This is a genomic window from Pseudomonas sp. PvP025, assembly GCF_017832155.1.
In the GTDB taxonomy this organism is placed as follows: domain Bacteria; phylum Pseudomonadota; class Gammaproteobacteria; order Pseudomonadales; family Pseudomonadaceae; genus Aquipseudomonas.
In genome coordinates this window covers 921,789-1,037,131 of sequence record NZ_JAFIBJ010000001.1, presented here as the reverse complement: position 1 = coordinate 1,037,131, position 115,343 = coordinate 921,789, and the positions used below count along the sequence as shown (strand labels likewise).

Here is a 115,343-nt window from a genome sequence, read left to right as displayed (position 1 = left end):
AGGTCAATGCCGGTCTCGTGGCCCATGCTTTGGAGCATGAACACCAGGTCCTCAGTGACGGTATTGCCGGATGCGCCCGGTGCGAACGGACAACCGCCCAACCCGGCCAATGACGAATCGAGCTCGGTGATACCTTGCTGAACGGCGACCAGGCTATTGGCAAGCGCCAGGCCTCGCGTGTCGTGGAAGTGCGCAGCCCTGAGCTTGTCACCCGCGATGGCGCGAATCGCCTGCAAGGTGCACGCGACCTGGCCTGGATTGGCATAGCCCGTGGTGTCTCCCAGGGACACCCGATCGCAACCGGCTTGCAGTACATGCCCGGTTAGCTCGCAAAGATCGCTCAATGGCACATCACCTTGGCGGGTGCACCCAAACGCCACAGACATTCCGGCAATGACCTGAACGTTGTGCAAGCCAAGCTCGGTGCGAAGCAGGCACATCCGCGCCAACTCCTCGACCATCTCCAGCGGCGTACGACGCACATTAGCCAGGCTATGGGCAGCGCTGACGGACACCGGCGCAATAATTCGGTGAGCGCCGGATTCCAGTGCATCACGACAGCCACGCAGGTTAGGCGCCAGCACCGTGACAACCAGATCCGGAAAGCTCAAGGCATGGGCGACGACCTCTTTGGCATCGGCCATCTGCGGTAAAAGTTTGGCGGGCACAAAGGACGCCACCTCCATATAGCGTACGCCGGCGGCATAGGCGGCATCGATCCATTGTCGTTTGGCAGACGTCGACATAATGGCTTGAAGGCTTTGCAAACCATCACGCATGCCGACTTCATTGATTGTTATTGTTGTCATGAAAAAACTCTCACAGGCCGAAGCGTCACTTCAGATTAGAGAGCCATAAATGCAGCAAAAAGACGTTATTTACGCGTTGATCCATCGTCAACCGCGATGGATGCAATCAGGGCTGGGAATGAAGCGGTGCTGCGCGCGAAAGCAGGTGATCCAGCAAACGGCGCGCTGACAGCGAAAGTGCATCCCGATCACGAACACAGATAACGAACTCACCCAACGCCCAGTCATCGGTCAGAGGAATAATGCGCAGGTCAAACAGCGATGCATACCGTGCCACGGCTTCCAGTGGGAATACAGCAAGTCCCAGGCCGAATTGCACCAGGCGGAATGCTGCGTCGAACGACGATACATAGGAACGAAACCGTAACTCATGGCCATCCCTCGTCGCTTCATTACGCATAAAGTTATTCAACGTGGCGAAAGCGGATAACCCCAAGTGATCAAAGGCCAGGGTCTCAGCGAACGCAATACGGGTGCGATTGGCCAGGGAATGGTTCGATCCGACGACGACGGCCAGATGATCACGACGATAAGGCACAAACTCCAGATCGCCCACGGCCATTGATCGTCGACATATGCCTAAATCTGCATTGCCTTCGGCCACTCCGCGCACCACGTCGGGACTGAAGCGCTCCTCGATGTCTGTCTGGATTCCCGGGTGCTCGAGCATGAAGTCACACAGCTCTTCCGGCAGGAACTCCATAATTGACGAAATGTTTGCCAACACCCGTACATGTCCACGGGCGCCTTCAGCGTATTCGCCAAGTTCACTATCGAGCCGTTCCATCGCACGCGTCAGAGACCGCGCGTGCCGAAGTAGCGCCAACCCCGCCGGAGTCGGTTCAACCCCGCGCTTGCTGCGGCTCAGCAGCGGCGTACCAAACCGCGCCTCAAGGTCGGAAATACGTTTACTGACCGCCGACGGCGCAATGAATCCTCGCTCGCTGGCGCGCGCAATCGTGCCCTCTTCACAGACCAGAATGAATAAGTGCAGGGTTAAGTGATCCAGGTGCTGCATTACGTCCTTCCTTCAAGTCGCAATGTGGCGCGAAGATGCTTATTCCCCGCGTTCAATCTACTGAGGTTTTCGCAAATTCTGGATATACGCAAGCGCCGCTTGAATGGCTTCGGGCTTTGCAGGCACTTTGAAGAGGCGCTGGGTGACCTCGCCGCTGCCCCGAGCTGGAGGAATGGCTAGACGTCATTGAGCGAGTTGGTCATAGTATTTTCCGATCAGGCCGACGTCTCGGCCTCTTATCCCAGGCTCTACAGGACAACATGTCCAGCATTGCAATCACCGATCTAATTGTGCCTTGGGACGTCGACAGCATCTCGCGACCGGTAGTGGCCTTGAGTGCTACATGGGTAACAAAGGACTGGGAAAATGCGAGGCATCAGCACCGCAAGGCGCAGCTGATCTACTCCCTACGCGGAATCCTCAACTGTGAAATTGACGACGGTGTCTGGATCGTGCCGCCGCAGTGCGCCATATGGATACCGGGAGACTTGCCGCACGCGGCGCGGGGGGCGGGTGAAACGGAATGCTATTGCCTGTTCGTTGAACCAGACGCCGCACCGGACCTTCCGAAAACCTGTTGCACGATTTCGGTATCGCCCTTGCTACGCGAGTTGCTGCTGAAGGCGGCCGGTTTTCCTGAGTTATACGCACAGGGGGGACGGGAAGACCGGTTGATTGCTGCATTGCTCGATGAGCTGGCGGCGGCACCGGTGGAAGACTTGCATCTGCCCATGCCACGCGATCCCCGATTGCGCCGCCTCGTGGAAATGATGCTGGCCGCCCCCTCGGACAAAACCTCGAAGGCCGACTGGGCAACTCGCATTGGCATGAGCGAGCGGAGTATGAGCCGTCTTTTGCTGCATGAAATTGGGATGAGCTTTGGGCGCTGGCGTCGGCAACTGCATGTGATCCTTGCGCTGCAACGTTTGACCAAGGGTGAAAGCGTGCAAACGGTGGCATTAGAGCTGGGATACGAAAACGCCAGTGGTTTCGTCACCATGTTCCGCAAGGCAGTGGGCAAACCTCCTGCACGATACCTCTCGGATCGCATCAGCGGCGCAGAGCTTGTTTCAGCGCCCAGCATCATACTCCCTAACGAAATCCAACCCTGATGGATCAGGGTCTTCGTTGAAAACCACCTGCACTCCACAACGACATCGCGCTTGGCCTAACTGAATAACAATCTGGCCTGGTTTCGCCATCACTCCCCCCTGTCTCTATTGTTAAATGCAACATCCGAATACAAATGAGTATTGTTGATGTTCGTCATCACACCTGTTGGGAAGTCCCGCTGGCCAATTGAAATGCGCGCAGAGCACGACGGCTATCTTCATCTGGATAGGCTGTACAAGCGCGCAATCAGGAGCGCGCCCCGCACCCTGCTGGGTTCGGCAGTTGCGGCGGCAATTCTTATTAGCGCACAGGGCGCATTCGCCGCCGAGCCAGGGCAAATTCAAACCAATGGGGAGTCTCAAGAAGGGATCGCATTGCCGGCCACCACCGTAACGGGCCACATGGATACCGCGATCACCGAACGTACTGGCTCCTACACCACGGACCAGACGGCGGCGGCGACGCACCTGCCGCTGTCGCTGCGGGAAACACCGCAGTCGGTGACGGTGATCACCCGCCAACGCATGGACGACCAGCAATTGAACTCGGTACAGGGCGTGCTGGAGAACACCACGGGTGTTTCGTCTTACCAGTCCGACAGCGAACGGACGAGTTTCTACTCGCGTGGTTTCTTGATCAACAACGTTCAGTACGACGGTATACCCACCGTCGTCGGCGACATTGTCAACGGGAGCGGCATCGGCTCCCTCGATACCGCGTTCTATGATCGTGTCGAGGTCGTGCGCGGCGCCTCCGGCCTGCTGACCGGCACCGGCAATCCCTCGGCCGCCATCAACCTGGTGCGCAAACGCCCGACCCGCGAATTCTCGGCGTCCGCCTCGCTCGGTGCGGGGAGCTGGGATACCCACCGGGAAATGGCCGATGTATCGACTCCGTTGACCGAGGATGGCCGTATCCGCGCTCGCATGGTCGGAACGTCCCAGGAAGGAAACTCGTACATTGATGGCTACAAGCCGCAGAGGCAGGCGTTCTACGGCATCATCGAGGCAGATCTGACACCCGACACGACGGTGAGCCTGGGCTATGACTACCAGGACATCACACCGAAGGGCTCCACCTGGGGAGGTTTACCGCTATGGTTCAGCGACGGCACGCAGGCGGAATATTCACGCGCCAAGAACTATGCGCAGAACTGGAGCCATTGGGATAACACCCTCAAGACGGCGTTTACCGAGATCGAGCACCGCTTCGACAACGGCTGGAGTGTCCGGGCCGTCGCTAATCAATACCGCACGCAATTCGATGCCGAACTGCTCGGCCTGGTCGGTCGCCCCGATCGCGCCACGGGGCTGGGCTCCTTTCCCAACGGGGCTCTTCCGGTGGCACTGGCGTCCGAAGGTCGCAGCCGTCAAAACACCTTCGACGTGATGGCGAGCGGCCCTTTCGAACTGCTTGGCCGCCAGCATGACTTGGTGGTGGGGGCGACGAGTTCGCGCCGCACCTCCAGCCAGGAAGCTATCGCTCCGTTCTATGCAGGCTTCACGCCGGTCAATGTCTATCAACTGAGCACGGCTTTTCCCCGCCCCAACTTCGATGCCATGGCTTGGATACCGACCCGCACCCTGATCAAACAGAGCGGTGTCTATAGCGCAGCCCGGTTCTCGCTGGCCGATCCTCTGAAACTCATTATCGGCGGCCGCTTCAGCAACTACGAAATCGACGACGCCGTCGGCGGCTCGTCGTTGCACTACAAGAAGAGCAGTGAATTCACCCCGTATGCCGGCTTGATCTACGACATCGACAAGACCTATTCGGCCTACGTGAGCTATACGGGCATATTCAATCCGCAAACCGACTATCGCGACAGCAAGGGCAACGTACTCACGCCGACAAAGGGAAAAACCAAGGAAATCGGCCTCAAGGGCGCTTACATGGACGGGCGTCTGAATGCCTCGGTGGCCTTGTTCGAGACCGCGTTGGACAACGCTGCACAGATGGTCGCAGGAACCCGTACGCCAAGTGGTGCCCAAGCCTATATGGGCTCGGATGGGACGAAGTCGCGCGGGATCGAGTTGGACTTGCAGGGCGAGCTGGCGCGTGGCTGGAACATCTATTCAGGCATCGCCCATTTCACGGCACAGGATGGCGATGGCGTCCGCTTGAATTCGCAAATACCGCGCACCACTGCCCAGCTTTTCAGCACCTACCAGTTGCCCGGAGACTGGAGCAAATTGACGCTAGGTGCAGGCGTCAAATGGCAAAACCGCTTCTACCAGGCACCCAACACCGGTACCAGTTCGTTGGGCGGGGAACAGGGTTCTTATGCCCTGGTATCACTGTTAGGGCGTTACGCCCTCACGAAGCAGATCACCGCGGCAGTCAACGTCAACAACGTGCTCGACAAGAAGTATGCGTTGCAGAAGGGCGATTTTGACACCGTCGGTTATGGCGCACCACGCAACTTGATGGTGACGCTGGACTATAGATATTGATTTCCCGCAGGCGAACGCTTCACCCGTTAGAAATCCCCAGACATACACCACAGCCCATTGATTATCGAGAACGCCCCCATGCCCCTTCAGCCTAACCTGCAACCCACCCAAGCCCTGGCCGTGAGCGACCCAAACAGAGTCGCCTTGTTCTGGCTGACGACAGCCGCTGGCGCCGTACTTTTTGTCACATTCCAGCTATTTTTCTACGTAAACGACTTTGTAAGAGCGCACGGAGCGACGCCGTCGATTACCTTTGAGCCCGACATACTGTGGATGTTTTCCGCATTCTATGGCTCTTGGATCGTAACGGTGCTTCTCGCCCTGATCGGAACGCGTAAGGCTCAGTGGGTTGCCTTGGTCCTCGGCAGTCTGCTTGTCGTCCTGAATACCCTCGGGGGAATCTCCGATGGGTTGCGCGACGGTTGGCACATTACCTTCTCGGCAGTGTTCTTCATTACGTTGCCCGGCGTATTCGCCATTGCGGCCACCTGGCGTTGCATCAAAAGCAAAGGAGTCGGCCATGTCGGTGAATAGTTCTGACTTCCCTTTTGTCTGGATGAGCCTTACGCAAGAACCCGGACACGATCACCAAAAGGACTTCGCCGAATTCGAGGCCAACTTGCAGCGCGGGGAGCCCTTCGTGCTCCTGACTGATACAGCACCTGCCGACGACCATGAGCACTCGCCGGAAGAAAAGAAGCGCACTGCACTTTGGATGAAAAAGCACAAGATTGAATTGCGAAAGTGGGTCCTGGCAATGATTCTGGTCGAATCCAACTCGGCAAAACGTCTTGGTTTCAGAGCATTCGCGGTCGTTTTCGCCAAGTTCTGGGGCTATCCTTTGCTTCTCGCTGCTTCACGTGAGCAGGCAATGGAGATGGCACAAGAACTGCTCGCAAGGGATGTAAAGTCGCCTCACTAATGGCCGCCGCGGGCGTCCGCTCTTCCAGTGAAACTCTGCCGCCGCGCACTGTCGCGGCGAGCAGTTGTCCTCACCCATGACGCGACAGCCAGTAGCTGTCGGCGTGCTTTATCCGCACCGAACTCAATGACCTCATGCGCCAAAAAAATACATCCACCCGACCGCCCGGTTGCGAGTGGCACGATCTCGACCTATGGTCCAAGGCATGTTTTGCATTTGCTGTCCCCCCTTCCGCACTCAGGTGACGACATGCCCACACCCTCCCGCCCCGCCGTGCTCGAGCTGATCGGCAACACGCCGCTGGTTCGCGTCAGCCGTTTCGACACTGGCCCCTGCTCCCTGTTTCTCAAGCTCGAATCACAGAACCCCGGCGGTTCCATCAAGGACCGTATTGGCCTGGCGATGATCGACGCCGCCGAGCGCGATGGTCGTCTGCGCGCTGGCGGCACCATTATCGAGGCCACTGCCGGCAACACCGGCCTGGGTCTGGCGCTGGTCGGCCGGGCCAAGGGCTATCGCGTGGTGCTGGTGGTGCCCGACAAGATGTCCACGGAAAAGGTGCTGCACCTCAAGGCTATGGGCGCCGAGGTGCATATCACTCGCTCCGATGTGGGCAAGGGCCATCCCGAGTATTACCAGGATGTGGCCGCGCGCATGGCCAGGGACATTCCCGGCTCGTTTTTCGCCGACCAGTTCAACAACCCGGCCAATCCGCTGGCCCACGAGACCAGTACCGCGCCGGAAATCTGGGCGCAAACCCAGCATGACCTCGACGCGATTGTGGTGGGCGTGGGTTCGGCGGGTACGCTCACCGGGCTCACGCGGTTTTTCAAGCGCGTGCAGCCGGAGCTGGCGATGGTGCTGGCCGACCCGGTGGGCTCGGTGATGGCCGAGTACAGCCGCAGCGGCCGCATGGAAACGCCCGGCTCGTGGGCGGTGGAAGGCATCGGCGAGGACTTCATCCCGTCGATTGCCGACCTCTCCAGCGTGCGCCACGCCTACTCCATCAGCGATGAAGAGAGCTTCGACCACGCGCGCCAGTTGCTCAAGGCCGAGGGCATTCTCGGCGGCTCGTCCACCGGCACCCTCCTCGCCGCCGCGCTGCGCTACTGCCGCGAACAGACCGAGCCCAAGCGCGTGGTGACCTTTGTGTGCGACACCGGCACGCGCTACCTGTCGAAGGTCTACAACGACCAATGGATGAATGACGCCGGCCTGTTGCAGTACAAACATTACGGCGACCTGCGCGACCTGATCGCCCGTCGTTTCGAGGACGGCCGCGTCATCAGCGTGAGCCCCGACGACACCCTGCTCACCGCCTTCCAGCGCATGCGCCTGGCCGACGTATCGCAACTGCCGGTGCTGGTGGACGGCCAGGAACTGGTGGGTGTGATCGACGAGTCCGACATCCTGCTGGGCCTGCACCATGACGCTGCGGATTTTTCCATGATCGTTGCCAGCGCCATGACCGACACCTTGCGAACCCTCGCCCCCAGCGCCAGCCTGGCCGAATTGCAGGCCGAGCTGGATCGCGGCCTCGTCGCCATCATCGCCGACGCGTCGGGCTTCCATGGCCTGATCACCCGTGTCGACCTGCTCAACCATTTACGGAGGTCCCTTGCATGAGCCAGCCCGATAAAAGCGCGTTCGCCACCCGTGTGATCCACGCCGGGCAAGCGCCTGACCCGAGCACGGGCGCGTTGATGCCGCCGATCTACGCCAACTCCACCTACCTGCAGGACAGCCCCGGTGTGCACAAGGGCTTTGACTACGGCCGCTCCCACAACCCGACGCGCTTTGCCCTGGAGCGCTGCGTAGCGCACCTGGAAGGCGGCACTCAGGCATTCGCCTTCGCTTCCGGGCTGGCCGCGATCTCCACCGTATTGGAATTGCTCGATGCCGGCGCGCATATCGTCTCCGGCAATGACCTGTACGGCGGCACCTTCCGCCTGTTCGACAAGGTGCGCCAACGCAGTGCCGGGCATCGCTTCAGCTATGTCGACTTGAGCGATATGGCGGCGTTTGAAGCGTCGTTGCAGGACGACACGCGCATGGTCTGGGTCGAGAGCCCGAGCAATCCCCTGCTGAGCCTCACCGACCTGCGCGCCGTGGCGCGTATCTGCCGTGCGCGCGGCATCCTTTGCGTGGCCGACAACACCTTCGCCAGCCCATGGATCCAGCGCCCGCTGGAGCTGGGGTTCGATGTGGTGGTGCACTCCACCACCAAATACCTCAACGGCCACTCGGACGTGATTGGTGGCATCGCGATTGTCGGCGACAACCCGGCGCTGGCCGAGCGCCTGGGCTTCCTGCAGAACTCGGTTGGCGCCATCGCCGGGCCGTTCGATGCATTCCTGACCCTGCGCGGCGTGAAGACCCTGGCCCTGCGCATGGAGCGCCATTGCAGCAACGCACTGCAACTGGCGACCTGGCTGGAGCAGCAACCGCAAGTGGCGCGGGTGCACTACCCCGGCCTGACATCCCACCCACAGCACGACCTGGCGCAACAGCAGATGCACGGGTTTGGCGGGATGATTTGCGTGGACTTGAATACCGACCTGGCCGGTGCCAGACGTTTTCTGGAAAACGTCAATCTCTTCGCCCTGGCCGAAAGCCTGGGCGGCGTGGAAAGTCTGATCGAACACCCGGCGATCATGACCCATGCCAGCATCCCGGCGGCCACCCGCGCGCATCTGGGGATTGGCGACGGGCTGGTGCGGTTGTCGGTAGGGGTTGAAGATGTAGAAGACCTGCGCGCCGACCTGGCCCAGGCCCTGGCTCATATCTAAAGACTCGAGGCAGCAACGATCAAATGTGGGAGGGGGCTTGCTCCCGATGGCGGTGAATCAGTCAGCAATCCAGTACTGACCCGCCGCCATCGGGAGCAAGCCCCCTCCCACACGAAATCCGTGTCTCAGGCGGAGGTAACCCCGGCCCGCGCGCTGTGCAGCTTCTTGTAGCTCTCGATCAGACGCAAGTGCCGGTCCAGCCCTTCCAGCTTCATGCTGGTCGGCGTCAGGCCGTAGAAGCGCACGCTGCCGGTGACCGAGCCGATCACCGCGTCCATGCGCTCGTTGCCGAACATACGGCGGAAATTGGCCTCGTAGTCTGCCAGCGCCAGGTCGTCGTCCAGCTCCATCTCCAGCACCGCGTTCAGCGCCTGGTAGAACAAGCCGCGTTCGGCGGTGTTGTCGTTGTACTGCAGGAACATCTCCACGCACTCCTTGGCTTCTTCGTACTGCTTGAGAGCGAGGAAGATCAGCAGCTTCAACTCCAGAATGGTCAACTGGCCCCACGCGGTGTTGTCGTCGAATTCGATGCCGATCAGGGTGGTGATATCGGTGTAGTCGTCCAGTTCGCTTTCGATCAGGCGTTCGACCAGCGCGTGCAGTTGCGCGTCATCCAGGCGGTGCAGGTTGAGAATGTCTTCGCGGAAAAACAGCGCCTTGTTGGTGTTGTCCCAGATCAGGTCGTCCACCGGGTAGATTTCCGAATAGTCGGGCACCAGGATCCGGCAGGCAGTGGCGCCCAGGTGCTCGTACACCGCCATGTACGACTCCTTGCCCATGCTCTCGAGGATGCCGAACAGGGTCGCGGCTTCCTCGGCATTGGAGTCTTCGCCCTGGCCGGAGAAGTCCCACTCGACGAATTGGTAATCCGATTGCGCGCTGAAAAAGCGCCACGACACCACGCCGCTGGAGTCGATGAAGTGCTCGACGAAGTTATTCGGCTCGGTGACCGCCTGGGCTTCAAAGGTCGGCTGCGGCAAATCGTTCAAGCCTTCGAAACTGCGGCCTTGCAGCAGCTCGGTGAGGCTGCGCTCCAGCGCCACCTCCAGGCTGGGGTGCGCGCCAAACGAGGCGAATACACCGCCGGTACGCGGGTTCATCAGGGTCACGCACATCACCGGAAACTCGCCGCCCAGGGACGCATCCTTGACCAGCACCGGGAAGCCTTGGGCCTCCAGGCCTTGAATGCCCGCGAGAATGCCGGGGTACTTGGCCAGCACTTCAGCCGGCACGTCCGGCAAGGCGAATTCGCCTTCGATGATTTCACGTTTCACTGCGCGCTCGAAAATCTCCGACAGGCACTGCACCTGGGCTTCGGCGAGGGTATTGCCCGCGCTCATGCCGTTGCTGAGGTAGAGGTTCTCGATCAGGTTGGACGGGAAATACACCACCTCGCCATCGGACTGGCGCACAAACGGCAGCGCAACGATGCCGCGCGCTTCGTTGCCGGAGTTGGTGTCGAACAGGTGCGAACCGCGCAACTCGCCGTCGCGGTTGTAGACCTTCAGGCAGTACGCATCGAGGATTTCCCCCGGCAGTTCGTCGTTGGGCCCGGGCTGGAACCAGCGCTCATCCGGGTAATGCACGAACGGCGCATTGGCCAGTTCCTCGCCCCAGAACTGATCGTTGTAGAAAAAGTTGCAGTTGAGCCGCTCGATGAATTCGCCCAGGGCCGACGCCAGCGCGCCTTCCTTGGTGGCGCCCTTGCCGTTGGTAAAGCACATCGGCGACTGCGCATCGCGGATATGCAGCGACCACACGTTGGGCACGATATTGCGCCACGAGGCGATCTCGATCTTCATGCCAAGCCCGGCGAGGATGGCGGACATGTTGGCGATGGTCTGCTCCAGCGGCAGGTCCTTGCCTGCGATGCGGGTGCCGGCGCCTGCAGTCGAGCCTGGCATCAGCAGGGCCTGGGCGTCGGCGTCGAGGTTCTCGACTTCCTCGATGACGAACTCGGGACCTGCCTGCACCACTTTCTTTACGGTGCAGCGGTCGATGGAGCGCAGGATGCCCTGGCGGTCCTTGTCGGAGATATCGGCGGGCAACTCGACCTGGATCTTGAAGATCTGGTTGTAACGGTTTTCCGGGTCGACGATGTTGTTCTGCGACAGGCGGATATTTTCCGTGGGGATATTGCGCGTCTGGCAATACAGCTTCACGAAGTACGCCGCGCAGAGTGCCGACGACGCGAGAAAATAATCAAAGGGCCCCGGCGCCGAACCGTCGCCCTTGTAGCGAATCGGCTGGTCGGCAATCACCGTGAAGTCATCGAACTTCGCTTCAAGTCGGAGGTTGTCGAGAAAGTTGACCTTGATTTCCATGGGGGCACACCAGAATAACGGCTGAACAAAAATGGCCGCCATTATGAGGTTTTTCCCCGGAAAGTTTCAGGCTTTTGCCAAAGCCTGCGCGAATGAGCAAAAAATCGAACGGCAAAACCACGGGGCACTCCAAACCCTGTGATGTCACTCAAGCTGATGTCCCATCATCTTTTTTCTGATTGGAGAACAGCCCCATGCGACCTCAAACCTCCTTTATTTTCGACCTCGACGGCACCCTCACCGACAGCGTTTACCAGAACGTAGCCGCCTGGAAAGAAGCCCTCGACGCCGAAGGCATCCCGCTGGCGATGTGGCGCATCCACCGCAGGATCGGCATGAGCGGCGGCCTGATGCTCAAGTCGTTGTCCCGCGAAACCGGGCTCGACATCAGCGAGCCCCAAGCCGAACGCCTGAGCAAACTGCATGCCGAGGCGTATGCGCGACTGCAGGGGCAGATCATCGCGCTGCCGGGCGCCGTCGCGCTGCTCGACCACCTCAGCCAGGCTGGCCTCAACTGGTGCATCGCCACCAGCGGCGGCCTGGACACCGCGAAGATCAACCTCAAGGCGCTGGAACTGAACATTGACGAGGTGAACATCATCACCCGTGACGATGTGAAGTACGGCAAGCCCGACCCGGACCTGTTTCTGGCCGCCGCGCGGCATATGAAGGTGCCGATCGACGAGTGCCTGGTGATCGGCGACGCCGTGTGGGACATGCTCGCCGCGCGGCGTGCCAAGGCCACCGGGATCGGCCTGCTGTCGGGGGGCTATGACATCGGCGAACTGGAACGTGCGGGCGCGCTGCGGGTTTACGAAGACCCGCAGGACCTGCTCGACCACCTCGATGAGGTCGCCTCACGCCCCTGAATGCCGCCCCGCAGTGCCTGGCAAAAAATCGGCCATCAACTTATTCGAGGTGAGGCCGATGACCTGTCTGGCACTCCAGGGAGCAACACCATGCGCAACAACCAGCCCGTAACACAGCGTGAGATTTCCCTCGCGCCGTCGCAGAAACTCATCTCCGCCACCGACACCCAGGGAATGATCACTTACTGCAACGACGCGTTCGTCGATATCAGCGGTTTTGACCGCGCCGACCTGATCGGCGCACCGCAGAATATCGTGCGTCACCCCGATGTCCCGCCGGCGGTGTTTGCGCACATGTGGCGCGCGCTCAAGCAAGGCCAGCCGTGGATGGGCATCGTCAAGAACCGTTCGAAAAACGGCGATCACTATTGGGTCAACGCTTACGTCACGCCGATATACGACGGCAGCCGCGTTGTCGGTTTCGAGTCGGTGCGGGTAAAACCCACCGCCGATGAAATTCGCCGCGCCCAGGCGCTGTACCAGCGGATCAGCCGAGGCAAACCCGGTGTACCGCGCCAGGATGCCTGGCTGCCGACGGCCGTGGCGTGCGTGCCGTACATGGCCACGGGCCTGGCCGGCAGCGTGGCCGGGATGTTTCTCGGCGCTCCGGTGGCGATTGCCGTTGCGCTGGCCGTGGCCGTGCCCGTGGGCGTGCTCTGCGCGCGCTGGCGCCAAGGCAGCACACTGCGCCTGCTGGCGGGTGTGGAACCGTCGACCTCGGATGCGTTGATCGCGCAGATGTACAGCGACGCGCGCGGGCCCCAGGCACGCCTGGAAACCGCGTTCCTCAGCCAGACCGCGCGCCTGAAAACCTGCCTGACGCGCCTGCAGGACAGCGCCGAGCAGCTCAGCGCCCTCGCCGGCCAGTCCGACCAGTTGGCCACTGCCAGCGCCCGGGGCCTGGACCGCCAGCGTGTCGAAACCGAACAGGTATCGGCAGCCGTCAACCAGATGGCCGCCACCACCCAGGAAGTCGCCAGCCACGTACAACGCACCGCCGACGCCACCCAGCAGGCCAATGTGCTCACCGGTCGTGGTCGTGAAGTGGCGCGCGATACCCGTGAAGCCATCGAGCGTTTGTCCGCCGTGGTCGGCGAAACCGGCGCCACCGTGGCGCAGTTGGCCCGCGACAGCGACGAAATCGGCAGCGTGGTCGATGTGATCAAAGGCATTGCCGACCAGACCAACCTGCTGGCCCTCAACGCCGCCATCGAAGCGGCGCGCGCTGGCGAGCAAGGACGCGGCTTTGCCGTGGTGGCCGACGAAGTACGCCAGCTGGCGCAACGCACATCGCAATCCACCACGCAGATCCACGCCCTGATCACCCAGCTTCAGGCCTCGTCCAATAACGCGGTCAGCAGCATGCAGAACGGCCACCGCCAGGCCGAGGAAGGCGTGGCCCGGGTGCTCGAAGCCGACCAGGCGCTGGTCGGCATCAGCGAAGCGGTGGCCAATATCACCAACATGACCACCCAGATCGCCGCCGCCACCGAGGAGCAAAGCGCGGTCGCCGAAGAGATCAGCCGCAACATCACCACCATCGCCGAGCTGGCCGACCAGACCTCATTGCAGGCCCATCAATCCACCGACCTGAGCAAGGAACTGACCAACACCGCAGCCACGCAGTACGCGCTGGTTGAGCGGTTCAATCGCTGAGGCGCGGCTGAGGTAAAGCCCGCTGTGGGAGCCGGTCAGCAAGAACCTCAGGCGAGCGCATCCCCTGTGGCGAGCGGGCTTGCCCTGCGTTGGGCTGCGCAGCAGCCCCAAAACCTGTGTCTGCGGCGTATCTGGCACACCGCACTCGGCCTTGACGGGGGTGCTTAGCACCCCAACGCGGGGCAAGCCCTAATGCCAGTCAGTTAAGCGCAGATTCCCTGTGGCGAGCAGGCTTGTCCTGCGTTGGGCTGCGCAGCAGCCCCAAAACCAGACGCTGAGCCGTATCAGGTACACCGCGTGTCCCTTGATTGGGGGCGCTTCGCACCCCAACGCGGGGCAAGCCCGCTCGCCACAATAAGCTCGCTTGCCATGGAGTAGCCAGTTTGTCAGGCAGATCTTTTAATCCACCACAACTCGAAATTGCTGAGCTATGTTTCGCGACTGACAACCAAGGAATGTGCCATGGACCCGTTAGCCACAAACGCAGCATTGGTGATCATCGACATGCAGCAAGGCATGCACTCGCCAGCACTCGGGCGACGCAACAACCCCGACGCTGAATCAAACATCCAGCACCTGCTAAGCGCATGGCGGCAGTCAGGTCGCCCTATCGTGCATGTACGGCACATCTCCCGCTCACCCACTTCGGTGTTCTGGCCAGGGCAAACTGGCTGCGAGTTCCAGGCCGCATTGCAACCGCTGGCACTTGAGCATGTGCTGGAAAAAAACGTTCCGGATGCATTCACCCACTCGGGGCTTGAGCGCTGGCTGCATACGCGGTCGATCAGGCAATTGGTGATTGTCGGCGTGATCACCAATAACTCCGTCGAAGCCACCGCCCGCTCGGGCGGTAACCTGGGGTTCGACGTGACCGTGGTTTCGGACGCCTGTTACACCTTTGACCAGACCGACTTATCCGGGCGCCTCTGGCCCGCCGAAGACGTGCACGCCCTTTCGCTCAGCAACCTGGCGATGGACTACGCCACAATTGTGGCAACCGGTGAGATTCTGGCCGGAAGTCATGCGGCATTTCGCCAAAACCTCTAATAGATCCGGTAACGCCGCACTGTAGCGAGCGGGCTTGTTGTGGCGAGCGGGCTTGCCCCGCGTTGGGCTGCGCAGCAGCCCCAAAACCAGACTCTGCGCAGTATCAGGTACTCCGCGTTTTCGTTGATTGGGGGCGGCGGTGCGACGATTCGACTTGCCCGCGAAAGCGGTGGGTCAGTCAACGTCAATGTTTGCTGGGCCGACGCCATCGGGAGCAAGCCCCCTCCCACATTTTGTACAGCGTTCGGCAGACCATTTCGGTCGGCTCTCAGGCCGCCGCGCTCTTGATCTTGATCTTAGGCGCCCCGTCAAACACGCTGGCCGAACGCAGGTTTTGGAGCGTGGGTAACCCGGCAGGACGCCGGGTTAGCCGCGCTGGGCCATGGATGGCCCATCGCGGCGGCCCACGCTCCAAAGCCTGCGTTCGGGCACACCGAGCCTGGGCGAGGTACCGAGTGTTGGGGCAAGAGCGTTTTGCTTACTTTTGCGCTTTTCAAAAGTGAGCCGCCGTCAGGGCGGAACCCTAAGTTGCCGTTACCGCACAAACCGATATGTACACCGAAAAGTCGCACCGCTCGTTGCTTCGAGCATCACGGCACTGTTGGCCCAACAACACTGCGCGGACAGCCTGTGCTGAATCAACACAGACAAATCACCTTGGGAGTAACGTCTATCCATTTGATATAAAAGCAGTTATCAGCCTGGCACGGCGCGTGCAAATACCTTCGCACACCCTTCGAAGGATGCCGCCATGCCCCACACACTGCCCCAGGCGCTGCTGCACCAGGCCCGAACCCGTGGCTCGGCGATTGCTTTGCGCCACAAGCGCCTGGGTATCTGGCATGAACGCAGCTGGAGCGAACTGGCCCGGGACGTCGGCCAGCTCGCCGCCGCCCTGCAACAGCGCCAGTTCGGGCGCAACGATGACCTGTTGATCATCAGCCAGGCGCATCCCGAAGCGCTGCTGATGGCACTGGCCGCGCAGTGGTTGGGCGCCAGCGTCACCCTGCTTGACCCCGACCGTGACCACCGCGCATTGCTGAACGGGCTGCGACCGCGCTTCGTGCTCGTGCAGAACCTCGACGCGCTGCAGCAACTGAGCGGGCATGGTGTGATTATGTACCTCGACGGACGAGGCCTGAGCCAGCACCTCAACGCCAACCTGATCGCCTACGCCGACCTGCGCACCGACGCGCCTGCGCCACCCTGCGCACGCCAATCCGATGCGACCGCCTTCGTGTTTCACGCAGGCACCGCGCTGGGCCTGACCCACGCGCAGTTACTGGCCGACGCGCGCGCACTGGTCGAGCGCGAACGGCTCAGCGCAGGCGAAGAGGCCCTGGCCGCGCGGGTATTCGCCGCCAGCGGCCAGGCGCGCTACCTGCTCGCGCCCTGGCTGCACGCAGGCTTTCGTCTGAACTTCCCCGAAGCCCTGGCCACCCGCGACACCGACCGCCGCGAGCTGGGTCCGACGCTGGTGCTGGGCACCCGCGAATCCTACGCGCGCCTGGAGCACTGGGTGCGTGAGCGCCTGCCGCTGCCGGGCACTGTCAGCCATGCGCTGTACCGCTGGGCCCTAAAGCCGAGCGAATCACCCGTGCGCCGTTGGCTGGGCCACTGGCTGGTGCGCCGGCCCTTGCTCGATGTGCTGGGCATGAGCCGACTGCGTGTGCCGTTGCTGGTGGGGCCGGCGCTGAGCCCACACAGCGCGACGTTCTTCGCTGCGCTGGGGATTCACCCAGGTCACTGGCAGGAACCCGCTTCGCGCCTCGAAGCCAGCGACTCCATGCTCTCCCAATCTGCCTGACGAGCCCACCATGCGCCCTTTCACTGATTCGGTATTACTGCGGCTCGATGACATTTCCTTATCATTCAAGGGCGTCAAGGCCATTACCTCGATCAGTTTCGAGGTCAAGACCGGCCACATCTGCGGGCTGATCGGCCCCAACGGCGCCGGTAAAAGCTCGCTGCTCAACGTGATCAACGGCGTTTACACGCCGCAGAGCGGGCGCATTCACTACGCCGGCCAGACGCGCCAGCGCATGCGCGCGCACCAGGCGGCCGAAGGCGGCATTGCACGCACCTTCCAGAACATCGCGCTGTTCAAGGGCATGAGCGTGCTCGACAACGTACTCACCGGTCGCAACCTCAAGCGCCGCAGCAGTTGGATCGAACAGATGCTGCGCCTGGGCCGCGCGCCACGCGAAGACGACGCCCACCGTCTATACGCGGAAAAGATCATCGCCTTTTTGCAGATCCATCCCTGGCGCCATGCGCTGGTGGGCACCCTGCCCTATGGCCTGCAAAAACGCGTCGAGCTGGCCCGCGCTCTGGCCGCCGAACCCACGCTGTTGTTGCTGGATGAACCCATGGCCGGCATGAACGCCCAGGAGAAGGTGCAGATGAGCCAGTTCATTCGCGACATCAACCGCGAATTCGGCACCACCGTGGTGTTGATCGAACACGATATCGGCGTGGTCATGGGCGTGTGCGACCACGTGGTGGTACTCGACTACGGTCGCAAAATCGGCGACGGCACCCCGCAACAAGTGCGCGCCAACCCTGACGTTATCGCGGCCTACCTGGGGAGCTGAGCATGGAGTTTTTCTTCGAAGTGCTGGTCGGCGGCCTGCTGGCGGGCGTGATGTATGCGCTGGTGGCAATCGGTTTTGTGCTGATTTACAAGGCCTCGGGGGTGTTCAACTTCGCCCAGGGCGCCATGGTGCTGTTCGCCGCGCTGACCTTTGTTAGCCTGCTCGAGCGCGGCCTGCCGTTTGCCTGGGCCTTCGTGGCGACGCTGGCGAGCATGGTGGTACTGGCGCTGCTGATCGAAAAAGTGGTGCTGCGCCCACTGGTCAATCGCCCGCCGATCATCCTGTTCATGGCCACCCTGGGCCTGTCCTACCTGATCGAAGGGTTTGCGCAGTTTTTGTGGGGTGCGCAGGTGCATGGCCTCGACCTCGGCATTGCCGACGAACCGCTGGAAATCCGCGGCATGCTGCTGTCGCAATTCGACCTGTTTGCCGCCGGCACCGCCGCCGTGCTGGTGGTGGCGCTGTCGTTGCTGTTCAACAAGACGCGGATCGGCCTGTCGTTGCGCGCGGTGGCGGATGATCCGCTGGCCTCGATGGCGGTGGGTATCCGCCTGCCACGCATCTGGGCGCTGGTGTGGGCGGTGGCCGGTTTTGTCGGGCTGGTGGCCGGGTTGCTGTGGGGCGCGCGCCTGGGGGTGCAGTTCTCGCTGTCGCTGGTGGTGCTCAAGGCCTTGCCGGTGCTGATCATCGGCGGGTTTTCCTCGATCAGTGGGGCGATTGTCGGCGGTTTGATCATCGGTGCCACCGAGAAAGTCGCGGAGATCTACCTCGGCCCGATTATCGGCAGTGGCATTGAGAACTGGGTGCCCTATGTGCTCGCCATGCTGTTTCTGCTGGTGCGCCCGGCAGGGTTGTTCGGCGAACGCGCCATCGAACGGGTCTGATTGCCCTGAGGAAATGCCTGCATGCTGTATCAAGAAGTCGGTCAACTGAATACCTCCTACGCGGCCGAGCGCCGCACGTTCCGCCTGCGCCAGGACCGCGTCGCCTTGTGGCTGCTGTTGGGGTTGGCCTTTGTCGGCGTGCCCTGGCTGGGCAATGACTACTGGTTCAGCGCAATCCTCGTGCCGCTGCTGGTGTTGTCACTCGCCGGCCTTGGCCTGAACCTGCTCACCGGCTACGCCGGGCAGCTGTCGCTGGGCTCGGCGGCGTTCATGGCAGTGGGCGCGTTTGCCGCCTACAACCTGCAATTGCGCGTGCCCGGCTTGCCGCTGCTGGTGAGCTTCGCCCTGGGCGGTGTGATCGCCGCGCTGGTGGCGGTGCTGTTCGGTTTGCCGAGCCTGCGCATCAAAGGCTTTTACCTGCTGGTGGCGACGCTTGCCGCACAGTTCGTGGTGGAGTGGGTGCTCACCCGCTTCAGTTGGTTTACCAATGACAACGCGTCCGGCGTGATCACCTCGCCACCGCTGCTGATGGCCGGGCTGGACTTCAGCTCGCCTCGGGGTCGCTACGTATTGACCCTGGCGGTGGTGGTGGCGCTGTTCTGGCTGGGCAAGAACCTGGTGCGCAGCGAACTGGGCCGCAACTGGATGGCGGTGCGCGACATGGACACCGCCGCCGCCGTCATCGGCATTCGCCTGTACAAGGCCAAGCTGCTGGCGTTCGCCATCAGCGGCTTCTACCTGGGCATCGCCGGCTCACTGTGGGCATTCGCTTATCTGGGCACCGTGGAGCCCCACGGTTTTGACCTGAGCCGCTCGTTCCAGGTGCTGTTCATCATCATTATCGGCGGCCTGGGCAGTGTGCTCGGCAACCTTCTCGGCGCGGCCTTCATCGTGCTGTTCCCGATTCTGCTGGGCAATCTCTTCGCGCTGCTGCCTGCCGGGTTGATGGACGCGGGCCAGCTGGAAAATATCCAGAAGATGCTGTTCGGCGCGCTGATCATCGCCTTCCTGATCAAGGAACCGGAGGGGCTGGCCCGGCTGTGGCAGCGCTTTCGTCAACGGGCCAGGGTGTGGCCGCTGCGTTACTGAATTCAGTTACTGACATTCAATCACTGCTCAAGGAATCGCCTCTATGCCCCACCGCTTATCGCTGCGCCGCCTGGCACTTGGCCTGGCCTTGATGACCGCCGGGTTCACGGCCGCGGCCCAGGCCGCCAACGAACAATACTTTCCTTTGCAAAGCTACCGCGTCGGCCCTTATGCCGCTGGTGGCAGCGGGTTCTTCGGCGGGTTCATCGACTACCTGCAATACGTCAACGCCCAGGGCGGCGTGAACGGCGTCAAGCTGACCTGGAGCGAATGCGAAACCGAGTACGTGGTGGAAAAAGGCGTCGAATGCTACGAGCGCCTCAAGGGCGGGCTCAACGGTGCGCCGGCAGCGGCCACCAACCCGCTGTCAGTGGGCATCGCCTATGCCACGCTGGAGCGCTCAAGCGCCGACAAGCTGCCGCTGATCACCATCAACCACGGCCGCACCGACTCCACCGACGGCAGCGTCTTCCCCTATGTGTTCCCGTTGCAGCTCAACCCGTATTCAGAAGTCTCGGCGATCATCAATTACATCGGCCAGCGTGAAGGCGGCGCCGACAAGCTCAAGGGCAAGAAAATCGCCGTGCTCTATCACGGCTCGCCGTATGGCAAGGAAACCAACGGCGTGCTGGAGACTCTGGCGAAAAATGCCGGCTTCGAACTGACCCTGCTCGAAGTGCCCCACCCGGGCAACGAACAGCAATCGCAATGGCTGAACATCCGCCGCCTCAAGCCGGACTGGGTGATCCTGCGCGGCTGGGGCGTGATGAACCCGGTGGCGCTCAAGTCGGCACAAAAAGTCGGCTACCCGGCCGATCACATCATCGGCAACATCTGGAGCAATTCGGAAGAAGACGTGGTGCCGGCCGGCAGCGCCGCCAAGGGTTTCATCGCCATCACCACTCACCCTTCGGGCACCGACTTTCCCGTGCTGCAAGGCATTCAGCACAGCGTGATCGACCCGGGCAAGGGCAACCTCGCCGACCCCAAGCGCTTTGGCACCGTGTATTACAACCTGGGCGTGGTCAACGGCATTCTCAACGTCGAAGCCGTGCGCCTGGCCCAGGAGAAATACGGCCACCAACCCCTGACCGGCGAGCAGGTGCGCTGGGGCTTCGAGCACCTGAACCTGGACGATGCGCGGTTGCAGGCGCTGGGCGCCAAGGGCCTGGTGCAGCCGCTGAAGCTGTCCTGCGCCGACCATGAAGGCGGCGGCGCGGTGCGTTTCCAGCAATGGGACGGGCAGCGCTGGAACCTGATCAGCGACTGGGTGCAGGCCGACCGCGCGCTGTTGCGCCCCATCATCGAGGCCTCGGCGAAGCAGTACGCCAAGGAAAAAGGCATCACCCCGCGCGACTGCAGCCAGGCGCAATAAACGGGTGAAAAGAGCGCCAGGGAAGGCGCCACTCGGCAGCGACGAGTTGTACACAAAATAACGCTAAAGCTTTACCACCATCAGGCCGAAACAGTCAGTGAAATCAAGTCGCCGTGCCCACCCAGGGCAGACGATTTGGCCGCCCTCCCCGCTGATGGTCGTCTCCATGAAAATAAAGAACAAGCTGGTGCTCGCGTTCGTCTGCGTCGCTTTTATCCCGGTCAGCCTGGTCGCGGTGATCTCCGTCATGAACACGCGCACCGAGGCGGTCGATCAGTTCATCGATGGCAGCACCCGCGAGATTCGTCAGATTGACGGCAATATCCGGCAGTTCTTCGATGGCACGGTGCAGAACGTCGACCAAATGGCCGCCGATCCTGTATACACCTCTGTCGACACACTGAAGAACTACCAGGGCGCCGATGCGGCCAGCCAACCGATGCCGCCCCAGGCCCAGCGCGTGATCGAGCAGTTTGCGCGCTTTGGCACCACTCACCCGGCGGCGGCCATCTTGTCCATTGGCCTTGAGGACGGCACCTACGTTAAATGGCCTGACGATCCGCAACTGGCCAAATACGACCCGCGCGCCCGCCCGTGGTACAAGGCCGCCATGGCCAGCCCCGGCAAGACCGTGCGCACCCCGGCTTACTATTACGATAAAGATGACGTGGCCCTGGTGGGCACTGCGCGCACGTTGCTGGATAACGCCGGCAAGCCCAAGGGCGTGTTCGTGGTGAGTGTGTCGCTGAAGAACCTCACCGAGTTGCTCAAGAGCATCAAGCTGGGAGACAGCGGCTACGTGATGCTGATCGAAGACGGCGTGGTGCTGGTGGACCCGCGCGATGCCGCGCACAACTTCAAGCCGCTCAAGGACCTCGGCGCGCCGTACGCGCAGTTGGCCAACACCCCTCAGGGCTCCACCGAGGTGGTGATCGACGGCGTGCGCTACATGGCCAACATCTGGACCTCGCCTGGTCTGGGCTGGCGTTATGTGGGGCTGATTGAATACAACGAAGTGATGGCAGCCGCGACCCGCATGACTTACATCACGGCCGTGATCGTGGTGGTGCTGGTGCTGATCTTCGGGCTGCTCGCGGCGGCGTTTTCCAAGGTGATCGTCAAGCCGATTGGCCAGGTCAGCAGTGGCTTGCAGTCAATCGCCGAGGGCGAAGGCGACCTGCGCCATGACCTGCACGTGCAGGGCAAGGATGAAACTGCGGAACTGGCCGGCTGGTTCAACAAGTTTCTTGCCGCGATTCGCCATCTGATCCAGCGCATCGGGTCGGCATCGACCAATTTGCAGGACGCCTCACGGGTCAACAGCGAAGTGGCGCACAACATGAACGAAGCGGCCGGGCGCCAGCGCGAGGCTGTGGAGCTGGTATCGACCGCGTTCAATGAAATGGTCGCCACCGCCAACGAGGTGGCGCGTTCCTGCAGCGGCGCGGCCGAGTCGGCCGAAAACGGTCACCGCCGTGTCGCCGAGGGCAAGCAGCAGATCGAAGTGACCACCGACAACGTCAACCGCCTGGGCCGGCGCCTGAGCGAATCGTCCCAGGCCATGGTCGAGCTGGAAGCCGGCAGCCGCAGCATCAACCAGATCCTCGGCACCATCCGCGCGATTGCCGAACAGACCAACCTGCTGGCGCTCAACGCCGCCATCGAAGCCGCCCGGGCCGGTGACCAGGGCCGTGGTTTTGCGGTGGTGGCCGACGAAGTGCGCGCGCTGGCCAAGCGCACGTCCGACTCCACCGGCGAAATCGAGCACCTGCTGGGCTCCCTCGGCAGCAAGACCGAGGAAGTCACGCAGAAGATGAACAGCTGCATGGACTTGTCCCGCGCCAGCGTGTCATCCATCGAAAGCGCGCGCGACAGCTTCGAAGGCATCCAGACCTCGGTCAACGAAATCCGCGACCAGAACCTGCAGATCTCCGCCGCCGCCGAAGAGCAACACAGCGTGGCCGAAGAGATCAACCGGCATATCCAGCAGATCTACGACGAAGCACGGCTGGTGGAAAGCCTGGCCCATTCGGCGCAGGACGACTCGGGGCGGTTGTCGCAACTGTCGGACGAGTTGAATGGGTTGGTGGGACGGTTCAAGTCCTAGGGACTGATTAACCGTTTGTATAGAGCGAACCCTTGTGGCTGCCTGAAACTTCAGGTTTAAAATCAATAAGTTATTTTGTGTTTGATAAGAGCTGCGGTGCGACGATTCGACTTGCCCGCGAAAGCGGTGGGTCTTCAACATCAATGTTTGCTGGGCCGACGCCATCGGGAGCAAGCCCCCTCCCACATTTTTTACAGCGTTCGGGCACACCGAGCCCAGGCGAGGTGCCGAGTGTTGGGGCAAGAGCGTTTTGCTTACTTTTGCGCTTTTCAAAAGTGAGCCGCCGTAAGGGCGGAACCCTAAGCCGCCGTTACCGCACAACCGATATGTACACCGAAAAGTCGCACCGCTCGTTGCTTCGAGCATCACGTTGGCTTAACTGAACGGCATTAGGGCAAGCTCGCTAGCCACAACACGCCCGCTCCGCACTGAGAAGCTGTGTCAGCTGGAGGCCGCTGAGCTTTTTTTGAAATGCTCGTAAAACGCCAGCGCAGCCACATTCTTGTCCTTGGCTTCGAGCATGATGTCGAAACGATCAAAAAACTGCAGCGCGTAATCGTTGGTCCAGCGGTTCCACATTTGCGCGCTGTGGGCGTACAGGTCGCGCTTGGAGACCACCTTCAGCAAGGCATCCATTTCCAGTTTGTGCTCGGCGTCAAAGCCCATTTCCTGCAATACCTCCTGGGGCTGGGAGTAATGCAGGGTCGGGCGCACGCCGCGCCAGCTTTCGATCACGCGGGCAACCCGTGGCGAATCGGGGTCGATGTAGTCGTTTTCGTTGATCCAGCAGTGGTGAATATCCAGCACCACGGGCGCCAGGTCGGCCACTTGCAGGCAGTGATCGAGGCCGTAGGTCTTTTCGTCGTTTTCGAACGTAATGCAGTTGCGCGCCACTTCCGATAAACGCGACCACACCGCGCGCGTGCCCGCCACGCCCAGGCGACCGGCGATGTGCACGTTGCATTTGAGGTCCTGGAAGCGCCGGCCATAGCCCATCATGCGGATCATGTCGGCGTGGTATTCGAATTCGGCCAGGCTGTTTTCCACCACGCCGGGGTTTTCCGAGCCGAGCACGCAGTACTGGCCGGGATGGAATGACAAACGAATGTCAGACGCGCGCGCCAGGTCGCCGATGGCGGCAAAACCTTCGAGCAATTGGCTGGCAATGGCCGGGTCCTGGTAGAAGACGGCGACTTTCGGGTGGCTGTAGAACGGCAGCAGGTCGCTGCTCAAGCGCAGCATGCGCAGGGTCGGCGGCAGGTCGGCGACGTAGGCCAGCAGACGCAGTTGGGCCGCAAGGTTATGGGTGACTACCTCGAACAGCTTGGCGCGGGCGACCTCTGGCGCCACCCCGTCCATCCAGCGCAACGTGGTGGTACGCGGGTTGTACGGGCCTTCGATCAACTTGAGGGCGCTGTTGGACAGCAAGCGTTCTGGGTGCCGGTACTGGCACGCGAAACCGATGCGAGGGTGGGTCATGGAAGGGCCTGGCGTGGGAGTATTGAGCGGGATTGTAAGGTGTTGGGCCGGCGGCTGACCCTGGCGGTTCATAATATTTAGACACGAGATGCGCTGAACTTTCTGACAAATGCTGCGTTCCTTTCCTATGCGCTGCCCCGAACCTGGGGCGTTGTACAACAAGGAGCCGTTCCCCCATGACAACCCTTCCCGCGTATCAGCGCATCACCCCCGGGCCGCTGCATGCGACCTTGCTCGCCGGCACCGTGCCGCTGTTTCTCGGCGCCCTGCTCAGTGACATCGCCTACACCCAGACTTTCCAGATTCAGTGGGCCAACTTTGCCTCCTGGCTGATCGCCGGTGCGCTGGTGTTCTGCGGTTTGGCGCTGTTGTGCGCGCTGGTCAACCTGGTACGCGCCGAGCGCAAGGCCGGGGCACCGCTGCTGTACGTGTTGCTGTTGCTGGCCACCTGGGTCCTGGGCCTGGTCAATGCCTTCCAACACGCCAAGGATGCCTACGCCGCCATGCCCGCCGGCCTGGTGCTGTCGGCCATCGTGCTGCTGCTGACCCTGGCGGCAACCTGGACTGGCCTGCGCGCCGGAGGTAGCAAATGAAAACGTCCCACACCCTCACCTTATTGAGCGCCGCACTGCTGCTGGCTGCCTGCGGTGGCGAAGGCGACAAGACCCAGGCCCGTGGCCCGGATCCCAAGTTGCCGGAACAGCAAAGCAGCCTGCTGCCGAGCATGAAGATTGCCGAGCCGACCCCCTGGGGCGACCGCAAGCCCACGGTGCCCGAAGGCTTCAGTGTGACCGCCATTGCCACCGACCTGGCGATCCCGCGCCAGACCCTGGTGCTGCCCAACGGTGACATTCTGGTGGCCGAAGGTCGCGGTGGCAGCGCCGCCAAGCTCAAGCCCAAGGACGTGATCGCCAGCCTGATCAAGGCCGAGGGCAACACCAAGGTGAAGAGCGGCAACCGCATCACCCTGCTGCGCGATGCGGACGGCGATGGCAAGTACGAACTCAAGACCGTGTTTGCCGACAACCTCAACGCGCCCTACGGCCTGGCCTTCGCCAACGGCAAGCTCTATGTGGCCAATCAGGATGCGCTGGTGAGCTTCGACTATGCCGACGGCCAGACCAAAGCCAGCGGCGCACCGACCAAGGTCACCGACCTGCCGGCGCAGATCAATCATCACTGGACCAAGTCCCTGGCCGTGAGCGAGGACGGGCGCCAGCTCTACGTGGGCATCGGCTCCAACAGCAATGTGACCGAACGCGGCATGGAAGTGGAGATCGACCGCGCGATGGTCTGGCAGATCGACGCCGCCACTGGCGCGCACAAGCCTTACGCCACCGGCCTGCGCAACCCGACCGCGCTGACCATTCAACCGGGGTCCGGGCAATTGTGGACGGTCGTCAACGAACGCGACGAACTGGGCCCGGACCTGGTGCCGGACTACCTGACTTCGGTGCGTGAAGGCGCCTTCTACGGCTGGCCCTACAGCTATTGGGGGCAGAACGTCGACCCACGTGCGCAACCGCAAAACCCGGCCAAGGTGGCCGCTGCGATCAAGCCGGATTACAGCCTCGGCTCCCACGTGGCGGCGCTGGGCGTGGACTTTTCCATCCCGGCCATGGGCGCCAGGTTTGCCGACGGCGTATTCGTGGGCGAACACGGCAGCTGGAACCGTCCCAACCCGGTGGGCTACAAAGTGATCTTCGTGCCGTTCAGCAATGGCAAGCCGGCTGGCGAGCCGATTGATTTCGCCACCGGCTTTCGCGGCGATGACGGCAAGACCCGCGGCCGCCCGGTGGGCGTGACAGTTGACCCCAAAGGCGCGCTGATCATTGCCGATGACCTGGCCAATACCATTTGGCGAGTCACGCGCAACCCGTAACCTGGTCTGATAAACGGCGATCGAAATGTGGGAGGGGGCTTGCTCCCGATGGCAGTGTTTCAGTCAACATCTGCATTGACTGACCCACCGCCATCGGGAGCAAGCCCCCTTCCACACTTGATCGCCGCCGCTTTTAGAGGTCCGTGATTTCCTTGTGGCGCGGCACCAGCGTCTTCATCACGCTCCATGCCACCAGGTACGCCAGGGCGCAGATCGCGAACATGATCATGTAGCCGGTGTGGATGTCGTTGATCGACTTGTAATAGTCGAACACCCAGCCGCCGATCTTGGTCATTACCACACCGCCCAGGCCGCCGGCCATGCCGCCGATGCCGACCACCGAGGCTACGGTCTTCTGCGGGAACATGTCGGACACGGTGGTGAAGATGTTGCACGACCACGCCTGGTGCGCCGACGCGCCCACGCCAATCAGCAATACCGGTATCCAGAAGCTGATGTAGCCCAGCGGCTGCGCCAGCAATACCACCAGCGGAAACAGTGCGATCACCAGCATGGCTTTCATGCGGCCGTCGTAAGGTGCGTCGCCTCGGGCCATGAAGTAGCTGGGGAACCAGCCGCCGCCGATGCTGCCGACCATGGTCATGCTGTACAGCACGGCCAGCGGCATCACGATATCCGCACCTTTCATGCCGTACTGCGCCGACAGGTAGGTGGGCAACCAGAACAGGAAGAACCACCACACGCCGTCGGTCATGAACTTGCCGAAGGCGAAGGCCCAGGTCTGGCGGTAGGTGAGCAATTTGAACCAGGAGACTTTCTTTGCGACGCTGCCGGCAGGCGCCGGGGTGAGCGGCTGTGCGGTCTGGTCACTGCGGATGTAGGCCAGCTCTTCGGCCGACAGGCGTTTTTGTTGGTCCGGCTTTTCATACACGGCGGCCCAGATCGCCACCCACACGAAGCCGAGCATGCCGATCACCATGAAGGCCGCCTCCCAGCCCCACATGCCGGCAATCAGTGGCACGCAGATCGGCGCCAGGATCGCGCCCACGTTGGCGCCCGAGTTGAAGATACCGGTGGCGAACGAGCGCTCCTTTTTCGGAAAGTATTCGGCGGTGGCCTTGATGGCGATCGGGAAGTTACCCGCCTCGCCAATCGCCAGCACCGCACGCGCCAGCATGAAACCGGCAATCGACACCGGGATCACCGCCAGACCGATTGCGCCGCTGACCGCCGCAATCCCCTCACCCATCGGCACCGCGAACGCGTGCAGGATGGCACCGCTGGACCAGATGCCGATGGCGATGACGTAAGCCGCCTTGGTGCCGATCCTGTCGACAAAACGCCCGGCAAACAGCATGGAAATCGCGTAGACAAACTGGAACACCGCCGCGATGTTGGCGTAGTCGGTGTTGCTCCAGCCAAATTGCGTCGACAACTGCGGCGCCAACAGGCTGAGCACCTGGCGGTCGAGGTAGTTGACGGTGGTGGCGAAGAACAGCATCGCACAGATGGTCCAGCGGTAATTGCCGACCGCCTGGCCGACACGATGGGCACTGATGGGCTCGTTCAGATTCATGGCATCACTTTTTTTATTTTTGTTAGGTAGGACATATGTAACGTCATATGTCGTCGTACAACTGTGGCTTTTATATCGGGACGGCTACAGGGTGTCAATCTGAAATATTGCCGATTGGGCAAGGATTTAAAGGGGTATGAAATACGGCAGCCGCAACAGGTTGTAGGATGACAATCTCGCATCACTCGATGGCCTTCTCGCCTGCAGGCAGAAAAGACAAAAAAATATGCAACAAGGTGAATTATTTCGTGTCCGCGTGTATCTGAAGCAGCACAGCGGTGCCACTGCAACGATGGCACTCCCCCTGTTCTGTTTAGAGTGGTCTGCATGAAACTACGTAAGAAAAGCGTCAAACCCATCGGTTTGAAAGACATCACCATTGTCGACGATGCCAAGATGCGCAAGGCGATCACCGCCGCCGCACTGGGTAACGCCATGGAATGGTTCGACTTTGGCGTGTATGGGTTCGTCGCCTATGTGCTCGGCAAGGTGTTCTTCCCGGATGCCTCCCCCAGCGTGCAAATGATCGCAGCCCTGGCCACGTTCTCCGTTCCCTTCCTGATTCGTCCACTGGGTGGCCTGTTCTTCGGCGCACTGGGTGACAAATACGGGCGACAGAAAGTCCTCGCCGCCACCATCGTGATCATGTCCCTGAGCACGTTCGCCATCGGCCTGATTCCCGGTTATGCCTCCATCGGCATCTGGGCACCGATCCTGCTGCTGCTCTGCAAAATGGCCCAGGGCTTCTCGGTGGGCGGTGAATACACCGGCGCGTCGATCTTCGTCGCCGAATATGCTCCTGACCGCAAGCGTGGCTTCCTCGGCAGCTGGCTGGACTTCGGCTCGATTGCCGGTTTCGTGCTGGGCGCGGGCGTGGTGGTGTTGATTTCCACCGTGCTGGGTGAGGCGGACTTCGAAGCCTGGGGCTGGCGTCTGCCGTTCTTCCTGGCCCTGCCCCTGGGCATGATCGGCCTCTACCTGCGCCATGCGCTGGAAGAAACCCCGGCCTTTCAACAGCACGTCGACAAGCTCGAACAGGGCGACCGCGAAGGCCTGACCCATGGCCCCAAAGTGTCGTTCAAGGAGATCGCTACCAAGCACTGGCGCAGTTTGCTGACCTGCATCGGTATCGTCGCGGCCACCAACGTGACGTACTACATGCTGCTCACCTACATGCCCAGCTACCTGTCGCATAACCTGCACTACGCCGAAAACAGCGGCGTGCTGATCATCATCGCAATCATGGTGGGCATGCTGTTCGTGCAGCCGTTCATCGGCTTTGTCAGCGACAAGATCGGCCGCAAGCCCTTCATCATCGCCGGCAGCATCGGCCTGCTGTTGCTGTCGATCCCGGCGTTCATGCTGATCACCAGCGGCAAGACCGGGCTGATTTTCGCCGGCCTGTTGATCCTCGCGGTGGTGCTGAACTTCTTTATCGGCGTGATGGCTTCCACCTTGCCGGCGATGTTCCCCACTCACCTGCGCTACAGCGCCCTGGCCAGTGCGTTCAACGTGTCGGTACTGATCGCGGGTGTTACCCCGACGGCGGTGGCCTGGCTGGTGGAAAGCACCAACAACCTGTTCATGCCCGCGTACTACCTGATGGTGTTCGCGGTAATCGGCCTGATCACCGGTCTGACCATGAAGGAAACCGCCAACAAGCCCCTGCGCGGCGCGGCGCCGGCGGCTTCGGACATGGAAGAAGCCAAGGAACTGTTGCAGGAACATCACGATAATATCGAGCAGAAGATCGAAGATATCGATGCCGAGATCGCCGCACTGGAAGCCAAGCGCAACAATCTGGTACAACAGCATCCACGCATCAACTAGTACCTGCCTGCACGTGGCGGCCTCGGTCGCCACGTCTTTGGAGTGTTCCAAATGGTTCCAAGCGTCATCGCCCCACAATCATTGCTCAGCGCGGACGAGCGCGCTGCCATTGCCGAAATCGAAGCCACCACCAGCATCCTGCAACTGGTCACCCGCCTGACCGGCATGCGCTTTGCCGGGATCGCCAAGTTCACCGACGTCGAGTGGGTGGTCTGTTCGGTCTACGACCCTTCGGGAATGGGCATCAACGCCAACGACGTGCTGGACCTGGAAACCACCCTGTGCAGCGAATTCTGCGTCAACCCCACGACCCTGTTCATCCCGCAAGTGAGCAAGAGCGGCCGTTTCGCGGTACGCCCGGTGGTCAAGCAGTTCGACATTGAAAGCTACGCCGGCGCGCCGATCTTCCTCCCCGATGGCCGTCTCTACGGTGCCCTGTGCGCCCTGGATTCGCGCGCAATGCTGTTTGAAGACCCCAACCTGCCGGAAACCCTGAGCCTGTTCGCACGCTTGATCGGCTGCATCTTCTACGCAAACCTGTCGGTGTCCGAGCAGTAACGGAATGCCTGCAGCACAGGCTTCGAAACAATTAGAAATGAGCTGCCAGCTGAAGTACTGTCAGCCCCTGTTAGCTGCCTTGTATGGAATGCCTGCATGTCGACCGTTACCGCCACACCCTCCGCTGCCGCCCCTGCGCCCCAGATAAGCCCGTTGGTCATGCGCGTGTTGGGCGCCTGCGCCCTCGCCCACCTGATCAACGACCTGATCCAGGCCGTGCTGCCGTCGATCTACCCGATGCTCAAGGCCAACTACGGGCTGAGCTTCACCCAGGTCGGCCTGATCACCCTCACGTTCCAGCTCACCGCCTCGCTGCTGCAACCCTGGATCGGCTACCACACCGACCGTCACCCCAAGCCCTGGCTGCTGCCGGCCGGCATGGTGTGCACCCTGGTCGGTATCCTGATGCTGGCGTTTGTCGGCAGCTTCCCCGCCATCCTGATGGCGGCGGCGCTGGTGGGCGTGGGCTCGTCGACCTTCCACCCGGAAACGTCACGCGTCGCGCGCCTGGCCTCGGGCGGACGCTACGGCCTGGCGCAATCGACCTTCCAGGTGGGCGGCAACACCGGCAGCGCCTTCGGCCCGTTGCTGGCGGCGGCGATCATCATTCCCTACGGCCAGACCCATATCGCCTGGTTCGGCCTGTTTGCCGTGTTCGCCATTCTGGTGCTGTACGGCCTGAGCCGCTGGTACCGCAACCACCTCAACCTGTTCAAGCTCAAGCAAGGCGGCAAAGCCACCCACGGCCTGTCCAAAGGCCGCGTGACCTTTGCCCTGGTGGTGCTGGCGGTGCTGGTGTTTTCCAAATACTTCTACATGACCAGCCTCACCAGCTACTTCACCTTTTACCTCATCGAAAAATTCCAGCTGTCGGTGTCCAGCTCGCAGATGTACCTGTTTCTGTTCCTCGGCGCCGTCGCCGTGGGCACCTTCGCCGGCGGCCCGATTGGCGACCGGATCGGGCGCAAGAAAGTCATCTGGTTCTCGATCCTCGGCGCGGCGCCGTTCACCCTCGCCCTGCCCTACGTCGACCTGTTCTGGACTGCCGTGCTCAGCGTGGTGATCGGTTTCGTGCTCGCCTCGGCCTTTTCGGCCATCGTGGTGTTCGCCCAGGAACTGGTGCCGGGCAATGTGGGGATGATCGCCGGGGTGTTCTTCGGGCTGATGTTTGGTTTCAGCGGGATCGGCGCGGCGTTGCTGGGCTTGCTCGCGGACAATCACGGTATCGAGTACGTGTACAAGATCTGCTCGTTCCTGCCGCTGGTGGGCATCCTGACGATCCTGTTGCCGTCGACCAAAGGCGTTTGATGAACCGGCTATCTGATATCATTAAGCCATCACTCTGAAAGCTCCGAAAAACCTGCGTGTGCGCTTACAATCGCGTTTTTAAACGCACACCCAGGCAACCCCGGCACCAACATGACGCTCGACCCTCCTACGATTCTGGCACTGACCGTTGCCCTGGCAGCCGCTGCCGCCCTTTACCTTGCGATTGAATGGCACAGTGTGCGCGAACCCTCGCTGTTGTTCTGGGCCAGCGGTTTCGCCACCATCGGCGTCGGCTCCACCCTGGCCTTGCTGCGCATCAACGGTTTTTTAATGATCGGCATCTGGCTCGCCAATGGCATGCTGGTGAGCGCGCACGTGCTGTTTCTGCTTGGCGTTGCACGGTTTACTCAGGTAAAGCTTTCGCGGGCCTGGTTGCTGATGCTTGTGGTGTGGTTCGGCATGCTGGCGCTGCCGGCCGACCTGCCATGGTCCAAGGCCATGCTGGGCGTGCAGTCGCTGCTGGTGGCGTTGCCGACGCTACGGGCGAGCTACCTGCTGCGGCCCCACGGCAGCTCGCTGAGCATCGGCGCGGTACAGCTGCGCTACGTGCTGCGGTTTCACGGCGGCTTCTATGTGGTCAAGGCGCTGTCGGTGTTGATACCGGGCGCGCTGATCGACCTGGCTTCGTTCAAGGGCGAGATCATCCAGATTTCCCTGGTGGAAGGCGCCATGGCGATCATGCTGATTGCGCTGTCGATGACCGGCTCCGAGCGCCATCGCCGCGAACAGCAGATCGCCCGGCTCGCCGCCCGTGACCCGCTGACCGCCCTCTACAATCGCCGCGCCCTGGAACTGCGGGCACCGCGTCTGCTGGCCAAGGTGTCGTCCACGCAACCCGGGGCGCTGCTGCTGATCGACATCGACAACTTCAAGCTGGTCAACGACCTCTACGGCCATACCGCCGGCGACCGCCTGCTGATCGACCTCAGCGAACTGATCCGCAGCGCGACGCCCCTGGGCGCGCTGTCGGCCCGCCTGGGCGGCGATGAGTTCGTGATCCTGCTGAGCGACACTTCCACGCAGCAGATCATCGAACTGGGCAGTCACCTGCGCGAACAATTCCAGCAACGCGCCGCGCAAGCCTTCACCACACCCGCGCCCGTCACCTTGAGCATCGGCGCCAACCTGTTCGACCAGCCACCTGCCTCGCTGGCGGCGGTGATCGAACTGGGCGACACCGCGCTTTACGAAACCAAGCGCGGCGGGCGTGACAGCCTGCAACTGGTAGACCGCACCGGCGCGGGCGGCCTGCGCTAGCGTCGTAAGGTGGCACTGTGAAATATCTGTACGTAGACTGCCGCCATACCCCCACGTGAAGGCGGCGAAAAAAATCTGATGCAAGTTACCGAAGTCTCGATTGCCCAATTGCGCGCTGCGCTTGAGTCCGGCCAGACCACTGCCGTTGAACTGGTCAAGGCGTACCTGGCGCGGATCGATGCCTATGACGGCCCGCACACCGCCACCGCGTTGAACGCCGTGGTGGTGCGCAACCCTGATGCGCTCGACGAAGCCAAGGCGTCCGATGCGCGCCGGGCCAGGGGTGAAACACTCGGGCCGCTGGATGGCATTCCCTATACCGCCAAAGACAGTTATCTGGTCAAGGGCCTGACCGCTGCATCCGGCAGCCCGGCGTTTGCCAGGCTGGTCGCCCAGCGTGATGCCTTTACCATTGAACGGCTGCGTGGCGGTGGCGCCATCTGCCTGGGCAAGACCAACATGCCGCCGATGGCCAATGGCGGTATGCAGCGCGGCGTGTATGGCCGTGCCGAGAGCCCGTACAACGCCGATTACCTGACGGCGCCTTTTGCGTCCGGCTCGTCCAACGGTGCCGGCACGGCCACGGCGGCGAGCTTTGCAGCGTTCGGGCTGGCCGAGGAAACCTGGTCGAGCGGACGTGGCCCGGCGTCGAACAATGGCCTGTGCGCCTACACGCCGTCGCGCGGGGTAATTTCGGTGCGCGGCAACTGGCCGCTGACCCCGACCATGGACGTGGTGGTGCCGTTCGCGCGCACCATGGCCGACCTGCTGGAAGTGCTCGACGTGGTGGTGGCCGAAGACCCCGACACCCGTGGCGACCTGTGGCGTCTGCAACCGTGGGTACCGATCCCAAGCGTCAGCGCGGTGCGCCCGGCGTCCTACGCGGCACTCGCTACCGACAGCGCCGCCCTCGCCGGCAAACGCTTTGGCGTGCCGCGCATGTACATCAATGCCGACCCCGAGGCCGGCACCAGTGAAAAACCCGGCATCGGCGGCCCGACCGGGCAGAAGATCAACACCCGCGCATCGGTGATCGACCTGTGGCACGCCGCACGCCAGGCGCTGGAAGCGGCTGGAGCCGAAGTGATCGATGTGGATTTCCCGCTGGTGTCCAACTGCGAAGGCGACCGCCCCGGCGCGCCGACCGTGTTTACCCGTGGCCTGGTATCCGAGGCATTTCTGCACGATGAGTTGTGGGAACTGTCGGCCTGGGCCTTCGATGATTTCCTGCGCGCCAACGGCGATCCGGCGCTCAACCGCCTGGCCGATGTGGACGGCCCGCAGATTTTCCCCCACGACCCCGGCACGCTGCCCAACCGCGAAGACGACCTGGCCGCCGGCATGGACGAATACGTGCGCATGGCCCAGCGCGGCATCACGCCCTGGAACGAAATCGCGACCTTGCCCGATGGCCTGCGCGGTCTGGAACACACGCGCCGGGTAGACCTGGAAGACTGGATGGACGCACGCGGACTCGACGCCGTGCTGTTCCCCACCGTGGCCGACGTGGGCCCGGCGGATGCCGACGTGAACGAAGCGTCCGCCGATCTCGCCTGGAGCAACGGCGTGTGGGTGGCCAACGGCAACCTTGCCATCCGCCACCTGGGCGTGCCCACCGTCACCGTGCCGATGGGCGTGATGGCGGACATCGGCATGCCGGTCGGCCTGACCTTTGCCGGCCGCGCCTACGACGACTCGGCGCTGCTGCGCTTTGCTGCGGCGTATGAAGCCACCGGCAGCAAACGCCTGGTGCCGCCGCGTACCCCGCCGCTGGCGAGTGAATGACAGGCTAAATGCAAATTCGAGGATCGCGAAACGCCCCGTGGCGAGCGGGCTTGCCCCGCGTTGGGGTGCGAAGCAGCCCCAAAACCAGTCCAAGGAGTGCCTGATACAGCGCATTCGTCTTTACTGGGGCTGCTTCGCAGCCCAACGCGGGGCAAGCCCTAATGCCGTTCAGTTAAGGAAAATTTGTGGGCTTATTGTGGCGAGCGGGCTTGCCCCGCGTTGGGGTGCGAAGCGCCCCCAATCAAGCAAAACGCGGTATACCTGATACGGCTCAGCGCCTGGCTTTGGGGCTGCTGCGCAGCCCAACGCAGGACAAGCCTGCTCGCCACAGGGAATCTGCGCTTGACTGAACGGCATTAGGGCAAGCCCGCTCGCCACAAGAGCCCTGTTTACCAGGGTTTAGCTGCTGCGCTTTGCTGCGGCGTATGAAGCCACCGGCAGCCGTCGCCCGGTGCCGCCGCGTACTCCGCCGCTGGCGACTGAATGACAGGCTGAATGCAAATTCGAGGATCGCGAAACGCCCCGTGGCGAGCGGGCTTGCCCCGCGTTGGGGTGCGGAGCAGCCCCAAAACCAGTCCCAGGGAGTGCCTGATACAGCGCATTTGTCTTTACTGGGGCTGCTTCGCAGCCCAACGCGGGGCAAGCCCGCTCGCCACAAGCAAGCCCGCTCGCCACAAGAGCCCTGTTTGCAGAGGTTTAAACGTCGGCTTGCCGGCGTTGCCACTCGTCCACCGCATCCCCCAGTGTCTTGGGCGTGCCGTTGCGGATCCAGGCCATGAACGGCCGATCAAACTTGAACGCCGTACCACACTGCTCAAGCATGAATCGGCGTACGTTCTGAGTGTTCTTGTAGCCTGAGGTGACAGGCGTGGCGCGGGTAAGTCGGTCGCTGTGCCAGTTAAATTCCATTCAGGCTCTCGCAGGCGTCGGGTGATTGGGCATCAGCATAGTCCTTTCAAGATATTTCAAAAATTCACTTTCCTTCGCTTTCGAATCTATTGCATGGTTGTACGACAACTCACCTGGTGAGCGTGCGCCCCCACAACAATAAGGAACCCCCATGCAAAAATTCAAAGTGCTGATCGGTTTTCTGTGCCTGTTCGCCGGCTACGTCGCCGCTACGCCTGCCCCTGCCGAAAAAGAGGTTGCCCAGGCCGTCGATCAACTGACCCAGGCCATGCTGCACCTGGACCTCAAGCAGCTCAACGCGCTGACCTCCGATAACCTCACCTACGGCCACTCCAGCGGCAAGGTGCAGACCAAGGCGCAATTTATCGCCGACCTGGAAAACCACGTCAGCGCGTTCAAGACCCTCGAAATGCAGAACCAGACCATCACCCTGAACGGTGACACCGCCCTGGTGCGCAATCACTTTCACGCCCTGGCAGTGAACAGCGGCGTCGACGTGCCGACCGATATCGACAACTTCCAGGTCTGGCAGAAGCAAAAAGGCAAGTGGCTGTTGATCGGTCGTCAGGCTTACAAGTACTGATTGGGCTCACCACGCTACAGCCTTACGCACCGTCATCAGCGCATCACGCAGCGCCGGCATGGGCACCGAGCCCAGGGCCAGGCGCAATGCGTGAGGCACTTGCGCCGAAACGGCAAACGGTTCGGCGGTGGACACGGACACACCTTTGCCCTGCAGCGTCATTGCCACCTGATCGGCGCGCAGGTTGTCCGCCAGGGGCAGCCACAGGAAATACGACGAGGCGTGGCTTACCGTCACCAGCCCTTTGAACACCTGCGCGGCCACGGCCTGTCGCGCCCGAGCATCCTCGCGCTTTTGCGCTTCCAGTTGCGCCACCGTGCCGTCTTCGAGCCAGGCCACGGCAATCGCACTCATCACCCCGGGTACGTTCCAGGTGGTAGCCATGAGGGTACGCTCCAATCCTCTCACCCAAGCCGCAGGCGCCGCGATGAAACCCACACGCAAACCGGTGGCGACGCTTTTGGACAGCCCGCCCACATACAGCGTGCGCTCCGGGGCCAGGGTCGCCAGCGGCGGCGGCGCTTGTTCAGCCAGAAAGGCGTAGGCCGCATCCTCGATGATCATCAGATTGTGCTGGCGGGCAATCGCCACCAGTCGCTCGCGTTGCGCCATGTCCATCACCCAACCCAGCGGGTTGTGAAGGGTCGGCATGCTGTACACGGCCTTGACCAGGCGCCTCTGACAGAGACCTTGCAAGTAGTCCAGGTCTGGCCCGCTGGTGGTGACCGGCATCGCGACGATGTCCAGATGCAAGGTTTCGGCCAGCACCTTGAAGCCCGAGTACGTCAGGGCATCCACCGCGATCACATCGCCGGGCTTGAGCAACGCCATCAGGCTGACGGCCAACCCATGCTGCGCGCCGCTGACCACCAGCACCTGCTCGGCCGCTACCGACAGGCCCCGGCTCAGCAAGTGGCGCGCTACCGCTGCACGTTCATGCAGGCGCCCGGCATGGGGCTGGTAGCGCAGCAGCGCCTCCAGGTCGCCGGACAGCGCCAACTGGCGTAACGCCGTGCGCAGCAGGTCCGCCTGACCCGGCAGCGACGGATAGTTGAAGTTCAGGTCGAGCAGGTCGCTCGCGACCGGCATCTGCCCACTGCCCTGCCCCGGCGACAGGGCGATCTCACGCACGAAGGTGCCGCGCCCGGTTTCGCCGCTGACCAGGCCCATGGCTTCGAGTTCGCTGTACACGCGGCTCGCCGTGGCCAGCGCCAGACGGTGGTCGGCGGCCAACTGGCGATGGGTGGGCAGACGTGTTCCCGCCGGCATCCGGCCAGAGCGGATAGCCTGAGCAAAGCTGTCGACCAGCGACTTGTAGCGCGCACGGGGCATGAGCGATGTATCCATGACAATTTTTTGATTGTCTCAATGCTGCTGCCTAGGATGGCTACAACGCAACCTTTGCTTTTTTCGGACAGCCACTCATGCAACGCACGTCTCCCAACAACACCCGAGGCTGGATCAACGGTTTTATCGGCGTGGTGATTTTCAGCGGTTCACTGCCGGCCACGCGCGTGGCGGTGATGGAATTCGACCCGGTGTTCCTGACCGTCACCCGCGCCGCGCTCGCCGGCCTGCTAGGGTTGGCCCTGCTGTGGCTGTTCAGGGAAAAACGTCCGGCGCGCACGCAATGGGTACCGCTGGTGATCGTCGCGCTTGGCGTGGTCATCGGCTTTCCATTGCTGACCGCGCTGGCGCTGCAATACGTCACCTCCGCCCACTCCATCGTGTTTATCGGCTTGTTGCCGCTGGCGACGGCAGTGTTTGGCGTGCTGCGTGGCGGTGAGCGTCCGAGGTTAGTGTTCTGGCTGTTTTCGCTGTTGGGCAGCCTGCTGGTGGTGAGCTACGCGTTTGCCCAAGGCTTGAGCGCCGCGCCCTTCGGGGATTTGCTGATGCTGCTGGCGGTGCTGGTGTGCGGCCTGGGCTACGCCGAAGGCGCCCAACTTTCGCGCAGCCTGGGCGGCTGGCAGGTGATCTGCTGGGCACTGGTGCTGTCGCTGCCGGTGGTGGCACCGTTGAGCCTGATTCTGGCACCCGCCACGTTCAGCGGTATCAGCCTGCCGGCCTGGCTGAGTCTGGGCTATGTTGCGCTGTTCAGCATGCTGATCGGCTTTGTGTTCTGGTATCGCGGGCTGGCCCAAGGCGGCATCACGGCGGTCGGCCAGTTGCAACTGCTGCAACCTTTTTTTGGCCTGGCGCTGGCGGCGGGCCTGCTGCACGAGCAGGTCAGCCTGGGCATGTTGCTGGTAACGGTCGCCGTGATCGGCTGCGTGGCCGGGGCGAAAAAGTTTGCGCGTTAACGCAGGCACTACCCGCAGTGGTCTACAGTGCTTGCCATCGCCAATCGAGGAGTGCACCGATGACTCGTCTCACCGCCAAAGACTTTGCCCCCGAACTGCTGGAACTCTACGACGGCTACGCCCATGGCAAGCTCAACCGGCGCGAGTTTCTCGACCGCGCCGCGCTGTTCACCTTCGGCGGCCTGACCGCTTCGGCGCTGCTCGCGGCGCTGAGCCCCAACTATGCGTTGGCCGAGCAGGTGAAATTCACCGACCCGGACATTGTGGCCGACTACATCACCTACCCCTCACCCAAGGGCAACGGCACGGTGCGCGGCTACCTGGTGCGCCCTGCGAAAGCTGCAGGCAAGTTGCCGGCGGTGGTGGTGGTTCACGAAAACCGAGGCCTCAACCCCTACATCGAAGACGTCGCCCGACGTCTGGCCAAGGCCGGTTTTATCGCCCTGGCGCCCGATGGCCTGACCTCCGTGGGCGGCTACCCCGGCAACGATGAAAAAGGCGTGGCGCTGCAACAAACCGTCGATCCGACCAAGCTGATGAACGACTTCTTCGCCGCCATCGAATGGCTGATGCACCACGACAGCAGCACCGGCAAGGTCGGCATCACCGGTTTCTGCTACGGCGGCGGCGTGACCAATGCGGCGGCGGTGGCCTACCCGGAACTGGGCGCCGCCGTGTCGTTCTACGGACGCCAGCCCGAGGCAAGGGATGTGCCGCGCATCAAGGCGCCGCTCATGCTGCATTACGGCGAGCTGGATACGCGGATCAACGAAGGCTGGCCGGCCTATGAACAGGCGCTCAAAGCGGCCGGCACGCACTACGAAGCGTTCATCTACAAGGGCGCCAACCACGGCTTTCACAACGACTCGACGCCACGGTACGACGAAGCGGCGGCGAACCTGGCGTGGGAGCGCACCCTGGGCTGGTTCAATAGATACCTGGCCTGATCAGTGTTCCAGCGCATAACGTCGGCAATGGTCGAGGTAGCCCTGCTCGTGGCTGCCCACCAGTTGCACCACGCTGGTCCATAGCCAGGACGGTGCATCCAGCTGCCGTGAGCGGTTTTCCTGCAACATGGCCATCCAGTCCCTGCGCGTCGCCCGATCCATTTGCCGGGCATGGGCGATGCCAACCACGCGCGCCAGGTAACCGGCGGCGTGCATGGCGTCGATCTCACTCAATTCATCCAACTCCAGCTTCATGTCCTGGGGCAGCAGCTCGCGGATGAAAAAACCATGGTCCAGAAAACGCGTTGCCAGCATGCGCTCACCCAACCCCGGTGACAGCTGACGGGCGCCCTCCACCACGCGCCGGCCGTTGTCCCGTGGCATTTTTGCGCGGGCTGCGCGCGGTGCCGCTGCGCCGACCGCCTCCTTGATGTCGATCAGGCAGTATTCCTGATCGTCCTTGTCGCCAACGCGCAACAGCGCCGCGTAACGCAGCAGGCCGAGCGAGCTGCAACCCTTGACCCAATAGGCCGAGTCCATCAATTCGACCTTGGCGTCCTTGGGCCGTCCCTTGAGCGAGGTCACCAGGTGATGCAGCTCATCGGAGCCGCACAAGGCCTGCAGGGCGCTTTTTTCCGCACGGGACAATGCCCAGAAGTGCTTGCCCAAAGGGATCGTCGGGCGTACGTCATCGATGCGCTCGCGGGCCAGGTGCTTCCAGGTGCGTTCCACCGCGCTGCGCATCCCGGCCTTGACCTGGGACGGCCGTGGCGGCACTTCATCCGGCTTGTCCTTGAAGGCCTGCGCGTAGCCCAGCATCATTTCTTCGAGCATGCGGGCCGTGGTCACCCCGGGCAGGTCCGAGCCCCGCGCGGCAGTGGCCAGGGATAACGCCAGGCGCACCAGGTCATGGGCCGGGTTGCCGATAACGGTCTGGTCGAGATCGCGGATATGCATGTCGATGCGGCCATTGTTGTCGCCGGTCGGCCCCAGGTTGCCCGCGTGGCAATCGCCACAGATCCAGATCGGCGGCCCGCTGGGCAAGCGTCGACCGGGCAGGCTGTGCAGCCACTCGTAGAATTGGACGGTACTGCCGCGTACGTAGGCATGGGCCGAACGGGCCATTTTGAGGTTACGCAGTTGGGTCAGGTGCGGCATGCGGGCGGAAGGACGCGGCGTTTTCATTGACGGACTCGATACGGGTGTAGCGGTAGAGCTGCGCGGGCCGGCAAATGTTTCATTATGTTTCGTAAAAGGTTTTACCCGAGGGCTGGGGTAAACACCCGGTATTTGCGAAACTTGCCCACCCTCTTATCTGCCATGGAAGCGACCCATGCCTCGATTCATCCCCTCTGTCACGGCCCTTGCGCTGCTCATTGGCGCAAGCCACTGCCTGGCCGCCACCGATCTGCGCGCCGTGGTGGACGCCAGCGTCAAGCCGCTGATGCAACAGCAAGCCATCCCCGGTCTGGTCGTTGGGGTGCTGCAGAACGGCAAAGCGCAGTATTTCAGCTACGGCGTAGCGGACAAGCAAAGCGGGCAACCGGTCAGCGAGAACACCCTGTTTGAAGTCGGTTCGGTGAGCAAAACCTTCACCGCCACCCTCGCCGGCTACGCCGTGGCCGCGGGCAAACTTACCCTCGACCAGCCGGCCAGCCACTACCTGCCGGCACTCAAGGGCGGCCGGTTCGATCACATCAGCGTACTCAACCTGGGCACGTACACCGCTGGCGGGCTGCCGCTGCAATTTCCCCAAGAGGCGGATAACAGCCAGCGCATGATCAGCTATTTCCAGCAGTGGCAGCCCGCGTTCGCCCCTGGCACCCAGCGCCTGTATTCCAATCCGAGCCTGGGCCTGTTTGGCTATCTGGCGGCGCAAAGCCTGGGTCAGCCGTTCGATCAATTGATGGAAAAGACCTTGCTCCCAACGCTTGGGCTCTCGCATACCTTCCTGAAAATACCTCGAAATCAGATGAGCCTGTACGCCCAAGGCTATGACAGCAAAGGAAAACCTGTACGGGTTGGCCCGGGAGCTATGGACAGTGAAGCCTATGGCATCAAGACCAGTGCGGCGGACCTGCTGCACTACGTCAACGTCAACATGAACCCCGCTGGCCAGGAAAAACTCGTCCGGCAGGCCATTGCGCTCACCCATACCGGCTACTACACCGTCAATGGCATGACCCAGGGTCTGGGCTGGGAAATGTACCCGTACCCGATCCAACTGAACGCCCTGATTGACGGCAACTCCACACAGATGGCCATCGAGCCGCACAAGGTCGATTGGCTGACACCCGCGCGAGCCCCCCATGCGGACACACTGGTGAACAAGACCGGTTCCACCAATGGCTTCGGTGCGTATGTGGCCTACGTACCAAGCGCGCGCATGGGCGTGGTGATTCTAGCGAATAAAAACTATCCGAACGCCGAACGGGTAAAAGTCGCCCATTCAATCCTGAACGCGCTCAACCCTTGATCACCGGATTGGCGTGGCCGTCGCCTCAGGCCGGCACGCCACTGTGAAAGCGGAACTCGACATCGGCTGACTCGATCAACTCCTGTTCCGCCGCCCTCACCCGTTCGATGACCTGGGCGATGTCAGCGGCGTCGCCGTACTGATACGCCAGTTTCAGATAACCCTGGAAATGCCGCGCCTCGCTTTTCAGCAAACCGAAGTAGAACGTGCCGAGTTCTTCGTCCAGGTGCGGTACCAGGGCTTCGAAACGCTCGCAACTGCGCGCTTCGATAAAGGCGCCGACCACCAGCGTATCCACCAGCTTGACCGGCTCGTGGTTGCGCACCACCTTGCGCAACGCCGAGGCGTAACGGCCGGCCGACAATTGGCGCAGCTCGACCTTGCGCTTCTTGATCAGGCGCATCACCTGTTCGTGGTGCACCAGTTCTTCGCGGGCCAGGCGCGACATCATGTTGATCAGGTCCACATGGCCGTGGTACTTGGCGATCAGGCTGAGGGCGGTACTGGCCGCCTTGAACTCACAGTTCTTGTGGTCGATCAGCAGGGTGTCCTGATCGGCCAGCGCGGCCTGGACCCAGGCATCGGGGGTGCGGCAACCGAGGAATTGGTGGATGTCGGGCAGGTTCATCGGGCTCACGGGCAAAGGATCACAAAAGGGCGCCGATTATACCGAGCGCGCCGCAGACCACCAGCCGCCTACCTTGATGTGCATCAAGATGACGAATACCGGGCAGCGACTATAGTTGTTGCAGTCCACGTTCCTGGAGGTGCCAACCATGCAAGCCATCCGCAGCATCCTGGTGGTTATCGAGCCCGAACAGGCCGACAGCCTGGCGCTCAAGCGCGCCAGGCTGATCGCCGGCGTGACCGACGCGCACCTGCACTTGCTGGTGTGCGACAGGCGGCACGAGCATTCAGCGCTGCTGAGCCAGCTCAAGGCCGGCTTGCGCGAGGACGGCTACAGCGTCACCACCGAACAGGCGTGGAATGACAGCCTGCATGAAACCATCATCGACGTGCAGCAGGCCGAGGGCTGCGGTCTGGTGATCAAGCAGCACATGCCCGACAGCCCACTGAAAAAGGCCCTGCTGACCCCGGCGGACTGGAAACTGCTGCGCTACTGCCCAACGCCGGTGCTGCTGGTGAAAACCTCCACCCCGTGGAGCGGTGGCATGATCCTCGCGGCGATCGATGTGGGCAATACCGACAGCGAGCATCGCGCGCTGCACGATTCGATCATCGACCATGGTTTCGAGATTGCCAGCCTGGCCAAGGCGCAACTGCATGTGATCAGCGCCCATCCATCGCCGATGCTGGCGGCGGCCGATCCGACGTTCCAGCTCAGGGAAACCATCGCAGCGCGTTATCGCGAACAGTGCAAGGCGTTCCAGGCGCAATTCGATGTGGACGACGCGCACCTGCACATCGAGGAAGGCCCGGCCGATGTGTTGATTCCGTTCGCGGCGCACAAATGGCAGGCGGCGGTAACGATCATCGGCACCGTGGCGCGCACCGGAATTTCCGGGGCATTGATTGGTAATACGGCGGAGGTGGTGCTCGATGCGGTGGAGAGCGATGTGCTGGTGCTGAAACCGCAGGCGCTGATGGATCACCTCGAAGCGTTGGCCATCAAATCCTGAGACGATAAAGATCAACTGTGGGCGGCGGCACCCAAACTAAAGCGTCTGTGGCGAGCGGGCTTGCCCCGCGTTGGGGTGCGAAGCGCCCCCAATCAAGGGACACGCGGTGTACCTGATACGGCTCAGCGTCTGGTTTTGGGGCTGCTGCGCAGCCCAACGCAGGACAAGCCTGCTCGCCACAGGGAATCTGCGCTTAACTGAACGGCATTAGGGCAAGCCCGCTCGCCACAGGGAGGTGGTTGCCTGAAATCTCAGATCGTGACGTCATCTGATGAGAGGGCACGACACAAACCAGCGAAACAGTCGGCCATATTAGCCCTTTGTCTAAGCGTGATTGCCCGGCAATCTTGGCCAGGCAACTTACCTTTAGATTTTTTTTGCCGTAGAATCACCCGGCCTTGTAAGGCGCCAATAATCCGCTGGAAGCTGTTTTCAAAGCGTCACGAGCACAGTCGTTCCTTCAGAACGGTGTTGGCGATGGTCAATGACTCGGTAGGTCAAGCCCTCGCCAACCCTCATCAGCCCGTTCTGCAGGCGTAAAACTTTGAAAGCAGCTTCTGTGAGAGATGCCGGCAGCGCTGGCTTTGCGGCCCAAAAAGCCCCCGAGCGCACGCGTGCCGATCATTTCTGGATGAGCGTCCCGTGGGACCACTGATGAGGGTAATAACTGTGCTTGAAGCCTACCGCAAACATATCGAAGAGCGTGCAGCCCTGGGTATTGTTCCCCAGCCGCTTAACGCCGAACAAACCGCAGGCCTGGTCGAGCTGCTGAAAAATCCCCCTGCCGGCGAAGAAGCATTCCTCGTTGACCTGATCACCAACCGCATTCCACCAGGCGTTGACGAAGCTGCCTACGTCAAGGCCGGTTTCCTTTCCGCCCTGGCCAAGGGCGAAGCCACTTCCCCCCTGATCGACAAAAAACGCGCCGTTGAACTGCTTGGCACCATGCAAGGTGGCTACAACATCGTGACGCTGGTCGAGCTGCTGGACGACGCCACGCTGGCGCCTGTCGCGGCCGCCCAGCTCAAGCACACCCTGCTGATGTTCGACGCGTTCCACGACGTGGCTGAAAAAGCCAAAAACGGCAACGAGCATGCCAAAGGCGTGCTGCAGTCGTGGGCTGACGGCGAATGGTTCCGCAACCGCCCTACCCTGGCCGACAAGATCAGCCTGCGCGTGTTCAAGGTCACCGGCGAAACCAACACCGACGACCTGTCGCCGGCGCCGGACGCCTGGTCGCGCCCTGACATCCCGCTGCACGCGCTGGCCATGCTGAAAATGGCCCGCGAAGGCATCGTGCCGGACGAGCAAGGCAAGACCGGCCCGATGAAGCAGATCGAAGAGATGCGCGGCCAGGGCTTCCCGATCGCCTACGTCGGTGACGTGGTCGGTACCGGTTCGTCGCGTAAATCGGCCACCAACTCGGTGCTGTGGTTCTTCGGCGACGACGTGCCCTACGTGCCGAACAAGCGCGCCGGCGGCTTCTGCTTCGGCAGCAAGATCGCGCCGATCTTCTACAACACCATGGAAGATGCGGGTGCTCTGCCGATCGAGTTCGACGTCAGCAACATCAACATGGGCGACGTGATCGACCTGTACCCGCACGCCGGCAAAGTCTGCAAGCACGGTACCGACGAAGTCATCACCACCTTCGAAATGAAGACCCCGGTGCTGTTGGACGAAGTCCGCGCCGGTGGCCGTATCCCGCTGATCATTGGCCGTGGCCTGACCGACAAGGCCCGCGCCGAACTGGGCCTGGGCCCTACCGACCTGTTCAAGCTGCCTGAAGCGCCGGTCGACACCGGCAAGGGTTTCACCCTGGCGCAGAAGATGGTCGGCAAGGCCTGTGGTCTGCCGGAAGGCAAAGGCGTTCGCCCTGGCACCTACTGCGAACCGAAGATGACCACCGTAGGCTCCCAGGACACCACCGGTCCGATGACCCGTGATGAACTGAAAGACCTGGCGTGCCTGGGCTTCTCGACCGATCTGGTGATGCAGTCCTTCTGCCATACCGCGGCCTATCCAAAGCCGATCGACGTGACCACCCACCACACCCTGCCTGACTTCATCATGACCCGTGGCGGTGTATCGCTGCGTCCAGGCGACGGCATCATCCACAGCTGGCTGAACCGCATGCTGCTGCCGGACACCGTCGGCACCGGCGGTGACTCCCACACCCGTTTCCCGATGGGCATCTCGTTCCCGGCCGGTTCCGGTCTGGTCGCGTTCGCCGCAGCCACTGGCGTCATGCCACTGGACATGCCGGAATCGATCCTGGTGCGTTTCAAAGGCAAGATGAAACCTGGCATCACCCTGCGTGACCTGGTTCATGCCATTCCTTACTACGCGATCCAGTCCGGTTTGCTGACCGTAGAGAAGAAAGGCAAGAAAAACGCCTTCTCCGGCCGCATCCTGGAAATCGAAGGCCTGAACGACCTGACGCTGGAGCAGGCGTTCGAGCTCTCCGACGCCTCGGCCGAACGTTCGGCTGCCGGTTGCACCATCAAGCTGTCCAAAGCGTCGGTCACCGAGTACCTGAACTCCAACATCACCCTGCTGCGCTGGATGATCGGTGAAGGCTACGGCGACCCGCGCACCCTGGAACGTCGCGCTCAAGCGATGGAAGCCTGGGTGGCCAACCCGGAGCTGATGGAAGCCGATGCCGACGCCGAATACGCCGAAATCATCGAGATCGACCTGTCGGAAATCAACGAGCCGATCCTCTGCGCCCCGAACGACCCGGACGATGCCCGTCTGTTGTCCAGCGTTGCCGGCGAGAAGATCGACGAAGTGTTCATCGGTTCGTGCATGACCAACATCGGTCACTTCCGCGCGGCCGGTAAGCTGCTGGAGCAGGTCAAGGGTCAGCTGCCAACCCGTCTGTGGCTGTCGCCGCCGACCAAAATGGACGCTCACCAACTGACCGAAGAAGGCTACTACGGCATCTACGGCAAGGCTGGCGCGCGCATGGAAATGCCCGGCTGCTCGCTGTGCATGGGTAACCAGGCACGGGTAGAGCCGAACTCGACGGTGGTTTCCACGTCGACCCGTAACTTCCCGAACCGTCTGGGCGATGGCGCCAACGTCTACCTGGCCTCGGCCGAGCTGGCGGCAGTCGCATCTACCCTGGGTCGCTTGCCGACTGTCGAAGAGTACATGGGCTACGCGGCGAAACTGGACACCATGGCCAGTGACGTCTACCGCTACCTGAACTTCGACCAGATCGCCGAGTTCCGCAAGATCGCAGCAAGCGCCAACATCCCGGTGATTCAAGCCTAAGGGTTGTTGATGTGAAAAACGCCGCGTATCGCAAGGTACGCGGCGTTTTTTTATGCCTGGAATCCAGTATCAGCAACACCACAAAACAAATGTGGGAGGGGGCTTGCTCCCGATAGCAGTGGTTCAGTCACCCTCTTCAGTGACTGATTCACCGCCATCGGGAGCAAGCTCCCTCCCACCTTTCAGAGGTTGAGCAGCCCTGAAAGCTGCGTTAAACCTCAAGCAATAAACGAATACACCAACGCCGTAATCGCCACCAAGCCCACCGCCGTGACAAACATATTGGACGCCTGCCCACGGTACTTGGCCATCGCCGGCACCTTGCGGATGGCATACATGGGCATCAAAAACAGGATCGACGCAATCACCGGCCCGCCCAGGGTTTCGATCATGCCAAGGATGCTCGGGTTAAGCGTCGCGACGATCCAGCACACCACCAGCATGAAAGCAGCAGTCATGCGGTCCAGGGTCTTGGGCGCGGGGCGGCGACCGGTCTTGACGATCAAGCCCTTGAGGCCTTCGCTGGCGCCGATGTAGTGGCCCAGGAACGACTTGGCAATCGCCACGAACGCAATCAGCGGGGCTGCGAAGGCGATGGTCGGGTTGTCGAAGTGGTTGGCCAGGTACGACAGGATCGACAGGTTCTGCGCCTTCGCCTCGGCCAGTTGCGCCGGCGACAGGGTCAGCACACAGCTGAACACGAAGAACAGCACCATCACCACCATCAGCACATGGGCGCGGCACAGGATCTGCGAACTGCGCTCGTCGGCATGGGCGCCGTACTGGCGCTTCTGGTCCACCGCAAAGGCCGAGATGATCGGCGAATGGTTGAACGAGAACACCATCACCGGAATCGCCAGCCACAAGGTATTGAGCAATGCCGATGGCGCCGGCACCACGTGAGCGGTACTGAGGATGCCACCGGTCCAGTGCGGCACCAGGTACACCGCGAGGAACAGCAACGCGACGATAAACGGATACACCATCAGGCTCATGGCCTTGACGATGACCTGCTCACCGCAACGCACCACGGCCAGCAGGCCCAGGATCAGCACGAACGACAGGATCGCCCGTGGCGGCGGCATGATGTGCAGTTGATGCTCCATGAAGCTGCCGACCGTGTTGGTCAGCGCAACGCTGTAGATCAGCAGGATCGGAAAGATCGCAAAGAAGTACAACAGCGTGATCAACGCACCGGCCTTGATGCCGAAGTGTTCTTCGACCACGTCGGTGATATCGGACCCTTCACGCCCGGACAGGACGAAACGGGTCAGGCCACGGTGGGCAAAGAACGTCATCGGGAACGCCAGCACCGCCAGAATCAGCAGCGGCCAGAAACCGCCGAGGCCTGCGTTGATCGGCAGAAACAAAGTGCCGGCGCCAATCGCTGTGCCGAACAGGCCCAGCATCCAGGTGGTGTCCTGGCGGCTCCAGCTTGAGAGGGTTGCAGGTGTCGTTGCATAGCGTTCGTCGACGCTATTGGCCTGATCATTCATCCGGTCGGATCTCCGCATTGACACGGCCGGGACGAGTCAGAAAAACCTGACAGGCAGCGCCCCGACTGTAGAAGGGGCTGGATTGTCCGGGATTCTCTTGAAGAAGCAAAGACTTAGCTGAGGAACGGTGAGCTAGCGGCCAGCCTGTTCGCACCTGCAATGGGATTTTGCGTACAGATGCGCTTTATACTCACCCGCTCAAACCCCTCAGCAAGAGCGTTGCGATGACCACCACTGTCCTGGTCCTGGTTGAGACCATCAACGAATACCTGCACATCATCGAGAGCAATGACTTTCATGTGATCCTTGCGCCGACGCCGGCTGAACGCGCCCAGGCGATCAAGGCCCACGGTGCGCAGATCAAGGCTGTGCTGACCCGTGGCCCGCTCGGTCTGTATGCCGAGGAAATCGCCGCATTGCCGGTGCTGGAAATCATCTGCGTGATCGGCGCCGGTTATGAACACGTGGATCTGCAGGCCGCCAGCAATCGCGGGATCGTGGTGACCAACGGCGCCGGGGTGAATGCGCCGTCGGTGGCGGACCATGCCATGGCGCTGCTGCTGTCACTGGTGCGCGGCATCCCGCAGACCGACGCCGCCGTGCGCCGCAGTGAATGGCCCAAGGTGATGCGCCCTTCCCTGGGCGGCAAGCAACTGGGCATTCTCGGGCTCGGCGCGGTAGGCCTGGAGATCGCCAGGCGCGCGTCTCTGGGGTTCGGCATGCAGATCAGCTACCACAACCGTCAGCCCCGCGATGACGTGGACTACACCTACTGCGCCACGGCGGTGGAACTGGCGCGCACCTCGGACTTCCTGATTCTTGCCACCCCCGGCGGCGCCAGCACCCGTCACTTGATCGACCGCCGCGTTCTGGACGCGCTCGGCCCCAATGGCTACCTGGTCAATATCGGCCGTGGCAGCGTGGTGGTCACTGCCGACCTGATCGCCGCCCTGGAGCAACGCCGAATCGGCGGCGCGGCGCTGGATGTGTTCGATGACGAACCCAAGGTGCCCGACGCGCTGAAGAAACTCGGCAACACCGTGCTCACCTCCCACGTCGCCGGCCTGTCACCGGAAGCGGCCCACGACACCGTGCAGCGCGTGGCCGACAACCTCACGGAATATTTTGCCGGACGCCCGGTACTCACGCCCGTCGCCTTGCCCGCGCCCATTAAATGACCGATCAGGCACGCTGATCATCCTCCAACACGCTAACCTATTAAGCCGCCCCGACCTTGTCGCTGGGCGGCGCTGCGCATTAGATTACCCAATAGTCCAAGGCCTCAAGAATAAGCAGAAGGGATAAGCATGGCGCTGAACGACCAATCGACAACGATTCGCCCAGGCGAAGAACTGGATGCCAGCCTGATCGATCCCTACCTCAAGGCGCATATCCCGGGCCTGAGTGGTGCGGTCACCATCAGCCAATTCCCTGGCGGTGCGTCCAACCTCACGTACCTGCTGGAATACCCGGACCAGGAATTTGTCCTGCGTCGCCCGCCCTTCGGCCACAAGGCCAGGTCGGCCCACGACATGGGCCGCGAGTTCCGCATTCTCAACCAGCTCAGGGACGGCTTCCCCTACTGCCCCAAGGCCTACGTGCACTGCACCGACGAATCGGTGATCGGCGCCGAGTTCTATGTGATGGAACGCGTCAACGGCATCATTCTGCGTTCCGACCTGCCGCCCGAGCTGGGCCTGGACGCCAGCCGAACGCAAGCGCTGTGCAAAAGCTTCATCGACACGTTCGTCGAGCTGCACCGGGTCGACTACAGCGCCTGCGGCCTGGCCGACCTGGGCAAGCCCGAAGGTTACGTGCAGCGCCAGATTCGCGGTTGGAGCGAGCGCTACGAAAAGGCCTTGACCCCCGACGCGCCCCAGTGGGAAGCCGTGCGTGCCTGGCTCAATGACAAGATGCCGGCCGACCACCCTACCTCCAGCATCGTGCACAACGACTACCGCTTCGATAACGTAATCCTCGACCCGCACAACCCGATGCAGATCATCGGCGTGCTGGACTGGGAACTGACCACCCTGGGCGACCCGCTGATGGACCTGGGCAACACCCTCGCCTACTGGATCGAAGCCGCCGACCCTGCGCCGGTGCAACTGATGCGGCGCCAGCCGAGTAATGCACCGGGCATGCTCACCCGACGCCAGTTTGTCGACTACTACGCCGAACGCGCCGGCATCCAGATCGACAATTTTGACTTCTACTACACCTACGGCCTGTTCCGCCTGGCGGGCATCGTGCAGCAGATCTACTACCGCTTCTTCCATGGCCAGACCCAGGACAAACGCTTTGCGCAGTTCATTCACATGAACAAGCTGCTGGAGCAGATGAGCCTGAATGTCATCGGTAAATCCGCGCTCTGATCGTTCACAACAAGGAACCCTCATGTCCAAGACCCAACTGTTCGACCTCGACGGCAAGATCGCTTTTGTCTCCGGTGCCAGCCGTGGCATCGGCGAGGCCATTGCCAGGTTGCTGGCCCAGCAAGGTGCCCATGTGATCGTTTCCAGCCGCAAGCTCGAAGGCTGCCAGCACGTGGCTGATGCGATCATCGCCGACGGCGGCAAAGCCACCGCCGTGGCCTGCCATATCGGTGAAATGGAGCAGATCACCCACGTGTTCGCCGGCATCCGCGAACAGTTCGGCCGCCTGGATATCCTGGTCAACAACGCCGCGACCAACCCGCAGTTCTGCAATGTGCTGGACACCGACCTCGGCGCTTTCCAGAAGACCGTCGACGTGAACATCCGCGGCTACTTCTTCATGTCGGTTGAGGCCGGCAAGCTGATGCGCGACAACGGCGGCGGCAGCATCATCAACGTGGCGTCGATCAATGGCATCTCGCCGGGTGTGTTCCAGGGCATCTACTCGGTGACCAAGGCTGCGGTGATCAACATGACCAAGGTGTTCGCCAAGGAATGCGCCGAGTTCGGCATTCGTTGCAACGCCCTGCTGCCGGGCCTCACTGACACCAAGTTCGCCTCGGCGCTGGTCAAGAACGACGCGATCCTGAAAATGGCCCTGGCGCAGATCCCCCTCAAACGCGTGGCCGACCCGAGCGAGATGGCCGGCGCGGTGCTGTTCCTGGCCAGCGATGCGTCGAGCTACACCACCGGTGTTTCGCTGAATGTGGACGGTGGCTTCCTCTCCTGACCCTGGCCTGAAACCCACACAAAATCCCTGTGGGAGGGAGCAAGCCCCCTCCCACAGTTTTGATTCCGTTCAAGCCACAGACTCAAGGCCGTTTGAACTGGCGCCGCAGCACTTCGACCTGCTGGCGGCAGGCGCATCCTTCCAGGTGATCGTTGACCATCCCCATCGCCTGCATCAACGCATACATCGTGGTCGGCCCCACATAGCTCCAGCCGCGTTTCTTCAAGGCTTTGGACAGGCGCACCGACGCCGGCGATGTCGAGTTCGCGGCCCAGTAGGCCATGTCGACCACCGCCGGGCGCTCGTCAGGGCCAGGCTCGAACGCCCATAGCCAGCGCGCCAGCGAGCCGGTCTCCGCCACCAACTCGCAGGCCCTGCGGGCATTGTTGATGGCGGACACGATTTTCGCGCGATTACGCACAATGCCGGGATCGTGCATCAGCCGCTCGATATCCGCCTTGCCGTATTGCGCCACGCGGCGAAAATCAAAACCGTCGAACGCCGCCCGGAACTGCTCGCGCTTGCGCAGGATCGTGATCCACGCCAGCCCCGCCTGAAACCCCTCCAGACAGATCTTCTCGTACAGGCGGATATCATCCGCCACCGGCACGCCCCATTCATGGTCGTGGTAGCGCAGGTACTCCGGCGCGGCCATACGCCAGGTGCACCCGGTAAGCCCGGTCTCGTCAGTTGTCAGCCCAGCCTGATCCATGCATCACCTCGTATGCCGTGCGCGGATGATAAGCGAAAATTTTTCCACCCTGCCAACCGCTCAAGCATCGCCCTCGCCGACCAACTGGTCAGACCAGGACCTGTCAACCGCCAAATATTTGCTTGTGATTTCAAAAAAATCCGGCCTAGACTGGCCGCGCACTGGACTTACCGGTATGACCACAACAATTAAGCCCTGGAACCACCAGGGCACCGAATAGGGATTTCTCCCATGCTCAGATGGTGCTCGCGTTCGATTTTCCTGCAAGTCGTGATTGGCCTGATGCTCGGCATCGCCTGCGGCCTGGCCCTTCCCGAATTCTCCACGCAACTCAAACCTCTGGGTGACGGTTTCATCAAGCTGATCAAGATGCTGATTGGCCTGATCGTATTCTGCGTGGTGGTCAGCGGCATTTCCGGCGCCGGCGACCTGAAGAAAGTCGGGCGCATCGGTCTCAAGTCGGTGATCTACTTTGAAGTGCTGACCACCGTCGCCCTGGTGATCGGCCTGATCATGGCGTTCAGCACCGGCATCGGCCAGGGCGCCAATATTCACCTGGAGCAGCTCTCCTCCGCCGGCCTCAATGAACTGGCGGACAAGGGCCAGCACCTCAAGGGCACCAGCCAGTTTCTGATGGACCTGATCCCCAACTCGGTGATCGGCGCCTTTGCCGACAACAATGTGCTGCAAGTGCTGCTGTTCTCGGTGCTGTTTGGCAGCGCACTGAACCTGGTGGGCGAAGCGGCCTCGGGCATCTCGCGGCTGATCAACGAACTGAGCCATGTGATTTTCCGCATCATGGGCATGATCGTGCGCCTGGCACCGATTGGCGTGTTCGGTGCCATCGCGTTCACCACCAGCACCTATGGCCTGGATTCGCTGCAACACCTGGGCAGCCTGGTGGGCCTGTTCTACCTGACCTGCTTTGCCTTCGTCGCACTGATTCTCGGCCTGGTGATGCGCCTGTCGGGCCTGCGCATGCTGCCGCTGCTCAAGTACCTGCGCGAGGAGCTGCTGATCGTGATGGGCACCGCCTCCTCCGACGCCGTGCTGCCGCAGGTGATGCGCAAACTCGAGCACCTGGGCATCGGCAGTTCCACCGTGGGCCTGGTGATTCCCACCGGTTATTCGTTCAACCTCGACGGGTTTTCAATCTACCTGACCCTGGCCATCGTGTTTATCGCCAACGCCACCGGCACGCCGCTGTCGATGACCGACCTGATGACCATCCTGCTGGTGTCGCTGATCACCTCCAAGGGTGCCCACGGCATACCCGGTTCCGCGCTGGTGATTCTGGCGGCGACCCTCACCGCCATCCCGGCGATTCCCGTGGTGGGCCTGGTGCTGGTGCTGGCGGTGGACTGGTTCATGGGCATCGGCCGCGCGCTGACCAACCTGATCGGCAACTGCGTCGCCACCGTGGCCATCGCGCGCTGGGAAAAAGACATTGATATCCAACGCGCCAACAAGGTGCTGGACGGCGAGCAGGGTTACGCCTTCCAGACAAAGAAACCGGTGTTGCCCGCGCATCAGGAATTCTGAAAGCGACACAGATTCACTGTGGGAGGGGGCTTGCTCCCGATAACGGTGGGCCAGCTTGCACCTCGGGTGACTGAAACACCGCGATCGGGAGCAAGCCCCCTCCCACACTGGATTTTCACTGGGATAACCACTGTGTTTGCAACTTAAGGAGGCATCGACGTGATCAGCACCTCAACCGTCGTCAATTCAGTCGTGGAAAAACTGCGTGCCGCACTCAAGCGCGGCCAGTGGCGGCGCGGTGAAATGCTGCCCGGTCAGCGTGAACTGGCCGAACAGATGGGCATCAGCCGGCCCAGCCTGCGCGAAGCAGTGATCGTGCTGGAAACCCTCGGCCTGGTGCGATCCATGCCCGGCAAAGGCGTGGTGGTGCTGGAAAACAGCGTCAGCCAGCCACACTCGAACGACGCCGTGGCCGATGCCAGCCTGGAAGATATCCTGCAACTGCGCTACACCCTCGAACCGTTCATTGTCGGCCTGGTGGCGCAATCGATCAGCACCCAGGAGGTCGGCCAACTGCGCCTGACCCTGATGGACATGCGCGAAGCGCTGGATGCCAGTGATGCCGAAGCGGGCATGCACGCCTACATCGGCTTCCATGAAGCGCTGTTCGCCCTCACCGCCAACCCGATCTTCCAGAACGTGGTGCAGCAAACCCGCAACGCTCTCAAACAGAGCGCCCAGGTACTGCGCAACTCGCCCGAGCACCTGGCCGAACGCCTGCGGGAAAACGAAGCCGTGGTACGCGCCATCCGCAACAAGAACAGCGCCCTGGCCAGTGCCGAAATGCGACGGCATATCCTTCAGGAAGGCCTGCGCATGGGCATCGCCCTGACCATTCCGGACGACCATCCGGGCAGCTGATTTTTGGAGACCGGCCATGACCGCCCACGCCCTGCACCGCCACCCGCCCCAGCCGCCACTGCACTTGATTGCCGGTAAAAAGCCCTCGGCAGACGACATTTACGCGCGGCTGTTCGACGCCATCCTTGAACACCGCATTGTCCCGACCAGCCGCTTTACCGAAGAAAGCCTGGCTGAAACCTTCGGCGTGAGCCGCAGCGTGATTCGTCGGGTGCTGACCCGGCTGTCCCATCAGCAGGTGGTCCTCCTGCGCCCCAACCAGCGCGCCCAGGTCGCCGCGCCGGATGCGCAGCAAACCCGGCAGATTCTCGAGGCACGGCGACTGACCGAAGTGACCGTGGTGCAATTGGCCTGCGCCCAGGCCACGCCCCTGCACATACGGCAACTGCGCGAATTGATTGCACGGGAACGTGAGTGCATCGAACGGGATCAACGCGGGCCGGCAATTCGGTTGTCCGGGGAATTCCATATGCAACTGGCGGTGATGGCGGGCAATGGACCGCTGGCGCAGTTCCTCAACGGCCTGGTGCCGTTGACGTCGCTGGTGATTGCCCAATATGCAGCGCAGGCCTGCACGTATTGCGCGTGGCAGGAACATGGGGCGATTGTGGATGCCGTCGAACAGGGTGACTCAAACGTGGCTGTGAGGTTGATGAGCCAATACCTGGATCACCTTGAAAGCAGGCTGCTTAAACGCCACTGACTTTAACTAAATAGGCAAATCACCCACATTGGATGTGTGGTGTTGGACAAAAACTGATCCAACAAAAAGCCCCTGCATCTCACGATGCAGGGGCTTTAGTGTTACTGCCTGATCAAGCCGGCTGCAGCACCGACTGACCACTCAACGCGAGGTCCAGCAATTCACGGTTGGCCACCGCGTACATGGCGTAGTCCGTGCCGACCGCGGCACGAATTTCCACCATCATGGCGCGCCAGCGATCAGCCATGTCCTGGTGCTGCTCAAGCCACAGGGCCACGCGGGCGTCCATCTCCTGCGGCGCGTCGGCCATTTGCAGGACCGAGATGGTGATTGCCCGTTGCTGCCAGTCCACATCGTCGCGGAACGCTTCGCGGGCCTGGGCCTGCCAGTTGTTGGCCACCGGCAGATCGCTGATCTGCTGCAGGTACCACGGCAGGTCCAGAGCGCTGCCCACGGCAAAGTAGGCCTTGGCCACTTCGGCGGCGTCGTGCCCGGTGACGTCGGCAGCTTCGATGATCGGCAGCAAGGTGTACAGGTGGGTGGTGCCTGCCACCATGCGCGCCAACAATTCCGGCACGCCGGCTTCGGTGTAGGCCTGGTAGCGGGTCTGCCAGCCTTCGCGGGTCGGGCCTTCCAGCAGTTCGTCGAGCTTGAGGCCCAACGCCGCCAGATGCGGACCGAAGTGCGCGGTGTCACGGCCAGCGTCCTGCTCGTTGCGACGGCTGCGCAGGAACCAGCGCGTGGCACGACGGCCCAGGCGCATCAGCTCGTCCATCAGTTCCAGTTGCACGTCGGCGGAAACCTGATGGTCCAGCGCCTCGATCTGCCGGAACCAGTGCGGCAGGTGAAAGATGTCACGCACGATCACATACGCACCGGCCACGTTCGCCGGGCTCATGCCGGTCGACTCCTTGAGGCGCTGCACGAAGGTGATGCCCATGTGGTTGACCAGGTCGTTGGCGATCTGGGTGCTGACGATCTCACGCTTGAGACGATGGCGACGCATGGCCTCGGAGAACTTGGCCACCAGGCTCGGCGGGAACGCGGTCTCCATGTCACGGGTCAGGTACTCGTCGTCCGGCACCTGGGACTTGAGCAAGGCTTCCTTGAGGTCGATCTTGCTGTACGAGATCAGCACCGACAGCTCCGGACGGGTGAGGCCCTTGCCATTGGCCGCGCGCTCGGTGAGCTGCTCCTCGGTCGGCAGGTACTCGATGGCGCGGTCCAGCTTGCCACGGCCTTCCAGGTCGCTCATCAGACGCTTGTACTCGGCGGCACGCTCGTAGGCACGGCGGGCGGCCAGGGACAGGGCCTGGGTCTGCTTGTAGTTGTTGCCCAGCACCAGGTGGCCGACTTCGTCGGTCATGCTCGCCAACAGCTGGTTGCGCTGCTTGTCGGTCATGTCACCGGCCTGCACCACTTCGTTGAGCAGGATTTTGATGTTCACTTCGTGGTCGGAGCAGTCGACGCCACCGGCGTTGTCGATGAAGTCGGTGTTGGAGCCGCCGCCATTGAGACCGAATTCCACACGACCCAGCTGGGTCATGCCGAGGTTGCCGCCCTCGCCCACCACCTTGCAGCGCAGCTCGTTGCCGTTGACGCGCAAGGCGTCGTTGGCCTTGTCGCCCACGTCTGCATGGCTTTCGGTGCTGGCCTTGACGTAAGTGCCGATGCCGCCGTTCCACAACAGATCCACGGGAGCCTTGAGCAAGGCATTGAGCAGCTCGGTCGGGGTCAGCTTGTCAGCCTTGATGTCGAAGCGTTCTTTCATCTGCGGCGAGATAGCGATGCTCTTCGCGCTGCGCGAGAAGATACCGCCGCCTTCGGACATGATGCTGGTGTCGTAGTCGGTCCAGGCCGAACGCGGCAGCTCGAACATGCGCTGGCGCTCGACAAAGCTGGTGGCCGGGTTCGGGTTCGGGTCGATGAAGATATGCAAGTGGTTGAAAGCCGCGACCAGTTGCAGCTTGTCGGACATGAGCAAGCCGTTACCGAACACGTCACCGGCCATATCGCCGACGCCCACCACGGTGATGCTGTCTTCCTGCACGTTGATGCCGCGCTCACGGAAGTGACGCTGCACACCCACCCACGCGCCCTTGGCAGTGATGCCCATTTTCTTGTGGTCGTAACCGGCCGAACCACCGGAGGCAAATGCATCGCCCAGCCAGAAGCCGTAGTCGATGGCGATGCCGTTGGCGATGTCGGAGAAGGTCGCCGTGCCTTTGTCAGCCGCCACCACCAGGTACGGGTCATCGTTGTCGTGACGCACGACGTTGGCAGGAGGCACCAGCGCGCCGTCTTTCAGGTTGTCGGTAATGTCCAGCAGCCCGGAGATGAAGATGCGGTAGCAGGCGATGCCCTCGGCCGCGATCTCGTCCCGGCTGCCGCCCAACGGCAGGCGACGCGGCAGGAAGCCGCCCTTGGCGCCCACCGGCACGATCACCGAGTTCTTCACTTGCTGGGCTTTTACCAGGCCGAGCACTTCGGTGCGGAAGTCTTCTTCACGGTCGGACCAGCGCAGGCCGCCACGGGCGACGTTGCCAAAGCGCAGGTGCACGCCTTCAACGCGCGGCGAGTAGACGAAGATTTCAAACTTCGGCACCGGCTTGGGCAGCTCGGGGATCGCGTGCGGGTTGAACTTGAAGCTGAAGTACGACTTGTTCTGGCCGTTGGCATCGGTCTGGTAGAAGTTGGTGCGCAGGGTGGCCTTGATCAGGTCCAGGTAGCGCCGCAGGATGCGGTCTTCGTTGAGCACCTGAACATCGTCCAGGGCGCTGGTGATCGCTTGTTCCAGACGCTGCTGCTTGTCTTCCAGGTCATCGGCGGTGAGCTTGCGCGCCAGGTAGAAGCGGGTCTTGAACAACCGCGTCAGCTCGCGGGCGATGTCAGTGTGGTTGTTCAACGTGCTGGCGATGTAGCCGAGGTCGAAGCCCAGGCGGATCTGCTTGAGGTAACGCGCGTAGGCACGCAGCAACGCCACGTCGCGCCAGGGCAGACCGGCGGTGAGCACCAGACGGTTGAACGCATCGTTCTCGGCGTCGCCATGCACGATGTGCACGAACGCGTCCTGCAGGGTGTCGTTGAGCTGCTGGATATCCAGGTTCACGCCTTCGGCGGCGATGAACGCAAAGTCATGGATCCAGAATTCGCGGCCGTTGGCATGACGCAGGCGGTACGGGAATTCACCCAGCACACGCAGACCGAGGTTTTCCAGGATCGGCAACACGTCGGACAACGCCAACGGAGTGTCGGCATGGTAGAGCTTGCAATGCAGCTCGCGCTGGCCGGAGACCTGGCCCAGCGGCTGATAGAAGCTCATCACCAGCGGGTTGGCTTCGGTGAGGCTGAGCAGGTGCTGCATGTCGACCACGGCCGAATGCGCGGCAAAGCGCTCGCGGTAGCCGGCCGGGAAGCCTTTCGGGAAATCCGCCAGCACGTTGGTGCCGTGGGCTTCGCCGAAGCTCTCGACGACCAGGCTTGCGTAGTCGTCCTGCCAGCTGCGGCAGGCCTGCACCACTTCCTTTTCCAGTTGCAGCGGGTCGATGTCCAGACGGTTCTTCGGGTCAACGCGCAGAATCAGCTGCACACGGGCCAGCACCGACTCGGAGAAGAAGGTCCAGAACTCGCAGTCGGAGGCCTTCAGGCGATCCATCAGCACTTGCTGGATTTTCTGCCGCACTTCGGTGGAGTAGACGTCACGCGGCACATAGGCCAGGCAGTAGCAGAAGCGTCCGTACGGGTCTTTGCGCAGGAACACGCGGATCTTGTTGCGCTCCTGGATCTGCACGATCGACATCACGGTGCTGAACAGCTCGTCGACCGGGGTCTGGAACAGGTCGTCACGGGGCAGCACTTCAACCACCTGGGCCAGTTCCTTGCCCAGGTGAGCCTTGGGCTGGAAGCCGGAGCGGCGTTCGATCTCCGCGACCTTGCGGCGGATATACGGGATGACCCGCACGCTTTCGCCGTACACCGACGAGGTGTACAGGCCCATGAAGCGGTGTTCCTTGAGGACCTTGCCGTCGGCATCGATCTCGCGGATCGACACGTAGTCCGGGTAAGCCGGGCGATGTACGCGGCTTGGGTGCGCCGCCTTGGCGAACGACAGCACGGTCGGCTCGCGCAGGTAGGCCACGGCGTAGTCTTCGATGCGCAGGTCGTCGGCGCTGAGGCCGGCACGCAGCAGCTTGGTCAGACCGAGGAAGGAGCTGGCGTCATATTCGATATGACCGCCGTCCGCCTCGTCACGTACCACGAATTCTTCGTAGCCCAGGAAGGTGAAGTGGTTGCCCACCAGCCATTCGAGGAAATTCTTGATCTCGGCTTTTTCTTCACCGTCAATCGCGTACTGGCTGGCATCGATACCGGCCAGCAGGTCCTGGACCTTGGCTTTCATCGGTTCGAAATCGGCCACCGCCACCCGCACTTCGCCCAGTACCTGCTCCAGCTCTTTGCTCAGCACGCTCAGTTCGGCAGCGTTGGCGCAGCGGTCGATTTCCAGGTACATCAGCGATTCTTGCTCGATGCCCTCGCCCTGGGTGCCCTTGGGCAGGATTTCCAGCAGATCGCCCTTGCTGCCACGACGGGTGCTGAGCACGGTGGTCTGCAGGGTGTGGATGCTGTAGCCACGTCGGTTCAGCTCGGTACGTACCGAGTCCACCAGAAAAGGCAGGTCACGGTGCAGCACTTCAACCGCAGTGTGGGTCGACTGCCAGCCGTGACGTTCGTAATCGGGGTTGTAAACGCGCACTTGCGGTTGCGCAGGATCGAAGCGCTCAAGCAGGCGCCAGGCAGACAGGGTGCAACCGGCCAGGTCAGACAGGCGACGCTGGGTCAGTTCATCCAGGGAAATAATGCCGAAGAATTGCTCAGCGAACAGTGCCACTTGTGGCAGTGCCTGTTCGCTGATGTGCTGCGCCAGTGCCGCTTGCAGTTGATGCTGGAAGTCGGCCTTGCTGGCTGCGGTGAAGAACGCCATCTGTGGTACTCCGCTTGGGCTTGTTATTGATGGAAGCGTCGCGTGTTATCCCCGTGCGGGGAGACCGTCAGCTCTGTTCGTGGGTAACGATGACAAACACCATAAACCAATCAGAGTGACAGGTGGGTGAAGCTGGACAAGACAGTCAGGTCACATACAACTTCCACAGGATGAACCGCAGCCGGGTGACGGTACGACGGGCAGGTCAGACGCCCGGCCAGGGCACATCCGTTGCGCAGCTTAACGAGTGCGGGAAGATAGCTGCTTGCGATCCTGCGACATATTCGGTCATCGGTACGCAGGGTTGGGGTTGCGCCTTGGGCAACCCGGTTTCCTCGGCAGAAAAACCGTCTGTTTTCCAGGCCTGGAGTACCGAAAATGACTGGTATTGCCCGTCAGGTCATGCTTGGGGTCTGACACAGGATGCAGCACAAAATTCGCCGCAATGGCACAATTGCCCGTGCATCACCCTCCCCCCGACAGGATCCCCCATGCTGCAATTTAAAACCGACGCATTGATGACCACCCCGTGCGACGACGAAGAAGACAACATGGCCATGCTCTGCTGCCACGGTAAAAGCGGCGAGATGTTCATGCTGAGCCGTTACCCGGATGAAGACGAAGTGGAGTTGACCTGGGACTACGAGCCGTCGACGCTGGACGGGCTGAAAGTCAGCCTGAGTGACACGACCTTGCTGATTGAGCTGGCCGCTGGCGATGCCGATGCCTTGGGTGGCAAGGACCAACTGGAGATCAGCCACGCCACCGTTGCGGCGGATATGGCCGAAGTCGAAGAGACCTTGCAGAACATTCTCAAGGGCACCGGCACTTTCACCCGGATTTAAGCTGCACCAACGATCAAATGTGGGAGGGGGGCTTGCTCCCGATAGCGGCGGGTCAGTTGATACATCTGTGACTGACACACCACTGTCGGGAGCAAGCCCCCTCCTACATCGGCCGTGTTCCAAAACAAAAATCCTACACGATTTGCCAAAAATACCCGTTACGCCGTTAGTCGCCGCCCCCTTCGATGCATTAAAGTAGACGCCCCCGGCCTTGGCAGTTTGCATAACACCCAGGCTCTTCTTCCCAGGAACCGTCATCGATGGAACATCGTGAAGCGCTGCTTGCGCTGCGAACCTTTCTTTCCACGCAGATTCTCGGCCAGGAAAAACTCATCGAGCGCCTGCTCATTGCGCTGTTGGCCGACGGCCACATGCTGGTGGAAGGCGCGCCGGGCCTGGCCAAGACCAAGGCCATCAAAGAACTGGCCGAAGGCATCGAAGCGCAGTTCCATCGTATCCAGTTCACCCCCGACCTGTTGCCCGCCGACATCACCGGCACCGAGATCTATCGTCCGGAAACCGGCAGCTTCGTGTTCCAGCAAGGCCCGATCTTCCACAATCTGGTGCTGGCCGACGAAATCAACCGGGCGCCGGCCAAGGTGCAGTCGGCCCTCCTCGAAGCCATGGCCGAGCGCCAGGTCAGCGTGGGTCGCAGCACCTACGACCTGTCGCCGCTGTTTCTGGTGATGGCCACGCAAAACCCCATCGAGCAGGAAGGCACCTACCCGCTGCCCGAAGCCCAGCTCGACCGTTTCCTGATGCACGTCAAGATCGGTTTCCCCGACGCCGCGGTGGAGCGGCGCATCCTGCAACAGGCGCGCGGCGAAGCGCTCAACGGTGAAACCAAGCCCGAACGCCGCGTCAGCCAGCAGGCGATCTTCGCCGCGCGCAAGGAAATCCTCGGCCTGTACATGGCCGATGCAGTGGAGGAATACCTGGTGCAACTGGTGATGGCCACGCGCACCCCGGCCAAGTTCGACGCGGAAATGGCCGAATGGATTGCCTACGGCGCCAGCCCCCGGGGCTCGATTGCCCTCGACCGCTGCGCCCGTGCCCACGCCTGGCTCGCCGGTCGCGACTTCGTCAGCCCGGAAGATATCCAGGCGGTACTGTTCGACGTGCTGCGCCACCGCATCATTTTGTCCTTCGAGGCAGAAGCCGCCGGCATCGACCAGGACCGCGTGGTGCAACGCATTCTCGACGTCGTTGCCGTCGCTTGAAGCCGATGAACACCAGCGCCGGGATCCGCGTCACGCTCAGCGAGCTGATCGAGATGCGTCATCGCGTGCGCGAAGTGCAGCTGTTCTCCACGCCCGGCCAGCGCAGCCCGATGATCGGCCTGCACCACTCCAAGCTGCGCGGGCGCGGTGTCGACTTCGATCAGGTGCGCGTATACCAGGCCGGCGACGACGTGCGTACCATCGACTGGCGCGTCACCGCGCGCACCCAGGAACCGCACACCAAGCTGTTCCACGAAGAGCGCGAACGCCCGATCTTCATCATGGTGGAACAAAGCTGCCGGCTGTTTTTCGGTTCGGGGCAGATGTTCAAGTCGGTGCTGGCGGCGCAGGCCGCCAGCCTGATCGGCTGGGCCGCGCTGGGGCATAACGACCGGGTCGGCGGGCTGGTGTTTGGCGACCGCGAGCACTACGAAATCAAACCCCGACGCAGCAAGCAGAGCCTGCTGCAACTGCTCAATCGCCTGGTGCACGTCAACCAGAGCCTGAATACCGACAGCCTTCCGGAAGCCGACGCCCTGGGCATGGCCCTGCGCCGTGGCCGCGAGGTGTTACGCCCGGGCAGCCTGGGCATCGTGATCTGCGACGAGCGCGCCCTCACCGAAGGCGCCGAACAGCAACTGAGCCTGCTGTCGCGCCATTGCGACCTGCTGCTGCTGCCGATTTCCGACCCGCTCGACCACGCCCTGCCCGCGGCCGGGCTGCTCAGGTTCGCGCAACGCGGCGCGCAACTGGAACTGGACACACTCAACTTCGACCTGCGTCAGGCCTACAAGGCCCAGGCCGAAGCGCGCACGGCGCGCTGGGAACGGCTTGCACAGAAACTGCGGGTGCTGCTGATGCCCTTGAGCACCCAGAGCGAAATGGTCGAGCAACTGCGCGAATACCTCAACCCGCAACGCCCGGTCAAAAAACAATGAGCAGCCTCGACCAACTGCAACCGCTGATCACCCCGCCGCCCATTGGCCTGTGGCCGCCCGCGCCGGGCTGGTGGCTGTTGCTGCTGGCAGTGCCGCTGCTCGGCTGGGGCCTGTGGTGGGCTCGCCGCTTCCTGCCCGCCCGCCGTCCGGTAGCCCGCGCCGAACAACCGCTGGACCCGTTGCGCATCGCCGCCCTCGCCGAACTGGCCTTGATGCCCAAGCCATACGACGGCGCCCCCGCCGGTGCCTGGCTGCAACAGCTCAACGGCCTGCTCAAGCGTCTGTGCCGCAACGATTACCCCTACAGCCAGAGCCACACCCTCAACGGCCGCAAATGGCTGGCATTCCTCGATAACCGCTGCCCGGCCGCCGGCCTCACGCGCTGGATGGTGCTGGTAGAAGGCGCCTACAAGCCCGAATGCAAGCTCGACGACAAGGCCATCGCCGGCCTCACCCAGGCCGTCGACACGTGGATTCGCAAACATGTTTGAGTTCGCCTGGCCGTGGATCTTTGCCCTGCTACCTTTGCCCTGGTTGATGCGACTGCTGCTGCCCATCGCCGACAGCGGCGAGCCGGTACTCAAAGTCAGCTACCTCGAGGACCTTGAAGGCCTGGCCCGACGCCGCGCGCGCATCAACCTGCCCGGCTGGCGCCAGCAAGCGCCGTTCGTGGTGCTGTGGCTGTTGCTGCTGACCGCCGCCGCCCGCCCCGAATGGCTCGGCGAACCGCTGCCGATTGCCGCCAGTGGCCGCGACCTGCTGGTGGCGGTGGACGTGTCCGGCTCCATGGACTTCCCCGACATGCACTGGCAGGACGAGGACGTCAGTCGCCTCACCCTGGTCAAGCATTTGCTCGGCGATTTCCTGCAAGGCCGCGAAGGCGATCGCGTCGGGCTGATCCTGTTCGGCAGCCAGGCGTATTTGCAGGCACCGCTGACGTTCGACCGGCGCACCGTGCGCACCTGGCTGGACGAAGCGCGCATCGGCATCGCCGGCAAGAACACCGCCATCGGCGACGCCATCGGCCTGGCCCTCAAGCGTCTGCGCCAACGCCCGGCGCAGAGTCGCGTGCTGATTCTGGTCACCGACGGCGCCAACAATGGCGGCCAGATCGACCCGCTGACCACCGCGCGCCTGGCAGCCGAAGAAGGCGTGAAGATCTACCCCATCGGCATCGGCGCCGACCCCGAGCAGACCGGCTCCCTGGGCATTCTCGGCGTCAACCCGAGCCTGGACCTCGACGAGCCGGCGCTCAAGGCCATCGCCCAGGCCACCGGCGGCCAATATTTCCGCGCCCGGGATGGCCAGGAGCTGCAGCAGGTGAAGGAAACCCTCGACCGCCTTGAACCGGTCGAACAGCAACCCACCCAGGCCCGCCCGGCCCAGGCGTTGTACAGCGGGCCGCTGGCGTTGGCGCTGATCCTGAGCATGCTGCTGGTGATCCAGGAACGCTGGCCCGACAACGCGCTGCAACGGCTGTTGAGCAAACTGCCGAGCCGGGGGATGTTCCTGCCGCAGCGCCCAGAATGGCGCCAGCGCCTCAAACGCCTGCGTTTGCGGAGGCGTCGATGATCGATCTGTGGCCGCATTGGTTCCGTCCCTGGTGGTTGTTGCTGCTGCCGCTGCTCGGCTGGCTGCTGTGGCAGTTGTGGCACCGGCAAAAACGCGCCGGGCGCTGGCAGATGATCCTGCCGCCTGCGTTTCACGCCGTGCTGCTCAGCGGCGGCAACGGGCGCGAGAGCAAATCGCCGTGGGTGTTGCTGGGCCTGGCGTGGCTGCTGGCTTTGCTGGCATTGCTCGGTCCGAGCTGGCAACGCGTGGAACAAACCAGCCAGAAGCCTGCCGACCCGTTGGTGGTGCTGCTGGAGCTGACCCCGCAAATGCTCGCCACCGACAGCCCGCCCAATCGTCTCGAACAGGCGCGGCGCAAGCTGTATGACTTGCTGCAGGCGCGCAGCGATGCGCAAACCGCCATCGTGGTGTACGCCGGCAGCGCCCACACCCTGGTGCCGCTGTCGGACGACCTCGGCACCAGCCGCAACCTGCTCGAAGCGCTGCGCCCCTCGATCATGCCCGAGCCTGGCCATCGCGCCGACCTCGCCGTGGAAAAGGCCCTGGCCCTGCTCAAGCACGGCGGTCTCGGCCAGGGGCGCCTGCTGTTGATCGGCTCGTCGCTGTCCAAACAGGAGCGCCAGGGCATCCGGCTGTTGCTGCAGGGCAACGCGTCACCGGCGCTGTCGATCCTCGGTATCGGCAGCCGCGAAGGCACGCCGGTGACCCAGGAAAGCGGCGAGTTCCTCAAGGACGAACAAGGCGCGATCCTGATCCCGCGGCTCGACAGCCCGACCCTCAAGGCCTTCGCCAACGAGATGGGCGGCCGCTACCGCGCCGCGCGCCTGGACGACAAGGACCTGCGCCAGCTCGGCGTGCTCGACCCACCGCAAACCCTGCTCAGCGACGGACAATGGCTGCACCTCGACACCTGGGCCGACCAGGGTTACTGGCTGCTGCTGCCGCTTTTGCTGCTGGCCGCCTGCGCCGGTCGCCGCGGCTGGCTGTTCTGCCTGCCCCTGCTGCTGCTCGCCGCGCCTCAGCCCAGCTACGCCTTCGAGTTGCAGGACCTGTGGCTGCGCGCCGACCAGCAAGGCCAGCAGTTGCTGCAAAAACAACGGCCCGCCGAAGCTGCCGAGCGTTTTGCCGACCCCCAGTGGCAAGGCGTGGCGCTGTATGAGGCTGGCAACTACGCCGAGGCGATCAAGCGTTTTGCCCAGGGCACTGACGCCAGCGCCCACTACAACCGAGGCAACGCCCTGGCCCGCTCCGGCGAGCTGGAAGCGGCGATCGATGCCTACGACCAGGCCCTGGAAGCACAGCCGGACCTGCAACCGGCGCTGAAAAACAAGGCCCTGGTCGAAGCCCTGATGCAGCAGCAGGCGCCCCCCGAGCCGCCAGAGCCTGCAAAAAACGAAGATGACGAAACCACCCAACCCGGCCAAACTGCGCAACCGGGCGACAGCGGGCAACGTGCCACTGGCGGCGAGCAATCGTCCCAGGGCCAGGGCCAGACCGGTGACACCCAGCCGGGTACGCCGGCCAAGTCCGGCAGCAACGAAGTACCGGGCAGCGAGCTGGGCGATGAGCAAACCACCACCCCGCCGCTGAGCGCCAATGACGCCAGCCTTGACGGCGAACACCGCCAGGCCCTGGAACAATGGCTGCGGCAGATTCCGGACAACCCCGGCGAGCTGCTGCGGCGCAAATTCTGGTACGAACAGCAACAGCATCAGGACAAGACGCGATGAGCCGCCGCACCACCCTTCTGCTTCTGCTCGCGCTGACGGCAGGCCCCGCCCAGGCGGCGAGCCTGGTCGCCAGCGTCGACCGCAGCCGCCTCAACGCCGGGGAAACGGTGGAACTGACGGTGGAATCGAGCGACGTCACCCAGTTCGGCAAGCCCGACCTGTCGCCGCTGGACGCGCAGTTCGAAGTCAGCGGCACACGCCAGATCAACCAGCTCACCACCCTGGGCGGCGACAACCACGCGACCACGCGCTGGATCATCACGTTGTTGCCCAAGGAGAACGGCGAGGTGGTGATCCCGCCGCTGCAGGTGGGCGAATACACGACCCAGCCGATCACCCTGCAAGTGATGGAAACCGCCAGCCAGAACACCAGCGCGGAACTTGCACCCGTGTTTGTGCAGGCCAGCCTCGACCAGAACACCGCGTACGTGCAGGCTCAGGTGCTGTTGACCGTGCGCGTGTACCACTCGGTGTCGCTGTATGACGACAGCAGCCTCACGCCATTGCAGATCCCGGACGCGCGCATCGAGCAACTGGGCGAGTCGCGCACCTACGAGAAAGTCATCAACAGCATCCGCCATGGCGTGATCGAAACGCGCTATGCCCTCTACCCGCAGCGCAGCGGCGCGGTGGAGATTCCCGCGCAGACCTTCAGCGCGACGCTGGTGGAGTCGCGCCCGGCGCAGGAAAACACCCTGCAAGGCACCAAGCCGGGCAGGCTGATCCACGTCAGCTCCGCGCCCATGCTGCTGACGGTCAAGCCCAAACCCGCCCTGTACCCGGCGGATACGCCCTGGTTACCGGCGCGCAGCCTGACCCTCACGGAAAGCTGGAATCCGGAGCCTGAGCATGTGCAGGTCGGCGATTCGCTGACCCGCAGCCTCACGGTCAAGGCCGAAGGGCTGTCCAGCGCGCAACTGCCGACCCTGCCCAGCACCGACATCGCCGGTCTGCGCCGCTACCCGGACCAGCCGGTGCTGGGCAACCAGAACAGCGACCGCGGCCTGGTCGGCAGCCGCGAAGACCGCGAGGCGCTGGTGCCCAACCGGGTCGGCGCGCTGGAGCTGCCGCCGGTGGAAGTGGTGTGGTGGAACACCCACGAAGACCATCTGGAGCGCACCAGCCTGCCGGCGCGCACCCTGCAAGTGGCCAACAACCCGAGCCTGGTGGTGGACACGCCCGCCACCCCGACCATCATCACTGCACCGGACGACAGTCGCCTGTGGCTGTGGCAGTTGAGCACCCTGCTGCTGTCCTGCACCACCCTGCTCGGTTTCGGCCTGTGGTGGCGCGCCCGCTCGCAGCCGGCCGTGTTGCGCGCCGCGCAAACCGGCCCGAGCCCGCGCAGCCTGCTCGACGACCTCAAGCGCGCCACCCAGGCCAACGACCCCCAGGCCACACGCCAGGCGCTGGACGCCTGGGCCCGCCAGCAACCGGAAACCCTCGCCGAAATGGCCGCGCGGTTCGTGCCGTTGTCGGATGCGCTGGATGGGTTGAATGGCGCGCTGTACAGCGAAGGGGGCCACTATTGGCTGGGCGAAGACCTGTGGCGCGCGGTGAAAGCCATTCCGATAGCGGACCGCGAGCAGGACCCAACAACGGACAGCACCAGCTTGCCGCCGCTCTATCCCAAATAACCGACACACCCAAAACTCATGTGGGTGGGTTTGTCTGTGGCGAGCGGGCTTGCCCTAATGCCGTTCAGTTAAGCGCAGATTCCCTGTGGCGAGCAGGCTTGTCCTGCGTTGGGCTGCGCAGCAGCCCCAAAGCCAGGCGCTGAGCCGTATCAGGTACACCGCGTTTTGCTCGATTGGGGGCGCTTCGCACCCCAACGCGGGGCAAGCCCGCTCGCCACAGGGAGGGTGAGATTTCCGGTTCTAAAGCAGCCCGTTATTTTGTGTTTGATAAGAGTGGCTTGCCCCTCCCACCCTTGAACTGTGTCGGTTTCAGGCATAGCCCGCGCTTTTGCAGGTAAACTCCCCTCCTTTCCATCTTCTCCACGGAGTTCGCCTTGCGTCTGTTTCACACCTCCGACTGGCACCTGGGCCAAAACCTGCATGGCCAGGAACGCGACTTCGAACACGCCTGTTTCCTGGCGTGGCTGCTCGGCCAGCTCAAGGCCCACAGCCCTGACGTGCTGCTGATCGCCGGCGATATCTTCGACACGGTCAACCCGCCGCTCAAGGCCCAGGAGCGGCTGTATGACTTCATCATCAGCGCCCACGAACAAAACCCCGCACTGACCATCGTGATGATCGCCGGCAACCATGACTCCGGCTCGCGCATCGAGTTGCCCGCGCCGTTGATGCGCCGTCTGCGCACCCATGCGCTGGGCCGGGTGCTGTGGCTGGATGACGGGCAACTGGATGCCGAGCGCCTGCTGATTCCTTTGCCCAATGCCAAAGGCAAGATTGCCGGCTGGTGCCTGGCGCTGCCCTTCCTGCGCCCGGCGGAAGTCACTGGCGCCCACCTGGGCGACGACTACCTGCGCGGCATCGGCCAGGTGCATGAATGGTTGATCGCTGCCGCGAACGCCAAGCGCAAAAAAGGCCAGGCGCTGATCGCCATCAGCCATGCACACATGGCCGGCGGTTCGGTGTCGGAAGACTCCGAGCGCAGCCTGATCATCGGCAATGCCGAGGCGATGCCGGCCAGCCTGTTCGATAGAAGTGTCGCCTATGTTGCCCTCGGCCATTTGCACAAACCGCAAAAGGTCAACGGCGAAGAGCGCATTCGCTACAGCGGCTCGCCGATTCCACTGTCGTTTTCCGAGATCGGCTACAAACACCAGATTCTCGACGTGATGTTCCAGGGCGAAAGACTGGTCAGCGTCGAACCGATCCTGATTCCGCGCTCGGTCAACCTGCAACGCCTGGAAGCCGCCCCCCTGGCCGATATCCTCAAGGCCCTGGCGGACTTGCCCGACATCGACCTGCTCGCCGAGACCCAGCGCCATCCCTGGCTGGAAGTGCGGGTGCGCCTGGACGAGCCGCAACCGGACCTGCGCCAGCAAATCGAAACCGCCCTGCAAGGCAAGGCCGTGCGCCTGGTGCGCATCGCCGCCGAATACGCCGGCACACGCGGCCAGGACGACGCGGACCAGGCGCGGCTGGTCGAACTCGACCAGCTCACGCCCCAGGAGCTGTTCAGCCGCGCCTGGCAGGACAACTATGGCAGTGAAGTGGATGAACAGACCTTGAAGGACTTCGCCGTGTTGCTCCAGGAAGTGCAGCAGGAAGGTGAGCAGCCATGAAGATCCTCGCCATCCGCCTGAAAAACCTCGCCTCCCTGGCAGGCCCGTTTGAAATCGACTTCACTGCCGAGCCCCTGGCCAGCGCCGGGCTGTTCGCGATTACCGGGCCCACCGGCGCCGGTAAAAGTACCTTGCTCGATGCCCTGTGCCTGGCGCTGTTTGGCGCGGTGCCACGGCTGGGCGACACCGGCCAGGCGAAAATGCCCGACGCCGATACCGATATTTCCATCGGCGACCCGCGCACGCTGATTCGCCGCGGCACGGGCGGCGGCTATGCCGAGGTGGATTTTGTCGGTGTCAACGGCCGTCGCTACCGTGCGCGCTGGGAGGCCAACCGCGCCCGCGACAAGGCCAGCGGCAAGCTGCAAAACAGTCGGCAAAGCCTGCTCGACCTGGACAGTGATCAGGTGCTGGCCAGTCAGAAAACCGAATACAAGACCCAGCTGGAACTCGCCCTGGGCCTGAACTTCGAGCAGTTCACCCGTGCGGTGTTGCTGGCACAAAGCGAGTTCAGCGCCTTCCTCAAGGCCAATGACAACGAGCGCAGCGAACTGCTGGAAAAGCTCACCGATACCGCGCTGTACACCCAGCTTGGCCGCCGCGCCTTCGACAAGACCCGGGACGCCCGCGAGGTGCACAGGCAACTGCAGGACCAGGCCACCGGCATTGTCCCGCTGGCCGCCGAAGCCCGCGCCGAGCTGGACCAGCAACTGAGCGAGGCGCAGCAACAGCTCAAGACCCGGCAGGCCCAGCTCAGGCAGCTGGAGTTGCAGCACACCTGGCTCAAGGAGTTGCGTGAGTGGCAAGAGCGCCATCAACATGCGGCGCAGCAACTGCAGCGCGACGAGCAGGCCTGGGCAGCCCAGGCCCCGCTGCGCCAGGACCTTAATCACCTGGAGCAGTTGGCGCCGCAACGACACCATTTTGCACGCCAGGCCGAACTCAGTACCTTGCTCCCGCCACTGGCGGCGCAGATTCAGCAGTATATTGAACAGCAACACGCGCTGCAGACCCGCCAGCAGCAGGCACAGCTGCAACAAACCAGCGCGCAAAGCGCTGTGGCCCAGGCGGTAAAAAACCAGGCCGACGCTGCGCCGCTGTTGCGCCAGGCCGTCGAAGAGCAAAGCACCCTCGCCCACCTGACCCGCGACCTCGCCAAGCGCACCGAAGAAAAACACCAGCAGCAAAGCGCCTGCCTTGAAGGCCAGGCCCGGCTCAAAGCCATGCAGGACAAACACGCCGACGTCGAACAGCGCCTGCAGCGCCTGGCCGCAGAGCTTGAGCGCAGCGCCAACCTCGCCCCGCTGAGCGACGCCTGGAACGCCTACCGCGACCGTCTGCAACAGTTGATGCTGATCGGCAACCGCCTGAGCAAAGGCCAGGCCGAATTGCCCCAACTGGAGCAGCGCGCCACGGCCACTGCACAGGCGTTCGCCGAGCAGCGCGAAGCGTTGGACCTGCTGTTTCAGGAGGCCGGTGCCGAACCCCACGCGGTAGCGGAACAGGTGCAACTGCTGGCCAGCCTGCTGCAGGACAATCGCAAGCAGCAGCGCGCCTTCGAAGAGCTGACGCGCCTGTGGGACAGCCAGCAACAGTTGGACCAGCAAGCCGCCACCCTCACGCAGAAGCTCGCCGATGCTGCGCAACAACGCGAGCATCTGAACCAGGCCGGCCTGCAAGCCAAGGCCGAACTGGCGGTGGCCGAACAGACCCTCACCGTGACCCGGCAACTGCTGGAGCGCCAACGCCTGGCGCGCAGTGCCAGCGTCGAGGAGTTGCGTGAACAGTTACAGGATGATCAGCCCTGCCCCGTGTGCGGCAGCGCTGAACACCCGTATCACCAGCCCGAAGCGTTGCTGCACAGCCTGGGCCGTCACGATGAAACCGAAGAGGCCACGGCGCAGAAGGTCGTCGACACGCTCAAGGAAAAGCTCACCGAACTGCGCGGTGAAGTCGGTGGCCTGATCGCCCAGCAGAAAGAGTTTTTGCAACAACAGGAACACCTGGCCGCCCAGCACACTGCGCTCAAGCCGAGCCTTGAAGCGCACCCTTTGTCGGCTTCGCTGTTCAATCAGGAAGCGGCCAAACGCAGCGCCTGGCTGGGCCAGCAGCTCAACCAGCTGACTCAGAGCATCGGCCAGGACGAACAGCGCCAGGCCGCACTGCTCAACCTGCAACAGAATGCCGGGCGCCTGCAACAGCAGTTGAACAACGCCCAGCAAGCGAGCCAGCAAGCGCGCCAACTGATGCTCGACCAGCAACGCGAACTGGCCAACGACCGCGAACGCCTTGACGAAGAGCTGCACGCCTTCGCCAACCTGTTGCCCGCCGAAACCCTCGACGGTTTGCGCAGCGATCCAGCGGCAACCTTCATGCTGCTCGACCAGCACGTCAGCCAGCGGCTTGAGCAACTGGGCCACCAACGCGACGAACTGGCCGAACAACAAGCGCGTCAGCAGGCCATCGAAAAAGAGCACACCCATCAGCAACACCGTGAGCAACAGCTCGACGCGCTTAACCAGCAATTCAATGAGCTGGCGACGCAGCAACAGGCCGCTCAGGAAAAACTCGGTACTTTGCTGGGCGACTACACCAGTGCCGAACACTGGCAACAGCAACTGGAACAGGCAGTGGTGCAATCGCGCCAGAGCGAAGCCGAGGCCAGTCAACAGTTGCAGGCTATTCACGACGAACTGATCCAACTGGCGGCCGACCTCAAGGCTCGCCAGGAGCGTCAGTCGGCGCTGCACAGCGAACAACAGGCGCTCGACACGCGCTTGAGCGAGTGGCGCGCACGGCATCCCGAGCTGGATGACACGCACCTCACGCGTTTGCTGGCGTTCGATGATGCCCAACTGAGTGAACTGCGTCAGCAGGTGCAGACCAGCGAAAAAGCCCTCGAGCAAGCCAGGGTGTTGCTGCATGAGCGCGAACAGCGCCTGGCCGAACACCAGGCCCTGCACAACGGCAACCTCGAAGCAGAACAGTTGGACAACAGCCTCGCCGCCCTCAATCAGCACATCGCCGAGGCCGAAAAACAGTGCGCCGAGCTGCGCGCACGTCAATCGGAAGACCAGCGCCGTCAGGAGGCCAACAGCGCACTGGCCGCGCAAATTGCCCGGGCCTATGAAGAGTGGCAGCGCTGGGCACGCCTGAATGCGCTGATCGGCTCGGCCACCGGCGACACCTTCCGCAAGATCGCCCAGGCCTACAACCTCGACCTATTGGTGCACCATGCCAACGTGCAGTTGCGCCAATTGGTGCGCCGCTACCGCCTCAAGCGCGGCGGCAGCATGCTTGGCTTGCTGGTGATGGACACGGAAATGGGCGACGAACTGCGCTCGGTGCATTCGTTGTCCGGCGGCGAGACGTTCCTGGTGTCGCTGGCCCTGGCCCTGGGGCTGGCGTCCATGGCGTCGAGCACCCTGAAGATCGAGTCGCTGTTTATCGACGAAGGCTTCGGCAGCCTGGACCCCGAGTCGCTGCAATTGGCGATGGATGCCCTGGATGGCTTGCAGGCCCAGGGCCGCAAGGTGGCGGTGATCTCCCACGTGCAGGAGATGCACGAGCGCATCCCGGTGCAGATCCAGGTCAAGCGTCAGGGCAACGGCTTGAGTACCCTGGAGGTCCAGTGAGCGAGGCGCTGTTGTATTCGTTCCGGCGTTGTCCTTATGCGATGCGCGCACGTCTGGCCTTGCGTTATTCAGGCGTGGCGGTGTGCATCGTCGAGGTGAGCCTCAAGGCCAAGCCGGCCGACATGCTGGCGCTGTCGCCCAAGGGCACGGTGCCGGTATTGAGCGTGGGCGGCCAAGTGATCGATGAAAGCCTGGCGATCATGCAATGGGCCCTGGCGCAGCACGACCCGGATGACTGGTTGCTGCAGGATGACCCGGCCGCGCTGGCGTTGATCGCCGAGAATGACCAGGGCTTTAAATATCAGTTGGATCGGTACAAGTATGCCGAGCGCTACCCTGAGCATCCGATGGAACATTATCGGGCCGAGGGTGAGGTGTTCCTGCAGAAGCTGGAAAATTTACTGGCGGGGCATAGCTGCTTGTTGGCCGATCATTTGAGCCTGGCAGATGTGGCACTGGCGCCGTTCGTGCGCCAGTTTGCCCATGTGGATCGCGAGTGGTTCGCCAGTACGCCCTATGTCCGATTACAAACCTGGCTGCAGCGCTTTCTGCAATCGCCGCTGTTTGTAGCGGTAATGGCCAAACCCTGAGTTCAACACCATCAAATGTGGGAGCTCAGTTCAAGCTTATCGCAGGGTCTTGTGATCCAGGGCGGCATAGAAGTTGGCGCTTTGTTGCAGGTACTTCTGGGTGTAGGCGCTGGTGCCGGATTTTTTGTCGGTGACTTCCACGCTGGCGGCCGCTGGCAAGGCAACAGTGGCGGAAACAGCAGAAGCGGCGATGATGGAGAAGAGGTTCAAGTTCATGGCGGTAACCCTCGTGTTCGTTTGGTTGAGTGGCCGGGGAAGGCCTTGGGACTCAACGTACGCCCGAGGGTTGAACCTTAGAAATGCTTTGAAACAGTAGCCGCTATTAACAGAATTAATAGACAAGCACAGGCCCCGCGTTGCGGGGCCTGTGGCTTATTGACGCAGCAGAAACTTGAGGTCGCTGGGCGCATCAATAGGCAGTTTCTGCACGGTTTTACCCAGCAGGCCGGTCTTCGGGTCGCGTTCGATCACCACGATTTCATTGCTCTTCTGGTTGGCGATCAGCACGAACTTGCCGCTCGGGTCCAGGCTGAATTCACGCGGGTGGTCGCCCTCGACGGAGCGTTTTTGAATCTGCTTGAGGTGCGCCGTCGCCGGGTCGATGCTGAACACCAGCAGTTGATTGGCCGTACCGCGATTGCTCACGTACAGGAACTTGCCGTCACTTGAGGCATGCAACGCCGCACCGGCCTTGTCGGTCACCGGCTGGCCGGTGGCGTAATCCACCAGTTGGGTCTGGGTGAGCTGGCCGTCCTGATAATCGAAGACCGCAATCTGGGCGCTCATCTCGGTGGTCAGCCAGGCATGCTTGCCGTCGGCGCTGAACAGCAGATGACGCGGACCGCTGCCGGCCGGGAGTTGCACCGACGCCGGCCTGGCCGGGGTCAAGGGCTGTTCGTGGTTGGCCTTGGGGTCGTAACGGTAGACAAACATCTTGTCGGCACCCAAGTCCTGCACGAACACGTAGTTGCCATCGGGCGATGACACCACCGAGTGCACATGGTTGGACGCCTGGCGCTCAGGGTTTACGCCACTGGCGGGGTGCCCGCTCATCTGCACCGGTGCCGACAGCTTGCCACTGGCGTCCAGCGGCAGAATCGCCAGGCTGCCGCCCGGGTCCTCCAGTACCGAGTAGTTGGCAACGAACAGATAGCGCCCGTCAGCCGCAATGCTGGAATGGGTCGGCTCATTGCCCAGGCTCTGCACCTGGTTGATCAGGCTGAGCTGATGGTTCTGCGGGTCGATGCTGTAGCCGCTGACGCGTCCGACCGCATCCTGCTGGCCCGGGCCATTTTCGTTGACCACGTAGAGACGCTTCTGGTCTTTGGAAAGGGTCAGCCAGGACGGATTGGCCGCCTTGGCCGCCAGCACCGGCTTGCCGTTGAACTGGCCGGTACGGCTGTCGAACTGCAGGCGGTAGATTCCTTCGCTGCTGCCAGCGGTGTAGCTGCCCACCAGCAGGTCATGGGTGTCGGCCGGTGCAGCCTGCACCGACATCGCACCGACACTGCCCGCCATCAGCAGCGGCCAGAATTTACGCATCATCATGCTCGTCGTCCTCATCGTTATTGTTGCCGGTGATAGCACTCATGCAGATCAGGCGATGCTCGCCCGAGTCACTGCAGAGGGTCCAGCTTTGCAGGGTGTTATCAAACGTGGCGTTTTCCACCTGCTGAAGGCTGAAGGTCCAGCGCTTTTCTGCGCGGCCGTCCATGGCGGTGATCAGCAGGTGTTCCTTGGACAGCGCAAAGTCGAAGGCGTGCAGCCCGTCAATTTCAAGCATGTCGGCGGTGGCAAGGACGGTGGTGAGGTTGTCGGCAGTCATTACGAGTCGGTCATCGGCAAAGAGAAAGTGCACATGATAGGCGAGTTGGCGCATCAGAGGGTGGCGGTAACCGGCTAACGCCCGCGCGGCATTGCGAGCCGTAACGTAAAGGGATCCCCTTCTCTTTCGTAAAGGAATACCCATGACCGACAACTTGATCAAGCGTGCCGTCCACGCGCAGTTCGGCACACGACCGACGTTGCGCTCGGTGGTCGCGCAGATGCTCGCCGACCACCTTGTGGAAAAATACCCGCCGCTGACGCTGCCCGTTGCCCGATTGCGCCTCGCGCTGCCCCGTGAAGGCGGTGGACGCAGTTTGCAGCCACTGCTTGAGGTCGCGCTTGACTACCTCGCCAGCGGCATTTTCCCTGACCTCACTGCTCGCGACGGGCTCGACGCTTACCTGAGCGACGCCGGCGGCACGCGGCTGGTCTTCGAACAAAACGGCACGCACAGCTACGACCTGGCGGTGGTGGAAGCGATCATCCGCGAACTGCCGTTTATCGTGCAGGTGGGCTTTCAAGACGCGCTGACCGCCTACTGGAACATGCCCAGCGACGCCGCAGGCAGCCGCTGGCAGTGGTTTGCCGGTATTTTGCAGGGCCAACTGCGCGCTGCAGCCATCCGCCAATTGAGCGGCGATGTCTCTGCGTTGCAACGACTCATTCACCTGGCCGACTACCCTGCGCGCGAAACCCGCAGCCAGCGCGCCGGGCCAGAATCTTCGCTGCATGCCTACAGCGTGGAAACCCGCCTGGTTCAAGGCGACATCCAGGTCACGTTGCAATCGAGCGACCTGGTATTGGTCGATGGTAAACAGGCGTGGCTCTGCAGCCTGTCGGGCCGCATCGAAGCCTACCCCAGCCTGGATGCCTTTGGCGAAGCCTGGGGGCGGCGCATTGCAGAACAGTTCACCGCCGACAGCCTCACCTGGCAACTCTATGAACCGGACGGCAATATCTTCGAAGTGCAGGCTGCACTGGTGCTCGATGCCCAGCTCGATGACATTGCGGCCCTGGACCTGACGAGCGCTACCTCGGCTGATCGCCTGCAAGCGCAGTTCGAATCGCTGACCGACCCCGCCGCGCGGCTGGGCGACGTATCCACCGCGCCGAGCCAGACCCTGCTGTCGGTCGAGGCCGCCCTCCCCGACTGGTTGCGGCAGGCCTCGCCCGACCTGCGTTTGGCCTATCGTCGCTGCCTGCTCGAACAAGCCAGCGTCAGGCGGCTGGAAGACGGTAAAACCTGGCTGACGGGTCTGGACGATATCCGTTCCTATGCTCGTCGCCATCTGGACAACCAGCTGTGCCTGGAACGCAATGCCTGGCTGACCAACCAGCGCACCTGTGAAACCGACACCGCCACCTACAGCGCCGACCACCTGGAACTGACCTTTGCCGTACCCTACGGCACGCTCAGCGGGGGCTACCTCGAAACGGTGCGCATGAGCCTGGTGGACCTGGCCCTGAAAAACCTGTCGGGCAAACCGCGCGGTTCCATGACCCTGCGTGACACGACCGGACAAGCCCTTGAAGCGTGGCTGACGCCCGATTACATCGAGCAATTGGTACAACGGGTGGATATCGGTCTGAACTACCCCAACTACGTTCGTCGCCAATTGCTCGGCGACACCGATGAGGCGCAGCAACGCAAACGCCGGTTCATTGCCCAACGTCCGCTTGAACTGACGAGCCAGGCGCTGGAGCACGCCATAAAGAACGAAGCGGGCCTTACCTGGATGGGCGTCAAGTATGTGACCGCCGTGGTCGCTGCCAGCCGCGCCGAGCGCTGCGTGGATAACCGCGACATCGTCATGCGCCCGCTGGCCTTTCAACGCAAGCCCGGAGCCAAGGCGGATGGGGTGCAGCACATGTTCATCATCGAGCCGCGTGATGGCCAGGCCGGCCCACATTTGCTGTACCGCCCCAGCTATCGTGAGTCGCTGTTGCAATTCAGCAGCCGCGAGCAATTGCTTGCGGCCATCGTCAAGCCGGGCGAGCTGCAGGACAGTGTCCTCGCGTGGCTGGGTGACAGCGCCCGTCTTATTTACAGCAACGGCGGATTCAACGAGCCGCATTACGTGCGGATCGGTGGCATTGGTTCGGAGTTCGATCCGCTGCCCGCCGTGCCCGCACCGGCGATACTGGCGTTGAGCGATGATGAGAGCAACGACGAACTCATGCAGTCGCTGACCAATGGCCAGCTCATGGAGTACCTGTTTACCAGCGAGGCGCGCCAACTGCTGGAGCAAGCCGAGCGCGAGTCGACCTCCAATGTCGAAAGCCGCTGGGCACTGATTCTGGAAGGCGCGCAACTGGGCTTTAATACCTTATTGATGCTGGTGCGCGGACCGGCGGCGGTGGTGGGCTGGTTTATGCAACTGGTCCAGAGCCTTGCCCAGGACTTGCCGGCGCTGGTCAGCGACGACCCAATTGCGCGGGAACTGGCATGGATCGATTTGCTGCTCAACACGGCCATGGTGCTGGTGCATCAAGCCTCGGCTCCACCCGCAACGCAGCGGCCGCCTATTGATCAGTCGGCCGTCGCCCGACTGCCACTGCGGCGCACGGCGGGCCCGCCGGCAAAAACACTGCCCGTGATCAAGCGCGGAGCGGTCGGCCTGCCCTCCGAACCACCGGGTGGCGGTCGCACGCGGGTCAACTTCGATCATTCAGTGGCCGGCGACGGCGCATCCGCGCGGCTGCTGGAAAAACTGCTGAACTACAAAGTGGCCTGGCCCGACCCTGTTCCCGCTCCCATCGAAATCGGCGCGCTCAAGGGTCTGTACAAAATCGATAGCGTTTGGCATGCGTCGGTTGGCGGGTTGTTGTTCCGGGTCAAGATCGTTCCAGGGTTCAGTGAGGTATTTATTGTTCACCCCGAAAAACCCGCCCATCCGGGCATCAAGCTAAGAACCGATAGCAAGGGCCACTGGACCCTGGATCGCGGTTTGAAGCTGCTGGGCGGTGGCCCCAAACGTATTGCGCAGTTGCGCGAGGAAAACCAGCGCAAGACTCGTGAAATGGTCGCGCAAATGGAGTCCCTTGGCCTGGAAATCACCCCGCAAATAAATGAGCTCAATGCATCGATGATGCGGATGCAGACGGCCTACGAGAACTTGATCAAACAGGGCAATACGCTCAAAACGGTATGGAAGCTGCTCCAGCACGCCGACGCCGCACAAAAACCCGCGCTGCTGCAAAGGCATCAACTTGAGGTGCAGGGTTACGCCAGGCTGCGCAACCAGTACGAAGCGCTGCTGGAACCGCTGCAAAAACGCTATGACCAGGTGCTGCCGCTGCGTCTGGAGCTGGTTGAAGTGGGTCGGTCTCTGGAAAAGTATGGGGGCGCCGGGGTCCACGTCCGGGACCGGGCCAAAACACTGCACACCCTTTGGGGTGATCAGTTTTCCATTCACACGTACCTGAGGGGCTGGGCCGATACGCTGCGTTTCACCGGCAGTGGAGAGCCGATGTCACACCTGGTTTTGCGCATGCTCCCGGAAAAATGGATAGGAAACCCAACTGCCTATAACGAGCATGTCACCAGAGCGATTGAACTGGCCGACATGTGGCAACGCATGGCAACGCTTTCCGAAGCCATGGAAAACACCCTGGATCAACTTGAAAAAGACTCCGTCGCGGGCCGTGCGATACGGGAATCGCTGCTGGCCGGGATCAAGCATCCCCAGCACTTCTCCTCTGAGAGCCTGAAGCTCAACTCACTGATCCCGTTGTCGTGGATACTGGTGGAACCATTCGAGCCCGGACTGATACGCACGCCACAAGAAGCGCTGTACGTCGAACACCTGGCGTACATGGAGTTGACCAAAGCTGTGCTGTCCCATGTCGAGGTGCGTAGCAGTTCAGGCTATGCCCTGGCAGAACAACGCCAGGTATACGACACGGTACTGGTCATGTACCGGCGCTATGAACATGCCGCACAAGTACTCAAGACGATCAACCCGGGTCGCCTGCATCCTGTGTCGGAACGCCTGTTCAAGCAATTGGACAGTGCTCGTCGGCTGGCCGAAACCGAGCTGGAAACGGTGGTACGCCGACAGGAAGAACTGGACACCCAGCCCCCCACTGCGACCAACCTGCGCCCCAAGGCCTCGACAAAACGGGTATTCAAAACCCGCAAGCACCACTACTACGTCGGAGAACTGCAGCCAGCAGGCGCGACGACCGATACCACACACATTGTCATCACCGACACGATGACAGGCGAAGCCATTGCAAGGTATGACCAACAGGCGGACGGCTGGGCGCAGTCCAGCCAGGACACGCCGCCGGCGCCTGAACCGGCGCCGAAGGCGCAGTCGCTGACCACCCTGAAAAACCAGGGTTTGCAGCTGATCCGGGAACGGCCGGCGCTTGAGCGCGTCATCGCTACCCAGCAGCAGAAACTGCAATCGCCGCTGACCCGACAAGACGTCAACCCGGCGGACTGGGATGCGCTGCTCGGCGGACAAGCGAGCAGGCTTGACGCACTTGCTGACGAGATCGCACGCGAACACCTCGCCAGCCCGACGGCACAGGATTTGATCGATGACTTCAGGGCCAACGCCCGTGACATGACTCGAAAGGCGCAGCGCGTCACCAGCGACGCCTACAAACAACAATGGCCAACCCTGGAAGGTATCGATTACCTGTGGCGCCATAAAGAAATCGATATCAACCTGACCAGCCAGGCAGACCCGCTGCGTCCCACCTTGAGCGGAGACTTCTTTACCGAATACGCGGTGTACGACAAAGCCCGCAAGCCTGCGGTGGTGTTGTGGTACGCGCACTTTCACTACACATCAGCCGAGGCTGCGCCCGCGGCTTATACCCGCGCCCATCTGAAGCTGCCCGAGCAACGCAAATTCACGCAAAAGGATCTGCTCAAGCAGCATGTGCAAGCCAGGCTGCGCGCTCAGCAGGAGGCCGGCGCCGAGCCGCTGGGCAAGATTCTCTATGTGCTGATCGAGCCGCCAACTGACCGGTTGTTCCTGAGCATTGCCCCGTCTACTGCAGGCTGAACACGTAAAGGACTACCCATGACGCTCCCTGAGTCCTCCACTGGCGCACAAGCACTGCGCCAGGCCGTGCAAGCGCAGTTTCGTGCTCGCCCCACGCTGCGCTCAGTCATTGCACAGTTGCTGGATCAACTGATCATTGAAAAAACCGCACCGCTCAATATCCCCGCCGAAGCGGCGTATGTCGCCTTCCCGAATCAGGCAGGCGGTTATGACCTGACCCGGCTGGTGGAGGTGGTGCTCGATTACCTGGCCGGCGGTGATCCGCCGGACTTTTACACCGGCACCGCAGACCGTGTGCCGCACCTGGTGGACATCACCCGGCGCAAGGTCACCTTCGCCCAGGTCGGTGACTCGCACGCTGCGACCGGGCCAGACATGACCATGCTGGCAGGAGTGGTTCGGCAACTGCCCGGGATTATCGCCATCGGCTTTCAGGAGGCGTTGGCCCGCTACTGGAATGGCGCCAGTACCGCCGGCGGCAGCCGCTGGGAATGGTTGGGCGACCGGCTTGCCGAGGCGCTGCGGGTCGCCGCGATCAGCCACGCCGCCGTCGACCCGACGCTGGCTGAAACCCTCACGCAGATGGCCAATCATCCTGATCGCCTGGGCCTTGAGGCGTTCAGCCCGGCGCGCGTGTACGTGCTCGAATCGCGGGTGTCCAGGGGCGCACTGTCCAGCACATTGCTGTCGCCTGATTTGTTGGTGACGCTCGATCAACGGGTGTTGCATTGCCGGTTGTCAGGCGTGATCGCGACTTACCCGTCGATGGACGCATTCGTCCAGGCCTGGCAACGCGAGTTGAGCCTGCAGTTCGAAGCCGACGCTATAAAACTCAAACGCTATGAACCTTCCGGCAATTTTTTCGACACCCAAGCGGCACTGCTGTTGAATCAACAGCTGGAGGATCTGGCCGCTATCCAGTTGCCGGCGCGCACCAGCAAAGCCGAACTCGCCGCGCTGTTCGTGCGCGTCACCGATCCGGCCGCGTGGTTAAGTGGCGCACACAGTGTCGATCCTCAATTCTTGCGGCGTGTGCACGCGGCGCTGCCTGGCTGGTTGAGCAGTGCCAAGCCCGCCGCGCAATTGGCGTACCGCAGGCACAGCCTGGAACTGGCCAGGAACCGCCAGGCCAGCCAGGGCAAATCGTGGTCCGATGGCATCGATAACCTGCGGGTGTACGCGGCGAAACAGCTGCACCGGCAAATGCGGCTGGACCAGCCCCAGGCGCCGGGCTATCAACCCGATGAGCTGGAGCTGACCTTCGCGGTGGCGGTCGGCACTTTGGGCGGCGGTTATATCGAGCGCCAGACGATGAGTCTGACCGACTTGGCATTGAAGAATCTGTCCGGCAAACCCAAGGGCACAATGACCCTTCGGCACACTGGCGGGCAACTGATTCAGGCCTGGACAACACCCGACTATCTGCTGGACCTGATCAGCCGCGTGGACATTGGCAAACACTACCCGCTTTTGCTCAAAGAGCATTTGTTGGTTCCCTCTGCCGAGGCCGTTGAACGCCAGCGGCTGTTTGGCGAAGCGTTGAGGGTGATGCTAGCGTTGACGGCGCTGGAACTGGCGGTCAAGGGCGAGCAAGGTTTTACCCTTGTGGGCTACCAGTTCATCGCGGCCCTGGTACAGCCCGGCGCGGTGCAACAGATCGTGGGTGACGACGCGGTCGTGATACGCCCGCTGGCATTGCGCAGAAAAGACGGCGCCACCCCCGATCAGGTCGACACCATGTTCGTCATCGAACGCACCGACAACCGCAAGGGCCCGCATATTCTGTACAGGCCTTTGTATGAGCAGTCCCTGCGGCAGTTCGCGGATCGTTCAGCAATGCTGGCGGCCATCGCCGCACCCGGCGACCTGCAGGAAAGCGTGTTGGCGTGGCTGCCTGAGCATGCACGACCGATCTATGCGCACGGCGGTTTGCAGGAACCGCACATCGTGCACTTCTCCGCCCTGGACCCGTTTGACGTACCTGAAAGACCCAGGCCCGCGACGCTGGCGGCTGATGCGACCGATGAAGAACTTATCCAGTCGCTGCAAGGCGGCGAGCTGATGCAGCATCTGTTTGGCCGCAACGCCCGGGCGCTGGTGGACCTGGCCGAGCGCGAAGCGGTGTCCAATGCTCAAAGCCGCTGGGCGATTGTGCTGGAGGGCGGCTGGCTGTTGTTCAACATCCTGTTGGGGCTGCCGCTGAGTGCGCCGGTCATGCTGGTGGGCTGGATGGCGTCATTGAGCAGCAGTCTGATGCATGACATTCCCGGCCTTGATAGCACGGACGCCATCACCCGCGAGCAGGCCGTTGTTGATCTTTTACTGAACATCGCCCTGGTGCTGCTGCATGCCGGTACGGCGGTCGACGTTGCGCGAGGGTCCGATCCACCGCGCTACGGGCTGGCGCTGGACCCGATTCGCCGGGCATCGGGTCGACCGCCGGACACCACGCTGGTAATTGATCCAGGCCCGATTGCGCTGCCGTCCGAGCCCCCGGGAAGCGGTCACACCTTGCTGGACTTCGACACGTCAGTGGCGCGGGATGCCTCTGCCGCGCGCCTGCTTGAACAGCTCACCGCCGTGCGCGTCGAATGGCCCAAAGAGCACCTGGCTCCGGTGGATACCGGTGCCTTCAAAGGCTTGTTCAGGATCGCGGGAAAATGGCATGCCACGGTCGCTGGCCGGCTGTTCCAGGTGAAGATCGTGCCGGGCTTCGGCGATGTGTTCGTCGTGCATCCGCTAAAACCGGATCATCCCGGCATCAAATTGCGCACCGACGGCCAAGGGCACTGGACGCTGGATCGTGGCCTGAAACTGACGGGGGGTGGCCCGAAAAAACGGATTGCCGCCTACCGGCAGGCGCTGGAGGACCGAACGGCGCCACTGTTGGCCCGCAAGGCCGATATCGGCAACCAGATGGATCAACTCTGCGCCGTCCACGAGCAAGCGTTCAACAAGGCCCGGCACACCCGCGCCGCGTTTGAGTCAAACCGTGCAGCGCTGATAAACGCGTGGAACACGGTCCAGACGTCTGCGTCCCCGAAGACGCATGACCTGCAACTGCAGCAGTTCTGGCAGGAAAAAACCCGCGCAACCCAGGTCGCTTTTGAAGTGGCGTTACGCCTCATGCAGCGCAACGTGGACGCACTGGTGCCCTTGCAACGGCAGCTGCTCGACAGCTTTAACCAGATTCGCGCGGTGGACGCAGCGCCCCTGTATGAAGAGCAGCAATTAAGCGCGATGAACACGCTGTCGCGGATACATTGTGCCGTGCGCGACCTGTTGCAGGACCATCTCAGGGACGTGGCGATTACCGTTGAAGGTGAGCACGTAGACGCACTTGCCTCACGGTCTCTTGAAGCATTGGCACGTGAACAGAACAGCGTTTACGAGACATTTATCGCGCAAAAGCAACGCGAGCAAGCGCACAGCCAGGCGCTGATCGAATGCACGGAGCGCATAGAAACCCTGTGGGACGAAATGGCCCGACTCTCGCCGGCGGGCAGCGCGCAGAGCGACAAGCTGCACGCGCAAATCACCGTGCCGGAGTTGTTCTACGCCGCCAACTACAGGATCAAGTTACTGAGCACCGAAGTGGAGCTGGCTATCGACCGCAGTGGCCCGGCGCCCGATCACAGCGAGGGGTTTTTCCTCCAGCATCTGAACGGCACGCGCTTTTACTCGGCGCTGATCTCTCATCTACAAATGCGCATCGTGCGCGGCTTTACCCTGCAGGAACAGATTTCAGTCTACGAAAACGTCATCACGCACTACGAAAGTCAGGCCTACGCCATGCGCTCGCTGCACGAGTTGGGGTCGAGCACTGTGCGTCAACCCTATCCGGAGATGTTTCTGGCAAGCCTTGCACAGGCGCGCAGCATCGCCGAGCAAGACCTGGCCACCGCCATTCACACCCTCGAAAAAACCCAGGTACCGCTGCCCAGGGCGCTGCCACTCAAAAACAAGCCTGCCAACAGGCGGGTGTTCAAAACCCGCAACCATGGCACGCTGGTCGGTGATGCCCGCACACAAGCGAGCGACGCGCTTATCGACCTGCATGACCCGCAAACGGGCACCGTCAGCAGCACCTTTCATGCACATCCAGAGGAAGGCAATTACGTCGAAATAGTCCAGGCGGCGCCACCGGCTCGGCCACCGACACGACCGCCTGCAGGGCGCTCGGCAAATGCGGCGATCAAGGCCGGCAACCGCCTCAAACAGGAGCGGGTGAATCGGGAGCGCCTGATTCAGCGTGAAATGCGCCAGTTGGATGACGCGACGTTACGCGATGAGAAGAACCCGCAGGAATGGTTCACACTGCTCGAACAACTGGCCGATGAGCTGGAGTCCATCAGCAACGAGCTTGCGCGCGCAAAGCCGGCCACCGGACCGATCACGGCGGCCATCGAGGGCTTTCGCGCCGAAGCCCTGGACCTGCGCGACACCGGCAAGCGCTACCGAAACAACGCCTACAAGCGCCAGGCGCCGACGTCCGACAAGGTATTTACGCTGTGGCGCGACAATCAGGTGGATATTCAACGGGTCAGCGCCCGCACAGCGACCCAGGCCCAGGACTTTCTCACGGAATATGCGATCCGCGACAAAGCCTCCAACAAGGTGCTGTGGTATGCACACTTTCACTACGCCAGGGGAACCGACGCTGACCTGGCCTACACCGCCGGGCATCTGAAACGCGCGGAGCAGCGTTATCTGGGATTCAAGGCGCAGCTGCAGCAAGCCCGGAACAACCAGGTCGTGGGACGGGTCTGGCGCAGCGACGTCTCGCGGGAGATGGCGAAGAAGCTGTTCTTTTATTCAGCGTGAACGTTGACCGAGGAGGTCCATCGTGAACGGGCACGCTTTGGCAGCCGGGCTCGTTGTGGCCAGGTAGCTCGTCGTGGCGAGCGGGCTTGTTGTGGCGAGCGGGCTTGCCCCGCGTTGGGGTGCGAAGCGCCCCCAATCAAGGACACCGCCATACACCTGACACTGCGCAGCGCATGGTTTTGCGGCTGCTGCGCAGCCCAACGCAGGACAAGCCTGCTCGCCACAGTTAAGCCAGTGTGATGCTCGAAGCAACGAGAGGTGCGACTTTTCGGTGTACCTATCCGTTTCTGCGGTAACGACGACTTAGGGTTCCGCCCTTACGGCGGCTCACTTTTGAAAAGCGCAAAAGTAAGCAAAACGCTCTTGCCCCAACACTCGGCACCTCGCCCAGGCTCGGTGTGCCTAAGATCAAGATCAAAAGCGCGGCGGCCTGAGAGCCGACCGAAATGGTCTGCCGAGCGCTGTAAAAAATGTGGGAGGGGGCTTGCTCCCGATGGCGTCGGCCCAGCAAACATTGATGTTGAAGACCCACCGCTTTCGCGGGCAAGTCGAATCGTCGCACCGCCGCTCCCACAGGGGAGCTGCGCTTAACCGACTGGCATTAGGGCAAGCCCTAATGCCGTTCAGTTAAGCGCAGATTCCCTGTGGCGAGCAGGCTTGTCCTGCGTTGGGCTGCGCAGCAGCCCCAAAGCCAGGCGCTGAGCCGTATCAGGTACACCGCGTTTTGCTCGATGGGGGGCGCTTCGCACCCCAACGCGGGGCAAGCCCGCTCGCCACAATAAGCCCACACATTTTCCTTAACTGAACGGCATTAGGGCAAGCACGCTCGCCACAATAAAGACCTTGATGTTAGCCTCAGTGGGCGAACAACGAGTTGCCCTTCTTGCCCGCCAGCTTCTCGGGCTTGATCAGGAAACGCGCCAGCGCCGGCAACAGCCACAGGGCGCCGAACATGTTCCACAGCAGCATGAAGGTGAGCATCAGCCCCATGTCGGCCTGGAACTTGATCGCCGAGAAAATCCAGGTGCACACGCCAATCGCCAGGCACAGGCCGGTGAACAGCACCGCTTTACCCGTGGACTTGAGCGTCTGGTAGTACGCCTCTTGCAGCGGCAGACCCGCGCGCAGGAAGCTCTCCAGGCGACTGTAGATATAGATGCCGTAGTCCACGCCAATCCCCACGCCCAGCGCCACCACCGGCAGGGTCGCGACCTTGACGCCGATACCCATGAACGCCATCAGCGCGTTGCCCAGCACCGAGGTCAGCACCAGCGGCAGCACGATGCACAGGGTGGCGGCCCAGGAGCGGAAGGTGATCATGCACATGGTCGCCACGCACAGGTACACCAGAATCAGGATGGTCAGTTCCGACTCCTTGATGACCTCGTTGGTGGCGGCTTCAATCCCGGCGTTACCGGCCGCCAGGATGAATTCCAGGCCGTCCTTGTTGTTCTCTTTGGCGAAGTCCTGCACCGCGTGCACCGCGCGGTCGAGGGTCTCGGCCTTGTGGTTGTTGAGGAACACTAGCACCGGCGCCAGCGAGCAATTGTTGTTGTACAGGCCATCAGCGCGGGCGATGGAGTTGTTCAGCACGTCGGGGTTGCGCGACAGGGTTTCCCATTTGAGGTTGCCCTCGTTCATGCCCTTGATCATCTGCTTGGACACGGTCACCAGCGAGATCGCCGATTGCACGCCCTCGGTGTTCTGCATCTTCCACATCAGTTGGTCGATGGGCGCCATGGCTTCGTAGCGCGAACAGCCTTCGGCCTTGGTCTTGACCATCACCACCAGCACATCGGAGCTGGTGGAGTAGTTACTGATGATGAAGTTGTTGTCCTTGTTGTAGCGCGAGTCCGGGCGCAGCTCCGGTGCGCCCTGGTCCAGATCGCCGATCTTGAGGTTCTGGCTGTACCAGAGGCCGCCGCCAAAGGCGACCAGCGCCAGCAGGATCGAGACCGGTGCGACTTTGGCGCTGGCGAACCTGGACAGCAAGCGCCAGAACGGGTGTTCGCGGTTCGCGTCTTTCTTGCTCCTGGCGATGGCGCGCTGGCTGATGCCCGCGTAGGAAATCGCCACCGGCAGCAGGATCAGGTTGGTGAACACGATCACCGCCACGCCGATGGAGGCGCCGATGGCCAGTTCACGGATCACGCCGATGTCGATGATCAGCAGGGTAATAAAGCCCACCGCATCGGCAAGGATCGCGATCATGCCCGGCAGGAACAATTGGCGGAAGGTACGCCGCGCGGCAGTCAGCGCGTTGTCGGCCTCGCTGGACTGCAGGGCGATGCCGTTGATTTTCTGTACGCCGTGGGAAATGCCGATGGCGAAGATCAGGAACGGCACCAGCATCGAATAAGGATCGAGCCCGAAGCCGAAAAAATGCATCAGGCCCAGTTGCCACACCACCGCCACCAGGGTGGTACTCAACACCGCAACGGTGCTGCGCACGCAATGGGTGAACCACAGCAATAGGACCAGGGTGATGACGAACGCAACGCCGAAGAACAGCACCACCATCACCAGCCCGTCGATCAGGTCGCCGACCTTTTTGGCAAAGCCGACGATGTGGATCTTGACGTTGGGGTTCTGCGCTTCGAACTTGTCGCGGATCTTGTCTTCCAGTTCATGGGAAAACTTCTGGTAGTCCAGGGCGAGCAATTTGCCCTGGTCCTGCGGGTCCGGATAAGACTCCAGCAACGGGATATCAACGATGCTCGACTTGAAATCGTTGGCCACCAGACGCCCAACCTGGCCGGATTTGAGCACGTTATTGCGCAGTTGATCGAGGCTGGCTGGCGAGCCGTTGTAGCTCTGCGGAATCACTTCACCGCCGGCGAAGCCTTCTTCGGTCACTTCGGTCCAGCGCACGCTGGGGCTCCAAAGCGACTTGAGGCCCGAGCGGTCGACGCCGGAGATGTAGAACACCTCGTCGTTGATCTGGCGCAGGGTCTCCATGTAGTCCCTGGTGAAGATGTCACCGTCCCTGGCCTCCACCGAGATGCGCACGGTGTTGCCCAGGTTCGCCAGGTCGTTACGGTGTTCCATCATCTTTTCGATGAAGGGGTGCTTGAGCGGGATCATTTTTTCGAAGCTGGTGGACGGGCGAATCAGGGTCGCCTGCCAGAACAGGAAAATGCTCACCAGCAGGCAGATCACGATGACTGCCGGGCGGTTGTTGAAGATCAGGCGTTCAAGGAAGGTCGCTTTATCGTTGTGATGACTGCTCATGCTTTCCCGCCCTTATTATTGTTTTGTCGGTTCGGCGCCGGTCGGCGTGGCAACCCGCACACCGCCCTGCCCGACCAGAATCAGATTGCCGTTGCCCGCCGCCGTGACGGCCGAGAGCGAGATACGGTCCGGGCGATTGAACACGCTGAACGTCAGCCCGTCGTCATGGCTGACGACCACGCTGCCACCATTGCCGACAACCACGATGGAGCCATCCTCCAACAAGGTGGCGCCGGATAAACCAAACTCCAGCGCGCCGCGCGCCGCGTTCAGCTCGACCTGCTCCCAGGTGCTGCCGAAATCGCTGGAGCGGTACAGATTGCCGCGCAGGCCATAGGCCAACAGCGTCTGCGCTTGCGCCGTGCCGATCACGCCGAACAGCGAGCCTTCGTAAGGGCCTTCGAGTTTTTCCCAGGTCTGGCCGTTATCGCTGGAGCGGAACATGCTGCCCTGCTCGCCGACGATGAACAGGCCGGCGCCCTTGATGGCGGCGATCGCGTTGAGGTGGAACTGGTCTTCGTTGTCGAGGCGGTCGCTGACGTCGGTCCAGGTATTGCCGCCGTCGGTGGTTTCGATCAACGCCCCGTAGGCGCCCACCGCCAGGCCGTGGCTGGCATCGTTGAACAAGATGTCGAGCAACGGCGCTTCGCGCTTGAGGTCTTGAAATTGCTGGGTCCAGGTGGCGCCGCCATCGGTGCTGGCGAGGATTTGCGCATCGTGGCCGACCGCCCAACCGTGCTTGTCGTCGATAAAAAACACCGCCGTGAGCAACTGGCGGGTGGGGACGCTGGCCTGGGTCCAGGTGCTGCCCTGATTATCGGAGTAGAGGATGTGCCCGCGATCACCGACTGCCACCAGACGTTTGCCGGCGTGCACCACATCGATCATCAGGCCCTTGACGGCCTTGGGGGACTCAATCGCAGACACCGCTGGCGCGGTGGTATCGCTGGCGGCCTGGACGGCGGTCGACAACGCGACAGCGCCAAGCAGCGAGAGCGCTGTGGCCAGCATCGCAACCCTGCGTGCGGCGCGTGGGCGGCAAACAACCCAAGCCATGACAGGCTCACTCATAGACCTTTCTCCCCATTATTATTTTTTGTCAGGTCGTCTCGTCTTCCCGGGCGCTGAAACCTGCAATCTAGAGCGCCTGAAGCAAGCACGGGCCATCCTAGCGGGCTTTGGAATCGCCTGACAATCGGCGGTACGTTATCTTTTGTTAACTAGTGGCTTTTCGTCAGCGTCTGAATATAGCCGCATTCGCCAGAGTGATTGATTGGGCAGCAATGAATTTTTATTCCATGTATTGAATTAAGAGAATATTTATTCCATTAATAGTGCTCCTGAAAATAAAAATCCAAGGACCACGGCGATGCGCGAACTCGGAATCGGTTTGATCGGCACAGGCTTCATGGGGCGCGCCCACGCGCTGGCATTCAACAATGCCCGGTCAGTGTTCGACCTGCCGGTTCAGCTCAAGCTGGTCGCCCTGGCCGATGCCGACGGTGAACGCGCCGAGCGCTGCGCCAAAGCCTGGGGATTTGGCCAGGCCCAGGGTGATTGGCAAGCGTTGATCAACGACCCCAGGGTTGACGTCGTCGCCATCACCACGCCCAACCACTTGCACTACCCCATGGCCATGGCCGCGATTGCGGCGGGCAAGGCGGTGTATTGCGAAAAGCCCCTGGCCGTCAGCCTGGAACAGGCCGACGCCATGCGCCAGGCTGCCCGTGCCGCAGGCGTGATCACGCGGGTGGGCTACAACTATCAGCACAACCCGATGATCGGGCTGGCGCGGCAGATGATCGCCAATGGCGAGCTGGGCCGGATCATCAGCTTACAGGGCGAGTTCAGCGAAGACTTCATGGCCGATCCGGCCTCGCCTTGGTCGTGGCGCTGCGAGGTGGAACACGCCGGTGGCGCCCTCGCGGACCTGGGCAGTCATTTATTGTCGATGGCGCGCTACCTGGTCGGTGAGGTGGTCAGCGTGTGCGCCGATACCCACACGGTGCACAGCCGACGCCCGGCGGTCAGAGGCAGCGACACGTTCCAGGCCATCGCAGTGGATGATCAGGTGCATGCGCTGCTGCGCTTCGCCAACGGTGCGCGCGGTACGGTCAGCAGCAGTTGGCTCAAGCACGGTTATAAAAACCACCTGAGTTTTGAAATCAGCGGCACCGAAGGCACCCTGGCGTTCGATCAGGAACGCTTGAATGAACTGCGCGTATATCGTGCCGGCCAAATGGGCTTTCAACGGGTGCTGGCCGGTCCCGATCTGCCCGGCTACGCCGCATTCAGCCCGGCGGCGGGACATCAATTGGGCTACAACGAATTGAAGACCCTGGAAGTGCAGGAGTTGATCATGGCGCTGGCGGGCCAGGGCGCAGATGGCAGCGATTTTGACGATGCGTGGGAAGTGGAACGGCTGGCGGCGGCGATTCGTACGGCGGCCCGCGAGGAACGTTGGGTCAGGATCAGCGAGGTGAGCGGCGAGCCGGGAGCTTAAATATCTTTTTACACTTCAGACGCTGAGGACTTTCTGGCATCCTGCGCCTCCCTTTTCTGACCCGAGCCCGCATTTTGTCTGACGCTCAAGCCCCCCGTCCGCGCTATAAATCCGAGCTGATCTACGGCCTCGAAGACCGTCCGCACTTTACCGCGGCGGTGTTTGCCGCGTTGCAGCATGTGCTGGCGAGCTTCGTCGGCATCATCACACCGACCCTGATCGTCGGCGGCGTGCTGGGCCTGGAAAGCGAAGTACCGTACCTGGTGAGCATGGCGCTGTTCGTCTCGGGGCTGGGCACCTTCGTGCAGGCGCGCACCTTCGGCCCCATCGGTTCGGGGCTGTTGTGCCTGCAGGGCACCAGTTTTTCGTTTATCAGCGTGATTCTCAGCGCGGGCTTCTTGGTCAAGGCCCGCGGCGGTGGTACGGATGAAATTCTCTCGACAATCTTTGGCGTGTGCTTTTTCGCAGCGTTTATCGAAGTGGCGCTCAGTCAGTTCATCGGCAAGCTGCGCAAGCTGATCACACCGGTGGTGACGGGCACCATCATTACTCTGATGGGGCTGTCGCTGATCAAGGTGGCGGTCACCGACATGGCCGGCGGCTTTGGCGCCAATGATCTGGGCGCAGCCGGCAATATGGGGCTGGCCGCGCTCGTGCTGCTGACCATCGTGGTGCTCAATCGCTTCAACAATGCGTTTTTGCGCCTGGGCTCGATTGTGATCGGCCTGACCCTTGGCTTCGTCGTCGCCTGGTGGCTGGGCCGTGTCGACATGGCCGCCCTGCCCCAGGTGCCGTTGATCAGCGTGCCGGTGCCGTTCAAATATGGTTTCTCGTTTGACTGGGTGGCGTTTGTCCCGGTGGCGGTGATCTTCCTGATTTCGCCGCTGGAGGCGGCAGGCGATCTGACAGCCAATTCGATGATTTCCCAACAACCGGTCAAGGGCCCGCTGTACATCAAGCGGATCAAATCCGGCCTGCTGGCCGACGGGCTCAACTCAGCCATGGCCGCCACCTTCAACAGCCTGCCGATGGTGACGTTCGCGCAGAACAACGGGGTGATTCAGCTGACCGGCGTGGCCAGCCGTTACGTGGCGTACTTCATCGCCGGCCTGCTGGTGCTGCTGGGGCTGTTCCCGATGATCGGCGCGGTGCTGCAATTGATGCCCAAGCCGGTGCTGGGCGGCGCCACCCTGATCATGTTCGGTACCGTGGCGGTGGCCGGCATCAAGATCCTCGCCGAAGCCGGCCTGCATCGGCGCAATGTGCTGATCGTGGCGATTTCCCTTGGCATGGGCCTGGGCGTTGCCGCCGTGCCCGAAGTGCTGCGCGACCTGCCCAAGACATTGCACGACATCTTCGAATCGCCGATCACCGTGGGCGCGTTCTGTGCAATCCTGCTGAACATCTTCCTGCCCGAAACGTTCATCGCGCTGGAAGACGACGAATTTGATCCGGAGTCATCCACCCTCAAGGTGATGCAGGACCCGGACGTCACGAAATAGGAGCAGGTTCACATGCGCAAGCTCATGGTTCTATCGTTACTGCTGTTGACCTTGAGCGCGTGCGCGCTGTTTCCCCATCGCGATCCGGTCAACATCACCGTGGTGGGCATCGAGCCGCTGCAGAGCCAGGACCTGGAAGTGCGCTTCGCGGTGAAACTGCGGGTGCAGAACCCCAATGAAACGGCGATTGACTACAACGGCGTGGCGCTGGACCTGGAAGTCAACGGGCGGCCGCTGGCGTCAGGGGTGAGTGATCAAGACGGCAACATCCCACGTTTTTCCGAGACCGTTCTGACCGTGCCGGTCAGCGTTTCAGCGTTTTCCGTGTTGCGCCAGACCCTGGGCCTGAGCCAGACCCAACGCCTGAACAACCTGCCATACGTGCTGCGCGGCAAACTGGCGGGTGGGCTGTTCGGCACCCTGCGCTTTGTGGACCGTGGCACGCTGAATCTGCCGAACACGGCGACCTGGTAAAACAAGAGAGTGATCTATCCCCGTGGCGAGCAGGCTTGCCCTGCGTTGGGCTGCGCAGCAGCCCCAAAGCCAGGCGCTGAGCCGTATCAGGTACACCGCGTTTTGCTCGATGGGGGGCGCTTCGCACCCCAACGCGGGGCAAGCCCGCTCGCCACAATAAGCCCACAAGCGCAGATTCCCTGTGGCGAGCAGGCTTTTCCTGCGTTGGGCGGCGCAGCAGCCCCAAAGCCAGGCGCTGAGCCGTATCAGGTACACCGCGTTTTGCTCGATGGGGGGCGCTTCGCACCCCAACGCGGGGCAAGCCCGCTCGCCACAATAAGCCCGCAAGCGCAGATTCCCTGTGGCGAGCAGGCTTGTCCTGCGTTGGGCGGCGCAGCAGCCCCAAAGCCAGGCGCTGAGCCGTATCAGGTACACCGCGTTTTGCTCGATGGGGCGCTTCGCACCCCAACGCGGGGCAAGCCCGCTCGCCACAATAAGCCCACAAGCGCAGATTCCCTGTGGCGAGCAGGCTTGTCCTGCGTTGGGCTGCGCAGCAGCCCCAAAACCAGGCGCTGAGCCGTATCAGGTACACCGCGTTTTGCTTGATTGGGGGCGCTTCGCACCCCAACGCGGGGCAAGCCCGCTCGCCACAATAAGCCCACAAGCGCAGATTCCCCGTGGCGAGCAGGCTTGTCCTGCGTTGGGCTGCGCAGCAGCCCCAAAACCAGGCGCTGAGCCGTATCAGGTACACCGCGTTTTGCTTGATTGGGGGCGCTTCGCACCCCAACGCGGGGCAAGCCCGCTCGCCACAATAAGCCCGCAAGCGCAGATTCCCTGTGGCGAGCAGGCTTGTCCTGCGTTGGGCGGCGCAGCAGCCCCAAAGCCAGGCGCTGAGCCGTATCAGGTACACCGCGTTTTGCTCGATGGGGCGCTTCGCACCCCAACGCGGGGCAAGCCCGCTCGCCACAATAAGCCCACAAGCGCAGATTCCCTGTGGCGAGCAGGCTTGTCCTGCGTTGGGCGGCGCAGCAGCCCCAAAGCCAGGCGCTGAGCCGTATCAGGTACACCGCGTTTTGCTCGATGGGGCGCTTCGCACCCCAACGCGGGGCAAGCCCGCTCGCCACAATAAGCCCACAAGCGCAGATTCCCTGTGGCGAGCAGGCTTGTCCTGCGTTGGGCGGCGCAGCAGCCCCAAAGCCAGGCGCTGAGCCGTATCAGGTACACCGCGTTTTGCTCGATGGGGGGTGCTTCGCACCCCAACGCGGGGCAAGCCCGCTCGCCACAATAAGCCCACAAGCGCAGATTCCCCGTGGCGAGCAGGCTTGTCCTGCGTTGGGCTGCGCAGCAGCCCCAAAACCAGGCGCTGAGCCGTATCAGGTACACCGCGTTTTGCTTGATTGGGGGCGCTTCGCACCCCAACGCGGGGCAAGCCCGCTCGCCACAATAAGCCCGCAAAATTTCCTTAACTGAACGGCATTAGGGCAAGCCCGCTCGCCACAGAGCCATGGTTTGACTCGCCGTTGCCCACGCTGCGCGAGGCCATTGTGGCGTGTTTTATTTAGCCGCAGCCATCAGCTTGTTGACTTCGCTGCGCACCATGCCGGAGAACTCCGGTGGCGACATGCCGTCAAGCTCGGCACGCACCCATTCGGCCCATTTACCCTTGCGCTTGGCGCGCTCACCGAACAGTCGCGCGGCTTCGCCCTTGGCCTTGCCCAGGTTGCTTTGCCACAGGTCATAAAGACGGGACTTTTCATCTTCCAGCTCGGCACGTTCGGCGAGGGTCTTGTTGGCGAGATTGAAGCTCATGTTGAATTACCTGCTGCACAAATAGGTGCCATCTTACACCGTGGGTCGAAATATCCTGATCCGGATTTTGCTCCAAACCGGCTGCAGGCAAAAAAACTGCAACTTTTGCCGACGCCGGACACTCCATTGTTCACTGTCACATTCACCTGCAAGGAGTCACCCAATGGCCCGCAAAACCGCTGCCCAAGCCGTCGAAGAACAAATCAAGGATCAAGCGTTCAGTGAACTGACGGCGCTGATCGAAGAATCCGACAAGCTGCTTAAAAGCAGCGCAGCCCTGGTGGGCGAAGAAGGCGAAACCCTGCGTGAGCAGGTCGCCATCAAACTCAAGCAGGCCCTGGACTCGGTCTCCAGCGTGCGCGAGCGCAGCAAGCCGGTGGTGGATGCCACCGAGACCTACATCGGTGGTCATCCGTGGCAGACCGTGGCGATTTCCGCAGGCTTCGGTCTGGTGGTCGGCCTGTTGCTGGGTCGTCGCAACTGACTGCCGGGGGCTGCGCACGCGCAGCCCCCGTTACTCTCCCGCCAGCTCCCGTAACTGCTGAAGATCCTTCGCGTCAATCTCGATACCCGCCTCCAGCGACTTCGCCCGCGTGCGATGACGCCGATCACCCGGTAACCGCCGCAACCCTGCTGCATGCATTTGCCGCACCAGCTCCTGACTGCGCTCGGCGAAGCTTTGCCCGGCGGTTTTGCTCGGGTCGATCACGATCAGCAATTGCCCGGTCCAGGGCGTGCGTGCGCCCGGGTGATCCGCCCAGTTGAATTCGAAGGAAAAATTACCGCCCGTCAACGCCGCCGCCAGCAGCTCGACCATCATCGACAACGCCGAGCCCTTGTGCCCGCCGAATGGCAACAGCGCGCCGCCTTCAAGCACTGCCCTGGGGTCCTGGGTAGGCTGGCCCAGGCTGTCGACCCCCATGCCCGGCGGCAAGCGCTCGCCGTTGCGTGCGGCGATCTGCACATCGCCGTGGGCGATGGCGCTGGTGGCAAGGTCAAACACAATCGGCGGCCCGTCGGCACGCGGTGCGGCGAACGCGATGGGGTTGGTACCGAACAGCGGCCGGTCGGCGCCATGGGGCACCACGCAGGTCATGCTGTTGACCACACTCAGCGCCACCAGACCTTCCTCGGCGAAGGGCTCGACATCCGGCCACAGTGCGGCGAAGTGATGGGAGTTGTGGATCGCGAGCAAGGCGATGCCGGCGCTGCGGGCCTTGTCCACCAGCAGCGTACGCGCGGCTTCAAGGGCGGGCTGGGCAAACCCGTTGCAGGCGTCTACCCGCACAAAGCCGGAGGCCACATCCGTCACCAGCGGCACCGCATGGCCATTGACCCAGCCGCTGGCCAACGTACTCAGGTAACCGGGGATACGGAAAATGCCATGGCTGTGGGCGCCGTCGCGCTCGGCGCTCGCACAGTTGTGAGCCAGGATGGCCGCCACCTCGGCTGACGTGCCGTGCTTGATGAACAGGGCGTGCAGCAACGCCACCAGGTCGTTGAAACCGATGAGCGCGCAAGGAAGGTCGACGATCGGGGACTGGGCAGACATCTGTAGCTCCGATTTTATAATTGGGAGAAACAACAAGAATCCACATCGTCGATTAAACAACGCGGCCCGTGGCTGCTGTCAATGTCTGCTTCAGATATGTAACACCCTTGGCACTGCGCCTGCCATTACGGTGCGCACTGATGACAGCCCCGCAAATGGAACGCGCGCCATGACCCAGGTGAACCCGCCTTACTTTTTCGATGAGTTTCAACGCCCCGTCAGTCGCAAGACCCCCTCGGAACGCGAGCGTACTCTGGGGTTTTCAGTCAAGGACCTTGATTGGTTGCTGACCCTGTATTACGCCACGGACGCGGCGCGCCAGAACAACGAAGCACGCGACTACCCGATGAACGTGGAACGGCTGCTGGTCAATCTCAGCGACCAGCCCGCACTAGTGCTGGCCGGCGCCTTCATCATGAGCCCAACGCCTGACGACGCTAAAGCCGTGCTCTTCACGCCCTATGGCGGCCTGGAGTTGTTCGACAGCCGTGCCGACCTGCTTGAGGGCGTGGAGGAACGCTTGAAACAGCCCGGCCAGCGTGCAGAGCTGCTGCAGTTTCTGGCCATCGATGAGCGTGACGCCTTGCCGGTCAAGGATCCATTGATCGTGAGCACCGCCGCCGTCCCCGGCGCCGTGATGGCGGACCAGCGCCAGGGCATTCTCGACGCGCAACAGAAAAACGTCGTCGCGATACTGGACCAGTTGCGCAAGCTCCCCACCCTGCGCTGGATGCTCGACACGCTGCTCAACATCATGGCGCGGCGCTACTTTCCCAGCCTTGACCAGAGCGACACGCGGGTGGACTTTCTCGCCAGGGTCGCCACCGATGAGGAACATCGTCTGGGCGCCTCCATGCCCCTGCGCGAGGCACTTCTGCAGTTTTACGGCCGTCAGGGCTGGCCCACGGACCAGACCCGCACGTTCGCCAATCTCGGCCACGACACCCGCCAGCATACCCTGCAGCAACAGGCCAAAGACCAGCAGAACTGGGACAGCCTGGTCGCGCAAACCAGCGGTATTCTCTCGACCTTGCTGCACAGCCTGCTGCAAACCTATTGGAACGAAGACTGTCGGGACGGTCAGTCACGCCTGCAGTTTTTCGCGCGGGTGATCAGTGACAAGTTTCGCGTCGACCTGCTGTTCAAGCACCAGGACCAGATCGTGAGCACTGAAGAAAGCCAGACGCTGCGCGCGATATTTCTCGCAGACCAGGCCGCGCGCAGCACCTATGCAAGCACCCTGAAAATAGAAAAGGTTCAGGTTCATGCGCCCTATCAACATTACGTTGAATTGGCCAGCACCCTGCTGATCAGCAACTCCCACGCGTATTTCTATACCCAATCGCGGGGGTTGCAGGTGCTCAAGAACGTGGAAGAACTCAAGGGCATGCTGCAGGCCATGCTCAAGACGGCCGGGCATGAAGATGAGCTGCTCAATTTTCTGTCGCTGGATGAGCGCAGCGTGTTTATCGACATGGATCAGGTGCAAGTCACCGGCAAACCTGTCGCCGACGATGTCTTCCAGGACATGATCAAGGACATTGCGGCCAAACAGTTCAGCAACCTGGAGCATGCGCTGGGCCTGTATCGGCGCAGCGTCGGCACCATCAACCTGGGCGCCCTGCTCGATACCGCCCTGGACGTTCGCATCATGCTCGACAGCCGGCTGATGGAGCACGACGCTGGCGGACACTGGAGCGTGCACCCAGTCACCAGCGGCAATGGACGACCGAGTACGGTATTGGCGGAAAAGGCCAAGCTGCAGCTCAAACGAATGCGTGCCGTGCATGATGCGCTGGCACTGGAACGCAGCAAGCAGTTGACGCTGCGCGATCTGGCCGCCCATGCACTGGATGCGGAAATGGCCAAAGGGCATATGAACCTGAAGGCCGATGACGTCTACCTCAATACCTATTCCACGCCGGCAGGAGAACGCGAGAGGCGCGTGCCTGAAACCTCAATCGGCATGGTCGCGCACTTTATTGCGCGTCTGGCCGGGCAGGCTGACGCGCTTGGTCAGTCGGCGGTGCGCGGGTTTTACGGCAAGCCTGAAGCGGGCACTGCGTTGAAATTACCCAACGTGACGGTCGCCAGCTTCAATACAGTCATCGACAAGGTGCTGAGCAGCTTCGTCGACAGGGACCTGCGCACACTCCCCCATGTGCTGATCGACAACAACAAGGCACATCCGGCCCAGGGGCTGTTCGATGGCTTGAGCGGCGAAGCGCACCTCAGGCGCCTGTCACGTACCCTTGGCCCCACTCACGTCGCCTTGCTGGGCAGTGTGCTCAACAACGAGAGCATGACCCGGCTGACACGGCATGGCCTGAAAGGGTTTATCCCGGACGCCTACGGCCTGAGCCTGAGCGTCGGAACCCGCACCGATCCACTGACCAGCTGCTTTGTACTGACCGAACGCGGCGGCATCGACACCGAGCATTCCGGTGCGGCCATACTTTGGACGCCAGGGCGTGGCTATGAGGGGTTTGCCTCGGTCAAGACCTTGCGCGATACCCTCGACCGACGTGTACAGGATGAGCGTGAACGCTGGACGTTGGTTGAGCACCTGCCGCCGTCCAGGCGTGTGCCCCACCAGCGTTTCATGCTGGGCCCATTGCAGCGTATCGATGATCACCTGGTCAACAATCGCCAGTCCACCTATAGCCGCTTCGTGCTGGACGAGATCGACCACCTGCTGTCGATGAGGCTGGGAGCACAACGTTTTCAGGACTGTATGGACGCGTTGATCCGCCGCGCGCCGCCATCCAACCTGGACCGAGCAATCAACATCGCCCACGCCCTGATCAACCAGCAGGCGTTACCGGTATGGCTGGGCATGGCGGCGCAGGCAGACCAGCGCCTGCATGCCGAACTGCTCGAACAGTACCGCCTGAGCGCGCCGCAGGAGCGCGACTATCTGCACGGCATCACGCCCCTGCGCGATAAAGTCGGGAGCACGCTGAAAGCCCTGCTTGCAGCGCGCTTTCCCGACCACGCGACAGACCCGGAGCACGTGCTGATCACGCCACGCATCGAGCTGCAGGGCCACACGCAGACCCTGACGGATTTCGCCATGCGCCATCTGCCGCAATTGCGCGCCGACGACATCCGGCCGACATCGCGTGCTGCCACCGGGCTGCCCGCCACGCTGGACGGGAACGCCGTGGTGCAACTGGTGCGGCAGCTGGATTTGAAGAGTATCTACCAGACGTTGCTCGCCACCCACCTCAACGGCAACACCGACGACACCCGCGAGCGCCGCCAACTCTTCTGCCGGCAGTTGCCCTGGCAGTTGCTGCAGTACGCCCACGAACAAAAACTCGATGAACGGCTGTCGGATGCGGCCTGGCACCTGATTCAGCAGGCCTTCGATATGCCCGATGCCGTGGCCCGTGCCGCCGTCAGCGGTGCGAAGGCGCTGGTTCGACCGCTGGAGCTGATCGCCACCGAGGGCGCCTCCGTAGTGGCAGCGCTGGGCTGCTACCTGATCGGTGCCGAGGCAGCCGACCCCCTGGTGCTTTACGCGCCCTACAGCACCCGGCACGTATTGAAAGAGTACAAGGACGAAACCGAACTGCTGCATGAGTTCACATCCCCCGGCGCGTTGCAGGACTGGGTGATCGGCCAGATGCAAACGGCTCATCAGACGACCTATCGCAATCTGTTGCGTCGGCCGAACGCGGACATTCATCTGGGCGCGTCGCCCGTCAGCGGCAATCTGCTGCATCGGTTGTTCGACGACAACCGCGAGATGCTCAACCGGATGCTGACCTGCCAGTTCACGCCATCGGGGCAACGACAGTGGGATGCGGTGAGCAGCCTGCTGAGCGAGGCTATCCCCAGAGGCCTGGCGTTCATGGCGGGCAAGCTCGCCTACCCGCTGGTGGTGTGGCGCAGTTATACGTTGTTCAAGGCCTCAGCCGAAGACCTGCAAGAGCATCGTTGGACAAGTGCACTCAAGACCTTTATCGCCGGCGTGGCCCAACTGGCCGCCCTGCGCGATGAACTGGACGCGCCGTTGCCTGGCTTGCCTGCGGCCAAACAGCCGTCGTCGCTCGAACAATGGCCAGCAGCCTCACCGCCCAAAGCGATGACTCTGGACACCTACAAAGTGACGGCCCCTGCGCGCACGCGTTTGAAGAAGTTTGAAGGCCAGGATGTTTCGCTTGACTCCCTGAACCTGAATGCGCAGACCCACACCTACGGAGAGAAGTACGGAGAGCGCCACTTTGTGCCCGCTGCGGGCAAGGTATACGCCGTGAGCAAAGCCGGTGAGCACTGGCGACTGGGTGCTACCGAGGATCGCGGCCCCTGGATACAACGCAATAGCCAGGGCATATGGGTGCTTGACCTGAACCGACACACCCCCCGCTATGGCAAGGTCCTGTCCCGCCTTGCCGATCGCTACTACCCTCCTACTGCCGAGCAGCATGGCATCAACGTGGAGGCGATTGGCATGCGCGCAATCAGCGCCGTGTCGAGTTGGAAGGCGCGCTGTATCAACGAAGCATTGAATGTCGCCACGTACTACGCCGTGACCTGCAAACGCAACATTCTGCACTTCGCCCCCTCACGTGATCCGTTGAGCCGGTGCGGCTTGTTTTTTGGCGACATGTTCGGCGTCGGTACCCTCAGCCCCGACCAATTGGGGCGGATCGAGCGCCGGATTGACGAAGTGCTCAATGAGCTGATCAACCCCAGCCTGATCACACCCGACTCCATGCGTTTTGTCAGTGGCACCGACCGTTACAACCCTGCGGATGCTTGCGCGTTCATCCTGCCTGGCGAAGCAGAACGCAGGATTTACTTGATGGACCGCTTTTTCGACCCGCTGCTGGACGTCTATCAGAACCGTCTCAACGCGCCGTTCGACATTGCCGCCCATGCACGTGCGGCCACCCTGATCCACGAGATAACCCACATAACCTGCGACACTGAAGACCTGGCCTACCTGGACTCGATGCGACCGTTTCCTGACTTGATCAACGTCAACATCAAAGGCGCCACGCAGCTCAAGACCACGCTGACGGACTTGCGTGAAACCGCGCTGTCGACGCTGACGCCAGCCTCGACGCTGTTCAGGACGTGGGACGAATTCAGCCAGACGTGGGAAGATTTCGGCAAAAGCACTTCGAGTACTTCACTCAAGGACAAGGTGCTGAGTATCACCGGTACAAAAACGTTGCAGGATGCGCGGTCAGTGTTCATGAGTAACGTCGACAAGCGCATCGACACCATCCTGGCCAATGCAGACTCCATTACCTACCTGATCACCCACCTGGGACGCACGTTGGATGCGGGAGCCTGAACAGGCTCCCGGCGGGGTCGATCAGTCTTTCTGATCACGCAGGACGTTGCCCGAAGCGCCGTCGATGCGGGCTTCATACACGACGCCGTCGGACTTGCGTCCCTTGACTTCCCAGTAGCCGTTGTCGTCGGCTTCGGCCGCATAGACTTCGACATAGCCGGCCTTGGTCTTGGCCACTTCGATGGCTTTTTCAATCGGGATCCAGCCGGCGCCCGGCTTGTCGGCCAGCGCAGCGCCTGCGCTCAGCAGGGCGGAGGTTGCACACAGCGCGATGAGGGTTTTCTTCAGCATATTGGTTACTCCATCGTGGGAAACACAGACTCAAGTCCTGAAATTTTTAGGTGCGCGCCAACGAGAATAAGTTCCAATTGATGTGCATTCGCCATGATGCTGTTCTCGCCGTCCGCTCGGGGAGGTTAGAATGTGGGAAATCAGGATGAGTCAATGAGCGAAAATTCCGTTTCAGAAGCAGAATATGACGCCATCACCGACGCCGCGGCGCAGTGGTGCATGCGCCTGCATGCGGCCGACTGCATCGGCGCCGAGCGCCAGGCTTTCCAGCGCTGGCATGACGCTCATCCACTGCACGCCTTTGAATACGCAGCCATGCTGGAGATCTGGGACGTTGCCGAGCACCTGCCCCGCCCTCAAACCCAGCCTGTCGTGGTGCGGTTCAAACCGCGTAGCCGATTGCGCACCTATGCAGTCGCCGCTGCGATTTGCCTGGTAGCCTTGCCGCTGGCAGCGTTCACCGGTTGGGAAGCCGGCTGGCTGCCCAACGCCTATGAACGCTTCGAAACAACCAATGACGCACGCGTAGTCACCCTGGGTGATGGCAGCCAGGTGGAAATGAACCTGGGCACGCAACTGGTCTACGCCAATTACAGGGATCAGCGTCAACTGACGCTGAACAGGGGCGAAGCGTTTTTCAAGGTCAGCCATGACAGCGCTCACCCGTTTATCGTGCGGGCCGGCGACGGCCGGGTGCGTGTGACGGGCACTCAGTTCAACGTGTGGAAATATGAAGACCAGGTACGGGTGATGCTGCTTGAGGGCTCGGTGCAGATTTCCAGCGACACGGTGCACGGCAGCGTGCCGCTGACCCCGGGAATGCAGGCCAGCTACCAGCATGGCGATGCAACACCCAAGCTCCGCGCGATCAACCCCGGCGACTCGGCGCTGGCCTGGCGCCAGGGCAAGCTGGTACTCGATAATCTGGCCCTGGCCGATGCGCTGCCCTTGATCAATCGCTACCTGAGCAAGCCGGTGATGCTGGCCGACACGCCCACCGGGGCGATTCGCATCGGCGGCATCTACAACATCAATGAGGTCAACAACCTCATCCCTTCCCTGCCCAAGGTGCTGCCGGTCTACCTGACCCAGAACCAGGACGGCAATCCCGTACTCAATTCCATTCCGCGTAAAGCCCCCAAGGGCTGAGCCTTTTCGCCAGCCATCGCGGGCCCGCCTGCGCCTGATGTGTCCATTTTTGAAACACTCCCCAGCCTGCAATCGCCCGTATTGAGCGGATTCATGGTTTTGCCCTGGGCAGTGTTTCATCCTTGAGACAGCTCACAGGCGGCACTGGATCTGCGACATCGCCTCAGCGCTGTCTCATCCCTGAAACAGCATGGCCATCACTTTGCCCACAAAAAAATCTAACCTTTTGAATATAAACGTTAAATAAAAAGCGGCACGCCTTCTGCTCTACGTCTGTCAGCGCTGTTTAGGGTCAGCGCTATGACTAAGGACTGCCACCGTGGACACACACAATCCTGGCTCACTGAGCCTCCTGCTGATCGGCTGCGCACTGAGTGCCGTCGTGAGCCTGCCAGTGCTGGCGGCGAATGATGGAGTGATCGTGATCGAGCGTCAGGTGCAACCTTATGCCATTGGCCGTGCACGCGGCACCGACCCCTACCCCATCACCGCCAATGCCAACCCGACCGGGCAAATCCGCGCCGTCACCAACGAACTCAGCGACCACGACATCGCTGGCATCAGCAGCGGTTCCAGCGTTACCCGCAGCGTCATGCCCAATGGCGACCTGAACGGGTTGAACGCCATCGGTGCCGGTAACAGCCTGGGTGCCGCCAGCGCGGCGGGCCAGGGCGGCGGCAGCGCCGGCATCTCGGGAACGGTCAACGGCGCAGTCTCACGCGGTCTCGCACCGCTGAACAACCTCGGCGGCATGATCGGCGGAGCGATGAAATGAATCATCTCTGGATGCTCCTGGCCATGATGAGCTGCTCGGCAGCCATGGCCGACACGACCGGCAACAACGCCAGCATCGATAACTCGGGCAAGCAATACAACGGCGCAGTCTCGATCAACCAGGCCGCCGGTGACCAGCAACAGCTGAGCAACAACCTCGCCATCGCCGTGGGCCATAACGCCCGGGCCACTGTCTCCGTCACACAGAAAATCAGCGGCGCCGCCGCCGACCGCTCCCTGAGTGCCAGCACTGCGATTCAGGGCAACGCTTTCAGCCATGGCAACGGTGCACTGAGCGTCAATCAGTCGGCCGGGGCCCAGAACCAGATGATCAATGCCGTGCGCGTCAGCCTGACCACTGGCCCGCAAAGCATCGACGACAGCGTCATGTCGCAACAGACCGTTGCGCTTGCAACAGACTCGGGATTGACCTCTACCACTGGCAGCCGCCAGGTCGTCACCAGCGACCAGGCCTTCACCGGCAGCCGTGGAGTGGTACAGGTCAACCAGAGCGCCGGGGTGGGGAACCGAGTGGCTAACACCCTGAATGTGCGACTCAACTGATGGAGCTGAGTCGCCTGCCGGACCGTATCAACACTTAAATCACTAATTAGAAGCAAGGAGATACACCATGAAAACCACCACAGCGCTCAAACCACTGGCTTTCGCTCTCGCTGCGCTCATGGCTGTTGCAGCCCAGGCAGGCGGCTACCACGCGCCTACCACTGCTGCCGCGACTACCGTTGACGGCCAGAGCAACAAGGGCAACACCGTACTCAACGACAAAACCGAAAACAACGCGTCGACCACTGACTCCTACAACCACATCAGCGGCGTGGCCAACGGCAACGTGCTGAGCGGTGACAACAACCAGGGCAAGAACGACGTGGCCATCGTTTCCGGCGATGCTGACTTCGTGTTCGCCAGCACCGGCACCGCGCAATCCAACAGCGGCAACCTGGCAATCAACGGCGGCTCGCAAAACAATGCTTCGCTCAACAGCAGCGGCAACAACGCTTCCGGCGTGATTCAGTTGAACGCAGCCACCGGCACCTCCAACCAGGGCAGCAACAGCGTTGCTATCGCCTCCGGCAATGGCGACAGCGGCGCAGCCGTTGTATCCGGCGTGCAGGATGTGTCGGGCAACCTGACCGTGAACCTGAGCAGCGGCCATGGCTGGGGTGCCAAATCGGTGGTCACCAACAACGCCAGCGTGAACAACTCGCTGAACTACAGCTCCGGCGTATCGAACTCCAACGTCCTGTCGGGCAGCAACAACCAGGGTCAGAACAACGTAGCAATCACTCGCTTCTGATGCAGATCGGGCCTTGCCAACAAGGCCCCTTTCATTCCAGTGTCCAACAGGTCACCTGATCATGCGCCGCGTTGTCTTTCTCCTTTTGTTCACACTCACCGGCCCGACCTGGGCGGGGCAAATGGCAGTCGTCATGCCCAACGGTGCGGTGGTGTACAAAAAGGTCGAGAGCATCCGCGAGCGCAAGTTCGCCAACCTGGTGGAACAGAAAACCGATTTCAGCTGCGGCGCCGCCGCGCTGGCGACCATCCTGCGCCAAGCCTATTGGATGGACGTGGATGAAGACCACATCATCAAGGGCATGCTGGTCAACGCCGACCAGGACCTGGTGCGCACCCAGGGCTTCTCGATGCTCGACATGAAGCGCTACCTGGAAAGCATCAACATGCGCGCCAAGGGCTATCGCATCGCCCCCGACGTGTTGATGACCGTAAAGGTGCCGGTCGTGGTCCTGCTGGAAATTCGCGGCTACAAGCATTTTGTGGTGTTGCAGCGTGCCGACAAGGAGTGGGTGTACATCGGCGATCCGGTACTGGGCAACAAGCGCTACGCCAGGGACGACTTCGTCAAGGGCTGGAATGGCATCGTGTTCGCCGTGATCGGTGAAGGCTACGACAAGACCAACGCCCTGCTTACCCCCCGCGTGCCGCTGACCGCCAGGAACCAGTTCAACGCGTTCAGCCCGGTACGTGACAGCGAATTGATGGAATTCGGTTTTATCCAGAGCGACTTCTTCTAGAAGCGCAATAAGGGGCAGGACGCTCCAGGAGCACACGATGAACACTTTCCGTTGGTTGACGGTCATCTGCCTGGCCGCCTCTGCACCGGTGCATGCGTCCTCGGCGTTCAAGCCGATCGAGCTCAAGGATGCGGAGATGGCCGACTTGCGCGGGCGTTACGTGATGCCGGGGCGCATCATCAGCTTTGGCATCGTCATGAGCAGCACCTGGACCAATGCCGCCGGCGCCACCGTGACCGGCAGCGCGGCCATGCAGGTCAACGCGTCCACCGTCACCCCGCAATTTTATGTGCAGGTATCGGGCAACGATGGCACGGGCAGCAGGCAACCTGAAGGCACCGGCACAGCCGTCGGTGGCGCGGGTCTGGGCACCGGCCAGGGCGTGGTGCAAAGCGTTCGCGCGGCCGGGGATGGCAACGCTGCCACCAACGGCGTGGACATCAACGTGAGCAAAAACGGCCTGGCCCCGGCCAACTACGCGCAGTCCGGACAGGCGCTGCTGGCTGGCCAGCCGATTACCGGTGGCACGGCGGCAGGCCAGGTCACGGTGAGCGCCAATAATGGCGGGCTGCAAATGGCCCTCCAGGCCAGCAACAACCAGGGCAATGCCGTGCAGCAGATCGGCGCCGGCAACGTGCTGCAAGGCACCGTCATTCAAGGCAACGGCAACGCGGTCAGCAACCTGACCCAACTCAATGTGGTCATGGGCAACAACGGTTTCAACAACATCACGCAGAACCTCAATCTGGATCAACTCAAGGGCCTTCGCCCCTCCGGTTATTGAACTACGCTGAGCCTCGACACTTACGCATTAAAAGGGACGGCTTATTTCATGCATCGATCTGTATCGTTACGTGCCGTGGTTTGTTTGAGTGCGCTCCTGCCCGCCTCCGTGCTTTATGCCGCACCGGACGCTGATATCGAAACACTGAAGCAAGAACTGCTGGAGCTCAAGCAACGCTATGAAGTGCAGCAAAAAGCACTGGCCGTACTGGAACAACGTGTAAGGCAAGTAGAAGATCAACCCGCAACACCCGCCCCCAAACGCCTGGCCAAATCCCCTGCCGACTTCCAGAAAGGCGGTACCACCGTGGCCGGCCATACGCCAGGCGTAGGCGCGGCGGCGGCCTCCGGCGGCGCGGGCGGCGGCAGTTCCTACGGGCAGAACCTCAAGGACGACTCGGCCCCGGCGCAAAGTGTGAGCAACCTGTACAACGAAGCCAGTGGCTTTTTCGGCAACGGCAGGTTCAGCCTGGAAACCGGCATCACCTACGCGCGCTACGATGCACGCCAGTTGTCCCTCAACGGCTTTCTCGCGCTGGACTCGATCTTCCTCGGCAATATCAACCTGGACCGCATCAAGTCCGACAGCTGGACCCTGGACCTGACCGGGCGCTACAACCTGGACAACCGTTGGCAGTTCGACCTGAACGTGCCGGTGGTGTACCGCGAATCCACCTACCAGTCAGGCGGTGCGGGCGGCAGTTCTACCGCCATGTCGGAAGGCTCGGTAACGCGCGACCCGACCATCGGCGACGTCAATGCCGGCGTCTCGTACAAGTTCCTCGACGAAAGCGCGCACCTGCCCGATGCGGTCGTGTCGGTACGGGTCAAGGCGCCCACCGGGGCAGACCCGTACGGCATCAAGCTGATCCCGAAACCGGGCAACGACAACCTCGCCATTCCCGAGAGCCTGCCCACCGGCAACGGCGTGTGGTCGGTGACGCCGGGCATCTCGCTGGTCAAGACCTTCGACCCGGCGGTGCTGTTCGGTTCGCTGTCCTACACCCACAACTTCGAGGACTCGTTCAGCGACATCAGCCCCAACGTCAATCAGAAGGTGCCCGGCAAGATCCAACTGGGCGACAGCTTCCAGTTCGGCGTGGGCGTGGCATTCGCGCTGAACGAGAAGATGAGCATGTCGTTCTCGGTGTCCGACGTGATACAGCGCAAAAGCAAGGTCAAGCAAAGCGGGCAGGATTGGCAGTCGGTGGTGTCCAGCGATGCCAACGCGGGCTATTTCAACGTGGGCATGACGATTGCGGCGTCGGACAACCTGACCATCGTGCCGAACCTAGCGATCGGCATGACGGACGATGCGCCGGACTTTACGTTCAGCCTGAAGTTTCCGTATTACTTCTGAATGCCCAACGCGTCCTTGGGTGCGGACTTGTTGTGGCGAGCGGGCTGTCGTGGCGAGCGGGCTTGCCCCGCGTTGGGGTGCGCAGCGCCCCCCATCAAGCAAAACGCGGTGTACCTGATACGGCTCAGCGCCTGGTTTTGGGGCTGCTGCGCAGCCCAACGCAGGACAAGCCTGCTCGCCACAGGGAATCTGCGCTTAACTGAACGGCATTAGGGCAAGCCCGCTCGCCACAACAACCCAATCACCCGCGACAAGCCCGCTAGCCTCAAGGTGTGGACGTGGAGTGGGCGCGTCTAGCGGATCTGGTGCTTGTGCAATAACCGGTAGAACGTGGGGCGGGAGACGCCCAGCACGCGGGCCGCGATGCTCAGGTTGTCGCTGTGTCGATTGAGCACGTCGCACAACGCCTGGCGTTCGGCGCGGTGCTTGTAGTCTTCCAGTGTGGCCATGGGTGGCGACACGGCCCGCTTGCCCAGCAAGCCCAGGTCGGTGGCCTCGATCTGGCGCCCTTCGGCCAGTACCAGACCGCGGCGTACGCGGTTGGCCAGTTCACGCACGTTGCCCGGCCAGGGATGCTGCCCCATGGCAACCAGCGCGTCTTCGCTGAAACTGCGCGGGCGGCGGCCGGTTTCCTGGCTGTAGAAGCGTGAAAAGTGGTTGGCCAGCATCGCGACGTCACCGTGCCGCTCGCGCAGGGGCGCGGTGACCACTTGCAGCACATTCAGGCGGTAATACAGGTCTTCGCGAAAGGTGCCCTTGACCACCGCCGCTTCGAGGTCGACGTGGGTCGCCGCCAGTACCCGCACATCCACCGGTATCGGCTGACTGCCGCCGACGCGTTCGACCTGTTTTTCCTGGAGAAAGCGCAGCAGGTTCGCTTGCAGCTCCATCGGCAAGTCGCCGATTTCATCGAGAAACAGGGTGCCGCCATTCGCGGCTTCGATGCGGCCGATCTTGCGCTGATGGGCGCCGGTAAACGCGCCTTTTTCATGGCCGAACAGTTCGGACTGGATCAGGTGTTCGGGGATGGCACCGCAGTTGATCGCCACGAATGGCCTGGCATGGCGCTGGGACTGGCGGTGCAGGGTCTTGGCGACCAGCTCCTTGCCGGTGCCGCTGTCACCACGAATCAGCACCGGTGACTCGGTGGGCGCCAACTTTGACAGCAACTTGCGCAGCTCGCGGATCGCCCTGCTGTCGCCGAGTAATTCGTGTTCGGGCCCGTCCACCGGCGTGTTGCCCTTGCCGCGCAAGCGCGCCATGCCGAACGCACGGCCGAGAATGACCTGCACTCGCGACACATCGAACGGCAGGGTATGGAAGTCGAAAAACCACTCGCAGACAAAATCGCCGACGTTCTGCAGGCGCAGTACGTCCTGGTCGAGCACAGCAATCCATTCGGTGCCGCTGCGGCTGATCAGTTCCTTGACGGCCTCGGGGCGCTCCAGGTGATACGGCTGCAAACGCAACAAACCGATATCACAGGAGCGGTCCCCTACCGTTTCCAGTGCGCAACTGTCCACGTCCCAGCCGGCGGCGCGCAAACCGGGCAGCAGGCCGTGACAATCGTCACAGGGGTCAACCACAAGCAAGCGTCGCGGGACGGGTGTAACAATCATGACTATTCCTTGGCGTCAAAATTGTTAAAGTTATTTATAAACAAGGATTTGGGACGCCTGACTGCCACACTATCAATTTATTGACGAGCACTATGTAACATTTCGCTATAAGTGCGGGCAAAAAGCCACCGTCTTCATCCGCAGATCAAGCCTTGAAAATTAATTGCGTCAGTATGTGACCCGAACCCGGGCATCGTGCATCAGTACAAGTAACCCACCGCACGGTCAGCCCAACCGCCGGTGCTGACTTGAATGGGCATACAGAGAGAAGACCCACATGAACGCCCCGCTCCGCATCAACGAAGCTCTTTTGATCGCAGACCGTGCCTTCCAGCCCTTTCAGTGCGTGGCCTGGCATGATGGCGTTGGCGCCCTCAGCCTGAGCGTCATCGACCGCACCAACACCCGCATCGGCAGCAAGCAGCTGTCGTCAAGCGCTTACACCGACCCGGCGCAATTGGAAGATCTGCTGTTGCAGGCCCGTGCCGAACTCGACGAGCACGGCTACCAGTTGCAGTCCTGGGCAATGCCCAAGTAAGGCATGACCCTGACGGGCGATCACTGCAAACAGTGATCGCCCGTTTAAGCTGGGCCTCTAAGAGCCTGCGCGCGGCGCGAGAATAAAGCGTTCGAACGCCTCCGCCGCGCCATCATCCAGATTGCTGCCGGTGACGACAGTCGCCTGGTGCTTGACGGTTTCTTCCGCCTGGCCCATGGCAATCGACAACCCCGCCACGTGAAACATCGCCGGGTCATTGCCGCCGTCGCCAATGGCGGCGGTCTGCGCAAGCGGCACCCCAAGGTGCGCCGCCAGGGTCTTCAAGGCCTCGCCCTTGTTGGCCAGCATCGCCGTCACATCCAGGTAAACCGGTTGCGAACGTGATACCTGAGCCAGGCCCTCTACCTTGGGATGCAACTGCGCTTCCAGCTCCACCAGCAAGCCGGTGTTGTTGCTGGCCGCGACAATCTTGTCGACCCGATCCAGGTACGGCTCGAAACTCTCCACCACGATTGGGCCATAGCCCAGCCCTGCAGCCTCGCGCGGCTCCATAGGCCCCGGCGGATCACGCCGCAACCAGTCACCGTCGGCGAACACCCAGACTTCCACGTCCGGCTCGGCCGAGAACAGCGCCAAGGCAATCAGCGCCGCCTCCGCCGGCAGGTGGTGGGCAACCAGAATGCTGCCATCGGGGTTGATCAGCGTGCCACCGTTGAAGCCCGCCACCGGCACATCGATGCCGAAGGCCTCGATCAGATGATGCATGGCCTTGGGCGGCCGCCCGCTGGCCAGGCTGAAAAACACCCCGGCCTCGCGCAACGCCCGCACCGCATCGGCAGTGCGCTGGCTGAGGCGGTGGTCCGGATGCAACAAGGTGCCGTCCACGTCACTCAGGATAAAACGGATGGGATGGATCGCCGCGTCACTCATCCGAGGCTGTGCCAGGTGCGACCGTCGCGCGCCAGCAATGCATCGGAGGCGGCCGGGCCGTCCTCGCCCGCCTTGTAGGCCTGGATCCCGTCGTCCTGCTGCCACGCATCAAGAAACGGCTGCACCGCACGCCAGCCGTTTTCGATGTTGTCGGCCCGCTGGAACAAGGTCTGGTCGCCGGTCATGCAATCGTAGATCAGGGTTTCGTACCCGGTCGACGGCTGCATCTCGAAGAAGTCCTTGTAGGCAAAGCCCAGCTGGATGTTGGCCATGTCCAGGGTCGGCCCGGGCTTTTTCGCCAGCAGGTCGAACCACATGCCCTCGTTGGGCTGAATCTGGATTTTCAGGTAGGTGGGCTCGAGTTCGTCCACATCGGTGTCGCGAAACTGCGCGTAGGGCGCAGGCTTGAAGCAGATCACGATTTCGGTGTCACGCACGCTCATGCGCTTGCCGGTACGCAGGTAGAACGGCACGCCCACCCAGCGCCAGTTGTCGATCATCACCTTGAGGGCAACAAACGTCTCGGTGCTGCTGTCAGGTGCCACGTTGGCTTCTTCGCGGTAGCCGGGCAGTGACTTGCCGCCGATTTCGCCGGCGGTGTACTGCCCCCGCACCGAGTTGGCCCGCGCATCTTCCAGCGACCAGGGCCGCACGGCACCGATCACCTTGGCCTTTTCACCCCGCACCGCGTCGGCACCGAAGGCCGCCGGCGGTTCCATGGCGACCATCGCCAGCAACTGGAACAGGTGATTAGGCACCATGTCGCGCAGGGTGCCGGTTTTCTCGAAGAAATTACCCCGGGTTTCCACGCCAACGGTTTCGGCGGCGGTGATCTGCACGTGGTCGATGTAATGGTTGTTCCAGAACGCCTCGAACAGCACGTTGGAGAAACGGCTGATCAGGATGTTCTGCACCGTCTCCTTGCCCAGGTAATGGTCGATGCGATAGATCTGCTTCTCGCTCATCACCTTGAGCAGGCACGCGTTCAGCGCTTCGGCGGTCGCCAGGTCGGAGCCGAACGGCTTCTCGATGACCACGCGGCGGAAGCTCTCGTCGGTTTCCGTCAACAAACCGGCACTGCCCAGGCGCTGCACCACTTCACTGAAGAAGCGCGGCGCGGTGGCCAGGTAGAACACCGCGTTGCCGGTGCCGCTGTCGGCGATCTTCCTGCCGATGTCGGCGTAGGTGCTGTCGTCGAGAAAGTCGCCCTCGACATAGCTGATGCCCTTGGCCAACTGCGCCCACAGCTCGGGGTCGAGGGCATGCTCGGCATTGCCCTTGACCTTGCTCGCGGCTTCGGTGCGAATGAAATCTTCGAGCTTCTTGGCGAAATCGGCATCGCTGATGGCGTTGTGATCGACGCCGACAATCCGCAGGCCATCGCCCAACAAGCCATCACGGCTAAGGTTGTACAGCGCCGGCATCAGCAGGCGCTTGACCAGGTCGCCATGGGCGCCAAACAAAAACAGCGTGGTGGGTGGTGCGGGCTCGGCCTGTGGTTTTTTGCCGTTGGCGGTCATTTTTTGGAAGTCTCCACGTGACCGCCAAAGCCGAAGCGCATGGCAGAGAGCATTTTGTCACCGTAGGTGCTCTGCTGACGCGAGCGGAAGCGTGCGAACAGCGAGGTGGACAGCACCGGGACCGGCACGGCCTGCTCCATGGCGGCTTCGATGGTCCAGCGGCCTTCGCCACTGTCGGCGACGGAACCGGAGTAACCGTCGAGTTTCGGGTCGGTGGCCAGCGCGTCGGCGGTGAGGTCCAGCAACCACGACGACACCACGCTGCCGCGGCGCCAGACTTCGGCGATGTCGGCCACATTGAGGTCAAAGCGCTGGTCCTGGGGCAGATTGTCCGAGTTCTTGGTCTTGAGGATGTCAAAGCCTTCAGCGAACGCCTGCATCATCCCGTACTCGATGCCGTTGTGGATCATTTTGACGAAATGCCCGGCGCCCGCAGGTCCGGCGTGGATGTAGCCGTGCTCGGCACGCGGATCGGCGCTGGCGGAACGGTCCCTGGTTCGCGGGATGCTGCCAACGCCCGGGGCCAGGCTCTTGAAGATCGGGTCGAGGCGCTGCACGGTCTCGACGTCGCCGCCGATCATCATGCAGTAGCCGCGCTCCAGGCCCCAGACGCCGCCGGAGGTGCCGACGTCCACATAGTGCAGGCCCTTTTCCGCCAGGGCCTTGCCGCGGCGTACGTCGTCCTTGTAGTTGGTGTTGCCGCCATCGATGATCACGTCACCGTCTTCCAGCAGCTCGCTCAACGCATTGATGGTGTCTTCGGTCGGGTCGCCTGCCGGCAACATGACCCACACGGCGCGAGGCTTCTGCAGCCCGGCCACCAGGGCTTTCAAGTCGGCGACGCCGGTGGCGCCCTCCTCGCTCAAGCCTTTGACGAATGCTTCGTTACGGTCATAAACAACGGTGGTATGCCCATTGAGCATCAGGCGCCGCGCAATGTTACCGCCCATGCGGCCTAGTCCAATAATCCCCAGTTGCATGTGCTGATGCTCCTAACTGCTAAAAAATGTGTGACATAGTTTATAGCGCAATGAGGCTAATGAGGGTTAGTCCAGAGCGGATAGCGGGAGTTTCATGCTAAAAAAGTTGCCATCGTTTCACCATCACTGCAGCAAAAGTCACACGACCGCCAAAAATAAAAAAGTTCCCTTGATGGAAAAAAGAATTCAGAATTGCTTCCGACTGATGCCGAGAACTCCCATTCGGCGTTCCGGCACCGCGATCTACCGGCTATTTGCGAGGCAAGCAATGAGCACAGCACAGATGTCCCGTCCTCCACAGACGCTTTACGTCAGTATCCGTCGCGATGAATTGCGCCAGTTGAAGGACGAACGCGATCAACTGCAGCAGGAAGTCCTGCGTCTGCGCTCGCACCTGCAAGGCCAGCTCGAACAGACCTCCGGCGCCCGCCCCGCGCTGTGCTGAACCGCTCTGTAAGATAATGCTTACAGAGCGCTGACAAAGTTTTCACACTCTCTCCCCGATACTCCCCGCCCGAAGGGCCACCCCATGCAAGGGCGGCCTCTGTTGGCGCGCGTTCCTGCGCGCCGGCTGAAAATAATTGGGTTGGAGCGTTGGATGGCGATGTTCAAGCGCAGCACTGCGTCTGCAAAAGGCTTTGATTGGGCCGGCTTCGGTTGGCTGTTTCTGTTCTTCTGGTACTTCTCGGGTATTACCCAACTGCTGATCCAGCTGACCGGCACTTCCGGTTTCAGCGGGTTTCGTCAGGCCTTCTTCATGAGTGCGCTGTGGCTGGCGCCGATGCTTTTATTCCCGCGCCGTACACGCTTGCTGGCGGCTTTGATCGGTGTGGTGCTGTGGGCATGTTCCATGGCCAGCCTGGGTTATTTCTTCATTTACCAGCAGGAATTTTCCCAGAGCGTCATCTTCATCATGTTCGAGTCGAACATCTCTGAAGCCGGCGAGTACGCGACCCAATATTTCGCGTGGTGGATCGTGCTGGCGTTTATCGCCCACACCGCCTTCGCCGTGTTCCTGTGGACCCGCCTGCGCCCGGTGTACATGCCGCGCGGGCAGTCGATGCTGGCCGCTGCCGCCATCGTACTGGCCGTGGTCGGTTACCCGCTGGTCAAGCAGATCGCCACCAGCGACACCATGGAACAGGCCATCGACCGTTTCGAAACCCGCATCGAGCCCGCCGTGCCGTGGCAGATGATCGTGGCTTACCGTCGCTACACCGAACAGCTGGACAACATGCAGGGCATGCTCACCAGCGCCAGCCAGATCCCGC

At 62.1% G+C, this 115,343-nt stretch carries 85 protein-coding genes (2 of these 85 cut by a window edge); 61 read left to right on the top strand and 24 right to left on the bottom strand.

What is annotated here, in order from left to right; genetic code table 11:
- Together JOE32_RS04165 and JOE32_RS04160 are read right to left on the bottom strand one after the other, a co-directional pair.
- Positions 1 to 809 carry the 5' portion of a hydroxymethylglutaryl-CoA lyase gene (locus JOE32_RS04165; protein WP_209981700.1) on the bottom strand. The gene continues 121 nt to the left of window position 1, outside the view, so 809 of the gene's 930 nt are visible here — the first part of the coding sequence; it begins with the start codon at positions 807 to 809; its stop codon lies off the left edge, out of view.
- Positions 810 to 915: 106 nt separating this feature from the next.
- A complete protein-coding gene (locus JOE32_RS04160; protein ID WP_209981698.1) occupies positions 916 to 1,827 on the bottom strand; it encodes a LysR family transcriptional regulator in 912 nt (303 codons plus the stop codon).
- Positions 1,828 to 2,087: 260 nt separating this feature from the next.
- On the opposite strand from JOE32_RS04160, the gene JOE32_RS04155 reads away from it, so the two are divergent.
- The 6 genes from JOE32_RS04155 (at position 2,088) to JOE32_RS04130 (ending at position 9,104) form a co-directional block, all read left to right on the top strand.
- Positions 2,088 to 2,939, top strand: coding sequence for a helix-turn-helix transcriptional regulator (locus JOE32_RS04155; RefSeq protein ID WP_209981696.1), 852 nt, complete (start codon positions 2,088 to 2,090; stop codon positions 2,937 to 2,939).
- Positions 2,940 to 3,086: 147 nt separating this feature from the next.
- Positions 3,087 to 5,393: a TonB-dependent siderophore receptor gene (locus JOE32_RS04150; protein WP_231421168.1), complete on the top strand. Its 2,307-nt coding sequence runs from the start codon at positions 3,087 to 3,089 to the stop codon at positions 5,391 to 5,393.
- A gap of 144 nt (positions 5,394 to 5,537) precedes the next feature.
- A complete protein-coding gene (locus JOE32_RS04145) occupies positions 5,538 to 5,927 on the top strand; it encodes a hypothetical protein (RefSeq protein WP_231421167.1) in 390 nt (129 codons plus the stop codon).
- A complete protein-coding gene (locus JOE32_RS04140; protein ID WP_209981691.1) occupies positions 5,914 to 6,315 on the top strand; it encodes a hypothetical protein in 402 nt (133 codons plus the stop codon). The genes JOE32_RS04145 and JOE32_RS04140 overlap by 14 nt, the downstream gene beginning before the upstream one ends.
- 249 nt (positions 6,316 to 6,564) lie before the next feature.
- Entirely contained in the window at positions 6,565 to 7,941 is a 1,377-nt protein-coding gene (locus JOE32_RS04135; RefSeq protein ID WP_209981689.1) for a cystathionine beta-synthase, read from the top strand.
- On the top strand, positions 7,938 to 9,104 hold the full coding sequence (locus tag JOE32_RS04130) for a PLP-dependent aspartate aminotransferase family protein (RefSeq protein ID WP_209981687.1): 1,167 nt from the start codon (positions 7,938 to 7,940) through the stop codon (positions 9,102 to 9,104). Before JOE32_RS04135 ends, JOE32_RS04130 begins: the two co-directional genes overlap by 4 nt.
- Positions 9,105 to 9,229: 125 nt before the next feature.
- Here the strand turns inward: JOE32_RS04130 and JOE32_RS04125 are convergent, their stop codons facing one another.
- Positions 9,230 to 11,428: an OsmC domain/YcaO domain-containing protein gene (locus JOE32_RS04125; protein WP_209981685.1), complete on the bottom strand. Its 2,199-nt coding sequence runs from the start codon at positions 11,426 to 11,428 to the stop codon at positions 9,230 to 9,232.
- 194 nt (positions 11,429 to 11,622) lie between these two features.
- On the opposite strand from JOE32_RS04125, the gene JOE32_RS04120 reads away from it, so the two are divergent.
- The 9 genes from JOE32_RS04120 (at position 11,623) to JOE32_RS04080 (ending at position 23,049) form a co-directional block, all read left to right on the top strand.
- Complete coding sequence (locus JOE32_RS04120; protein WP_209981683.1) at positions 11,623 to 12,297, top strand: HAD family hydrolase; 675 nt, start codon at positions 11,623 to 11,625, stop codon at positions 12,295 to 12,297.
- Between the two features lie 90 nt (positions 12,298 to 12,387).
- Positions 12,388 to 13,953, top strand: coding sequence for a PAS domain-containing methyl-accepting chemotaxis protein (locus JOE32_RS04115; RefSeq protein WP_209981681.1), 1,566 nt, complete (start codon positions 12,388 to 12,390; stop codon positions 13,951 to 13,953).
- 462 nt (positions 13,954 to 14,415) lie between these two features.
- Positions 14,416 to 15,000 carry a cysteine hydrolase family protein gene (locus JOE32_RS04110; protein WP_209981679.1) on the top strand — a complete coding sequence of 195 codons (585 nt, stop codon included), beginning with the start codon at positions 14,416 to 14,418 and terminating at the stop codon, positions 14,998 to 15,000.
- 751 nt (positions 15,001 to 15,751) lie between these two features.
- Entirely contained in the window at positions 15,752 to 16,807 is a 1,056-nt protein-coding gene (locus tag JOE32_RS04105) for an AMP-binding protein (RefSeq protein WP_209981677.1), read from the top strand.
- 10 nt (positions 16,808 to 16,817) lie between these two features.
- On the top strand, positions 16,818 to 17,594 hold the full coding sequence (locus JOE32_RS04100; RefSeq protein ID WP_209981675.1) for an ABC transporter ATP-binding protein: 777 nt from the start codon (positions 16,818 to 16,820) through the stop codon (positions 17,592 to 17,594).
- Between the two features lie 2 nt (positions 17,595 to 17,596).
- Positions 17,597 to 18,478 (top strand): branched-chain amino acid ABC transporter permease, encoded by an 882-nt coding sequence (locus tag JOE32_RS04095; RefSeq protein ID WP_209981673.1) that lies wholly within the window; start codon positions 17,597 to 17,599, stop codon positions 18,476 to 18,478.
- 21 nt (positions 18,479 to 18,499) lie between these two features.
- A complete protein-coding gene (locus tag JOE32_RS04090) occupies positions 18,500 to 19,567 on the top strand; it encodes a branched-chain amino acid ABC transporter permease (protein WP_209981671.1) in 1,068 nt (355 codons plus the stop codon).
- A gap of 43 nt (positions 19,568 to 19,610) precedes the next feature.
- Positions 19,611 to 20,942 carry an ABC transporter substrate-binding protein gene (locus JOE32_RS04085; RefSeq protein ID WP_209981669.1) on the top strand — a complete coding sequence of 444 codons (1,332 nt, stop codon included), beginning with the start codon at positions 19,611 to 19,613 and terminating at the stop codon, positions 20,940 to 20,942.
- A 166-nt stretch (positions 20,943 to 21,108) separates the two neighbouring features.
- On the top strand, positions 21,109 to 23,049 hold the full coding sequence (locus JOE32_RS04080; RefSeq protein ID WP_209981667.1) for a methyl-accepting chemotaxis protein: 1,941 nt from the start codon (positions 21,109 to 21,111) through the stop codon (positions 23,047 to 23,049).
- A 441-nt stretch (positions 23,050 to 23,490) separates the two neighbouring features.
- On the opposite strand, the gene JOE32_RS04075 is transcribed toward JOE32_RS04080, so the two are convergent.
- Positions 23,491 to 24,528 (bottom strand): UV damage endonuclease UvsE, encoded by a 1,038-nt coding sequence (locus tag JOE32_RS04075; RefSeq protein ID WP_209981665.1) that lies wholly within the window; start codon positions 24,526 to 24,528, stop codon positions 23,491 to 23,493.
- A 176-nt stretch (positions 24,529 to 24,704) separates the two neighbouring features.
- Here JOE32_RS04075 and JOE32_RS04070 point away from each other — a divergent pair, with 176 nt between their 5' ends.
- Positions 24,705 to 25,121, top strand: a complete 417-nt coding sequence (locus tag JOE32_RS04070) for a DUF2231 domain-containing protein (RefSeq protein WP_209981663.1) — start codon at positions 24,705 to 24,707, stop codon at positions 25,119 to 25,121.
- Positions 25,118 to 26,410 (top strand): sorbosone dehydrogenase family protein, encoded by a 1,293-nt coding sequence (locus JOE32_RS04065; protein ID WP_209981661.1) that lies wholly within the window; start codon positions 25,118 to 25,120, stop codon positions 26,408 to 26,410. Before JOE32_RS04070 ends, JOE32_RS04065 begins: the two co-directional genes overlap by 4 nt.
- A 133-nt stretch (positions 26,411 to 26,543) precedes the next feature.
- Here JOE32_RS04065 and JOE32_RS04060 read toward each other — a convergent pair whose 3' ends face one another.
- Entirely contained in the window at positions 26,544 to 27,947 is a 1,404-nt protein-coding gene (locus JOE32_RS04060; RefSeq protein ID WP_209981658.1) for an MFS transporter, read from the bottom strand.
- A gap of 327 nt (positions 27,948 to 28,274) precedes the next feature.
- On the opposite strand from JOE32_RS04060, the gene proP reads away from it, so the two are divergent.
- From proP to JOE32_RS04035, 5 genes are all read left to right on the top strand, one after another.
- A complete protein-coding gene (gene proP / locus JOE32_RS04055) occupies positions 28,275 to 29,777 on the top strand; it encodes a glycine betaine/L-proline transporter ProP (RefSeq protein WP_209981655.1) in 1,503 nt (500 codons plus the stop codon).
- A 51-nt stretch (positions 29,778 to 29,828) separates the two neighbouring features.
- Positions 29,829 to 30,335, top strand: a complete 507-nt coding sequence (locus tag JOE32_RS04050; protein WP_209981653.1) for a GAF domain-containing protein — start codon at positions 29,829 to 29,831, stop codon at positions 30,333 to 30,335.
- 96 nt (positions 30,336 to 30,431) lie between these two features.
- The gene (locus JOE32_RS04045; RefSeq protein ID WP_209981651.1) at positions 30,432 to 31,643 is read left to right on the top strand and encodes an MFS transporter; all 1,212 of its coding nucleotides are present in this window, start codon (positions 30,432 to 30,434) and stop codon (positions 31,641 to 31,643) included.
- A 111-nt stretch (positions 31,644 to 31,754) separates the two neighbouring features.
- Positions 31,755 to 32,921 carry a GGDEF domain-containing protein gene (locus JOE32_RS04040; RefSeq protein WP_209981649.1) on the top strand — a complete coding sequence of 389 codons (1,167 nt, stop codon included), beginning with the start codon at positions 31,755 to 31,757 and terminating at the stop codon, positions 32,919 to 32,921.
- Positions 32,922 to 32,996: 75 nt separating this feature from the next.
- Positions 32,997 to 34,706 carry an amidase gene (locus JOE32_RS04035; RefSeq protein ID WP_209990320.1) on the top strand — a complete coding sequence of 570 codons (1,710 nt, stop codon included), beginning with the start codon at positions 32,997 to 32,999 and terminating at the stop codon, positions 34,704 to 34,706.
- A gap of 696 nt (positions 34,707 to 35,402) precedes the next feature.
- Here the strand turns inward: JOE32_RS04035 and JOE32_RS04030 are convergent.
- Positions 35,403 to 35,615: a DUF6434 domain-containing protein gene (locus JOE32_RS04030; protein WP_209981647.1), complete on the bottom strand. Its 213-nt coding sequence runs from the start codon at positions 35,613 to 35,615 to the stop codon at positions 35,403 to 35,405.
- Positions 35,616 to 35,766: 151 nt separating this feature from the next.
- Between JOE32_RS04030 and JOE32_RS04025 the strand changes: the two genes are divergently transcribed.
- Positions 35,767 to 36,198, top strand: coding sequence for a nuclear transport factor 2 family protein (locus JOE32_RS04025; protein WP_209981645.1), 432 nt, complete (start codon positions 35,767 to 35,769; stop codon positions 36,196 to 36,198).
- 6 nt (positions 36,199 to 36,204) lie between these two features.
- Here the strand turns inward: JOE32_RS04025 and JOE32_RS04020 are convergent, their stop codons facing one another.
- Positions 36,205 to 37,530, bottom strand: coding sequence for a PLP-dependent aminotransferase family protein (locus tag JOE32_RS04020; RefSeq protein WP_209990316.1), 1,326 nt, complete (start codon positions 37,528 to 37,530; stop codon positions 36,205 to 36,207).
- Between the two features lie 92 nt (positions 37,531 to 37,622).
- On the opposite strand from JOE32_RS04020, the gene JOE32_RS04015 reads away from it, so the two are divergent.
- Together JOE32_RS04015 and yghX are read left to right on the top strand one after the other, a co-directional pair.
- Positions 37,623 to 38,498 carry a DMT family transporter gene (locus JOE32_RS04015; protein WP_209981643.1) on the top strand — a complete coding sequence of 292 codons (876 nt, stop codon included), beginning with the start codon at positions 37,623 to 37,625 and terminating at the stop codon, positions 38,496 to 38,498.
- A gap of 59 nt (positions 38,499 to 38,557) precedes the next feature.
- A complete protein-coding gene (gene yghX, locus JOE32_RS04010; RefSeq protein ID WP_209981641.1) occupies positions 38,558 to 39,445 on the top strand; it encodes a YghX family hydrolase in 888 nt (295 codons plus the stop codon).
- Here the strand turns inward: yghX and JOE32_RS04005 are convergent, their stop codons facing one another.
- Positions 39,446 to 40,630, bottom strand: a complete 1,185-nt coding sequence (locus JOE32_RS04005; RefSeq protein WP_057009270.1) for a DUF2252 family protein — start codon at positions 40,628 to 40,630, stop codon at positions 39,446 to 39,448.
- A gap of 148 nt (positions 40,631 to 40,778) precedes the next feature.
- Here JOE32_RS04005 and ampC point away from each other — a divergent pair, with 148 nt between their 5' ends.
- Positions 40,779 to 41,921 carry a class C beta-lactamase gene (ampC, locus tag JOE32_RS04000; protein WP_209981638.1) on the top strand — a complete coding sequence of 381 codons (1,143 nt, stop codon included), beginning with the start codon at positions 40,779 to 40,781 and terminating at the stop codon, positions 41,919 to 41,921.
- Positions 41,922 to 41,946: 25 nt separating this feature from the next.
- Here ampC and miaE read toward each other — a convergent pair whose 3' ends face one another.
- Complete coding sequence (gene miaE, locus JOE32_RS03995) at positions 41,947 to 42,549, bottom strand: tRNA isopentenyl-2-thiomethyl-A-37 hydroxylase MiaE (RefSeq protein ID WP_209981636.1); 603 nt, start codon at positions 42,547 to 42,549, stop codon at positions 41,947 to 41,949.
- A 148-nt stretch (positions 42,550 to 42,697) separates the two neighbouring features.
- On the opposite strand from miaE, the gene JOE32_RS03990 reads away from it, so the two are divergent.
- Both JOE32_RS03990 and acnB read left to right on the top strand, forming a co-directional pair.
- Positions 42,698 to 43,561 (top strand): universal stress protein, encoded by an 864-nt coding sequence (locus tag JOE32_RS03990; protein ID WP_209981634.1) that lies wholly within the window; start codon positions 42,698 to 42,700, stop codon positions 43,559 to 43,561.
- Positions 43,562 to 44,230: 669 nt separating this feature from the next.
- Positions 44,231 to 46,840: a bifunctional aconitate hydratase 2/2-methylisocitrate dehydratase gene (acnB, locus tag JOE32_RS03985; RefSeq protein WP_209990313.1), complete on the top strand. Its 2,610-nt coding sequence runs from the start codon at positions 44,231 to 44,233 to the stop codon at positions 46,838 to 46,840.
- A 218-nt stretch (positions 46,841 to 47,058) separates the two neighbouring features.
- Here acnB and JOE32_RS03980 read toward each other — a convergent pair whose 3' ends face one another.
- On the bottom strand, positions 47,059 to 48,336 hold the full coding sequence (locus JOE32_RS03980) for a serine/threonine transporter (RefSeq protein WP_209981632.1): 1,278 nt from the start codon (positions 48,334 to 48,336) through the stop codon (positions 47,059 to 47,061).
- 224 nt (positions 48,337 to 48,560) lie between these two features.
- Here JOE32_RS03980 and JOE32_RS03975 point away from each other — a divergent pair, with 224 nt between their 5' ends.
- The 3 genes from JOE32_RS03975 (at position 48,561) to JOE32_RS03965 (ending at position 51,501) form a co-directional block, all read left to right on the top strand.
- On the top strand, positions 48,561 to 49,514 hold the full coding sequence (locus JOE32_RS03975; protein WP_209981630.1) for a 2-hydroxyacid dehydrogenase: 954 nt from the start codon (positions 48,561 to 48,563) through the stop codon (positions 49,512 to 49,514).
- 129 nt (positions 49,515 to 49,643) lie between these two features.
- Complete coding sequence (locus tag JOE32_RS03970) at positions 49,644 to 50,711, top strand: phosphotransferase family protein (protein WP_209981628.1); 1,068 nt, start codon at positions 49,644 to 49,646, stop codon at positions 50,709 to 50,711.
- A 22-nt stretch (positions 50,712 to 50,733) separates the two neighbouring features.
- A complete protein-coding gene (locus JOE32_RS03965; RefSeq protein ID WP_209981625.1) occupies positions 50,734 to 51,501 on the top strand; it encodes an SDR family oxidoreductase in 768 nt (255 codons plus the stop codon).
- Positions 51,502 to 51,583: 82 nt separating this feature from the next.
- Here the strand turns inward: JOE32_RS03965 and JOE32_RS03960 are convergent, their stop codons facing one another.
- The gene (locus JOE32_RS03960; RefSeq protein ID WP_209981623.1) at positions 51,584 to 52,213 is read right to left on the bottom strand and encodes a DNA-3-methyladenine glycosylase I; all 630 of its coding nucleotides are present in this window, start codon (positions 52,211 to 52,213) and stop codon (positions 51,584 to 51,586) included.
- A gap of 231 nt (positions 52,214 to 52,444) precedes the next feature.
- Here JOE32_RS03960 and JOE32_RS03955 point away from each other — a divergent pair, with 231 nt between their 5' ends.
- From JOE32_RS03955 to JOE32_RS03945, 3 genes are all read left to right on the top strand, one after another.
- Complete coding sequence (locus JOE32_RS03955) at positions 52,445 to 53,755, top strand: C4-dicarboxylate transporter DctA (RefSeq protein ID WP_209981622.1); 1,311 nt, start codon at positions 52,445 to 52,447, stop codon at positions 53,753 to 53,755.
- A 159-nt stretch (positions 53,756 to 53,914) separates the two neighbouring features.
- Positions 53,915 to 54,616: an FCD domain-containing protein gene (locus tag JOE32_RS03950; RefSeq protein ID WP_209981621.1), complete on the top strand. Its 702-nt coding sequence runs from the start codon at positions 53,915 to 53,917 to the stop codon at positions 54,614 to 54,616.
- 16 nt (positions 54,617 to 54,632) lie between these two features.
- Entirely contained in the window at positions 54,633 to 55,319 is a 687-nt protein-coding gene (locus tag JOE32_RS03945) for a GntR family transcriptional regulator (RefSeq protein ID WP_209981620.1), read from the top strand.
- Positions 55,320 to 55,431: 112 nt separating this feature from the next.
- Here JOE32_RS03945 and JOE32_RS03940 read toward each other — a convergent pair whose 3' ends face one another.
- Complete coding sequence (locus tag JOE32_RS03940; protein WP_209981619.1) at positions 55,432 to 60,300, bottom strand: NAD-glutamate dehydrogenase; 4,869 nt, start codon at positions 60,298 to 60,300, stop codon at positions 55,432 to 55,434.
- Positions 60,301 to 60,791: 491 nt separating this feature from the next.
- Between JOE32_RS03940 and JOE32_RS03935 the strand changes: the two genes are divergently transcribed.
- The 10 genes from JOE32_RS03935 to JOE32_RS03890 all read left to right on the top strand — a co-directional run bounded on the left by JOE32_RS03935 (position 60,792) and on the right by JOE32_RS03890 (position 74,083).
- Positions 60,792 to 61,145 carry a hypothetical protein gene (locus JOE32_RS03935; RefSeq protein WP_209981618.1) on the top strand — a complete coding sequence of 118 codons (354 nt, stop codon included), beginning with the start codon at positions 60,792 to 60,794 and terminating at the stop codon, positions 61,143 to 61,145.
- A 260-nt stretch (positions 61,146 to 61,405) separates the two neighbouring features.
- Positions 61,406 to 62,365, top strand: coding sequence for a MoxR family ATPase (locus JOE32_RS03930; RefSeq protein WP_003236444.1), 960 nt, complete (start codon positions 61,406 to 61,408; stop codon positions 62,363 to 62,365).
- 5 nt (positions 62,366 to 62,370) lie between these two features.
- Positions 62,371 to 63,303, top strand: a complete 933-nt coding sequence (locus tag JOE32_RS03925) for a DUF58 domain-containing protein (RefSeq protein ID WP_209981617.1) — start codon at positions 62,371 to 62,373, stop codon at positions 63,301 to 63,303.
- The gene (locus JOE32_RS03920) at positions 63,300 to 63,794 is read left to right on the top strand and encodes a DUF4381 domain-containing protein (RefSeq protein WP_209981615.1); all 495 of its coding nucleotides are present in this window, start codon (positions 63,300 to 63,302) and stop codon (positions 63,792 to 63,794) included. Before JOE32_RS03925 ends, JOE32_RS03920 begins: the two co-directional genes overlap by 4 nt.
- Entirely contained in the window at positions 63,787 to 64,875 is a 1,089-nt protein-coding gene (locus tag JOE32_RS03915; RefSeq protein WP_209981613.1) for a VWA domain-containing protein, read from the top strand. Before JOE32_RS03920 ends, JOE32_RS03915 begins: the two co-directional genes overlap by 8 nt.
- Entirely contained in the window at positions 64,872 to 66,605 is a 1,734-nt protein-coding gene (locus tag JOE32_RS03910) for a VWA domain-containing protein (protein WP_209981610.1), read from the top strand. The genes JOE32_RS03915 and JOE32_RS03910 overlap by 4 nt, the downstream gene beginning before the upstream one ends.
- Entirely contained in the window at positions 66,602 to 68,242 is a 1,641-nt protein-coding gene (locus JOE32_RS03905) for a BatD family protein (protein WP_209981608.1), read from the top strand. The genes JOE32_RS03910 and JOE32_RS03905 overlap by 4 nt, the downstream gene beginning before the upstream one ends.
- A gap of 374 nt (positions 68,243 to 68,616) precedes the next feature.
- Positions 68,617 to 69,858, top strand: a complete 1,242-nt coding sequence (locus JOE32_RS03900; protein WP_209981606.1) for an exonuclease SbcCD subunit D C-terminal domain-containing protein — start codon at positions 68,617 to 68,619, stop codon at positions 69,856 to 69,858.
- The gene (locus JOE32_RS03895) at positions 69,855 to 73,493 is read left to right on the top strand and encodes an AAA family ATPase (RefSeq protein WP_209981604.1); all 3,639 of its coding nucleotides are present in this window, start codon (positions 69,855 to 69,857) and stop codon (positions 73,491 to 73,493) included. Before JOE32_RS03900 ends, JOE32_RS03895 begins: the two co-directional genes overlap by 4 nt.
- Positions 73,490 to 74,083 carry a glutathione S-transferase gene (locus JOE32_RS03890; RefSeq protein ID WP_209981602.1) on the top strand — a complete coding sequence of 198 codons (594 nt, stop codon included), beginning with the start codon at positions 73,490 to 73,492 and terminating at the stop codon, positions 74,081 to 74,083. The genes JOE32_RS03895 and JOE32_RS03890 overlap by 4 nt, the downstream gene beginning before the upstream one ends.
- Before the next feature lie 36 nt (positions 74,084 to 74,119).
- On the opposite strand, the gene JOE32_RS03885 is transcribed toward JOE32_RS03890, so the two are convergent.
- The 3 genes from JOE32_RS03885 to JOE32_RS03875 form a co-directional block, all read right to left on the bottom strand.
- Complete coding sequence (locus tag JOE32_RS03885; RefSeq protein ID WP_209981600.1) at positions 74,120 to 74,299, bottom strand: hypothetical protein; 180 nt, start codon at positions 74,297 to 74,299, stop codon at positions 74,120 to 74,122.
- Between the two features lie 156 nt (positions 74,300 to 74,455).
- Positions 74,456 to 75,631 (bottom strand): lactonase family protein, encoded by a 1,176-nt coding sequence (locus tag JOE32_RS03880; protein ID WP_209981598.1) that lies wholly within the window; start codon positions 75,629 to 75,631, stop codon positions 74,456 to 74,458.
- Positions 75,618 to 75,908 (bottom strand): DUF5629 family protein, encoded by a 291-nt coding sequence (locus JOE32_RS03875; protein WP_209981596.1) that lies wholly within the window; start codon positions 75,906 to 75,908, stop codon positions 75,618 to 75,620. Before JOE32_RS03875 ends, JOE32_RS03880 begins: the two co-directional genes overlap by 14 nt.
- Positions 75,909 to 76,050: 142 nt before the next feature.
- On the opposite strand from JOE32_RS03875, the gene JOE32_RS03870 reads away from it, so the two are divergent.
- Together JOE32_RS03870 and JOE32_RS03865 are read left to right on the top strand one after the other, a co-directional pair.
- On the top strand, positions 76,051 to 80,931 hold the full coding sequence (locus JOE32_RS03870; protein ID WP_209981594.1) for a hypothetical protein: 4,881 nt from the start codon (positions 76,051 to 76,053) through the stop codon (positions 80,929 to 80,931).
- Between the two features lie 18 nt (positions 80,932 to 80,949).
- A complete protein-coding gene (locus tag JOE32_RS03865; protein WP_209981592.1) occupies positions 80,950 to 85,755 on the top strand; it encodes a hypothetical protein in 4,806 nt (1,601 codons plus the stop codon).
- Between the two features lie 855 nt (positions 85,756 to 86,610).
- Here the strand turns inward: JOE32_RS03865 and JOE32_RS03860 are convergent.
- Together JOE32_RS03860 and JOE32_RS03855 are read right to left on the bottom strand one after the other, a co-directional pair.
- Positions 86,611 to 88,986, bottom strand: a complete 2,376-nt coding sequence (locus JOE32_RS03860; RefSeq protein WP_209981590.1) for an RND family transporter — start codon at positions 88,984 to 88,986, stop codon at positions 86,611 to 86,613.
- A gap of 15 nt (positions 88,987 to 89,001) precedes the next feature.
- Entirely contained in the window at positions 89,002 to 90,042 is a 1,041-nt protein-coding gene (locus JOE32_RS03855; RefSeq protein ID WP_245228962.1) for a YCF48-related protein, read from the bottom strand.
- A gap of 313 nt (positions 90,043 to 90,355) precedes the next feature.
- Between JOE32_RS03855 and JOE32_RS03850 the strand changes: the two genes are divergently transcribed.
- The 3 genes from JOE32_RS03850 to JOE32_RS03840 all read left to right on the top strand — a co-directional run bounded on the left by JOE32_RS03850 (position 90,356) and on the right by JOE32_RS03840 (position 93,465).
- Positions 90,356 to 91,489, top strand: coding sequence for a Gfo/Idh/MocA family oxidoreductase (locus tag JOE32_RS03850; protein WP_209981586.1), 1,134 nt, complete (start codon positions 90,356 to 90,358; stop codon positions 91,487 to 91,489).
- Between the two features lie 74 nt (positions 91,490 to 91,563).
- Positions 91,564 to 92,991, top strand: coding sequence for a nucleobase:cation symporter-2 family protein (locus JOE32_RS03845; protein ID WP_209981584.1), 1,428 nt, complete (start codon positions 91,564 to 91,566; stop codon positions 92,989 to 92,991).
- A 12-nt stretch (positions 92,992 to 93,003) separates the two neighbouring features.
- Positions 93,004 to 93,465 carry an LEA type 2 family protein gene (locus tag JOE32_RS03840; RefSeq protein ID WP_209981582.1) on the top strand — a complete coding sequence of 154 codons (462 nt, stop codon included), beginning with the start codon at positions 93,004 to 93,006 and terminating at the stop codon, positions 93,463 to 93,465.
- A gap of 1,533 nt (positions 93,466 to 94,998) precedes the next feature.
- On the opposite strand, the gene JOE32_RS03835 is transcribed toward JOE32_RS03840, so the two are convergent.
- Positions 94,999 to 95,253 (bottom strand): hypothetical protein, encoded by a 255-nt coding sequence (locus JOE32_RS03835; protein WP_057009320.1) that lies wholly within the window; start codon positions 95,251 to 95,253, stop codon positions 94,999 to 95,001.
- 163 nt (positions 95,254 to 95,416) lie between these two features.
- Between JOE32_RS03835 and JOE32_RS03830 the strand changes: the two genes are divergently transcribed.
- Entirely contained in the window at positions 95,417 to 95,737 is a 321-nt protein-coding gene (locus tag JOE32_RS03830; RefSeq protein ID WP_017738628.1) for a DUF883 family protein, read from the top strand.
- A 30-nt stretch (positions 95,738 to 95,767) separates the two neighbouring features.
- On the opposite strand, the gene JOE32_RS03825 is transcribed toward JOE32_RS03830, so the two are convergent.
- A complete protein-coding gene (locus tag JOE32_RS03825; RefSeq protein ID WP_209981580.1) occupies positions 95,768 to 96,805 on the bottom strand; it encodes an Ldh family oxidoreductase in 1,038 nt (345 codons plus the stop codon).
- 169 nt (positions 96,806 to 96,974) lie between these two features.
- Here JOE32_RS03825 and JOE32_RS03820 point away from each other — a divergent pair, with 169 nt between their 5' ends.
- A complete protein-coding gene (locus JOE32_RS03820) occupies positions 96,975 to 102,113 on the top strand; it encodes a DUF6543 domain-containing protein (protein ID WP_209981579.1) in 5,139 nt (1,712 codons plus the stop codon).
- A gap of 21 nt (positions 102,114 to 102,134) precedes the next feature.
- Here JOE32_RS03820 and JOE32_RS03815 read toward each other — a convergent pair whose 3' ends face one another.
- Entirely contained in the window at positions 102,135 to 102,404 is a 270-nt protein-coding gene (locus JOE32_RS03815) for a PepSY domain-containing protein (protein WP_003236351.1), read from the bottom strand.
- A gap of 153 nt (positions 102,405 to 102,557) precedes the next feature.
- On the opposite strand from JOE32_RS03815, the gene JOE32_RS03810 reads away from it, so the two are divergent.
- From JOE32_RS03810 to JOE32_RS03780, 7 genes are all read left to right on the top strand, one after another.
- A complete protein-coding gene (locus JOE32_RS03810; RefSeq protein WP_209981577.1) occupies positions 102,558 to 103,553 on the top strand; it encodes a FecR family protein in 996 nt (331 codons plus the stop codon).
- 319 nt (positions 103,554 to 103,872) lie between these two features.
- Positions 103,873 to 104,328 carry a hypothetical protein gene (locus JOE32_RS03805; RefSeq protein ID WP_209981575.1) on the top strand — a complete coding sequence of 152 codons (456 nt, stop codon included), beginning with the start codon at positions 103,873 to 103,875 and terminating at the stop codon, positions 104,326 to 104,328.
- On the top strand, positions 104,325 to 104,891 hold the full coding sequence (locus JOE32_RS03800) for an adhesin (protein ID WP_209981573.1): 567 nt from the start codon (positions 104,325 to 104,327) through the stop codon (positions 104,889 to 104,891). The genes JOE32_RS03805 and JOE32_RS03800 overlap by 4 nt, the downstream gene beginning before the upstream one ends.
- Before the next feature lie 67 nt (positions 104,892 to 104,958).
- Positions 104,959 to 105,642, top strand: a complete 684-nt coding sequence (locus JOE32_RS03795) for a heme utilization protein (RefSeq protein WP_209981571.1) — start codon at positions 104,959 to 104,961, stop codon at positions 105,640 to 105,642.
- Positions 105,643 to 105,763: 121 nt separating this feature from the next.
- Positions 105,764 to 106,381, top strand: coding sequence for a C39 family peptidase (locus tag JOE32_RS03790; protein WP_231423726.1), 618 nt, complete (start codon positions 105,764 to 105,766; stop codon positions 106,379 to 106,381).
- 37 nt (positions 106,382 to 106,418) lie between these two features.
- Positions 106,419 to 107,165: a hypothetical protein gene (locus JOE32_RS03785; RefSeq protein ID WP_209981567.1), complete on the top strand. Its 747-nt coding sequence runs from the start codon at positions 106,419 to 106,421 to the stop codon at positions 107,163 to 107,165.
- Between the two features lie 48 nt (positions 107,166 to 107,213).
- Positions 107,214 to 108,524 (top strand): hypothetical protein, encoded by a 1,311-nt coding sequence (locus JOE32_RS03780; RefSeq protein WP_209981566.1) that lies wholly within the window; start codon positions 107,214 to 107,216, stop codon positions 108,522 to 108,524.
- Positions 108,525 to 108,817: 293 nt separating this feature from the next.
- Here JOE32_RS03780 and JOE32_RS03775 read toward each other — a convergent pair whose 3' ends face one another.
- Positions 108,818 to 110,143 carry a sigma-54 dependent transcriptional regulator gene (locus tag JOE32_RS03775; RefSeq protein WP_209981564.1) on the bottom strand — a complete coding sequence of 442 codons (1,326 nt, stop codon included), beginning with the start codon at positions 110,141 to 110,143 and terminating at the stop codon, positions 108,818 to 108,820.
- 277 nt (positions 110,144 to 110,420) lie between these two features.
- Here JOE32_RS03775 and JOE32_RS03770 point away from each other — a divergent pair, with 277 nt between their 5' ends.
- Complete coding sequence (locus JOE32_RS03770) at positions 110,421 to 110,681, top strand: hypothetical protein (protein WP_209981562.1); 261 nt, start codon at positions 110,421 to 110,423, stop codon at positions 110,679 to 110,681.
- Between the two features lie 57 nt (positions 110,682 to 110,738).
- Here the strand turns inward: JOE32_RS03770 and JOE32_RS03765 are convergent, their stop codons facing one another.
- Genes JOE32_RS03765 through gnd form a run of 3 tightly spaced genes read right to left on the bottom strand, consistent with a single transcriptional unit; the run spans position 110,739 to position 114,072 of the window.
- Positions 110,739 to 111,572, bottom strand: a complete 834-nt coding sequence (locus JOE32_RS03765) for an HAD family hydrolase (RefSeq protein ID WP_209981560.1) — start codon at positions 111,570 to 111,572, stop codon at positions 110,739 to 110,741.
- Positions 111,569 to 113,092, bottom strand: coding sequence for a glucose-6-phosphate dehydrogenase (gene zwf, locus JOE32_RS03760; protein WP_209981558.1), 1,524 nt, complete (start codon positions 113,090 to 113,092; stop codon positions 111,569 to 111,571). Before zwf ends, JOE32_RS03765 begins: the two co-directional genes overlap by 4 nt.
- Positions 113,089 to 114,072 (bottom strand): phosphogluconate dehydrogenase (NAD(+)-dependent, decarboxylating), encoded by a 984-nt coding sequence (gene gnd / locus JOE32_RS03755; protein WP_209981556.1) that lies wholly within the window; start codon positions 114,070 to 114,072, stop codon positions 113,089 to 113,091. Before gnd ends, zwf begins: the two co-directional genes overlap by 4 nt.
- Before the next feature lie 268 nt (positions 114,073 to 114,340).
- Between gnd and JOE32_RS03750 the strand changes: the two genes are divergently transcribed.
- Positions 114,341 to 114,517: a DUF6026 family protein gene (locus JOE32_RS03750; RefSeq protein ID WP_269325510.1), complete on the top strand. Its 177-nt coding sequence runs from the start codon at positions 114,341 to 114,343 to the stop codon at positions 114,515 to 114,517.
- A 153-nt stretch (positions 114,518 to 114,670) separates the two neighbouring features.
- Positions 114,671 to 115,343: the beginning of a phosphoethanolamine transferase CptA gene (locus tag JOE32_RS03745; RefSeq protein WP_209981554.1), read on the top strand. 1,070 nt of this gene lie beyond the right edge of the window; 673 of the gene's 1,743 nt are visible here — the first part of the coding sequence; the start codon lies at positions 114,671 to 114,673; the stop codon falls past the right edge of the window.

Bases quoted from the DNA above. Each gene is read 5' to 3' on its own strand.
- JOE32_RS04160 (WP_209981698.1), bottom strand. From the start codon at position 1,827: ATGCAGCACCTGGATCACTTAACCCTGCACTTATTCATTCTGGTCTGT.
- JOE32_RS04155 (WP_209981696.1), top strand. From the start codon at position 2,088: ATGTCCAGCATTGCAATCACCGATCTAATTGTGCCTTGGGACGTCGAC.
- JOE32_RS04150 (WP_231421168.1), top strand. From the start codon at position 3,087: ATGTTCGTCATCACACCTGTTGGGAAGTCCCGCTGGCCAATTGAAATG.
- JOE32_RS04140 (WP_209981691.1), top strand. From the start codon at position 5,914: ATGTCGGTGAATAGTTCTGACTTCCCTTTTGTCTGGATGAGCCTTACG.
- JOE32_RS04135 (WP_209981689.1), top strand. From the start codon at position 6,565: ATGCCCACACCCTCCCGCCCCGCCGTGCTCGAGCTGATCGGCAACACG.
- JOE32_RS04130 (WP_209981687.1), top strand. From the start codon at position 7,938: ATGAGCCAGCCCGATAAAAGCGCGTTCGCCACCCGTGTGATCCACGCC.
- JOE32_RS04125 (WP_209981685.1), bottom strand. From the start codon at position 11,428: ATGGAAATCAAGGTCAACTTTCTCGACAACCTCCGACTTGAAGCGAAG.
- JOE32_RS04120 (WP_209981683.1), top strand. From the start codon at position 11,623: ATGCGACCTCAAACCTCCTTTATTTTCGACCTCGACGGCACCCTCACC.
- JOE32_RS04115 (WP_209981681.1), top strand. From the start codon at position 12,388: ATGCGCAACAACCAGCCCGTAACACAGCGTGAGATTTCCCTCGCGCCG.
- JOE32_RS04110 (WP_209981679.1), top strand. From the start codon at position 14,416: ATGGACCCGTTAGCCACAAACGCAGCATTGGTGATCATCGACATGCAG.
- JOE32_RS04105 (WP_209981677.1), top strand. From the start codon at position 15,752: ATGCCCCACACACTGCCCCAGGCGCTGCTGCACCAGGCCCGAACCCGT.
- JOE32_RS04100 (WP_209981675.1), top strand. From the start codon at position 16,818: ATGCGCCCTTTCACTGATTCGGTATTACTGCGGCTCGATGACATTTCC.
- JOE32_RS04095 (WP_209981673.1), top strand. From the start codon at position 17,597: ATGGAGTTTTTCTTCGAAGTGCTGGTCGGCGGCCTGCTGGCGGGCGTG.
- JOE32_RS04090 (WP_209981671.1), top strand. From the start codon at position 18,500: ATGCTGTATCAAGAAGTCGGTCAACTGAATACCTCCTACGCGGCCGAG.
- JOE32_RS04085 (WP_209981669.1), top strand. From the start codon at position 19,611: ATGCCCCACCGCTTATCGCTGCGCCGCCTGGCACTTGGCCTGGCCTTG.
- JOE32_RS04080 (WP_209981667.1), top strand. From the start codon at position 21,109: ATGAAAATAAAGAACAAGCTGGTGCTCGCGTTCGTCTGCGTCGCTTTT.
- JOE32_RS04075 (WP_209981665.1), bottom strand. From the start codon at position 24,528: ATGACCCACCCTCGCATCGGTTTCGCGTGCCAGTACCGGCACCCAGAA.
- JOE32_RS04070 (WP_209981663.1), top strand. From the start codon at position 24,705: ATGACAACCCTTCCCGCGTATCAGCGCATCACCCCCGGGCCGCTGCAT.
- JOE32_RS04065 (WP_209981661.1), top strand. From the start codon at position 25,118: ATGAAAACGTCCCACACCCTCACCTTATTGAGCGCCGCACTGCTGCTG.
- JOE32_RS04060 (WP_209981658.1), bottom strand. From the start codon at position 27,947: ATGAATCTGAACGAGCCCATCAGTGCCCATCGTGTCGGCCAGGCGGTC.
- proP (WP_209981655.1), top strand. From the start codon at position 28,275: ATGAAACTACGTAAGAAAAGCGTCAAACCCATCGGTTTGAAAGACATC.
- JOE32_RS04050 (WP_209981653.1), top strand. From the start codon at position 29,829: ATGGTTCCAAGCGTCATCGCCCCACAATCATTGCTCAGCGCGGACGAG.
- JOE32_RS04045 (WP_209981651.1), top strand. From the start codon at position 30,432: ATGTCGACCGTTACCGCCACACCCTCCGCTGCCGCCCCTGCGCCCCAG.
- JOE32_RS04040 (WP_209981649.1), top strand. From the start codon at position 31,755: ATGACGCTCGACCCTCCTACGATTCTGGCACTGACCGTTGCCCTGGCA.
- JOE32_RS04030 (WP_209981647.1), bottom strand. From the start codon at position 35,615: ATGGAATTTAACTGGCACAGCGACCGACTTACCCGCGCCACGCCTGTC.
- JOE32_RS04025 (WP_209981645.1), top strand. From the start codon at position 35,767: ATGCAAAAATTCAAAGTGCTGATCGGTTTTCTGTGCCTGTTCGCCGGC.
- JOE32_RS04020 (WP_209990316.1), bottom strand. From the start codon at position 37,530: ATGCCCCGTGCGCGCTACAAGTCGCTGGTCGACAGCTTTGCTCAGGCT.
- JOE32_RS04015 (WP_209981643.1), top strand. From the start codon at position 37,623: ATGCAACGCACGTCTCCCAACAACACCCGAGGCTGGATCAACGGTTTT.
- yghX (WP_209981641.1), top strand. From the start codon at position 38,558: ATGACTCGTCTCACCGCCAAAGACTTTGCCCCCGAACTGCTGGAACTC.
- JOE32_RS04005 (WP_057009270.1), bottom strand. From the start codon at position 40,630: ATGAAAACGCCGCGTCCTTCCGCCCGCATGCCGCACCTGACCCAACTG.
- ampC (WP_209981638.1), top strand. From the start codon at position 40,779: ATGCCTCGATTCATCCCCTCTGTCACGGCCCTTGCGCTGCTCATTGGC.
- miaE (WP_209981636.1), bottom strand. From the start codon at position 42,549: ATGAACCTGCCCGACATCCACCAATTCCTCGGTTGCCGCACCCCCGAT.
- JOE32_RS03990 (WP_209981634.1), top strand. From the start codon at position 42,698: ATGCAAGCCATCCGCAGCATCCTGGTGGTTATCGAGCCCGAACAGGCC.
- JOE32_RS03980 (WP_209981632.1), bottom strand. From the start codon at position 48,336: ATGAATGATCAGGCCAATAGCGTCGACGAACGCTATGCAACGACACCT.
- JOE32_RS03975 (WP_209981630.1), top strand. From the start codon at position 48,561: ATGACCACCACTGTCCTGGTCCTGGTTGAGACCATCAACGAATACCTG.
- JOE32_RS03970 (WP_209981628.1), top strand. From the start codon at position 49,644: ATGGCGCTGAACGACCAATCGACAACGATTCGCCCAGGCGAAGAACTG.
- JOE32_RS03965 (WP_209981625.1), top strand. From the start codon at position 50,734: ATGTCCAAGACCCAACTGTTCGACCTCGACGGCAAGATCGCTTTTGTC.
- JOE32_RS03960 (WP_209981623.1), bottom strand. From the start codon at position 52,213: ATGGATCAGGCTGGGCTGACAACTGACGAGACCGGGCTTACCGGGTGC.
- JOE32_RS03955 (WP_209981622.1), top strand. From the start codon at position 52,445: ATGCTCAGATGGTGCTCGCGTTCGATTTTCCTGCAAGTCGTGATTGGC.
- JOE32_RS03945 (WP_209981620.1), top strand. From the start codon at position 54,633: ATGACCGCCCACGCCCTGCACCGCCACCCGCCCCAGCCGCCACTGCAC.
- JOE32_RS03940 (WP_209981619.1), bottom strand. From the start codon at position 60,300: ATGGCGTTCTTCACCGCAGCCAGCAAGGCCGACTTCCAGCATCAACTG.
- JOE32_RS03935 (WP_209981618.1), top strand. From the start codon at position 60,792: ATGCTGCAATTTAAAACCGACGCATTGATGACCACCCCGTGCGACGAC.
- JOE32_RS03930 (WP_003236444.1), top strand. From the start codon at position 61,406: ATGGAACATCGTGAAGCGCTGCTTGCGCTGCGAACCTTTCTTTCCACG.
- JOE32_RS03925 (WP_209981617.1), top strand. From the start codon at position 62,371: ATGAACACCAGCGCCGGGATCCGCGTCACGCTCAGCGAGCTGATCGAG.
- JOE32_RS03920 (WP_209981615.1), top strand. From the start codon at position 63,300: ATGAGCAGCCTCGACCAACTGCAACCGCTGATCACCCCGCCGCCCATT.
- JOE32_RS03915 (WP_209981613.1), top strand. From the start codon at position 63,787: ATGTTTGAGTTCGCCTGGCCGTGGATCTTTGCCCTGCTACCTTTGCCC.
- JOE32_RS03910 (WP_209981610.1), top strand. From the start codon at position 64,872: ATGATCGATCTGTGGCCGCATTGGTTCCGTCCCTGGTGGTTGTTGCTG.
- JOE32_RS03905 (WP_209981608.1), top strand. From the start codon at position 66,602: ATGAGCCGCCGCACCACCCTTCTGCTTCTGCTCGCGCTGACGGCAGGC.
- JOE32_RS03895 (WP_209981604.1), top strand. From the start codon at position 69,855: ATGAAGATCCTCGCCATCCGCCTGAAAAACCTCGCCTCCCTGGCAGGC.
- JOE32_RS03885 (WP_209981600.1), bottom strand. From the start codon at position 74,299: ATGAACTTGAACCTCTTCTCCATCATCGCCGCTTCTGCTGTTTCCGCC.
- JOE32_RS03880 (WP_209981598.1), bottom strand. From the start codon at position 75,631: ATGATGATGCGTAAATTCTGGCCGCTGCTGATGGCGGGCAGTGTCGGT.
- JOE32_RS03875 (WP_209981596.1), bottom strand. From the start codon at position 75,908: ATGACTGCCGACAACCTCACCACCGTCCTTGCCACCGCCGACATGCTT.
- JOE32_RS03870 (WP_209981594.1), top strand. From the start codon at position 76,051: ATGACCGACAACTTGATCAAGCGTGCCGTCCACGCGCAGTTCGGCACA.
- JOE32_RS03865 (WP_209981592.1), top strand. From the start codon at position 80,950: ATGACGCTCCCTGAGTCCTCCACTGGCGCACAAGCACTGCGCCAGGCC.
- JOE32_RS03860 (WP_209981590.1), bottom strand. From the start codon at position 88,986: ATGAGCAGTCATCACAACGATAAAGCGACCTTCCTTGAACGCCTGATC.
- JOE32_RS03855 (WP_245228962.1), bottom strand. From the start codon at position 90,042: ATGGCTTGGGTTGTTTGCCGCCCACGCGCCGCACGCAGGGTTGCGATG.
- JOE32_RS03850 (WP_209981586.1), top strand. From the start codon at position 90,356: ATGCGCGAACTCGGAATCGGTTTGATCGGCACAGGCTTCATGGGGCGC.
- JOE32_RS03840 (WP_209981582.1), top strand. From the start codon at position 93,004: ATGCGCAAGCTCATGGTTCTATCGTTACTGCTGTTGACCTTGAGCGCG.
- JOE32_RS03835 (WP_057009320.1), bottom strand. From the start codon at position 95,253: ATGAGCTTCAATCTCGCCAACAAGACCCTCGCCGAACGTGCCGAGCTG.
- JOE32_RS03830 (WP_017738628.1), top strand. From the start codon at position 95,417: ATGGCCCGCAAAACCGCTGCCCAAGCCGTCGAAGAACAAATCAAGGAT.
- JOE32_RS03825 (WP_209981580.1), bottom strand. From the start codon at position 96,805: ATGTCTGCCCAGTCCCCGATCGTCGACCTTCCTTGCGCGCTCATCGGT.
- JOE32_RS03820 (WP_209981579.1), top strand. From the start codon at position 96,975: ATGACCCAGGTGAACCCGCCTTACTTTTTCGATGAGTTTCAACGCCCC.
- JOE32_RS03815 (WP_003236351.1), bottom strand. From the start codon at position 102,404: ATGCTGAAGAAAACCCTCATCGCGCTGTGTGCAACCTCCGCCCTGCTG.
- JOE32_RS03810 (WP_209981577.1), top strand. From the start codon at position 102,558: ATGAGCGAAAATTCCGTTTCAGAAGCAGAATATGACGCCATCACCGAC.
- JOE32_RS03800 (WP_209981573.1), top strand. From the start codon at position 104,325: ATGAATCATCTCTGGATGCTCCTGGCCATGATGAGCTGCTCGGCAGCC.
- JOE32_RS03795 (WP_209981571.1), top strand. From the start codon at position 104,959: ATGAAAACCACCACAGCGCTCAAACCACTGGCTTTCGCTCTCGCTGCG.
- JOE32_RS03790 (WP_231423726.1), top strand. From the start codon at position 105,764: ATGGCAGTCGTCATGCCCAACGGTGCGGTGGTGTACAAAAAGGTCGAG.
- JOE32_RS03785 (WP_209981567.1), top strand. From the start codon at position 106,419: ATGAACACTTTCCGTTGGTTGACGGTCATCTGCCTGGCCGCCTCTGCA.
- JOE32_RS03780 (WP_209981566.1), top strand. From the start codon at position 107,214: ATGCATCGATCTGTATCGTTACGTGCCGTGGTTTGTTTGAGTGCGCTC.
- JOE32_RS03775 (WP_209981564.1), bottom strand. From the start codon at position 110,143: ATGATTGTTACACCCGTCCCGCGACGCTTGCTTGTGGTTGACCCCTGT.
- JOE32_RS03770 (WP_209981562.1), top strand. From the start codon at position 110,421: ATGAACGCCCCGCTCCGCATCAACGAAGCTCTTTTGATCGCAGACCGT.
- JOE32_RS03765 (WP_209981560.1), bottom strand. From the start codon at position 111,572: ATGAGTGACGCGGCGATCCATCCCATCCGTTTTATCCTGAGTGACGTG.
- zwf (WP_209981558.1), bottom strand. From the start codon at position 113,092: ATGACCGCCAACGGCAAAAAACCACAGGCCGAGCCCGCACCACCCACC.
- gnd (WP_209981556.1), bottom strand. From the start codon at position 114,072: ATGCAACTGGGGATTATTGGACTAGGCCGCATGGGCGGTAACATTGCG.
- JOE32_RS03750 (WP_269325510.1), top strand. From the start codon at position 114,341: ATGAGCACAGCACAGATGTCCCGTCCTCCACAGACGCTTTACGTCAGT.